The 115,343-nt window shown below is 72.4% G+C and carries 89 protein-coding genes, 5 pseudogenes and 2 riboswitches (2 of these 96 cut by a window edge); of the genes and pseudogenes, 62 read left to right on the top strand and 32 right to left on the bottom strand.

Going from position 1 to position 115,343, the window contains the following annotated elements; translation table 11 throughout:
* The 4 genes from glgB to D9753_RS10825 form a co-directional block, all read right to left on the bottom strand.
* Nucleotides 1-817 carry the beginning of a 1,4-alpha-glucan branching enzyme gene (gene glgB, locus D9753_RS10840; protein ID WP_121786819.1) on the bottom strand. Its footprint begins 1,496 nt before the window's first position, so 817 of the gene's 2,313 nt are visible here — the first part of the coding sequence; its start codon is at nt 815-817; its stop codon lies off the left edge, out of view.
* A gap of 27 nt (nt 818-844) precedes the next feature.
* Complete coding sequence (locus tag D9753_RS10835) at nt 845-2,230, bottom strand: maltokinase N-terminal cap-like domain-containing protein (RefSeq protein ID WP_205614116.1); 1,386 nt, start codon at nt 2,228-2,230, stop codon at nt 845-847.
* Nucleotides 2,231-2,333: 103 nt separating this feature from the next.
* Nucleotides 2,334-4,052 (bottom strand): maltose alpha-D-glucosyltransferase, encoded by a 1,719-nt coding sequence (treS, locus tag D9753_RS10830; RefSeq protein WP_121786817.1) that lies wholly within the window; start codon nt 4,050-4,052, stop codon nt 2,334-2,336.
* Nucleotides 4,049-6,178 carry an alpha-1,4-glucan--maltose-1-phosphate maltosyltransferase gene (locus D9753_RS10825; RefSeq protein WP_121786816.1) on the bottom strand — a complete coding sequence of 710 codons (2,130 nt, stop codon included), beginning with the start codon at nt 6,176-6,178 and terminating at the stop codon, nt 4,049-4,051. Before D9753_RS10825 ends, treS begins: the two co-directional genes overlap by 4 nt.
* A 332-nt stretch (nt 6,179-6,510) precedes the next feature.
* Here D9753_RS10825 and D9753_RS10820 point away from each other — a divergent pair, with 332 nt between their 5' ends.
* A complete protein-coding gene (locus D9753_RS10820) occupies nt 6,511-9,129 on the top strand; it encodes a glycosyltransferase family 1 protein (protein ID WP_121786815.1) in 2,619 nt (872 codons plus the stop codon).
* Nucleotides 9,130-9,132: 3 nt separating this feature from the next.
* Here D9753_RS10820 and D9753_RS10815 read toward each other — a convergent pair whose 3' ends face one another.
* The 5 genes from D9753_RS10815 to D9753_RS10795 all read right to left on the bottom strand — a co-directional run bounded on the left by D9753_RS10815 (nt 9,133) and on the right by D9753_RS10795 (nt 17,624).
* On the bottom strand, nt 9,133-9,654 hold the full coding sequence (locus D9753_RS10815; RefSeq protein WP_121786814.1) for a DUF1990 domain-containing protein: 522 nt from the start codon (nt 9,652-9,654) through the stop codon (nt 9,133-9,135).
* Nucleotides 9,655-9,725: 71 nt separating this feature from the next.
* A complete protein-coding gene (locus D9753_RS10810; protein ID WP_121786813.1) occupies nt 9,726-11,384 on the bottom strand; it encodes a M4 family metallopeptidase in 1,659 nt (552 codons plus the stop codon).
* A 249-nt stretch (nt 11,385-11,633) separates the two neighbouring features.
* Complete coding sequence (locus D9753_RS10805) at nt 11,634-13,688, bottom strand: M4 family metallopeptidase (RefSeq protein WP_121786812.1); 2,055 nt, start codon at nt 13,686-13,688, stop codon at nt 11,634-11,636.
* Nucleotides 13,689-14,004: 316 nt separating this feature from the next.
* Nucleotides 14,005-15,768: an ABC transporter ATP-binding protein gene (locus D9753_RS10800; RefSeq protein ID WP_121786811.1), complete on the bottom strand. Its 1,764-nt coding sequence runs from the start codon at nt 15,766-15,768 to the stop codon at nt 14,005-14,007.
* Nucleotides 15,765-17,624, bottom strand: coding sequence for an ABC transporter transmembrane domain-containing protein (locus tag D9753_RS10795; RefSeq protein WP_121786810.1), 1,860 nt, complete (start codon nt 17,622-17,624; stop codon nt 15,765-15,767). The genes D9753_RS10800 and D9753_RS10795 overlap by 4 nt, the downstream gene beginning before the upstream one ends.
* Nucleotides 17,625-17,801: 177 nt before the next feature.
* Here D9753_RS10795 and D9753_RS10790 point away from each other — a divergent pair, with 177 nt between their 5' ends.
* A complete protein-coding gene (locus D9753_RS10790; RefSeq protein ID WP_121791009.1) occupies nt 17,802-19,655 on the top strand; it encodes an ABC transporter ATP-binding protein in 1,854 nt (617 codons plus the stop codon).
* Complete coding sequence (locus D9753_RS10785) at nt 19,652-21,502, top strand: ABC transporter ATP-binding protein (protein WP_121786809.1); 1,851 nt, start codon at nt 19,652-19,654, stop codon at nt 21,500-21,502. The genes D9753_RS10790 and D9753_RS10785 overlap by 4 nt, the downstream gene beginning before the upstream one ends.
* A gap of 73 nt (nt 21,503-21,575) precedes the next feature.
* Here D9753_RS10785 and D9753_RS10780 read toward each other — a convergent pair whose 3' ends face one another.
* From D9753_RS10780 to glgX, 5 genes and pseudogenes are all read right to left on the bottom strand, one after another.
* Nucleotides 21,576-22,814 (bottom strand): glycosyltransferase family protein, encoded by a 1,239-nt coding sequence (locus D9753_RS10780; RefSeq protein ID WP_121786808.1) that lies wholly within the window; start codon nt 22,812-22,814, stop codon nt 21,576-21,578.
* Between the two features lie 23 nt (nt 22,815-22,837).
* Nucleotides 22,838-23,560, bottom strand: a pseudogene (locus tag D9753_RS10775) (dolichyl-phosphate beta-glucosyltransferase); the annotation flags it as partial.
* Nucleotides 23,561-23,688: 128 nt separating this feature from the next.
* Nucleotides 23,689-24,357, bottom strand: a complete 669-nt coding sequence (locus D9753_RS10770; RefSeq protein WP_240468530.1) for a hypothetical protein — start codon at nt 24,355-24,357, stop codon at nt 23,689-23,691.
* 10 nt (nt 24,358-24,367) lie between these two features.
* Nucleotides 24,368-24,874, bottom strand: coding sequence for a SigE family RNA polymerase sigma factor (locus D9753_RS10765; RefSeq protein WP_121786807.1), 507 nt, complete (start codon nt 24,872-24,874; stop codon nt 24,368-24,370).
* A 147-nt stretch (nt 24,875-25,021) separates the two neighbouring features.
* Entirely contained in the window at nt 25,022-27,262 is a 2,241-nt protein-coding gene (gene glgX, locus D9753_RS10760; RefSeq protein WP_205614114.1) for a glycogen debranching protein GlgX, read from the bottom strand.
* A 150-nt stretch (nt 27,263-27,412) separates the two neighbouring features.
* On the opposite strand from glgX, the gene D9753_RS10755 reads away from it, so the two are divergent.
* From D9753_RS10755 to D9753_RS10730, 6 genes and pseudogenes are all read left to right on the top strand, one after another.
* Nucleotides 27,413-28,636, top strand: a complete 1,224-nt coding sequence (locus tag D9753_RS10755) for a L,D-transpeptidase (RefSeq protein ID WP_121786805.1) — start codon at nt 27,413-27,415, stop codon at nt 28,634-28,636.
* Nucleotides 28,637-28,791: 155 nt separating this feature from the next.
* Entirely contained in the window at nt 28,792-30,021 is a 1,230-nt protein-coding gene (locus D9753_RS10750; RefSeq protein ID WP_205614113.1) for a L,D-transpeptidase, read from the top strand.
* A gap of 78 nt (nt 30,022-30,099) precedes the next feature.
* Nucleotides 30,100-30,867 carry an enoyl-CoA hydratase/isomerase family protein gene (locus D9753_RS10745; protein WP_121786803.1) on the top strand — a complete coding sequence of 256 codons (768 nt, stop codon included), beginning with the start codon at nt 30,100-30,102 and terminating at the stop codon, nt 30,865-30,867.
* Nucleotides 30,868-31,061: 194 nt separating this feature from the next.
* Entirely contained in the window at nt 31,062-31,670 is a 609-nt protein-coding gene (locus D9753_RS10740; protein WP_121786802.1) for an ATP-binding protein, read from the top strand.
* Between the two features lie 87 nt (nt 31,671-31,757).
* Nucleotides 31,758-32,557: pseudogene (locus D9753_RS10735) on the top strand (polysaccharide deacetylase family protein).
* Nucleotides 32,557-33,747, top strand: coding sequence for a YncE family protein (locus D9753_RS10730; protein WP_121786800.1), 1,191 nt, complete (start codon nt 32,557-32,559; stop codon nt 33,745-33,747). The pseudogene D9753_RS10735 and the gene D9753_RS10730 overlap by 1 nt, the downstream one beginning before the upstream one ends.
* A 7-nt stretch (nt 33,748-33,754) precedes the next feature.
* On the opposite strand, the gene D9753_RS10725 is transcribed toward D9753_RS10730, so the two are convergent.
* Nucleotides 33,755-34,393: a GNAT family N-acetyltransferase gene (locus tag D9753_RS10725; protein WP_121786799.1), complete on the bottom strand. Its 639-nt coding sequence runs from the start codon at nt 34,391-34,393 to the stop codon at nt 33,755-33,757.
* Between the two features lie 168 nt (nt 34,394-34,561).
* Here D9753_RS10725 and D9753_RS10720 point away from each other — a divergent pair, with 168 nt between their 5' ends.
* Nucleotides 34,562-34,774, top strand: coding sequence for an EF-hand domain-containing protein (locus tag D9753_RS10720; RefSeq protein WP_121786798.1), 213 nt, complete (start codon nt 34,562-34,564; stop codon nt 34,772-34,774).
* Between the two features lie 84 nt (nt 34,775-34,858).
* On the opposite strand, the pseudogene D9753_RS39680 reads toward D9753_RS10720, so the two are convergent.
* A pseudogene (locus D9753_RS39680) lies at nt 34,859-35,086 on the bottom strand (AraC family transcriptional regulator); the annotation flags it as partial.
* Nucleotides 35,087-35,106: 20 nt separating this feature from the next.
* On the opposite strand from D9753_RS39680, the gene D9753_RS10710 reads away from it, so the two are divergent.
* A complete protein-coding gene (locus tag D9753_RS10710; protein WP_121786797.1) occupies nt 35,107-35,469 on the top strand; it encodes an MDR/zinc-dependent alcohol dehydrogenase-like family protein in 363 nt (120 codons plus the stop codon).
* Between the two features lie 17 nt (nt 35,470-35,486).
* Nucleotides 35,487-36,203 (top strand): NADPH-dependent F420 reductase, encoded by a 717-nt coding sequence (locus D9753_RS10705; protein WP_276209428.1) that lies wholly within the window; start codon nt 35,487-35,489, stop codon nt 36,201-36,203.
* A gap of 16 nt (nt 36,204-36,219) precedes the next feature.
* Here D9753_RS10705 and D9753_RS10700 read toward each other — a convergent pair whose 3' ends face one another.
* The 6 genes from D9753_RS10700 to gcvT form a co-directional block, all read right to left on the bottom strand.
* The gene (locus tag D9753_RS10700; RefSeq protein ID WP_121786795.1) at nt 36,220-36,774 is read right to left on the bottom strand and encodes a glycoside hydrolase family 25 protein; all 555 of its coding nucleotides are present in this window, start codon (nt 36,772-36,774) and stop codon (nt 36,220-36,222) included.
* A 36-nt stretch (nt 36,775-36,810) separates the two neighbouring features.
* Complete coding sequence (locus D9753_RS10695; RefSeq protein ID WP_205614112.1) at nt 36,811-37,842, bottom strand: phosphatidylinositol-specific phospholipase C domain-containing protein; 1,032 nt, start codon at nt 37,840-37,842, stop codon at nt 36,811-36,813.
* Between the two features lie 85 nt (nt 37,843-37,927).
* Nucleotides 37,928-39,295 (bottom strand): L-serine ammonia-lyase, encoded by a 1,368-nt coding sequence (locus D9753_RS10690; RefSeq protein WP_121786794.1) that lies wholly within the window; start codon nt 39,293-39,295, stop codon nt 37,928-37,930.
* A gap of 111 nt (nt 39,296-39,406) precedes the next feature.
* Nucleotides 39,407-40,672, bottom strand: coding sequence for a serine hydroxymethyltransferase (locus D9753_RS10685; protein WP_121786793.1), 1,266 nt, complete (start codon nt 40,670-40,672; stop codon nt 39,407-39,409).
* A 14-nt stretch (nt 40,673-40,686) separates the two neighbouring features.
* Nucleotides 40,687-41,064: a glycine cleavage system protein GcvH gene (gcvH, locus tag D9753_RS10680; protein WP_121786792.1), complete on the bottom strand. Its 378-nt coding sequence runs from the start codon at nt 41,062-41,064 to the stop codon at nt 40,687-40,689.
* Between the two features lie 136 nt (nt 41,065-41,200).
* Nucleotides 41,201-42,319 carry a glycine cleavage system aminomethyltransferase GcvT gene (gene gcvT / locus D9753_RS10675; protein ID WP_121786791.1) on the bottom strand — a complete coding sequence of 373 codons (1,119 nt, stop codon included), beginning with the start codon at nt 42,317-42,319 and terminating at the stop codon, nt 41,201-41,203.
* Between the two features lie 43 nt (nt 42,320-42,362).
* Nucleotides 42,363-42,476: riboswitch (glycine riboswitch) on the bottom strand.
* A riboswitch (glycine riboswitch) is annotated at nt 42,477-42,579 on the bottom strand.
* Nucleotides 42,580-42,741: 162 nt separating this feature from the next.
* Between gcvT and D9753_RS10670 the strand changes: the two genes are divergently transcribed.
* From D9753_RS10670 to D9753_RS10625, 10 genes are all read left to right on the top strand, one after another.
* The gene (locus D9753_RS10670) at nt 42,742-43,434 is read left to right on the top strand and encodes an AAA family ATPase (RefSeq protein WP_121786790.1); all 693 of its coding nucleotides are present in this window, start codon (nt 42,742-42,744) and stop codon (nt 43,432-43,434) included.
* A gap of 92 nt (nt 43,435-43,526) precedes the next feature.
* Entirely contained in the window at nt 43,527-44,318 is a 792-nt protein-coding gene (locus tag D9753_RS10665; protein ID WP_121786789.1) for an enhanced serine sensitivity protein SseB, read from the top strand.
* 148 nt (nt 44,319-44,466) lie between these two features.
* The gene (locus D9753_RS10660) at nt 44,467-45,243 is read left to right on the top strand and encodes an enhanced serine sensitivity protein SseB C-terminal domain-containing protein (protein ID WP_121786788.1); all 777 of its coding nucleotides are present in this window, start codon (nt 44,467-44,469) and stop codon (nt 45,241-45,243) included.
* A 350-nt stretch (nt 45,244-45,593) separates the two neighbouring features.
* A complete protein-coding gene (locus tag D9753_RS10655; protein ID WP_121786787.1) occupies nt 45,594-46,592 on the top strand; it encodes an ABC transporter permease in 999 nt (332 codons plus the stop codon).
* A gap of 55 nt (nt 46,593-46,647) precedes the next feature.
* Nucleotides 46,648-48,399: an ABC transporter substrate-binding protein gene (locus D9753_RS10650; RefSeq protein WP_449454774.1), complete on the top strand. Its 1,752-nt coding sequence runs from the start codon at nt 46,648-46,650 to the stop codon at nt 48,397-48,399.
* A 72-nt stretch (nt 48,400-48,471) separates the two neighbouring features.
* Nucleotides 48,472-49,479: an ABC transporter permease gene (locus tag D9753_RS10645; RefSeq protein WP_121786785.1), complete on the top strand. Its 1,008-nt coding sequence runs from the start codon at nt 48,472-48,474 to the stop codon at nt 49,477-49,479.
* A complete protein-coding gene (locus D9753_RS10640; protein ID WP_121786784.1) occupies nt 49,476-50,570 on the top strand; it encodes an ABC transporter ATP-binding protein in 1,095 nt (364 codons plus the stop codon). Before D9753_RS10645 ends, D9753_RS10640 begins: the two co-directional genes overlap by 4 nt.
* Nucleotides 50,567-52,162, top strand: a complete 1,596-nt coding sequence (locus tag D9753_RS10635) for a dipeptide ABC transporter ATP-binding protein (protein WP_394346698.1) — start codon at nt 50,567-50,569, stop codon at nt 52,160-52,162. Before D9753_RS10640 ends, D9753_RS10635 begins: the two co-directional genes overlap by 4 nt.
* 100 nt (nt 52,163-52,262) lie before the next feature.
* The gene (locus tag D9753_RS10630; RefSeq protein WP_121786783.1) at nt 52,263-53,654 is read left to right on the top strand and encodes a M1 family metallopeptidase; all 1,392 of its coding nucleotides are present in this window, start codon (nt 52,263-52,265) and stop codon (nt 53,652-53,654) included.
* 47 nt (nt 53,655-53,701) lie between these two features.
* Nucleotides 53,702-54,361 carry a trimeric intracellular cation channel family protein gene (locus D9753_RS10625; RefSeq protein WP_121786782.1) on the top strand — a complete coding sequence of 220 codons (660 nt, stop codon included), beginning with the start codon at nt 53,702-53,704 and terminating at the stop codon, nt 54,359-54,361.
* On the opposite strand, the gene D9753_RS10620 is transcribed toward D9753_RS10625, so the two are convergent.
* Nucleotides 54,270-55,517 carry an alpha/beta hydrolase gene (locus tag D9753_RS10620; protein WP_121786781.1) on the bottom strand — a complete coding sequence of 416 codons (1,248 nt, stop codon included), beginning with the start codon at nt 55,515-55,517 and terminating at the stop codon, nt 54,270-54,272. The two genes, D9753_RS10625 and D9753_RS10620, sit on opposite strands and share 92 nt — an antisense overlap.
* Nucleotides 55,518-55,688: 171 nt before the next feature.
* Here D9753_RS10620 and D9753_RS10615 point away from each other — a divergent pair, with 171 nt between their 5' ends.
* The gene (locus D9753_RS10615) at nt 55,689-56,585 is read left to right on the top strand and encodes a thioesterase family protein (protein WP_240468105.1); all 897 of its coding nucleotides are present in this window, start codon (nt 55,689-55,691) and stop codon (nt 56,583-56,585) included.
* A gap of 140 nt (nt 56,586-56,725) precedes the next feature.
* Here the strand turns inward: D9753_RS10615 and D9753_RS10610 are convergent, their stop codons facing one another.
* Nucleotides 56,726-57,352, bottom strand: a complete 627-nt coding sequence (locus D9753_RS10610) for a TetR family transcriptional regulator (protein WP_121786779.1) — start codon at nt 57,350-57,352, stop codon at nt 56,726-56,728.
* A 158-nt stretch (nt 57,353-57,510) separates the two neighbouring features.
* Here D9753_RS10610 and D9753_RS36475 point away from each other — a divergent pair, with 158 nt between their 5' ends.
* The 3 genes from D9753_RS36475 to D9753_RS10600 all read left to right on the top strand — a co-directional run bounded on the left by D9753_RS36475 (nt 57,511) and on the right by D9753_RS10600 (nt 59,321).
* Nucleotides 57,511-57,678 (top strand): hypothetical protein, encoded by a 168-nt coding sequence (locus D9753_RS36475; protein ID WP_163010667.1) that lies wholly within the window; start codon nt 57,511-57,513, stop codon nt 57,676-57,678.
* 130 nt (nt 57,679-57,808) lie between these two features.
* On the top strand, nt 57,809-58,087 hold the full coding sequence (locus D9753_RS10605; RefSeq protein ID WP_121786778.1) for a DUF4190 domain-containing protein: 279 nt from the start codon (nt 57,809-57,811) through the stop codon (nt 58,085-58,087).
* Nucleotides 58,088-58,151: 64 nt separating this feature from the next.
* A complete protein-coding gene (locus D9753_RS10600) occupies nt 58,152-59,321 on the top strand; it encodes a cysteine desulfurase family protein (protein WP_121786777.1) in 1,170 nt (389 codons plus the stop codon).
* Nucleotides 59,322-59,364: 43 nt separating this feature from the next.
* On the opposite strand, the gene D9753_RS10595 is transcribed toward D9753_RS10600, so the two are convergent.
* Nucleotides 59,365-60,057, bottom strand: coding sequence for an N-acetylmuramoyl-L-alanine amidase (locus D9753_RS10595; RefSeq protein WP_121791005.1), 693 nt, complete (start codon nt 60,055-60,057; stop codon nt 59,365-59,367).
* Nucleotides 60,058-60,146: 89 nt separating this feature from the next.
* On the opposite strand from D9753_RS10595, the gene mnmA reads away from it, so the two are divergent.
* Entirely contained in the window at nt 60,147-61,274 is a 1,128-nt protein-coding gene (gene mnmA, locus D9753_RS10590) for a tRNA 2-thiouridine(34) synthase MnmA (RefSeq protein ID WP_121786776.1), read from the top strand.
* Between the two features lie 64 nt (nt 61,275-61,338).
* Here mnmA and D9753_RS10585 read toward each other — a convergent pair whose 3' ends face one another.
* Complete coding sequence (locus D9753_RS10585; protein ID WP_121786775.1) at nt 61,339-61,662, bottom strand: DUF427 domain-containing protein; 324 nt, start codon at nt 61,660-61,662, stop codon at nt 61,339-61,341.
* A 38-nt stretch (nt 61,663-61,700) separates the two neighbouring features.
* Between D9753_RS10585 and D9753_RS10580 the strand changes: the two are divergent.
* From D9753_RS10580 to D9753_RS10510, 15 genes and pseudogenes are all read left to right on the top strand, one after another.
* Nucleotides 61,701-62,078, top strand: a pseudogene (locus D9753_RS10580) (LOG family protein); the annotation flags it as partial.
* Nucleotides 62,079-62,118: 40 nt separating this feature from the next.
* Nucleotides 62,119-62,817, top strand: a complete 699-nt coding sequence (locus tag D9753_RS10575) for an SDR family oxidoreductase (protein ID WP_121786773.1) — start codon at nt 62,119-62,121, stop codon at nt 62,815-62,817.
* A gap of 31 nt (nt 62,818-62,848) precedes the next feature.
* Nucleotides 62,849-63,856: a methionine synthase gene (locus tag D9753_RS10570; RefSeq protein WP_121786772.1), complete on the top strand. Its 1,008-nt coding sequence runs from the start codon at nt 62,849-62,851 to the stop codon at nt 63,854-63,856.
* A 15-nt stretch (nt 63,857-63,871) separates the two neighbouring features.
* Entirely contained in the window at nt 63,872-66,067 is a 2,196-nt protein-coding gene (gene ligA, locus D9753_RS10565; protein WP_121786771.1) for an NAD-dependent DNA ligase LigA, read from the top strand.
* Between the two features lie 258 nt (nt 66,068-66,325).
* Nucleotides 66,326-68,566, top strand: coding sequence for a putative bifunctional diguanylate cyclase/phosphodiesterase (locus tag D9753_RS10560; protein ID WP_121786770.1), 2,241 nt, complete (start codon nt 66,326-66,328; stop codon nt 68,564-68,566).
* Nucleotides 68,567-68,753: 187 nt separating this feature from the next.
* Complete coding sequence (gatC, locus tag D9753_RS10555; RefSeq protein WP_031117542.1) at nt 68,754-69,050, top strand: Asp-tRNA(Asn)/Glu-tRNA(Gln) amidotransferase subunit GatC; 297 nt, start codon at nt 68,754-68,756, stop codon at nt 69,048-69,050.
* Between the two features lie 6 nt (nt 69,051-69,056).
* On the top strand, nt 69,057-70,556 hold the full coding sequence (gatA, locus tag D9753_RS10550; RefSeq protein WP_121786769.1) for an Asp-tRNA(Asn)/Glu-tRNA(Gln) amidotransferase subunit GatA: 1,500 nt from the start codon (nt 69,057-69,059) through the stop codon (nt 70,554-70,556).
* Nucleotides 70,553-70,792, top strand: a complete 240-nt coding sequence (locus D9753_RS10545) for a hypothetical protein (protein WP_121786768.1) — start codon at nt 70,553-70,555, stop codon at nt 70,790-70,792. The genes gatA and D9753_RS10545 overlap by 4 nt, the downstream gene beginning before the upstream one ends.
* Nucleotides 70,793-70,808: 16 nt before the next feature.
* Nucleotides 70,809-72,323, top strand: a complete 1,515-nt coding sequence (gene gatB, locus D9753_RS10540; RefSeq protein ID WP_121786767.1) for an Asp-tRNA(Asn)/Glu-tRNA(Gln) amidotransferase subunit GatB — start codon at nt 70,809-70,811, stop codon at nt 72,321-72,323.
* Between the two features lie 150 nt (nt 72,324-72,473).
* A complete protein-coding gene (locus D9753_RS10535) occupies nt 72,474-72,833 on the top strand; it encodes a hypothetical protein (protein ID WP_121786766.1) in 360 nt (119 codons plus the stop codon).
* A 279-nt stretch (nt 72,834-73,112) separates the two neighbouring features.
* Nucleotides 73,113-73,688 (top strand): GNAT family N-acetyltransferase, encoded by a 576-nt coding sequence (locus tag D9753_RS10525; protein WP_121786764.1) that lies wholly within the window; start codon nt 73,113-73,115, stop codon nt 73,686-73,688.
* 35 nt (nt 73,689-73,723) lie between these two features.
* A complete protein-coding gene (locus tag D9753_RS10520; protein WP_121786763.1) occupies nt 73,724-74,434 on the top strand; it encodes a hypothetical protein in 711 nt (236 codons plus the stop codon).
* A gap of 142 nt (nt 74,435-74,576) precedes the next feature.
* Nucleotides 74,577-74,804: a hypothetical protein gene (locus tag D9753_RS36470; protein ID WP_163010544.1), complete on the top strand. Its 228-nt coding sequence runs from the start codon at nt 74,577-74,579 to the stop codon at nt 74,802-74,804.
* Nucleotides 74,805-75,196: 392 nt separating this feature from the next.
* A complete protein-coding gene (locus tag D9753_RS10515) occupies nt 75,197-78,241 on the top strand; it encodes a helix-turn-helix transcriptional regulator (protein WP_121786762.1) in 3,045 nt (1,014 codons plus the stop codon).
* Between the two features lie 40 nt (nt 78,242-78,281).
* Entirely contained in the window at nt 78,282-78,518 is a 237-nt protein-coding gene (locus D9753_RS10510; protein ID WP_121786761.1) for a DUF6191 domain-containing protein, read from the top strand.
* Between the two features lie 316 nt (nt 78,519-78,834).
* On the opposite strand, the gene D9753_RS10505 is transcribed toward D9753_RS10510, so the two are convergent.
* Nucleotides 78,835-79,998, bottom strand: coding sequence for a PQQ-dependent sugar dehydrogenase (locus D9753_RS10505; protein ID WP_121791004.1), 1,164 nt, complete (start codon nt 79,996-79,998; stop codon nt 78,835-78,837).
* A gap of 99 nt (nt 79,999-80,097) precedes the next feature.
* Nucleotides 80,098-81,096 carry an aldo/keto reductase gene (locus tag D9753_RS10500; protein WP_121786760.1) on the bottom strand — a complete coding sequence of 333 codons (999 nt, stop codon included), beginning with the start codon at nt 81,094-81,096 and terminating at the stop codon, nt 80,098-80,100.
* A gap of 74 nt (nt 81,097-81,170) precedes the next feature.
* On the opposite strand from D9753_RS10500, the gene D9753_RS10495 reads away from it, so the two are divergent.
* The 6 genes and pseudogenes from D9753_RS10495 to serA all read left to right on the top strand — a co-directional run bounded on the left by D9753_RS10495 (nt 81,171) and on the right by serA (nt 91,175).
* Nucleotides 81,171-82,148, top strand: coding sequence for a 2-hydroxyacid dehydrogenase (locus tag D9753_RS10495; RefSeq protein ID WP_205614111.1), 978 nt, complete (start codon nt 81,171-81,173; stop codon nt 82,146-82,148).
* 382 nt (nt 82,149-82,530) lie between these two features.
* Nucleotides 82,531-85,583 (top strand): annotated as a pseudogene (locus tag D9753_RS10490) (putative bifunctional diguanylate cyclase/phosphodiesterase).
* Between the two features lie 243 nt (nt 85,584-85,826).
* The gene (locus D9753_RS10480) at nt 85,827-87,674 is read left to right on the top strand and encodes an acetolactate synthase large subunit (RefSeq protein ID WP_205614110.1); all 1,848 of its coding nucleotides are present in this window, start codon (nt 85,827-85,829) and stop codon (nt 87,672-87,674) included.
* 28 nt (nt 87,675-87,702) lie between these two features.
* A complete protein-coding gene (ilvN, locus tag D9753_RS10475; protein WP_121786755.1) occupies nt 87,703-88,227 on the top strand; it encodes an acetolactate synthase small subunit in 525 nt (174 codons plus the stop codon).
* 120 nt (nt 88,228-88,347) lie between these two features.
* The gene (gene ilvC / locus D9753_RS10470; RefSeq protein ID WP_121786754.1) at nt 88,348-89,346 is read left to right on the top strand and encodes a ketol-acid reductoisomerase; all 999 of its coding nucleotides are present in this window, start codon (nt 88,348-88,350) and stop codon (nt 89,344-89,346) included.
* Between the two features lie 227 nt (nt 89,347-89,573).
* Nucleotides 89,574-91,175, top strand: a complete 1,602-nt coding sequence (gene serA / locus D9753_RS10465) for a phosphoglycerate dehydrogenase (protein WP_121786753.1) — start codon at nt 89,574-89,576, stop codon at nt 91,173-91,175.
* Between the two features lie 61 nt (nt 91,176-91,236).
* Here serA and D9753_RS10460 read toward each other — a convergent pair whose 3' ends face one another.
* On the bottom strand, nt 91,237-92,769 hold the full coding sequence (locus D9753_RS10460) for an MFS transporter (RefSeq protein WP_121786752.1): 1,533 nt from the start codon (nt 92,767-92,769) through the stop codon (nt 91,237-91,239).
* A gap of 96 nt (nt 92,770-92,865) precedes the next feature.
* Here D9753_RS10460 and D9753_RS10455 point away from each other — a divergent pair, with 96 nt between their 5' ends.
* Complete coding sequence (locus tag D9753_RS10455; protein WP_121786751.1) at nt 92,866-93,450, top strand: TetR/AcrR family transcriptional regulator; 585 nt, start codon at nt 92,866-92,868, stop codon at nt 93,448-93,450.
* A 7-nt stretch (nt 93,451-93,457) separates the two neighbouring features.
* Here the strand turns inward: D9753_RS10455 and D9753_RS10450 are convergent, their stop codons facing one another.
* The gene (locus D9753_RS10450) at nt 93,458-94,807 is read right to left on the bottom strand and encodes a PucR family transcriptional regulator (protein WP_121786750.1); all 1,350 of its coding nucleotides are present in this window, start codon (nt 94,805-94,807) and stop codon (nt 93,458-93,460) included.
* A gap of 163 nt (nt 94,808-94,970) precedes the next feature.
* Between D9753_RS10450 and D9753_RS10445 the strand changes: the two genes are divergently transcribed.
* The 11 genes from D9753_RS10445 to cimA all read left to right on the top strand — a co-directional run bounded on the left by D9753_RS10445 (nt 94,971) and on the right by cimA (nt 108,688).
* Nucleotides 94,971-95,897 carry a proline dehydrogenase family protein gene (locus tag D9753_RS10445; RefSeq protein WP_121786749.1) on the top strand — a complete coding sequence of 309 codons (927 nt, stop codon included), beginning with the start codon at nt 94,971-94,973 and terminating at the stop codon, nt 95,895-95,897.
* A 39-nt stretch (nt 95,898-95,936) separates the two neighbouring features.
* Nucleotides 95,937-97,568 (top strand): L-glutamate gamma-semialdehyde dehydrogenase, encoded by a 1,632-nt coding sequence (gene pruA, locus D9753_RS10440; RefSeq protein ID WP_121786748.1) that lies wholly within the window; start codon nt 95,937-95,939, stop codon nt 97,566-97,568.
* 401 nt (nt 97,569-97,969) lie between these two features.
* Entirely contained in the window at nt 97,970-98,098 is a 129-nt protein-coding gene (locus tag D9753_RS38665) for a hypothetical protein (protein WP_121786747.1), read from the top strand.
* Nucleotides 98,099-98,410: 312 nt separating this feature from the next.
* The gene (locus tag D9753_RS10425; RefSeq protein WP_121786745.1) at nt 98,411-99,454 is read left to right on the top strand and encodes a 3-isopropylmalate dehydrogenase; all 1,044 of its coding nucleotides are present in this window, start codon (nt 98,411-98,413) and stop codon (nt 99,452-99,454) included.
* Between the two features lie 239 nt (nt 99,455-99,693).
* On the top strand, nt 99,694-100,782 hold the full coding sequence (locus tag D9753_RS10420) for a branched-chain amino acid aminotransferase (protein ID WP_121786744.1): 1,089 nt from the start codon (nt 99,694-99,696) through the stop codon (nt 100,780-100,782).
* A 318-nt stretch (nt 100,783-101,100) separates the two neighbouring features.
* Nucleotides 101,101-101,796, top strand: a complete 696-nt coding sequence (ureA, locus tag D9753_RS10415) for an urease subunit gamma (protein ID WP_121786743.1) — start codon at nt 101,101-101,103, stop codon at nt 101,794-101,796.
* Nucleotides 101,793-103,517, top strand: coding sequence for an urease subunit alpha (locus D9753_RS10410; RefSeq protein WP_121786742.1), 1,725 nt, complete (start codon nt 101,793-101,795; stop codon nt 103,515-103,517). Before ureA ends, D9753_RS10410 begins: the two co-directional genes overlap by 4 nt.
* Before the next feature lie 16 nt (nt 103,518-103,533).
* Entirely contained in the window at nt 103,534-104,577 is a 1,044-nt protein-coding gene (locus tag D9753_RS10405) for an agmatine deiminase family protein (RefSeq protein ID WP_121786741.1), read from the top strand.
* 247 nt (nt 104,578-104,824) lie between these two features.
* Complete coding sequence (locus D9753_RS10400; RefSeq protein WP_121786740.1) at nt 104,825-105,442, top strand: TetR/AcrR family transcriptional regulator; 618 nt, start codon at nt 104,825-104,827, stop codon at nt 105,440-105,442.
* A gap of 38 nt (nt 105,443-105,480) precedes the next feature.
* A complete protein-coding gene (locus D9753_RS10395; protein ID WP_121786739.1) occupies nt 105,481-106,791 on the top strand; it encodes an MFS transporter in 1,311 nt (436 codons plus the stop codon).
* Between the two features lie 286 nt (nt 106,792-107,077).
* Complete coding sequence (gene cimA / locus D9753_RS10390; RefSeq protein ID WP_121786738.1) at nt 107,078-108,688, top strand: citramalate synthase; 1,611 nt, start codon at nt 107,078-107,080, stop codon at nt 108,686-108,688.
* A 259-nt stretch (nt 108,689-108,947) separates the two neighbouring features.
* On the opposite strand, the gene D9753_RS10385 is transcribed toward cimA, so the two are convergent.
* Nucleotides 108,948-109,553 (bottom strand): GPP34 family phosphoprotein, encoded by a 606-nt coding sequence (locus tag D9753_RS10385; protein WP_121786737.1) that lies wholly within the window; start codon nt 109,551-109,553, stop codon nt 108,948-108,950.
* A 100-nt stretch (nt 109,554-109,653) separates the two neighbouring features.
* Nucleotides 109,654-111,519: a ricin-type beta-trefoil lectin domain protein gene (locus tag D9753_RS10380; RefSeq protein WP_121786736.1), complete on the bottom strand. Its 1,866-nt coding sequence runs from the start codon at nt 111,517-111,519 to the stop codon at nt 109,654-109,656.
* A gap of 124 nt (nt 111,520-111,643) precedes the next feature.
* On the opposite strand from D9753_RS10380, the gene D9753_RS10375 reads away from it, so the two are divergent.
* Both D9753_RS10375 and D9753_RS10370 read left to right on the top strand, forming a co-directional pair.
* Nucleotides 111,644-114,655: a glycoside hydrolase family 3 protein gene (locus D9753_RS10375; protein ID WP_121786735.1), complete on the top strand. Its 3,012-nt coding sequence runs from the start codon at nt 111,644-111,646 to the stop codon at nt 114,653-114,655.
* A 53-nt stretch (nt 114,656-114,708) separates the two neighbouring features.
* On the top strand, nt 114,709-115,343 hold the beginning of the coding sequence (locus D9753_RS10370) for a hypothetical protein (protein ID WP_121786734.1). Its footprint extends 754 nt past the window's final position; only the first 635 of its 1,389 coding nucleotides appear in the window; it begins with the start codon at nt 114,709-114,711; the stop codon falls past the right edge of the window.

The following is a 115,343-nucleotide window of genomic DNA, read 5'->3' as shown; positions in this document are numbered from 1 at the left end:
GGTGGGCCATCCACTGAGCGTCGCCCCACTCGTGGTGCGAGGCGTGCACGACCGAGGAGGTGGCGGGCGGCGCCTCGGTACGGCGGGCCAGCGGGTCGGCGCGCAGGGTGCGCGAGCCGTCCGGGCGGGTGATCTCGAACTTGTACAGCTCGCCCTCGCCGATCCCCGGCACGAACAGTTCCCAGACCCCGGTGCCGCCGAGCGAACGCATCGGGAACCCGGTGCCGTCCCAGAAGTTGAAGCTGCCCGTGACCCGCACGCCGAGCGCGTTCGGCGCCCACACCGCGAACCGGGTGCCGCTGACCCCCTGGTGGGTGGTGACGTGCGCGCCGAGCGCCTGCCATAGCTGCTCGTGCCGGCCCTCGCCGATCAGGTGCAGGTCGAGCTCGCCGAGCGTGGGCAGGAAGCGGTAGGCGTCCTCGGCCTCCTGGACCGTGCCGTCGTACGTCACCAGCAGCCGGTACTCCGGGACCTCCGCGAGCGGCACCAGACCGGAGAAGAAGCCGTCGCCGTCGTCGTGCAGCTCCGCCCGCAGCCCGTCCGAGACCACGGTGACCGCCCGCGCGTACGGGCGGAAGGCACGGAAGGCGATCCCGCCCGGCACCGGATGCGCCCCCAGCACGGAGTGCGGGGCGTGGTGGGTGCCGTGCAGCAGCCGCTCGCGGTCACCGGCGTCCACGGCCGGGGAGACGGCGGCCTCCAGCACGGACGCCGGTGCCTGCGGGGGCACCCGCGTCTCCTTGGGCCCCTTCGCGGCCCTGCTCCTGCCGGACTTGTTCTTCGCGTTCTTCGGCGTGGCCGACTTCTTGGACGTCACGAGCGGGTCTCCCGGGCGAGAATCGGGTCAGGTCGGGTCGGACGCGGCGAGGCGACGGATCGCCGACAGGGGTACGGGGAGCCAGTCGGGCCGGTGCCGGGCCTCGTAGACGACCTCGTACACCGCCTTGTCGGTCTCGTAGGCCCGCAGCAGCACCGGATCGGTGCGCGGGTCGAGGCCGGTCACCTCCGCGTACCCGGAGCAGTAGGCGGCCCGGCAGGCGTGCGCCCAGTCCGGGTCGGGCACGTTCGCCGAGTGGGCCGCGTAGTCGAAGGAGCGGAGCATGCCCGCGATGTCCCGCACCGGCGGCTGCGGCATGCGCCGTTCGGCCAGCGGCCGGGCCGGTTCGCCCTCGAAGTCGATCAGCGACCACTCGCCGGCCGGCGAGCGCAGGCACTGCCCGAGGTGCAGATCGCCGTGGACGCGCTGGGCGGTCCAGGTACGGCCCTCGGCCGCCAGGTCGGCCAGCGCCTCGTAGGCCGAGCACAGTCCGCGCTCGTACGGCCGCAGCGCCGGCACCGCCTGCACGGCCTCCGTCAGCCGCTCCTTCATGCCGTCCACCAGCGACTGGAGCTGGGTGTGGCCGAGGGTGACCGTCGGCAGGGCGCGGGCGAGCGCGGTGTGCACCTCGGCGGTGGCCCGGCCCAGTGCCCGTGCCTCGGCGGTGAAGTCCTCGCCCTTGGCCAGCTCGCGCAGCGCCAGGTCCCAGCCGTCGGCGGCGCCGCTCACGTACGGCTGGAGCACGGCCAGGACGTATGCGTCCGTGTCCACGTCGGCGTGCAGCCACGCGGTCGGCGCGGGCACCCGGGGGCAGCCCGCGCGGGCCAGGGCGAGCGGGATCTCCAGATCGGGGTTGACGCCGGGCACGACCCGGCGCAGCAGCTTGAGAATAAACGTATCTCCGTAGACGACCGACGAGTTGGACTGCTCGGCGGTCATCATCCGGGCCACCAGGCCTGTCCGGATCTCCTGCTGCGGATCCCGCTCGAAACGCAGCCCGCCGACGCGGGCCTGGGTGCGCAGGGCCTCCAGCAGCACCTCGGCGGGCCGGGCGTCGTAGAGGGCCTCGTACACCGTGCGTCCGGCGAGCGGGCCCTCCTCCACGTGTCCGATCAGCGCGGGCGCCAGCCGGGGCGGCAGCGCCTCGCGCACGCCTATGAGGAGCTGGTAGCAGTCGCCGGGGTGCGGCGGCGCGCCCGGCGCGGACGGCTGGTGGACGCGCAGGAGCAGGTGGTACAGGCCCAGCCGGCCGTCGGGCCGCAGGAGTTCGGTGACGGCGACAGCGGTGAAGCCCGTGACCGGGCGTCCCTTGCCGGCGAACCAGCGCTGCCGCGGCAGCCAGGTACGCAGCAGGGGGTCGAGCGAGGTGAGGAGGGAACTGGTGGTGTCAGAGAGGGTGACCGTTTCCGCCATGGGCGTCACGTCCTTTCCCCGGGTCGTCGGGGTGTTACTACTGCGTGCCCCGGGTGGGGCGGTGGAAACGCGCCGTCTCCCCACCCGGGCCGGGCCGGCCGCACTACGCGGCGTCCCGGCGCAGCCGGAACCAGTAGAAGCCGTGGCCCGCGAGGGTGAGCAGGTACGGCAGTTCGCCGATCGCCGGGAACCGGACCCCGCCGAACAGCTCGACGGGGTGCCGCCCTTCGTACCGGCTCAGGTCCAGCTCCGTGGGCTGGGCGAAACGGGAGAAGTTGTGGACGCACAGCACGAGGTCGTCCCCCTCCTCCTCCGACAGGGGCGCCTCGCGCAGGAAGGCGAGCACCGCCGGGTTCGACGACGGCAGTTCGGTGTAGGACCCCAGGCCGAAGGCGGGGTTCTGCTTGCGGATCTCGATCATGCGGCGGGTCCAGTGCAGCAGGCTGGACGGAGAGGCCATGGAGGCCTCGACGTTGGTGACCTGGTAGCCGTGGACCGGGTCCATGATCGCGGGGAGGAAGAGCCGGCCGGGGTCGCAGGAGGAGAAGCCGGCGTTGCGGTCCGGGGTCCACTGCATGGGGGTGCGGACCGCGTCGCGGTCACCGAGCCAGATGTTGTCGCCCATGCCGATCTCGTCGCCGTAGTAGAGGATCGGCGAGCCGGGCAGGGACAGCAGCAGGGCGGTGAACAGCTCGATCTGGTTGCGGTCGTTGTCGAGCAGGGGCGCGAGGCGCCGGCGGATGCCGATGTTGGCGCGCATCCGCGGATCCTTGGCGTACTCGGCCCACATGTAGTCGCGTTCCTCGTCGGTGACCATCTCCAGGGTCAGCTCGTCGTGGTTGCGCAGGAAGATGCCCCACTGGCAGCCGGAGGGGATCGCGGGCGTCTTGGCGAGGATCTCGGAGACCGGGTAGCGCGACTCACGGCGCACGGCCATGAAGATGCGCGGCATGACCGGGAAGTGGAACGCCATGTGGCACTCGTCGCCGCCGGCCCGGTAGTCGCCGAAGTAGTCGACGACGTCCTCGGGCCACTGGTTGGCCTCGGCGAGGAGCACCTTGTCGGCGTACTGCTCGTCGATCTCCTTGCGCACCCGTCGCAGGAACGCGTGGGTGGCCGGCAGGTTCTCGCAGTTGGTGCCCTCCTGCTGGTACAGGTACGGCACGGCGTCCAGCCGGAGTCCGTCGATGCCGAGGTCGAGCCAGAACTTCAGCGCGGAGATCATCTCCTCCTGCACGGCCGGGTTCTCGTAGTTGAGGTCCGGCTGGTGCGAGAAGAAGCGGTGCCAGTAGTACTGCTTGCGTACGGGGTCGTACGTCCAGTTGGAGGCCTCGGTGTCGACGAAGATGACGCGGGCGTCCTGGTACTGCTTGTCGTCGTCGGCCCAGACGTAGTAGTCGCCGTACGGACCGTCCGGGTCCCGCCTCGACTCCTGGAACCACGGGTGCTGGTCACTGGTGTGGTTCATGACGAAGTCGATGATGACCCGCATGCCGCGCTGGTGGGCGGCGTCCACGAACTCCACGAAGTCGGCGAGGTCACCGAACTCCGGCAGCACGGCGGTGTAGTCGGAGACGTCGTAACCGCCGTCCCGCAGAGGTGACTTGAAGAACGGCGGCAGCCACAGGCAGTCCACGCCGAGCCACTGGAGGTAGTCGAGCTTGGCGGTCAGCCCCTTCAGGTCGCCGACGCCGTCGCCGTTGCTGTCCTGGAAGGAGCGGACCAGCACCTCGTAGAAGACGGCGCGTTTGAACCACTCGGGGTCCCGGTCCTTGGCGGGAGTGTCCTCGAAGGTGTCGAGAACGGGCTCGTTGACGCTCATATGGTGGCTGACCCTCCGATCGGCGGGGTGGACGGTCGCAGGACGGTGAAGACGTGCGCGGGCCGGTGACCCGGCTCCAGACGCACGTAGTTGGTCCTGCCCCAGTGGTAGGTCTCGCCGGTCAGCTCGTCGCGCACCGGCACGGACTCGTGCCGGTCCAGGCCGAGTTGCGGCATGTCCAACGAGACCGTGGCCTCCTGGGTGTCGTGGGGGTCGAGGTTGGCGACCACCAGAACCGTGTTCGATCCGCTCCGCTTCGAGTAGGCGATCACCGCATCCTTGTCGACGTGGTGGAAGTGCAGGTCACGGAGCTGCCGCAGGGCCGGGCTCTGTCGTCGGACGGTGTTGAGGCGGGTGATGAGGGGGGCGATGGTGCGGCCCTCGCGGGCGGCGGCCTCCCAGTCGCGGGGGCGGAGCTGGTACTTCTCGGAGTGCCGGTACTCCTCGCTGCCCTCGCGCAGCGGCGTGTTCTCGCACAGTTCGTAGCCGCTGTAGACGCCCCAGGCGGGGGAGAGGGTGGCGGCCAGGACGGCGCGGACCTCGAAGGCGGGGCGCCCGCCGTGCTGGAGGTAGGCGTGCAGGATGTCGGGGGTGCTGGGGAAGAGGTTGGGCCGCATGTAGGCCGCCGCCTCACCCGACAGCTCGGTGAGGTACTCCGTCAGCTCCTGCTTGCTGTTGCGCCAGGTGAAGTAGGTGTAGGACTGCTGGAAGCCGATCTGGGCCAGGGTGTGCATCATCGCCGGGCGGGTGAACGCCTCCGCGAGGAAGATGACGTCGGGGTCCTTGCGGTTGATCTCCGCGATGACCCGTTCCCAGAACACCACCGGCTTGGTGTGGGGGTTGTCCACGCGGAAGATGCGCACCCCGTGGTCCATCCAGTGCCGCAGGACACGGACCGTCTCGGTGACGAGGCCGTCCATGTCGGTGTCGAAGGAGACGGGGTAGATGTCCTGGTACTTCTTCGGCGGGTTCTCGGCGTAGGCGATGGAACCGTCGGGGCGGTGGCGGAACCACTCGGGGTGCTTGTGCACCCAGGGGTGGTCGGGGGAGCACTGGAGCGCGAAGTCCAGGGCGATCTCCAGGCCCAGTTCCCGGGCGCGGGCGACGAAGAGGCCGAAGTCCTCCAGGGTGCCCAGGGCCGGGTGGACGGCGTCGTGGCCGCCCTCGGGGGAACCGATCGCCCAGGGCACGCCGACGTCGTCGGGGCCGGCGGTGAGGGTGTTGTCGGGGCCCTTGCGGAACGTCGTGCCGATCGGGTGGACGGGGGGCAGGTAGACCACGTCGAAGCCCATGTCCGCGATCGCCTCCAGGCGCCGCGCGGCCGTGCGGAACGTGCCGTGCGGCTGCTCGGCGGTGCCCTCGGAACGGGGGAAGAACTCGTACCAGGAGCCGTACAGGGCCCGTTCCCGCTCCACCAGCAGCGGCATCGCGTCCGAGGCGGTGACCAGCTCCCGCAGCGGATACCGCCCCAGCAACGCCTCCACCTCCGGCGACAACGCCGCCGCGAGCCGCCAGGCGGCCGGGCGGTCCTCGTCCCGCAGGGCCGCGACGGCGTCCAGCACGGTCTGCCGCCGGTCCGCCGGAACCCCGGCCGCCGCCCGCTCGTACAGCTCGGCGCCCTCGGCCAGGACCAGGCCGGTGTCGATGCCGGCCGGGATCTTGATCCGGGCGGTGTGCCGCCAGGTGGCGAGCGGGTCCGACCAGGCCTCGACCGTGTAGGTCCAGTGGCCCGGCTCGCCGGCGGTGACCGTGGCGCCCCAGCGGTCGGTGCCCGGGGCGAGTTCCCGCATCGGCGTCCAGGGCCCGGCCCGGCCCGCCGGGTCCCGCAGTACCACGTTCGCCGAGACGGCGTCGTGGCCCTCGCGGAACACGGTGGCCGACACCTCGAACGACTCCCCGGTCACGGCCTTCGCGGGCCTGCGGCCGTGCTGGACCACGGGGCGCACGTCGAGGACGGGGATGCGGCCCAGGGTGGTGGCCGCGGCGGGGGAGGGCCGCTCCCCGGCGGACGGGCCGGCGCCGGTCACGCCGGCGGGGGCCGCGTTCTTCCTGCCCGTCGTCTTCTTTGCTGCTCCCGTGGACTTGCTGGTGGACGAAGGTGCTGACGAGTGGTGCCTGGCGGGCATGACCGCTCCTGTCCGCGTCAACGTGGGTATGGGCGGATGTGTGTGGGGAGGTGGGTCCTGCGGGTGGTGCCGCGTGACGCCTGTGGGACGTGTACCGGTGGAGCCTGCCCACCCTGTTCGGGTGGCCAACCCGGCACTCTGTCAACTCCTCACGAGAACGTCCACACACAAGACCGCCCCCCTTTTCTCCGAGTGCCCGGTGACCGCCTCTTGACGCCCCCCGACACCGAGCCGGTACGTCCCCACCGACCGCGCGGTAACCACTACCGTCGAAGGCGACGACGAGACGCACAGTGCCGTGCGTCTCACCCCGCAACGCGCCCGAGGTGAATGTGAAGGCGATCCGTCGGTTCACCGTCCGTCCCGTTCTCCCCGACCCCCTGCGGCCACTGAGCGATCTGGCGCGCAATCTGCGCTGGTCCTGGCACGCGGAAACGCGCGACCTGTTCCAGTCCGTCGACTCCGCGGCGTGGGCCGCCGCCGGAGGCGACCCGGTGCGGCTGCTGGGCAGCGTGCGCCCGGCCCGGCTGACCGAACTGGCCGGTGACCGGCGGTTCCTGCGCCGCCTCACCGCGGTCGTGGACGACCTCGACGACTACCTGACCGGCGACCGCTGGTACCAGGCCCAGTCGGACGGCCTGCCCGCGGCCGTCGCCTACTTCTCCCCGGAGTTCGGCATCACCGCCGCGCTCCCGCAGTACTCCGGCGGCCTCGGCATCCTGGCCGGCGACCATCTCAAGGCGGCCAGCGACCTCGGCGTACCGCTGATCGGGGTCGGACTGCTGTACCGGCACGGGTACTTCCGGCAGACCCTCTCCCGGGACGGCTGGCAGCAGGAGCACTACCCCGTCCTCGACCCCAACGAGCTGCCCCTCACCCAGCTGACGGAACCCGACGGCACCCCGGCGCAGGTCTCCCTCGCCCTGCCCGGCGGCACCGCGCTGCACGCCCGCGTCTGGCTCGCGCAGGTCGGCCGGGTACCGCTGCTGCTGCTCGACTCCGACGTGGAGGAGAACGACCTCGGCGAACGCGGGGTCACCGACCGGCTCTACGGCGGCGGCAGCGAGCACCGGCTGCTCCAGGAGATGCTGCTGGGCATAGGAGGTGTGCGGGCCGTACGCACCTACTGCCGGCTGACCGGGCACCCGGAACCGGAGGTGTTCCACACCAACGAGGGCCACGCCGGCCTCCTCGGACTGGAACGGATCGCCGAACTCTGCGCCGCCGGACTCGACTTCGACGCGGCGCTGGAGGCCGTGCGCGGCGGGACGGTGTTCACCACGCACACCCCGGTCCCGGCCGGCATCGACCGCTTCGACCGGGAGCTGCTCGCCCGGCACTTCGGCCCGGACGCCGAACTGCCCGGCATCGACCTCCAGCGCATCCTGGCGCTGGGCATGGAGACCTACCCGGGCGGCGAGCCCAACCTGTTCAACATGGCCGTGATGGGACTCCGGCTGGCCCAGCGGGCCAACGGCGTCTCGCTGCTGCACGGGCAGGTCAGCCGGGAGATGTTCGCCGGGCTGTGGCCGGGGTTCGACGCCGAGGAGGTGCCGATCACCTCCGTGACCAACGGGGTGCACGCGCCGACCTGGGTGGCCCCCGAGGTGCTGCGGCTCGGCGCCCGGCAGATCGGCGCCCAGCGGACCGAGGACGCGTTGAGCGTCGGCGGCTCCGAACGCTGGGACTCGGTCGCGGACATCCCCGACCAGGAGGTCTGGGAGCTGCGCCGCACCCTGCGCGAACAGTTGGTGCAGGAGGTACGGGAGCGGCTGCGGGCGTCCTGGCGGCAGCGCGGCGCCGGGAACGCCGAGCTGGGCTGGATCGACGGGGTCCTGGATCCGGACGTCCTCACGATCGGGTTCGCGCGCCGGGTGCCGTCGTACAAGCGGCTGACGCTGATGCTGCGCGACCGCGACCGCCTCACCGAGCTGCTGCTGCACCCCGAGCGGCCGGTGCAGATCGTGGTCGCGGGCAAGGCGCACCCGGCGGACGACGGCGGCAAGCGCCTGGTGCAGGAACTGGTGCGGTTCGCCGACGACCCGCGGGTCCGCCACCGCCTCGTCTTCCTCCCGGACTACGGCATGGCGATGGCCCAGAAGCTCTACCCGGGCTGTGACGTCTGGCTGAACAACCCCCTGCGCCCCCTGGAGGCCTGCGGCACCTCGGGCATGAAGGCGGCGCTGAACGGCTGCCTCAACCTCTCCGTGCTGGACGGCTGGTGGGACGAGTGGTTCCAGCCGGACTTCGGCTGGGCCATCCCCACCGCGGACGGCGCCTGCACCGACCCCGACCACCGTGACGACATCGAGGCGGCGGCCCTGTACGACCTGCTCGAACAGCGGGTCGCGCCGCGTTTCTACGAGCGCGGGCGGGCCGGACTGCCCGACCGCTGGATCGAGATGGTCCGCCGGACCCTCTCCGAGCTGGGCCCGAAGGTGCTGGCCGGCCGCATGGTCCGCGAGTACGTCGACCGGCTCTACGCCCCCGCCGCGCAGTCGCACCGCACACTGGCTCCGGACACCGCCCGGGACCTCGCCGGCTGGAAGGCCCGGGTGCGGGCCGCGTGGCCGGGGGTGACCGTGGACCACGTCGAGACGAGTGCGACGACGGCCACCGCGGAACTGGGCACGGCCGTCGGGCTGCGGGTGCGGGTGCAACTGGGCGAGCTGGGCCCGGACGACGTGGAGGTGCAGGCGGTGTCCGGCCGGGTGGACGAGGAGGACCGCATCACCGACGCCACGGTCGTCCCGCTGAAGCCGGCCGGCGCCCCCGACCTGGAAGGGCGCCTCCTGTACGAGGGTCCGCTCTCCCTGGACCGCACCGGCCCCTACGGCTACACGGTCCGCATCCTGCCCGCCCACCCCCTTCTCGCCTCCACCGCGGAATCGGGCCTGGTGGCCGTGCCGTCCCAGGAGGTGGTGGAGGGAGCGGGGGTGCTGCTGCGGTGACCGTCAGTCCGCGAGGCCCCGGCCGGCCAGGTTCCTGAGCACCGTGCCGCACCGGCGGGCGTACGCGTGCTGGAGGCTGCGGGTGGCCGGGCCGCCCGCGCGGGCGTACCACTTGGCGGCGCGGCTGAACGCGGCGACGGTGAGCCATACCGTGCCGTCGCCGGTGCGGTCGACCACGAAGGCCTCCTCGCCGCACTCGGGGTGGCCTTCGAGGGTGCCGTAGGCCCAGCCGGCCCGGCGGGGTTCCTCGGCCGTCCAGACGATGCGGCAGGGGGCCCGGACGAGGCCGGCCAGGGTGACCGTGACGTCGACGCCGGGGGCCGCGCGGGCGGCCGTGGCGTCGACGCCGACCCCGAGCGCGCGGTGCATCTCCCAGGTCAGGACCGCCTCGGCGGCCCGGTCGAACACCTCCTGGCCCTCGCCGAGCCGGGTGCGGACGAACAGGGGGTGGAAGCCGGGCGGGCAGACGGCCAGGTCGTCGCGGGTCGCGCCGACCGGCTCGTAGGTGAAGGACGCCGAGGACATGGGTCACAAGGGTAGGGCGGCACCCGGAACGCTCGCGTTCCGGGTGCCGCCCTGGTGTGGCGCGGGGGTGACTAGCTGACGTTCACGCCGGTCCAGGCCGCGGCGACGGCCTTGTACTCGGCGCTGGTGGAGCCGTACAGCGCGGACGCCGCGTTCAGGGTCGCCGTGCGGGCGGCCTTGTAGTTGGTCGTCGACGTCATGTACGTCGTCAGCGCCTTGTACCAGATCTGGAGCGCCTTGGCGCGGCCGATGCCGGTGACCGCGGCGCCGTTGTACGTCGGCGAGTTGTAGCTGACGCCGTTGATCGTCTTCGCGCCGCTGCCCTCCGACAGCAGGTAGAAGAAGTGGTTGGCGACACCGGACGAGTAGTGGACGTCCTTGTTGCCGACGGAGGAGGACCAGTAGTCCGCCGAGCCGCCGTCCTTGCTGGGCTTGTCCATGTAGCGCAGCGGCGAGCCGTCGCCGTTGATGTCGATCTTCTCGCCGATGAGGTAGTCACCGACGTCGGAGGCGTTGTTCGCGTAGAACTCCACACCCGTGCCGAAGATGTCCGAGGTGGCCTCGTTCAGACCGCCGGACTCGCCGGAGTAGTTCAGGCCGGCGGTGTTGGAGGTGACGCCGTGGCTCATCTCGTGGCCGGCCACGTCCAGCGAGGTCAGCGGGTCGACGTTGCCGGAGCCGTCACCGTAGGTCATGCAGAAGCAGCCGTCGTCCCAGAACGCGTTGACGTACGCGTTGCCGTAGTGGACGCGGGAGTAGGCGCCGACACCGTTGTTCTTGATGCCGTTGCGGCCGAAGGTGTTCTTGTAGAAGTCCCAGGTCTCCGCCGCACCGTAGGCGGCGTCGGCGGCCGCGGTCTGGTCCGAGGAGGAGCTGGAGGCGGTGCCGGTGCCGAAGACGTTGGTCGAGCTGGCCACCAGGGTGCCCGTGCCGGACGTCTTGCGGGCCAGGTTGTAGGTCTTGTGACCGCCCCGGGCGCCGTCGGTGAGCTGGTACGTCGAGCCCGACTGCGTGCTGTTGAGGCTGACCGTGCCGGAGTACAGCGTCTTGCCGGTGCCGGTCGCGTTCTCGATGCCCTGGTACTCGAAGAGCTTCTTGCCCGTGGCCGCGTCGGTGACGACGTGCAGTTGGTTCGGGGTGCCGTCGTCCTGGAGGCCGCCGACGACCGTCTCGTAGGCGAGGACGGGCTTGCCGGAGCCGGCCCAGATCACCTTGCGGGCGCCGTCCGCGGTGGTCTTGGCGGAGCCGAGGGTTCTGGCGGCGGACACCGCCTGCTTCTCGGCCTTGGCGGCGGAGATCTGCGGCTTGAGGGAGGCCGGCTTGAGGACCGCCTTGTTCGCCTTGGTCACACCCTCGGTCCTGCCCGACTTGGCGGTGTGGACGATCAGGTCGCCGCCGAGCACCGGGAGGCCCGCGTAGGTGCGCTCGTAGCGGGTGTGGACGGTGCCGTCGACGTCCTTGACGACGTCCTTGGCGACCAGCTTCTCCTTGGCGCCGAGACCTATGTGCTGCGCGGTCTCGGCGGCGCCGGCCTGCGCCTTCTGGAGCAGGGAGGTGCGGGCCGCGGTGGACAGCGTGGTCGGGGCGGCTGCCAGGGGCTTGGCGGCGGCGGATCCGGCCGGGGCGGCGCTGGCACCGGTGGTCAGACCGGTGGTGAGGAGGGCTCCGGCGGCGACGGCGGTGGCGATGGCCAGAGTGGTGCGCTTGTGACGCGCGTAGAGGGGGCTCACAGAAGCTCCTTCGTGGGGGAGTCCGGTCAGCGTGGGGTTACTGGCCGGAGAGTGTGGCGTTGTGAAGTTGCTGTGCTACTGCGGCGGGTGGAGAGAGAGTGACATCAGGGCCGCGTACATGTCAGGACCCTGAAGTGATGTTGGCCGAAAATCGACTGCCCGGTGAATATTGCAGCGATGTGAACCGGTGCCGCCCGGAGGCGTCGCGCCCCCGGACGGCCCGGTGCTGACGGGCTTGTGGACCGCGGTTTACGGGAAGGTCAGCTTCCAGCCGTTGATCGTTCCCGTGTCGTACGTGGCTTGATCCTGTACCCGCAACTTCCACGTGCCGTTGGCCGGTTCCGCCGAGGCGTTGACGGTGTAGGTCTCGGTCACGTTGTCCGCCGAGTCCGAGGAGCTGAAGTTCTTCAGCCGGTAGGCGGTGCCGGACGGGCCGACGAGGTCGATCACCAGGTCACCCCGCCAGGTGTGCGAGATGTCCACGCCCACCTGGAGGTTGCCCGGCGCGTTCCCGGTCCGGCCGGAGACGGTGATGTCCGAGGTGACGGCCGGCCCGTTGTCCGGGACCGCCACCGGGGAGGTGTTCTCGTACGACGTACCGCCGCCGCCCCCGCCGCCGGAGCGCGAGCCGACCGCGACGCCCGCCCAGGCGTCCTGCACCGCCTTGTACTCGGCGCTGGTGGTGCCGTACAGCTCGCCGGCCGCCGCGAGGGTGCCGGTGCGGGCGCCCGCGTAGTTGGTGGTCGAGGTGAACTTCGTGGTCAGCGCCCGGTACCAGATCTGGAGCGCCTTGTCCCGGCCGATGCCGGTGACCGGAAGGCCGTCCGCCGTCGGCGAGTTGTAGCTCACGCCGTTGATGACCTTGGCGCCGCTGCCCTCGCTCAGCAGGTAGAAGAAGTGGTTCGCGGGGCCCGACGAGTAGTGCACGTCGACGCCGCCGATGCCGGAGTACCAGTTGTCCTTGGACGAGCCGTCCTTGCTCGGCTTGTCCATGTAGCGCAGCGGGCTGCCGTTGCCGTTGATGTCGATCTTCTCGCCGATGAGGTAGTCGCCGACGTCGGACGCGTTGTTCGCGTAGAACTCCACGCCGGTGCCGAAGATGTCCGAGGTCGCCTCGTTCAGACCGCCGGACTCCCCGCTGTAGTTGAGGCCCGCGGTGTTGGAGGTGACGCCGTGGCTCATCTCGTGGCCGGCGACGTCGATCGCCGTCAGCGGCTTGGCGTTGCCGGAGCCGTCGCCGTAGGTCATGCAGAAGCAGCCGTCGTCCCAGAACGCGTTGACGTACGAGTTGCCGTAGTGCACCCGTGAGTAGGCGCCGACGCCGTTGTTCTTGATGCCGCTGCGGCCGAAGGTGTTCTTGTAGAAGTCCCAGGTCTCCTGCGCGCCGTAGTGGGCGTCCGCGCCCGCGGTGGCGGCGTTGGAGTTGGTCCCGTTGCCCCAGGTGTCGCTGGTCTGCGAGAACAGGGTGCCCGTGCCGGAGGTGCCGTGGTTCAGGTTGTACGTCTTGTGACCGCCGCGGGCCCCGTCGGTGAGCGTGTACGTCGAGCCCGACTGGGTCGTGGTCAGCGTCACCTGGCCGCTGTACTGCGTGTTGCCGACGCCGGTGTCGATGCCCTGGTACTCGTACAGCTTCTTGCCGCTGGTGGCGTCGGTGACGACGTGCAGTTGGTTCGGGGTGCCGTCGTCCTGGAGGCCTCCGACCACCGTCTCGTACGCCAGCACGGGCTTGCCGGAGGCCGCCCAGATCACCGTGCGGACGCTGTCCGCCGCCGTCCTCGTCCCGCCGAGCGCCTTCGCCCGCCGCACCGCCTGCCGCTCGGCGGTGGCCTTCGGCACGGCCGGGGTGAGACCGGCGACCTTCAGCGAGGCGCTGCCGGCCCGGATGACGTCCATGGTCTTGCCGGACCGGGCGGACTTGACGACCAGGTCGCCGCCGAGCACGGGCAGGCCCGCGTACGTGCGCTCGTAGCGGGTGTGGAGCGTGCCGTCGGCGTCCTTGACGACGTCCCGCACGACCAGCTTCTCCTTGCCGCCCAGGCCTATCCGCCGGGCGGTGGCGGCCTTCGAGGCGTCCGCGTGGCGGATCAGTTCGGCGCGCTGCGAGGGGGTGAGCCGGAGGGCCGTGTGCGCGGGGTTCGCCCTGCCGGCCTGCGGCGTCGCCGGAGCGGCGCCGGCCGTGCCCGACTGGACGGCGGCGGCGATCAGGGCGGCGACGCCGGCGAGGGCGACGGTGGCGGTGCGGCGGGGCGCCGTGGGGCGCGGTGCTGTGTGGGAGGTGCGTCCGCGAGAGAGATTGCTTCTCAACACTGACTCCTTCTGCATGGCCGCGGGACGCGCGGCCAGGGGAGACCGGACGGTGGGTTCTGACGTCCGGGCAGAACAGGCGTTACGCGGAACCAGGTGCAGGTGCAGTGCGGGTGCAGAGCCGGCTCACGTCAGGGCGCAGGAGCTGTGGGGTTGCTGTGAGTCGGTCTGGGAAGAGTGGCAGGAATGCCGCGACATGTCAGGAGCGCGTCACAAAATTGGCCGGAAACGGTTCGTTGAACGGAGCATCATGTTCGATATGCGAACCGTTGGAGTGGCGGGTCGGCGCCCGGGCGGTGCTCCGCGCCCGGGTGGGTCAGGGACCGAGCGGCGTCCCGTGCCAGGTCCGCCACAGGTCCGCGTACGCCCCGCCGGCCGCCACCAGCTCCTCGTGCGTGCCCAGTTCGCTCAGCCGGCCGTCCTCCATGACCGCCACGCGGTCCGCGTCGTGGGCCGTGTGCAGACGGTGGGCGATGGCGATGACGGTACGGCCCGCCAGGACCGCGGCGAGGGCGCGCTCGGTGTGCCGGGCCGTGGCCGGGTCCAGCAGGGCCGTCGCCTCGTCCAGGATCAGGGTGTGCGGGTCCGCCAGCACCACGCGGGCCAGCGCGAGTTGCTGGGCCTGTGAGCCGTCCGTCGGCCGGCCGGCCGCGCCCAGCCGGGTGCCGAGGCCGTCCGGCAGGCCGCGGACCCAGTCGTCGGCGCCCACGGCCTCCAGCGCCGCCCACAACTCGGCGTCCCGGGCGCCCGGTTCGGCGATCAGCAGGTTCTCCCGGACCGTCCCCAGGAAGACGTGGTGTTCCTGGGTGACCAGCACCACCTGCCGGCGCAGCAGCTCCGGTGCCAGGTCGGCCACCGGCACCCCGCCCACCGTCACCGTGCCGGACCCCGGCCGGTCGATGCCCGCGAGCAGCCGGCTGAGCGTCGTCTTCCCGGCGCCGGACGGCCCCACCACCGCGAGCCGTTCCCCGGGCCGTACCGTCAGGTCCACCCCGCGCAGCACCTCGCCCCCGCGCTCGTAGGCGTACCGGACCCCGCGCACGTCGATCCGGTCGTTCGCCGGCACCCCGCACGCGTCTTCGCCCGGGCCGCGGGGCGCCCGCGCCAGCCCCTCCACGCGCGCGAACGAGGCACTGCTGCTCTGGAGCTGCTCCACCCGCATCAGGACCTGGTCCAGCGGCTCGGTGAACTGCCGCAGGTACAGCGCCGCCGCCACCACCTCGCCCACCCCGGCCGTGCCCCGCGAGTGCAGCCACCCGCCGAGCAGCAGCACACCGGCCACGGGAACGGTGTACGTCACCTCGACGGCCGGGAAGAACACCGAGCGCAGGCCGAGCGTGTACAGGCGGGTACGGCGGGACGCCTCCAGCGCGTCCCGGCTCGCCGCGGTCCGCCGCTCCCGGAGCCGGAACGCCTCCACGGTCCGTGCCCCGGCCGCCGTCGACGCGACGATCTCCGCGACCTCCGACGTGGCCGCGCCCTCGGCGAGATAAGCGTCCCTCGCCCGCCGCAGATACCAGCGCAGGGCCGGCCAGACCGGCGTGAGGCACAGCGCCCCGAACGCGCCCAGCAGCGGGTTCAGCGCGCACACCGCGCCCAGTACGAACACCGCCTGCACGGTGTTGACCAGCAGGTCCGGGCCGACGTCCCGCAGCGTGGTGCCGACGGTCGCCACGTCCGCCGTGCCCCGCGCGGTCAGGTCGCCGGTGCCGGCCCGCTCCACCACGGACGCGGGCAGCGCCAGCACCCGGTCGACGTACTCCTCGCGCACCCGGGCCAGCGTCCGCTCCCCGAACCGGTGCCCCGCGTACCGCGCCCAGCGGGCCAGCAGGAGCTGCGCCGGCGCGCACAGCACGATCCACAGCGCCAGCCGGTCCACCGCGTCCACGCCGTGCCCGGCGCGCACCTCGTCGATGATCCGGCCGACCAGCCAGGGCCCGGCCGCCCCCGCCCCCGCCGCCAGCACGTTCAGCGCCAGCACGGCGGCGAACGCCCGCCCGTCGGCCCGCACCAGCCGCACCGCGGCCCGGCGCACGGCGGCCCGGTCCGCGACGGGCAGCAACGCCTCTCCCGCCGTCATCGCGTGACCCCCTCGCGCGCCCCGGGCACCGGACGGCCCCCGGTACCCCCGTCGTTCCCGTCGTGCCCGACGTCCTCGGTGTCCCCGTCGTGCCCGACGTCCCCGGCGGCTCCGACGCCCTCGTCGTCCTTTGCGGCCCTTGCGGCCCTTGCGGCCCCGTCGTCCCCGGTGTCTCGCGCGACCAGTGCCCTGTACGCCGGTTCCGTAGCCAGCAGCCGGCGGTGCGGGCCGCTGGCCGCGACCTTGCCGTCGACCAGGAACACGACCGTGTCCGCGTGGTCCAGCACCAGCGGGGAGGTCGTCGTCACCACCGTCGTACGGCCCTCCCGGGCCACCCGCAGCCGCGCGGCGACCGTCGCCTCCGTGTGCGCGTCCAGCGCCGAGGCCGGCTCCACGGCGAGCAGCACCTCCGGGTCGGCCAGCAGCGCCCGCACCAGCCGCAGCCGCTGCCGCTGCCCGCCGGACAGGCTGCGGCCCTGCCCGGTGACCACCGAGTCCAGCCCGTCCGGCAGACCGCGGACGACGTCCTCGGCCGCCGCCGCGTGCACCGCCCGGCGCAGCGCCGCCTCGTCCACCGGGTGCGCGGCGGCCACGACCTCCCGAAGCGGCCCCGCGAACAGGTCCGCCTCGTTGTCCGCGACGAGGACGCGCCGCCGTACGTCCGTCAGCGGGACCGCGTCGAGCCGTACCCCGCCCCAGGTGACGTCGGTCGGCCCGTACCGGCCCAGCCGGTCGGCCACCGCGACGGCCTCGGCGGGCCGGGCGGCGGCCAGCGCCGTCAGCCGGCCCGGCACCACCCGCACCCCGGACGCCGGATCGTGCAGCACGGCCGGACCGGCGGGCGCCGCCAGCGTGCCGGTGTCCGGCTCCGGCGCCAGCCGCAGCAGCCCGACGACCCGGCGCGCGGCCACCACGCCGCGGTTCAGGTCGTAGGCGAGCTGCACGAAGAACGCCACCGGCCCGACCAGTACGGCCACATAGCCGTACACCGACACCAACTCGCCCACGGTCAGCGTCCCCCGCGCGGTGAGCCGGGCCGCGAGCCAGGTCACCACGGCGAGGAACAGGGTGGGCAGGCCGACCCCGAGGGCCTGCACCCAGCCGGCCACCGCACCCACCCGGTACCCCTGGGCCCGCAGCCGCTCCGAGTCGTCCCGGAACGCGTCGGCGAAGAGCCCCTTGCCGCCCAGCCCGTTCAGGACACGCAGTCCGCCCGCGAGGTCACCGATGCGCGCGGCGAGCACACCCTGCCGCTCCCGGTACTCGCTCTCCGCGCCCTGGAGCCGCAGCGTCAGCGGCCCGGTGAGCAGCGCGGCCACCGGCGCCCCGAGCAGCACCACCGCGGCGATCGGCACGGAGACCGGCAGCAGCAGCCCGGCCACCACCGCGTACACCACGACCGAGCCGACGCCCGGCCCGACCACGGTCAGCGCCTGCGCGAGGGTCTGCACGTCCCCGACCCCGATGGTCACGACCTCCCCGGCCCCCGCCCGGCGCGGCAGCGCCGCCCCCAGCCGCACCACATGCCCCACGACCACCTTCACCGTGCGGAAGTTGGCGTCCATCCGGACCCGGGTCAGTGTGCGGTGCCGCAGCGTGCTCAGCCAGGCGTTCACCGACCCGGTCACGAACATCACCGCCGTCCAGCCGGCCAGCACCCCCAGCCGCCCCGGCACCAGCCCCTCGTCCACGGCCCGCGCCATCAGATACGGCTGCGCGGCCATCAGCACCATCCACGTACTGCCCAGCAGCGCCCCGGCCACCGACCGCCCCGGCTGACACCGCACCAGCCACCACAGGTACCACCAGCCGCCCCGGACGTCGGCCGTGCCCGGGTCCTCGTACGCGTCGATCATCCGTCCCCCGGTCTTCCCGGTCTTCCCGCGCGCCCGGCCCGCACGGCGAACCCGGAACGTACCGGCTCCGGCGGGACCGGCTCCAGCGAATATGGCCCGCCGTCCCACCGGCGTCCGCGCCGCGCCCGGCGGAAACCCGGTGGGCGATGTCGGCGGCTGTCCGTAGGCTCGCACGTGATGCCCACGACACCTGCAACCACCGAGGACCGGTCCGCCGTCCGTACCCTCCTGCGCCTGTGGCCGTACGTCCGCCCCGTGCGCGCCCGGCTGTTCACCGCCGCGCTCGTCGCGATCGTCGCCTCCTGTACGGGGCTGGTGATCCCGCTCGTCCTGAAGTGGCTGGTCGACGGGCCGGTTTCCGACCGGGACCCGGCGGGTGTCTGGCTCGGCGCGCTGTACCTGCTGCTGCTCGGCATCGCCGAGGCCGTCCTGTTCGGCATCAGACGGTGGCTGGTGGCCCGCCCGCTGTCACACGTCGAGGCGGAGATGCGTGCGGACCTCTACCGCCGGCTGCAACGGCTGCCCGTCGCCTTCCACGACCGCTGGGCGTCCGGCCAACTGCTCTCCCGGGGCACGACCGACCTGATGCTGGTCCGTCAGTTCCTCGCCTTTCCGCTGACGTTCCTGCTGGTCAACGGCGTGACCATCGCCGTCGGCCTGGTCATCATGCTGATGCAGGACTGGGAGCTGGGCCTGATCATCCTCGGCCCCACCTTCCCCGTGACGTGGACCTGCGTCATCTTCGAACGGCGGTACGCACAGGTGGCGCGGCGCGCCCAGGACCAGGTCGGGGACCTGACCACGGTGGTCGAGGAGAGCGTGCTCGGCATCCGCGTCATCAAGGGCTTCGGCCGGCACCGCAGCCAGGCCCGGGCCTTCCGCATGCACTCGGGCACCCTGCGCGGCATCGAGCTGCGCAAGGCGCGGCTGCTGGCCACGATCTGGGGCGTCATCGTCACACTGCCCGAGCTGGCGATCGGGGCGGCGCTCGTGCTGGGGGCCGTGCGGGTCGCCGACGGCGGGCTCAGCACGGGCACGCTGGTCGCCTTCCTGAGCACGGGACTCGCGCTGCGCTGGCCCGTGGACTCGATCGGGTTCCTGCTGGCGATGAGCCAGGAGGCCGCCTCCGCCACGGAGCGGTACTTCGAGGTGATGGACGAGGCGCCGGAGGACCCCTCCGACGGGGTCGGGGACACCGACGCGCGCGTGCGGGGCACCGCCGCGCCCGCCCGTCCCCGTGGTCCCGAGGCGCCGGCGGAGGCACGGGCGCCCGCCGGCGCGTCCGTGCGGGGACTGCGGTTCGAGAACGTCTCGTTCCGCTACCCCGACGCGCCCCCCGGCTCCCCGCCCCTCCTCACCCGCGTCGATCTGCACATACGTCCCGGCGAGTCCATGGCCCTCGTCGGAGCCACCGGCAGCGGAAAGACCACCCTCACCGCACTCGTGCCCCGGCTGCACGAGGTCACCTCCGGGCGGATCACCCTCGACGGCGTGGACATCACCGCCATGTCCCGCGAGGAACTGCGCACCAGGGTCGCCGTCGCCTTCGAGGAACCCACCCTGTTCTCCGCCACGGTGGGCGAGAACGTCCTGATGGGGGCCCCGCAGGGGGCGGGGGACGCGGATCTCGGCCGGGCACTCGCCATCGCCCGGGCCGACTTCGCGCACGCGCTCCCGCACGGCACCGCCACCCGCGTCGGGGAGCAGGGACTCAGCCTGTCCGGCGGCCAGCGGCAACGCCTCGCCCTGGCCCGCGCGGTGGTCGGCCGGCCGGAGTTCCTGGTGCTGGACGACCCGCTGTCCGCCCTGGACGTGCACACGGAGGCCGCCGTGGAGGCCGCGCTGCGGCGGGTCCTCGCCGACACCACCGCACTGATCGTGGCCCACCGCCCGTCCACCGTGCTGCTCGCCGACCGGGTCGCCCTGCTCTCGGGCGGCCGGATCGCCGCCGTCGGCACCCATCACGAACTGCTGCACGGCAACGCCGAGTACGCCCGCCTGATGTCCGCGGAACCGGAGGACCAGCGATGACGACGACCGCGTCCGCCCCCGCCACGGGCAGCGACAGCCACAGCACCCCGGACCCCGGCGACCCCTTCGACCGGGACGTCCTGCCCGCGCCGCCCGGCGCGACGGCCGCCCTGCTGCGCTCGCTGCTCGCACCCCTGAAGGGCCGGGCCGTGTTCACCGGGCTCCTGCTGCTGCTCCAGCAGGCGGCGACACAGGTGGGCCCGCTGCTGGTGGCGTACGCCATCGACACGGCCGTACCCGCCTTCCGGGACGACCGGCACGGCCCGCTGATCGCGGTGGCCGTCGGCGTCGCGCTGAGCGCCCTCGCCTCGGGCGTGCTGCAGTTCGGCTTCATCGAGAACAGCGCGCGGGTCAGCCAGGACGTGCTGCTGGACCTCAGGGGCCGGATCTTCCGGCACGCGCAGGCGCTGAGCCTGGACTTCCACGAGCGGTACACCTCGGGGCGGCTGATCTCCCGCTCCACCACGGACGTCGAGTCGCTGCGCGAACTCCTCGACGACGGCATCCAGGAGCTGGTGACCGTCGTGCTGTCCTTCGTGTACATCGCGGCGATGCTGCTCTGGCTGGACCTCGGGCTGGGCGCGGTCGCGGTGGTCTCCTTCGTGCCGCTGTACCTGCTCGTCCGGCTCTACCAGCGGCGCGTGGGGCGGGTCTACCGGGCGCGGTCCACGGCGATCGCCACGGTGATCGTGCGGTTCGTGGAGACGATGAACGGCATCCGGCCGGTGCGCGCGTTCCGCCGGGAGGCCGCGAACGACGCCGAGTTCGCCGTGCTCAACCGGCGGCACGAGCGGACCAACGGGGACGCGCTGCTGGAGATGGCCCGCTATGTGGTCGGCTCCCGGCTGGTCGCCAACACCTCGGTCGCGGCGATCGTGCTCTGGGGCGCCTACCGGGTGGCGTCCGGCTCGCTGGAGCTGGGGGTGCTCGCGGCGGCGGTGCTGTACCTGCGCAGGCTGTACGACCCGATCGACCGGCTCGGCATGTTCCTCAACTCCTACCAGTCCGCCGCCGCCTCCCTGGAGAAGATCGCCGGGCTGCTGGCTCAGAGGCCGTCCGTGCCGGAGCCCGCGGAGCCCCGCGCGCTCCCGCCGCTGGCGGGCGGCCTCCCGGGCCGCGAGGTCGTCTTCGACGGGGTCCGGTTCGCCTACCGCACCGGCGGCGAGGTGCTGCCCCGCTTCGACCTGACGCTGCCGGCCGGACAGACGGTCGCGGTCGTCGGCTCGACCGGCGCGGGGAAGTCCACCCTGGCCAAGCTGCTCGCCCGCTTCTACGACCCCTCCGAGGGGCGGGTCCTGCTGGACGGGGTGGACCTGCGCGAGCTGGCCGCGCCGGAGCTGCGGCGCGGGGTGGTCATGGTGACGCAGGAGGCGTTCCTGTTCTCCGGAACGGTCGCCGACAACATCGCGATCGGGCGGCCCGACGCCGGCCGGGACGAGATCGAGCGGGCCGCGAAGGCGATCGGCGCGCACGAGTTCATCAGCGCGCTGCCCGACGGCTACGACACGGACGTCCGCAAGCGCGGCGGGCGCATCTCCGCCGGGCAGCGCCAACTGGTCGCCTTCGCCCGGGCGCTGCTCGCCGATCCGGCGGTGCTCATCCTGGACGAGGCGACCAGTTCGCTGGACATCCCGGGGGAGCGGGCGGTGCAGCGGGCGATGTCGACGGTGCTGCGGGGCCGTACCGCCGTGGTGATCGCGCACCGGCTGTCCACCGTGGAGATCGCGGACCGGGTGCTGGTGATGGAGCACGGCCGGATCGTCGAGGACGGCCGCCCGGACGACCTCGTCGCCGGCACCGGCCGGTTCGCGGACCTGCACCGGGCCTGGCGGGACAGCCTGGCGTGACCGGCCGCGGCGGCGGGCCGGGGCGACCGGCCGGGGTACGGCGGCGGGCCGCCCGCGGACCGCTCGGGCGGGATCACGGCACCCCCAGCTCGAACAGGGCGTACCCCGCGTACGACCCGGAGGCCAGCGCCGCGACGCCGAGCAGCGTGCACTGCACGGGCAGGCTCAGCCGGCGCATCGCGACCGCGAGCGGCAGGAACAGCGGGAAGCAGGGCAGCAGATAGCGGGAGATGTTGGCGACGATCTGCTGGCTGCCGAGCACCAGGGCCAGTGTCAGGAGGGTGTACACGACCAGCAGCGGCGGCGGGCGCAGCCGCAGCAGCAGCGGCAGCAGTACGGCGGCGAGCAGGATGACGCCGACGGAGATGACGTCCGCGAAGGGGTAGGCGAAGAGGTAGCCGAACTTGCCCACGGGCACGGACGTCAGCACGTCCAGGGTCTGTTCGCCGTAGTCGAAGCGGTGCGCCCAGGCGCCCGACTGGAGCTTGAAGTAGCCGCCCAGGTCGCCCATGCGGTTGCCGACCCAGAGCAGATAGCCGAGCAGTCCGAGCGGGGCCAGGGCCGTGGCGAGCAGCGGGCGCAGGGTGCCGTCCTCGCGGCGGCGCAGGGCGAGCAGCGCGGCGACGCCGAGCGCGGCGATCAGCGCGGCGGCCGTGGGCCGGTTGAGGCCGGCCGCGAACGTGAGCGCCCCGGCGGTGAGCCAGCGGCGGGTGATGACGGCGTGACAGGCCCAGACGGCGAGGGCCACGTAGAGCGAGTCGGAGTAGACCGCCCATTCCACGCCCGAGCCCGGCCAGACGGCCCACAGCCCGGCCGCCGCGAACCCGGCCCGCCGGCCGCCGAACCGCTCGGCGACGGCGTACACGCCGAGGGCGGCGGCGAAGGAGGCGAGGATCGAGACCAGCATCCCGGCGCCGTACGAGCCCAGACCGGTGACCGCCGAGGTCATCCGGATCAGGGCCGGGTACAGCGGGAAGAACGCCGCCGAGTTCCCCTCCAGCGTGATCAGGCCGGTGGCCCCCGGGACCGGGACCAGCTTCGGGTCGTAGCCGTGCAGCGCGATCTGCTGGTACCACCAGCCGTCCCAGGTGGCCAGCACGTCCCAGGCGTGGGCGCCGCCGCCGAACCGGGGGTGCCTGGTGCGGTAGTCCCCGGTGGCGGACAGCAGGTACATGAAGGAGCAGAAACCGGCCAGCTTCAGCGCGCCGAACAGGGCGAGGACCGGCCCGTGCCGGCGGGCGGCGGCCCGGAGCCGGGTGCCGGGCGCGGTCGGGGCCGCCGCTGCCGCCGTCCCGGGCAGGGTCGCGGTCACCGGGTCACCGGCCCGGGACGGCGGCGGCCCAGGGTGCGCCGCATCCGGACGATCCCCCGCAGGTCGGCCAGCGCGGTGGCGAGCAGGTCGACGCTGCTGTCGGGGTCGTCGACCCAGTCCACCGGAACCTCGTGGATCCTCAGTCCCGCCCGTTCGGCGAGCACCAGCAGTTCGGTGTCGAAGAACCACTCCCCGTCCCGCACCAGCGGCAGCAGCCGCTCGGCGGTCTCCCGCCGGATCGCCTTGAACCCGCACTGGGCGTCGGAGAACCCGACCGCGAGCGTGCAGCGCAGCAGCGCGTTGTAGCAGCGGGATATGACCTCGCGCTTGGCGCCGCGCACCACCTGGGCTCCCGGGGCGAGCCGGGTGCCGATGGCCACGTCGGAGTGGCCGGAGATCAGCGGGGCGACCAGCGGCAGCAGCGCGGCGAGCCCGGTGGACAGGTCCACGTCGAGATAGGCGAGCACGGGCGCCCGGGAACCCGACCAGGCTGCCCGCAGCGCCCGCCCGCGGCCCTTCTCGGGCAGCCGCAGCGAGGTCACCTCACGGAGTTCGCCGGCGAGCAGGGCTGCGATGGCCGGGGTGCGGTCGGTGCTCGCGTTGTCGGCGATGGTGATCCGGAACGCGTAAGGGAAGGTGTCCCGCAGATGTGTGTGCAGCCGACGGACGTTCGGCTCCAGGTCCTTCTCCTCGTTGAACACCGGAACGGTCACGTCCAGCACGGGCTCGTCGGGATCCGTCGGCAGGAACGCGCGCCGGGACGCCGGGGTCGCCGCCGGCGGCCGGCTCGGTCGTATGTGTGTCACGTCATTCCCTGGGGGTCAGGTGTGTCGGGCGTGCCGGGGGCACGCGGGGGCGGAAGGCGGAGCGGGGGCTAGCCGGCCGGGCCGGCCGTCGAGGAGGGCGGGGCCGTCGTCGTGGCGGGTGCGTGCGCCGGTGTCGTGGCCGGCGGGGTGGTGCTGCCGGCCCGGGAGTCGGCCGTGGCCGTCGGCGGCTCGTGCGTGGCGGTGGCCGTGCTCTCGCCGGGGCCCGGTCCGGCCGTGGCCGTGGGGGTGCTCGACGGCGTGGGCGGGACCGTCGTCGGGAACGACGTGGACGGCGGCGCGCCCGGCGACCGGGACGGCGGCTGCGGCGGTGACGGCGACTGGGACGATGACGGGGTCGTGGTCGGGCCGGGTGCCGGGCTGGTCAGGGGCTGGGGGCGCGGTGCGCTGGGCCGGTCGTCGGTGTGGCCGTGCGGCCACAGCAGCAGCCCCAGCCCGAGGCCGGCCACGGCCAGCGCGGAGCCGGCGGCCCGGCGCGCCGTGCGCACCCGGTGCCGGGCGCGCACGCCGGCGCGGAGCGCCTCCCGGTGCCGGGCCTCGAACCGGGCCGGCTGCCGGGCCTGGTGCATTAGCTGTGCGAGCTGCCGCTCGAAGCGATCCCCGCGGTCCGTGCCGTCCATGCGGTCCGTCCCGTCCGAGCCGTCGAAGGGTCTGGAGCCGTCGAAACCGTCGAAACCGTCCGAGCCGTCCATGCCGTTCCTGCGGTCCATGTGGTCCATGGGTCCTCTCTCACCCCACCGGCTCGATGACGTCGGCCAGGAGCCGGCGCAGCCGGGCCACCCCGCGCGCGGCATGGGACCGGGCGGTGCCCACCGGGCAGCCCAGGGTCTCCGCCACCTGCCGGTCGGGCAGGTCCTGGTAGTAGCGCAGCACCACCGCGGCCCGCTGCCGAGGCGTCAGCTCGGCGAGCGCCGCCTCCAGGCGCGAGCGCTCGGCCACGGTCGCCGACACGTCGCCGGACGCCGCCACCTCGGGCAGCTCCTCCACGGGCCGCTCGCCCCACCAGCGGCGGCGCGCCGACCGGGCCGCGGCCCGCGCCAGCACCTTGCGCACATACGCCTCCGGCGCCTCGTCGGCGACCTTCGGCCAGACGAACCAGAGCTTGACCAAGGACTCCTGCAACAGGTCCTCGGCGCGGTACCGGTCCCCTCCGGTGAGCAGACGGGCGAGATGGAACAACACCGACCAGCGGGCCGCCACGAACGCGTCGTACTCACCGGCCCTGGTCTGCTCCATCTCCACGGTCCCCGTTCTCGCCGGCTGTCCACACCAGGAGAAAGGCCCTGGACCCCCGCCCGCGCTGCACCCGGCGAGCGTGATCCGCGTCACGCACAGCCGGTGCACAGGCTCCGGGGAGTCTCTCGCACCGCCGTCCGGGCAGATTCAGGCGACCCGCAGCAGCAGCACCGCCCGCGCCGGCACCGTGATCTCCGCCCCCGCCGGGTGGACCGTGTCCGGCGCCTCGGCCTGTTCCTCCCGCGAGGTGTCCACGACCACCTCGTACCGCTCGGCCCACGGCGGCCCGGGCAGCAGGAAGCCCGTCGGCCGGTCCCCGGCGTGCAGCACCGCGAGGAAGCTGTCGTCCACCACCGGCGCGCCCCGCTCGTCCCGGCCCGGGATGTCCCGCCCGGAGAGGTACATGCCGAGCGTGGCCGCGGGAGCGTACCAGTCGCCCTCGGTCATCTCCGCGCCCCGCGCGGTGAACCAGGCCAGGTCCCGCAGCCCGTCCGCGGTCTGGGCCCGGCCGGAGAAGAAGGCGCGCCGGCGCAGCACCGGGTGCCGGTGGCGCAGCGCGATCAGCCGGGAGGTCAGGTCGTACAGCGCCCGCCAGCCGGGATCCTCCAGCAGCGACCAGTCCAGCCAGCTCATGTCGTTGTCCTGGCAGTAGGCGTTGTTGTTGCCGCGCTGGGTGCGGCCCAGTTCGTCGCCGGCCACCAGCATGGGCACGCCGGTGGACAGCAGCAGGGTGGTGAGGAGGTTGCGCAGTTGCCGGCGCCGCAGCGTCGCCACCCGTTCGTCGTCCGTCGCGCCCTCGGTCCCGCAGTTCCAGGAGCGGTTGTCGTCCGTGCCGTCCCGGTTGTCCTCGCCGTTGGCCTCGTTGTGCTTGGTCTCGTACGACACCAGGTCGCGCAGGGTGAAACCGTCGTGCGCGGTGACGAAGTTGACCGAGGCGTACGGGCGCCGGCCGCCCCAGGCGTACAGGTCGCTGGAGCCGGAGAGGCGGTAGCCCATCTCGCGCACGTCCGGCAGGGCGTGCCGCCAGAAGTCCCGGACCGCGTCGCGGTAGCGGTCGTTCCACTCGGTCCACAGGGGCGGGAAGGCGCCCACCTGGTAGCCGCCGGAGCCGATGTCCCACGGTTCGGCGATCAGCTTCACCCGGCGCAGCACCGGGTCCTGGGCGATGACCGCCAGGAACGGCGAGAGCATGTCGACGTCGTGCATCGAGCGGGCCAGCGCCGCCGCGAGGTCGAAGCGGAAGCCGTCCACGCCCATCTCGGTCACCCAGTAGCGCAGCGAGTCGGTGATCAGGCGCAGCACCTGGGGCTGGACGACGTGCAGGGTGTTGCCGCAGCCGGTGTAGTCGGCGTACCGGCGGGCGTCGTCCTGGAGCCGGTAGTAGCCGCGGTTGTCGATGCCCTTCAGGGACAGCGTCGGCCCCAGTTCGCCCGCCTCCGCCGTGTGGTTGTAGACCACGTCGAGGATGACCTCGATGCCGGCCGCGTGCAGCGCGCGCACCATCCGCTTGAACTCGCCGACCTGCGCTCCCGTCGTACCGGAGGCCGCGTAGGCCGCGTGCGGGGCGAAGTAGCCGATCGAGTTGTAACCCCAGTAGTTCCGCAGGCCCCGGCGCAGCAGGTGGTCCTCGTGCGCGAACTGGTGGACGGGGAGCAGCTCGACGGCCGTGACGCCGAGGCGGACCAGGTGCCCGACCGCGGCCGGATGCGCCAGCCCGGCGTACGTGCCGCGCAGTTCCTCGGGGATGTCCGGGTGCAGCCGGGTGAAACCGCGCACGTGCAGCTCGTAGATGACCGAGTCCGCCCACGGTGTCTTCGGGCGGTGGTCGTCGGACCAGTCGTCGTCGTCGTGGACGACGACGCCCTTCGGGACGTACGGCGCCGAGTCCCGCTCGTCGCGCACGGTGTCCGCGACCTGCTGCTCCGGCCAGTCCCGGACGTGCCCGTACACCTGCGGCGGCAGGCCGAACTCGCCGTCCACCGCCCGCGCGTACGGGTCCAGCAGCAGCTTCGCCGGGTTCCAGCGGGCGCCGGTCCACGGGTCCCAGCGGCCGTCCACCCGGTAGCCGTACCGCTGCCCGGGCAGCACACCGGGCACGAAGCCGTGCCATATCTCGTGCGTCAGTTCGGTCAGCGGGAGCCGCGTCTCCCGGCCGCCCTCGTCGAACAGGCACAGCCGCACCGCCTCGGCCCCGGCCGCCCACAGGGCGAAGTTGGTGCCGGCGGCCCCGTCCGGACCGACCCGGAACCGGGCCCCCAGCGGGGTCGGCGCCCCTGGCCACACGGCCGGGACGGGTGGTACGGCACGCCGGGTGCCGCTCACCGCCGCCGGTTGCCCGCTCCCGGCCGGATCCCCGGCCGGTGCCCGCTGCTCGGCTGCGCTCGTCACAGTCGGCCCCTCTTCCCAGTGGCTCCGGCCGGGTCGGGGGTGCCCCCGTCCCGGGGGAGGCACCCCCACGTGTCGTCCTTCCCTCTGTTCTGCCCAGCGCGTGGCTCGCACTCACGTTTCCCCGGGGCGGGCCCCGTCGTTGGGAGTCGTGTGAGGCACGTACAACGACGCGCACGGCGCGTGGGGGCCGCGCTGGCCGCCGTACTGACATGGGCGGGGCTGCTGACGGGCTGCTCCTCGGACGGCTCCGGGCCGCTGGGCATGGGCGGGGGCCCGGGCAGACCCCCGGCCGCCGAGGACGTCATCCGGGTCACCCCCGGCGACGGCGGCAAGGCCGTGCGCCCCGGGGAGCGGCTGCGGGTGCGGGTGCCCGGCGGACGCCTGGAGAAGGTGACGGCGGTCAGGGAGCAGGACGCGCAGACCTCGCCGGTCCCGGGGCGCATCAGCGACGACGGGCTGACCTGGCGGCCCGACGAGGACCGGCTGGCGCTCGCCGCCCGGTACACCGTGGACGCGGTCGCGCTGGACTCCCACGGCCGCCGTGCCGCCCGGCACACCACCTTCACCACCTACGTCCCCGACGAGCGGTTCATCGGCTACGTCACCCCCGAGAACCGCGCCACCGTGGGCACCGGCATGATCGTCTCCCTGTCCTTCAGCCGGGACATCGCCGACCGGGCCGCCGTCGAACGCGCCGTCCGCGTCAGCGCCCGGCCCCCGGCCGAGATCCGGCCGCACTGGTTCGGCAGAAGCCGCCTGGACTTCCGTCCCGAGCGCTACTGGAAGCCCGGCACCGAGGTCACCGTCGACCTGGACCTGCGGGACGTGCAGGGCTCGCCCGGCGTCTACGGGCTCCAGGACCGGACGTTCGCCTTCACCGTCGGCCGCAGCCAGGTCTCCCTGGTCGACGCCGCGAAGCACACCATGGACGTACGGCGCGACGGACAGCTCCTCGCCACCGTGCCCATCACCGCGGGCGCCCCCAAACACCCGACGTACAACGGGAAGATGGTGGTGATGGACATGCTGGAGGTCACCCGCATGAACAGCCGCACGGTCGGCTTCGGCGGCGAGTACGACATCCCGGACGTCCCGCACGCCATGAAGCTCACCGATTCCGGCACCTTCCTGCACGGCAACTACTGGGCCACCCAGGCCCCTGGAGAGGCCAACGTCAGCCATGGCTGCGTGGGCCTGGTGGACGTCAAGGGCGGCAGCTCGGACACCCCCGCCGGCTGGTTCTTCGACCGCAGTCTCGTCGGAGACGTCATCGAGGTCGTGCACAGCAAGGACCGGACGGTCGCACCCGACAACGGCCTCGGCGGCTGGAACATGGGCTGGAAGGAGTGGAAGGCGGGCAGCGCGGTGAAGTAACGGGGTGAGGGGCGGGGCCGCGGCGGGGTGCCGGGCGCGACTTGCGACGGAACGGTGACATCTGCCTGACACCCCGCTCAAAACCAGGCGGTTAATATGCGCGCACCGATGTGGTGGGGAGCGGGCCTGAGCAGGTCCGGCGAGGGGAGAACAAGGTGGACGTGCGGCCTGTGGCGGGGGCGTCGGCTCGGGGGCGGCGGGGCCGCGGGGGACTGGCGCTCATAGCCGGCGCCCTGGTGCTGTCGCTCGCCGCGTGCGGCGGAGGCGGGGACTCCGGTTCCGGGAACGGAAAGGGCAAGGGCCGGGGCGGCGGACAGGGCGAGCAGTCCACGGCCGCCGTCAGCATCGCCCCCCGGTCCGGTGCCACCGATGTCGACACCAGCGGCGCGCTCCGGGTGGGCGTCACGAAGGGCAGACTGACGCGGGTCACCGTCAAGGACGCCAAGGGCGGTGAGATAGCCGGGGCCATCACCGCGGGCGGCGCCTCCTGGACCCCGTCGACCCATCTGGCCGCGGCCACCAAGTACACGGTGCACGCGGTCGCCAAGGACTCCGAGGGCCGCGAGGCCGCCGAGGACACCACCTTCACCACGCTCACGCCGAAGAACACCTTCGTCGGCTACTTCACCCCCGAGGACGGCTCCACCGTCGGCGTCGGCATGCCGTTCTCCATACGTTTCACCCGGGGCATCACCCGGGCCGCCGCGGTCGAGAAGGCCATCCGGATAAGGACCGAACCGGCCGTCGACGTCGAGGGCCACTGGTTCGGCAACGACCGCCTGGACTTCCGCCCGGAGACGTACTGGAAGTCCGGCACGAAGGTCACCGTCGACCTAGACCTGGACGGCGTCGAGGGCCGCGACGGCGTCTACGGCAAGCAGCGCAAGACCGTGCGGTTCACCGTCGGCCGCGACCAGGTCTCCGTCGTGGACGCCAAGAAGCACACGATGCGGGTCACCCGGGACGGCAGGACCGTCAGGACCCTCCCCGTCACCACCGGCAAGGCCGGGTACGAGACCTGGAACGGCCAGATGGTCATGAGCGAGAAGCTCGCCGTGACCCGCATGAACGGCGAGACCGTCGGCTACGGCGGCGAGTACGACATCAAGGACGTCCCGCACGCCATCCGCCTCACCACCTCCGGCACCTTCATCCACGGCAACTACTGGGGCGGCGGCGCCTTCGGCCACTACAACGCCAGCCACGGCTGCGTGGGTCTGCGCGACGTCCGCGGCGGCTACGACGGCTCCGCCCCGGCGGCCTGGTTCTTCGACCACTCGATCGTCGGTGACGTGGTGGTCGTGAAGAACTCCCACGACCGCACGGTGGACCCGGCCAACGGCCTGAACGGCTGGAACATGTCCTGGGCCGACTGGAAGAAGTGAGCCCGACCGCCCGACGGGCCCGGTGCTGTGACCTACGGCACCGGGCCGTCCGGCGTTAGTCGCCGTTAACCTGCCTGCATGACCGTCTCTCTCGAAGTCGCCGAAGGCGTCGGCACGCTGCGCCTGGACCGGCCGCCGATGAACGCGCTGGACATCGCCACCCAGGACCGGCTGAAGGAACTCGCCGAGGAGGCCACGCGCCGCGACGACGTGCGCGCCGTGGTGATCTACGGCGGCGAGCGGGTGTTCGCGGCGGGCGCGGACATCAAGGAGATGCAGAACATGGACCACGCGGGGATGGTCCTGCGGGCCCGCGCCCTCCAGGACTCCTTCACCGCCGTGGCCCGCATCCCCAAGCCCGTCGTCGCCGCCGTCACCGGCTACGCGCTCGGCGGCGGCTGCGAACTGGCCCTGTGCGCCGACTACCGCATCGCCGCCGACAACGCCAAGCTCGGCCAGCCCGAGATCCTGCTCGGCCTGATCCCGGGCGCCGGCGGCACCCAGCGGCTGGCCCGGCTGGTCGGTCCCTCCCGGGCCAAGGACCTGATCTTCACGGGCCGTCAGGTCAGGGCCGAGGAAGCCCTCGCGATCGGCCTGGTGGACCGGGTCGTGCCGGCCGCGGAGGTGTACGAGCAGGCGCACGCCTGGGCCGCCGGGCTCGCCAAGGGCCCGGCGATCGCGCTGCGCGCCGCCAAGGAGTCCGTCGACACCGGCCTGGAGACCGACATCGACACCGGGCTCGCCGTCGAACGGAACTGGTTCGCGGGGCTGTTCGCCACGGAGGACCGCGAGCGGGGCATGCGCAGTTTCGTGGAGGAGGGGCCGGGCAAGGCCAAGTTCCGTTAGACGTCAGCGGCCTGGACGGCCGCGTAACTCCCGCGAGTGACATGGCAGTTGGCGGGTCGTCCGATTCGGGTCCCTCGATGGGGCGGTTTATGGGAGCCTTAAGGCAACCTTAAGTCTGTCGCGTCGAGGGAGCCCGACGATTGCCCGGTTGCGAGCCGTCGCCGCAGGTCGGACAGGCTGTGCCGGATGCTGTCATGCCGACGGCATATGCCGGTCGCATGGGGTGGAACGGGGGCGTGCGGGGGGCGTATTCCTCCGGAACGGCCCCGAAGGGGACGCCGGACGGCCATCATGGGGACATGGCGGGGCTGGAGGGCATCGGGCAGCCGCGGGGACAAGGCCGTGCAGCCGCGGCACGCTGGTCGCCCGCGGTCGAGGACGAACAGGCGCTCAAGGCGCTCGAACTGTTCGGAAACCCCACGGAGGCGGAGGTGCCGCTGCCGTCCCGCCCCGAATCCGCGGCCACCGCCCGCCGCCTCACCCAGGTCGTCGTCCTGCGCACCTGGCGACTCACCCCCAAGCTGGCCGAGGACGCCGTCCTGCTCGTCTCCGAACTCGTCGGCAACGCCGTACGGCACACCGGCGCCCGCGTCTTCGGCCTGCGGATGCGCCGCCGCCCCGGCTGGGTCCGGGTGGAGGTCCGCGACCCCTCACGCGGGCTGCCCTGTCTGATGCCGGTCCAGGAACTGGACGTCAGCGGACGCGGCCTGTTCCTCGTGGACAAGCTCTCCGACCGCTGGGGCGTCGACCTGCTGCCGCGCGGCAAGACGACCTGGTTCGAGATGCGGGTCACCGACCTCTGACGCCCCTCCCGGCGTAGCGACCCGAAACCGCCCCCCCGGTCGGGCTAATCGGCGGTTTTTCCACCCATCACGCCTTAAATGGTGCGAGTGACCACCACCAACCGACGCGAAGTGCTGCGCGCGGGCGCGGGGCTCGTCGCCGGCGGCGCGTTCGCCGCCGGTTGCGGCACCGGCCGGGCCGCCCGCCCCCCGCCCCGGCCTCCACCTCCCCGGCCTCCACCTCCCCGACGTCCGCCGCCCCGGCCGCGCGTCCCGCGACGGCCCCCGCCCCCCGCGCCTACCCCGGCCTGCCCGCCCAGATCACCCACGGCCCGCGCACCCGCCCCCAGGTGGCCCTCACCTTCCACGGCCAGGGCGACCCCGCCCTCGCCCACACCCTGTTCACCGGGGCCGAGCGGCACGGCGCCCGGCTCACCGTGCTCGCCGTCGGCGCCTGGCTGGACGAACACCCGGACGTCGCCCGCCGTATCCTCGACGGGGGCCACGACCTCGGCAACCACACCCAGCGGCACATCTCCGTCAACGCGATGACCGAGGCCGGCGCCCGCCGGGAGATCACCGACTGCGCCGAGCGGCTGCGGCGGCTCACCGGATCCATCGGCACCTGGTTCCGCCCCTCCCGCGCCCCCACCGCCTCCCCGCTCGTCACCCGGCTGGCCCAGGCCGCGGGCTACCCCCACGTGCTGTCGTACGACGTCGACTCGCTCGACTACACCCGCCCGGGCGCCGCCGCCGTCACCCGCACGGTCCTCGACACCGTACGGAACGGCTCGGTGGTGAGCCTGCACCTCGGATATCCGGACACGGTCGCCGCCCTCCCCGACCTCCTGACCGAACTCGGCCGTCGCGGACTGCGCGCGGTCACCACCACGGAGCTGCTGAGCTGATGCGAACCACGAAAGCCGCCCGCCTGCTGGCCGCCGGTGCCGCCGTCATCGTCCTGACCCTGCTGTCCGCGTGCGACGGCGGGACCGGGTCCCACGCGAGCGAGTCCCCCGCCAGCAAGGCCCCGGTCCAGCCGGAGGTGCGCAGACAGCCCCGGGTGAACGTGCTGCCCGGGATGCCGCCGGTGGAGGACCCGGCCGACCTGTACGCCGCCGACCGGCCCGGCCGGCTCTCGCCCGCGGTCCGGGGCTTCCCCTCCCGCGTGTACGTCCCCAACACCAACTCCGACACCGTCAGCGTCATCGACCCCGTGACCTACCGGGTCGTCGACACCATCCCGGTCGGCCGCCAGCCCCAGCACGTCGTACCGTCCTGGGACCTGAAGACCCTCTGGGTCAACAACGACCTCGGCAACAGCCTCACCCCCATCGACCCCAGGACCGGCAAGGCCGGCGAACCGGTCGACGTGCACGACCCGTACAACCTGTACTTCACGCCCGACGGGAAGTACGCGGTGGTCATGGCCTCCATGGACCGCCGGCTGGTCTTCCGCGACGCGCACACCATGAAGGTCGTCAAGTCCGTCCCGGTAAGCTGCTACGGCGTCAACCACGCCGACTTCTCCGCCGACGGCCGCTACTTCATCGTCTCCTGCGAGTTCAGCGGCGAACTGCTCAAGGTCGACACCGCCCGGATGAAGGTCGTGGCCCAGCGGAAACTGCCGTTCCACGGCGCGATGCCGCAGGATGTGAAGATCTCCCCGGACGGCAAGCTGTTCTACATCGCCGACATGATGGCCAACGGCCTGTGGATCCTCGACGGCGACACGTTCGCCCGGCCCCGCTTCCTCGCCACCGGCAAGGGCGCCCACGGCCTCTACGTCAGCCGGGACTCGCGGGAGATGTACGTCTCCAACCGCGGCGAGGGCACCATCTCGGTCTTCGACTTCACCCGGAACCGCCTCACCAGGAAGTGGGACCTACCCGGCGGCGGCAGCCCCGACATGGGCGGCGTCTCCGCCGACGGCAAGGTCCTGTGGCTGTCCGGCCGCTACAACGCCGAGGTCTACGCCATCGACACCCGCACCGGCACCCAACTGGCCCGCATCAAGGTCGGCAGCGGCCCCCACGGCCTCGCCGTCTACCCCCAGCCGGGCCGCTACTCCCTCGGCCACACCGGCATCTTCCGCTGACGCCCGCTCAGCCGCCCGGGGCGAGCAGCAGCGCCTCCGCACCCACCGGGCGGTAACCGGCCGCCAGGAACGCCCGCAGGCTGCGGGCGTTCCCCGGGGTCACCTGCGCCCACAGCGGTTCCGTGACCAGATGCCGGGCGGCGGTCACCAGCAGCCGGCCCAGACCAGGCCGGCGGGCGTCCTCGGCCACCTCGACCGACACCTCGAGCCGTCCGGCGACCCCGCGCCCCACGACCAGCACCCCGCCCTCGGCGGCCCAGGCACGCACCTCGTCCCGGCGCTCCCGCGCGTACCGGATCCGGGGATGGCCGGCGTCCTCGATCTCCCGCAGCGCGAGCGGTGGTCCACCCGGCAGCGGGGAGCCCACCAGCAACGCGTCGACCGTCTCGGCCCGCCGCCCCGTCCGGTCCATGAGGGCGGCCAGGAAGCGCGGATGCATCGGCGCCGCCAGCGGATCGCACTCCACGGCGCACAGCGTCCGCGCCACCCACGCCGGGTCCTCGTCCGTGAAGACGACCGCGTGCGCGGTGAACGACAGCACCCCCGCGTCCCGCGGTGACGCCTGCGGCAGGACCGTCGTACCGCCGTCGGGCGGCGGGAAGACACCCGCCGCCGCCGCACCGAGAACGTCCCGCAAGGTCTCCAAGGCCACCCCTCCGGTCTTCGCCCGCCGTACGACCAGACTCGCAGACGCCGACGACGGCGCCGACGCCCGGGTGGCCGCCGCACTCACCGTTCCCGGGGGCCGTTAATCTGACCAGCGACAGAACGCCGGTACGGCATGTGACACACGAACAAAAAAAGGGGCGGATCGGTGGCGGACATCGAGGAAGCACGCAAGCAGTTCCAGCGGATCGACGTGGACGGTGACGGTTTCATCACCGCGGCGGAGTTCAAGTCCGCCCTGGCCCAGCAGGGTGACTGGAACGTCACCGAGACGGTGGCGGAGGCCATCATCCGCACCCGTGACCTCAACGGCGACAAGGTGCTGTCGTTCGACGAGTTCTGGGCCTACCTGAGCAAGTGACGACGGCAGGGGGTGCCCGTCCCGCGGGGACCGGCACCCCCCGCGCCGTCCGCGCGCCCCGGCGGCCGGTTCAGCCACCGCCCGCGCGGTACCGGCCCGGCGCCACCCCGTAGTCAGATGTGTCAGCGGCGGCTCCCCGACCGACGCCGTGAACCGGCGGGCGAACGCCGCGCGGGACAGCCCGCCGGCGGCGCCGGGTTCCGCCACCGTCCAGGGGCGCGCCGGATCCCCGTGGCTCGCGCGCAGGGCCGCCGCGACCGCCGGACCGGCCAGCGCCGCCGCCCATCCCCGGCCCCGCCCGACCGCGTGCTCGTCGCGTCGGTGCCCGGCCGGTGGTCCACGCGATCGGCGGGCCGCACTTCCGGGAGCTGGGCGTGGCGGCGGCCGACGACGCCAGGGTGACCGGTCACGGCTGGCTGTCCGAGCGCACCACGGAACTCGCGCGGAACTGGCCGCTGACGGTGCACGGCTACAACGACCTCACCCTCACCGGCAGCGCGGACGGCCGTCGCCGTGCCGCCCACTACCTGTGGTCCGGGCTGACCGGCGGCACCCTGCGCCCGGTGATCGCCGAGGTCCACGACGGCCTGGAGCGGGTCGGGCGACGCGCACCGTCAGATGGAGGCCGGCCGGCACACGGGCAGGATCGTCGTACGTCCATGAGCGTTCACCCGGTCGCCGCGGCGACGGAATAGCCCGCCGCCCCGCGCGGTTGTCGGGACACAGAACCCATGCACATGCATCGACAACCCCGGAAGGGCGTGTCATGAAGATCGGCATCATCGGCGCGGGCAACATCGGCGGCAACCTCACCCGGCGGCTCACCGCCCTCGGCCACGACGTCTCCGTGGCCAACTCCCGCGGCCCCGAGACGCTCGGCGACCTGGCGGCGGAGACCGGCGCGACCGCGGTCCGGGCCGAGGAGGCGGCCGTGGGCGCCCAGGTCGTCGTCGTCACCGTCCCGCTGAAGGCGGTCCCGGACCTTCCCGCCGGCCTGCTGGACGGCGCGGCCGAGGGCGTCGCGGTGATCGACACCGGCAACTACTACCCGCAGCAGCGCGACGGCCGGATCGCCGCCGTCGAGGACGAGGGTCTGACCGAGAGCCGCTGGACCGAGCGGCACCTCGGCCACCCGGTGATCAAGGCCTTCAACGGCACCTACGCGCAGGACATCCTGGACCGCGGCCGGCCCGCCGGCGACCCCGAGCGCATGGCCCTCCCGGTCGCCGGCGACGACGAGGCGGCCAAGCGGACCGTCCGCGACCTGATCGGGGAGCTGGGCTTCGACACGGTCGACGCGGGCAGCATCGACGACTCCTGGCGCCAGCAGCCCGGCACCCCGGTCTACGGCCTGCGCGCCGGCACCGAGGCCGTGCGCAAGGCCCTGGCGGAGGCGTCCCCGGAGCGTCCGGCGGACTTCCGGGGCTGACGCCTCCGCACGGCCCTCAGGGCGTGGCCCACGCGCGCAGGTCGTCCTCCTGCGCGAACCGGGCCACGTCCTTGTCGTGCGGCTCGCTGGTGTACTGGTGGAACAGCCACCGGGCCTTGATGCGGGGCTTGCCGGCCGTGACGTAGTCGGCGATCCAGAGCCCGTCGCCCGCGTACGAGGTGGTGTCGACCGTCAGCCAGAAGTGGCGGTTGCAGTAGAGGACGACCCGGTTGTCCGGCCGCAGTTCCTTGAGCTCGCGCAGGAAGCGGTCCTTCTCCGCGTTGCTCGCGTGCGTGCCGTCGCCGGTGGTCTCCCAGTCGACGGCGAGGATGTCGCCCGGCCGGTCGGGGGTGTGCCCCAGGAAGTACTCGGCCTGGGCGGTGAGGTCGCCGGGCCACAGGAAGTGGTAGAAGCCGACGACCAGCCCGGCGTCACGGGCCCGCTTCTCTTGCGCGGACAGCCGGGGACTGACGTACGAACGGCCCTCCGTCGCCTTGACGAAGACGAAGGAGAGGCCGTCCGTGGCATAGGAGGAGGACTGGTAGGCGCTGACGTCGATGCCATGGAGCATGGGGGAGTTGTGCCCCCTGCGGCCGTGGCCGGAACCTCAGCCCCGGGTGGTCACCGAACTCAGCACGGCCGGTGACTTCGCCGACCAGTCCGAGGTGATCAGACTCGCGTGACGCTGGGCCAGCAGTGCGAGCCGCGCGGCGACTTCGGCGTCCGTCGGGTCGGTGGCGGAGATGGCCGGGGAGACGTTGTGGGCGTCCGTCGTGATCAGGATGTAGTGGTTCGCGGAGTAGAACGAGGTGTCGTAGCCGCTGTTGACGTAGGTGGCCGCGTCACCGTCGAAGAACACGAACCAGGGCCGGATCGAGGCGTCGTAGCGGCTGGTGCGCGGGTCGCCGCCCGCGGCGCCGAGCACGGCGGGGAAGGCCTGGGCCGCGGCGATGTTCCCGGCCGCGTACAGGTCGCGCAGGCGGTCGCCGTACTCCTCGTCCGTCCAGTAGTGGTCGAACGGATTGGACTGTTCCACCGTGCCCGGGATCAGTTCGAAGACGAACTTGCCCCGGAGGGCGTCGCGGGTGGGCCAGGCGTCGGCCTTCGCTGCGGCGTCCAGGGTGCCGTACGTTCCGCCCAGCAGGGCGGCGGGCTTGTAGACGCTGCCGCCGAGCTTCTGCGCGACGAGCGTGTCGAACTCGTCCGGGCCGAGGCCCGCGTTGTCGTCGAAGCCGGCCTTCAGCTCGACCTTGACGACGATCGGCGGGTGGTCGGGGTGCAGTTGGTTCCAGGCGGCCATGTTGTCCAGGCAGCCGCCGAGGTCCTGGTTGCGGCTCTTGCCGTACAGCTCGGCCGGTGTCTTCGCGGCCTCGCAGTTGTTGTCGTCGCCCAGCGGGTTGCTGTGGCTGACCCGCCAGCGGTGGCTGACGCTGTCCGCGTACACGTCCAGCTCCAGCAGCGAGGCGCCCGAGTCCAACGCCTGCGCGAAGTACGTGTACTTGGCCTTGTCGTACGCGTTGTGCGTGCCGACGGCCGTCGTCGCGGATAACTTGGGCGACGCCGCGTGGGCGTTGCCCGGCGCCATCACCAGCAGAGCGGCGGCTCCCAGCGGTGCCACCGCCCGTCTCACTCTGCGCATGTGTCAATACCCCTTCGCTGTCGCCTGGTCGGCGGCAGCGTAGGGGTATGCGGTTACTTCGGGGTAGCCCCCGGGAGAACGGCGGTCAGCACTCGATGATGTTCACCGCGAGCCCGCCGCGGGCCGTCTCCTTGTACTTGACGCTCATGTCCGCGCCGGTCTCCTTCATGGTCTTGATGACCTTGTCCAGGGACACCTTGTGGGAGCCGTCGCCGCGCATGGCCATCTTCGCGGCCGTGACCGCCTTCACCGCGGCCATGCCGTTGCGCTCGATGCAGGGGATCTGCACCAGGCCGCCGACCGGGTCGCAGGTCAGGCCCAGGTTGTGCTCCATGCCGATCTCGGCCGCGTTCTCCACCTGCTCGGGGGAGCCGCCGAGCACCTCGGCGAGGGCGCCGGCCGCCATGGAGCAGGCGGAGCCGACCTCGCCCTGGCAGCCGACCTCGGCGCCGGAGATGGAGGCGTTCTCCTTGAAGAGCATGCCGATCGCACCGGCCGCCAGCAGGAACCGCACGACCCCGTCCTCGTCGGCGCCGGGGACGAAGTTGATGTAGTAGTGCAGGACCGCGGGGATGATGCCGGCCGCGCCGTTGGTCGGGGCGGTGACGACCCGGCCGCCGGCCGCGTTCTCCTCGTTCACGGCCATCGCGTAGAGCGTGATCCACTCCATGGCGTGCGCCAGCGGGTCGCCCTCGGCGCGGAGCTGGCGGGCCGAGACGGCGGCGCGGCGGCGGACCTTCAGACCGCCCGGCAGGATGCCCTCGCGGGACATGCCGCGCTGCACGCACTCGCGCATCACCCGCCAGATCTCCAGCAGGCCGGCCCGGATCTCCTCCTCGGTGCGCCAGGCCCGCTCGTTCTCCAGCATCAGCGAGGAGATGGACAGGCCCGTCTCCTTCGTCAGCCGCAGCAGTTCGTCACCGGTGCGGAAGGGGTACTTCAGGACGGTGTCGTCGAGCACGATGCGGTCCGCGCCCACCGCGTCCTCGTCGACCACGAAGCCGCCGCCGACCGAGTAGTACGTCTTGGAGAGCACCTCGGCGCCGTCGGCGTCGTACGCCCGGACGGTCATGCCGTTGGCGTGGTACGGCAGCGCCTTGCGGCGGTGCAGGACCAGGTCGTCGTCGAAGGAGAACGGGATCTCGTGCTCGCCGAGGACGTTCAGCCGTCCCGCCCGCCTGATCGATTCCACCCGCTCGTCGGCCGTCTCCACGTCCACCGTGCGCGGTGAGTCGCCCTCCAGGCCGAGCAGCACCGCTTTCGGGGTGCCGTGGCCGTGCCCGGTCGCGCCGAGCGAGCCGTACAGCTCGCAGCGCAGGGCCGCGACGGAGCCGAGCAGCTCCTCGTTGCGCAGCCGGCGGGCGAACAGGCCCGCCGCCCGCATCGGGCCGACCGTGTGGGAGCTGGATGGGCCGATGCCGATCGAGAACAGGTCGAAGACCGAGATGGCCACGGATGACTCCTCAATGCGGGGGTGGTGCAAAAGGCGGTACAGGGTGCGGGCACCGCGCGCTCTGGTTCTTCCAGGTCCTTCCAGTGTGCGCGGTGCCCGGCGAAAGGTGACTTACTTGTTCAGTCCCGGGTACAGCGGGTGCTTGTCGGCCAGGGCCTTCACCCGGGCCTTGAGGGCCTCGGCGTCGTAGGACGGCTTCAGCGTCTCGGCGATCACGTCCGCGACCTCGGCGAAGTCCTCGGCCGTGAAGCCGCGGGTCGCGAGGGCCGGCGTACCGATCCGCAGGCCGGAGGTGACCATCGGCGGGCGCGGGTCGTCCGGGACGGCGTTGCGGTTGACCGTGATGCCGACCTCGTGGAGCCGGTCCTCGGCCTGCTGCCCGTCCAGCTCCGAGGCACGCAGGTCCACCAGGATCAGGTGCACGTCGGTGCCGCCGGACAGGACGTTCACGCCGGCCTCGCGGGCGTCCGCCGCCGTCAGCCGCTCGGCGAGGATGCGCGCACCCTCCACCGTACGGCGCTGGCGCTCCGCGAACTCCTGCGAGGCGGCGACCTTGAAGGAGACCGCCTTCGCCGCGATCACGTGCTCCAGGGGACCGCCCTGGAAGCCGGGGAAGACGGAGGAGTTCAGCTTCTTCGCGAAGTCCTTCTTCGCGAGGATGATGCCGCCGCGCGGGCCGCCGAGGGTCTTGTGGGTCGTGGAGGTGACCACGTCCGCGTACTCCACCGGGTTGGGGTGGAGGCCGGCGGCGACGAGGCCCGCGAAGTGCGCCATGTCGACCCACAGGTACGCCTCGACCTCGTCGGCGATCCGGCGGAACTCGGCGAAGTCGAGCTGACGCGGGTACGCCGACCAGCCGGCGATGATCACCTTCGGGCGGTGCTCCTTGGCCAGCCGCTCGACCTCGGCCATGTCGACCAGGCCGGTCTCCACGTCCACGTGGTACGCGACCACGTCGAACTGCTTGCCGGAGAAGTTCAGCCGCATCCCGTGGGTCAGGTGGCCACCGTGCGCCAGGTCCAGGCCGAGGATGGTGTCCCCGGGCCGGGCCAGGGCGAACAGGGCCGCCTGGTTCGCGGAGGCACCGGAGTGGGGCTGCACGTTGGCGTACTCGGCGCCGAACAGCTCCTTGACCCGGTCGATGGCGATCTGCTCGGCGACGTCGACGTGCTCGCAGCCGCCGTAGTAGCGGCGGCCCGGGTAGCCCTCGGCGTACTTGTTGGTCAGGACCGAGCCCTGGGCCTCCATCACCGCGAGCGGCGCGAAGTTCTCGGACGCGATCATCTCCAGCGTGGACTGCTGGCGGTTCAGCTCCGCGTCGACCGCGGCGGCGATCTCCGGGTCGAGCTCGTGCAGGGGCGTGTTCAGGACAGTCATGCGGCTACGACTCCTCAGCCGGCGGTGTGGGCGGCGTACTCGTCGGCGGAGAGCAGGTCGGCCGGCTCCTCCGTGACGCGTACCTTGAACAGCCAGCCGCCCTCGAAGGGGGCGGAGTTCACCAGCGAGGGGTCGTTGACGACGTCCTCGTTGATCTCGGTGATCTCACCGGAGACCGGCGAGTACAGGTCGGAGACCGACTTCGTCGACTCCAGTTCACCGCAGGTCTCGCCCGCCTCGACGGTGGTGCCGACCTCGGGGAGCTGGGCGTAGACCACATCGCCGAGCGCGTTGGCCGCGAACTCGGTGATGCCGACCGTCGCGACGCCGTCCTCGGCGGTCGACAGCCACTCGTGCTCCTTGCTGTACCGCAGCTGCTGGGGGTTGCTCATGGCCTGAATTCTCCTGTACGCGCGGGAGTGCTGATGAAGGGGGGACGATAGGAACTGCTCGTGAGCAGGGCGAATGTGCGCAGGGTCACGTCCGGCGGCGCGGGGCGTCCGCCGGGAGCGCCGCCGCGCCCAGTGTCTACTTCTGGCGCTTGTAGAACGGCAGCGCCACGACCTCGTACGGCTCGTGGGTGCCCCGGATGTCCACGCCGACGCCCTCGGTGCCCGGCGCCGCGTACGCCGCGTCGACGTACGCCATGGCGATCGGCTTGCCCAGGGTGGGGGAGGGGGCGCCGGAGGTGACCTCGCCGATCACCCGGCCGCCGGCGACGACGCCGAACCCGGCGCGCGGCACCCGGCGGCCCTCGGCGACCAGGCCGACGAGCACCCGGGGTGCTGTCGCCTCGGCCCGGGAGGCGGCCCCGGCGAGCGCCTCACGCCCGACGAAGTCCCCCTCCTTCTCGAACTTGACCACCCGGCCGAGCCCGGCGTCGAAGGGGGTGAGCGCGGTGGTCAGCTCGTGCCCGTACAGCGGCATGCCCGCCTCCAGGCGCAGGGTGTCCCGGCAGGACAGGCCGCACGGCACCAGGCCGACGCCCTCGCCGGCCTCGGTCAGCGCCTGCCACAGCCGCACGGCGTGCTCCGGCCGCACGAACAGCTCGAAGCCGTCCTCGCCGGTGTAGCCGGTGCGGGCGATCAGGGCGGGGACGCCGGCGACCGTGCCGGGCAGGCCGGCGTAGTACTTCAGCCCGTCCAGGTCGGCGTCGGTGAGCGACTTCAGGATCCCGGGGGACTGCGGACCCTGCACGGCGAGCAGCGCATAGGCGTCCCGGTCGTCGCGGACCTCGGCGTCGAAGCCGGCGGCCCGCTCGGTCAGCGCGTCCAGCACCACCTGGGCGTTGGAGGCGTTGGCCACGACCATGTACTCGGTCTCGGCCAGCCGGTAGACGATGAGGTCGTCCAGGATGCCGCCGTCGGCCCGGCAGATCATGGTGTAGCGGGCGCGGCCGACGCCGACGGACGCGATGTTGCCGACCAGGGCGAAGTCCAGGAGGGCGGCCGCCCCGGCGCCGGTCACGGTGATCTCGCCCATGTGGGAGAGGTCGAACAGGCCGGCCCGGGTGCGCACCGCGAGGTGCTCGTCGCGCTCGGAGCCGTAGCGCAGGGGCATGTCCCAGCCGGCGAAGTCGGTCATGGTCGCGCCGAGCGCGCGATGCACGGCGTCCAGCGCGGTGTGGCGGAGTTCGGTGCTGCTCATCGGTCGGTCGTCTCCCAGGGCATACGGACGGGGCGAGGAACGTTCCTCCCCATCTGTCATCGGAACCTGAGAGGTTCGCCACGACCGCCACGGGGACGATCAGGACTTGCACCTTGGGTGGGACCACTGGACACAGCGGCCCGCTTTTCAGATGTGCCTCGCCCGCGCGGTAACGGGGCCTGAGAGATTCAAGGGAGGGACTTGCTCCTTCGGCGCCCCAGACGGTCCGAGGGACCTGGGGACTCTCCCGCGCGGATTCAAACGGCCGGTATGCAGTTGGCGGGCACATCATCGCATGAGACCCCGGCTTCTGTAACCGACCTGTGGCACGACCCGCACCGAACCACCGACCGCCGGCCATTACCTTCTCTTTAACTTCGACGGGCAGGACATGACCGAGCCCACAGGGGAGGACGATCAGGGTGAACAGGACCACGGCGTACGGCACCGCCGCCGCCCCCGGCCTGGCGGTGCCGAAGCAGCCCTCCGCCCCCGCCACCGCCCGCGGGCACCACGCCGCGCGGCCCGTCCCGGTCGTCCGCGACCTGCGCGACCGGGCCGGCCGCGGCCCGCGCGCCCTCCTCTTCGGGCCGCGGGACGTGGTGGTGATCACCGGCCTGCCCGGCAGCGGCAAGTCCACGCTGATGCGGCGCGCGGCCGCCGGCCACCGCGTCGACTCCCAGGACGCCCGCGACCGCTTCGCGGCCCGTCTGCCCCGCCTCCTGCCGTACGCGCTCTACCGCCCCCTGGTCCGCCTCGCGCACTACGCGGGCCTGCACCGCGCGCTGCGCGCCGGCGGCGGCGTCGTCGTCCACGACTGCGGCACCCAGCCCTGGGTGCGCGGCTGGCTCGCCCGCGCGGCCCGCCGCCGCGGCGGCACCCTGCACCTGCTGATCCTCGACGTCGCCCCCGCCACCGCCCGCGAGGGCCAGCGCGAACGCGGCCGGGGCGTCTCCCGCTACGCCTTCCGCAGGCACCGCCGTACGGCCGCCCGGCTGCTGCGCGCGGTCGAGCGGGGCGAACTGCCCGCGGGCTGCGGCTCGGCGCTGCTGCTGGACCGGGCCGCCGCGGACACCCTGCACCGCGTGGACTTCGCCGCCCCGGATCCCCGCTGACGTGCCGCACGGATCCGTCGCGGAGCCGCGATGTCACAGCCACCCGCTAGCCTTCAACCTCACAGCAGTGGTTCCCAGCAGGCGGTAGGCAGATGGACTTCCCGGCGGACCTTCCCGCGGACTTCCCGGCACAGACACACCCCCACCCGCACGGCGGTTGGCCCGGCAACGAGCTGGAGGAGGTGCTCTCGGCCTCCCTCGGCGTCCCCGCGGCGGGCGGACGGATCATCGAGGTCCTCGGCCGCAGCTTCCTGTGGATACCGCTGCCGGCCGGCGGCGGCCCGGACAGCGGTCCGCTGGACCTGCCCACCCTCGACATCGAGGGTCAGGTGTACGTGCCGGTGTTCAGCTCCGAGGAGCAGTTCCGGCAGGCGGCCGGCTCCCACATGTCGTTCGCCGTCGCCCCCGCCGTGGAGTTCGCCCGGGGCCTGCCGCCGCAGGCGGGCCTGGCCGTGAACCCGGGCGGCGTGGTCGGCATCCCGCTGCCGCCCGAGGCCGTGGCCGAGCTGTGCCGGGTGGGCCGCACCCCGCTCGACGGCCCCGGCAGCGGCGGCCGGGTCCGCCTCTTCGAGCCCGACTGGCAGGACGACCCGGTCGACTTCCTCTCCGCCGCCTCCGCCGAGTTCGCGGACATCGGCGTGGTGGTGACCGCCCGCCGCTGCCTGGCCGCCGTCGAGACGGACGAACCGGTGATGTTCGTCGGCGTGGAACTCTCCCGGTGGGAGGGCGACCTGCGCACCCTGCCCCTGGAGGCCCTGGGCCGGGCCCTCGGCAGGGTTCCGGTGAAGTGGCCGGTCAACCTGGTCCTCATGGACGTCACCGACGACCCGGTGGCCGACTGGCTGAAGACGAACGTCCGCCCCTTCTACCGGTTCGGCCACTGACGGCCCGCCCGGCCCGGCTGTCCGCCCCCCGCGCACGGCCACGAGGCCCCGGGGCACCGGGCGCTTAAGCTGTCCCCCAACGCGGGGCACTCCACGAGAAGGGGCGGTAAGACAGGTGAGCGCGAGCCCGAGCGGCAGCGTCGAGCACATGTTGCGCCAGGTCACGCCTGGACGCTACGACGCCTACGAGGCCCTGCTGCGCGCCCTCGCCGCCCCCTCCTCCGGCCAGATCTGGATGTTCCTGTGGCGCGGCCAGGCCGGCTCCCCGGACGCCCAGTACGGCGACATGGAGGTCGACGGCCTCCACTACGCCCCCTGCGTCACCTCCGCCCAGGAGCTGTCCGCCAGTGGCTGGAACCGTTCCTACGAGGTGGTCGACGGCCTCGACGTGGCCCGCACCCTCTACCCCGACCACTACGGACTGTGGCTCAACCCGCACGCCCCGGGCGGCGGCGTCGGCATCCCCTGGCTCGACCTGCGCCGCATCGCCACCGGCCTGGACCGCCAGCCCGCCGGCCCCCTGAGCCTGTCGGAACCCGGCATCGAGATCCCGCAGTTCTACGCCCTGCTCGCGCAGAACGCGCACCGCACCCCCGCGCTGCGCTCGCTGCGCCGCGCCTGGGTGCAGCCCGCGCTCGGGGCGCCGTATCTCGCCCTCGGTCTGGACGTGTACGACACCTCCCCGGCGGCGGTCGACTCGGTGCGCGCGATGATGCAGCAGTCCGTCGGCGCGGTCCCGGAGGGACTGCCGGTCTCGACGGTCGCGATGACGGACGGCTACGACCCGGTGGTCATGTGGATGCGGGCCAACGCCCGGCCCTTCTACGACCGCGAGGCCCACGCCCCCGCACCGCCGTCCCGGTCCCCGCTCCAGGTCCCGCCGGCCGCCGGCTACGGCTACCCGCCCGCGCACGGCGCCTACTGAGCAACGGGCAGGCGTGGCGGAGGTTTTGAGCGGGGCCGCGGCATCCGCGTGAGCGACGGACTTCTGCGCGCGTAGACGCCGCCGGTACGCCCCGTTCCGGGCGAATTCGCCGTTCTGCCCCAACTGGCCCGCGTCCGAGGGCCGTTACCCACTGTTCGGATAACGGAATCCCCCGCACTGCATCACGGTTGCGCATACTTTCACCGCCAACTCTGGCGGGTGATCACAACGACGCTGAAGACTCGCGACTCAGACGCGAGGCCGAGGCCTCGTGCTCGATGGCAAGTCGACAAAGCCGCAATCCGCGGCAGGCGCAGGCCGGTCACCACCGGCGAGAGGGGTCGCTCACCGTGACCGCACCGATCGAGACCACCGGAGCGGCAGCCGAGGCACAGCCGGAGGCTGTGCTGGAGGGTGCCGGAAAGGGGCAGATCGAGGGTCGTTCCCTGGGCCAGATCGCCTGGACCCGGTTCAAGAAGGACAAGGTCGCCGTCGCGGGCGGCGTCATCGTGGTCCTGCTGATCCTCGTCGCGATCCTCTCGCGCCCCCTCCAGACCGTGTTCGGGCTCGACCCCAACGCCTTCCACCAGGACCTGATCACCCCGGACACCTCGCTGCCCAAGGGCAGTTGGGGCGGCATGAGCATGGATCACCCGCTCGGTGTGGACCCGAAGTTCGGCCGGGACATCGCCACCCGCGTCCTGGAGGGCTCCTGGGTGTCGCTGGTGGTCGCCTTCGGCGCCACCGTCCTGTCGAACGTGATCGGCGCGGTCCTCGGTGTCGTGGCGGGTTACTACGGCGGGCGGGTCGACTCGATCATCAGCCGGCTGATGGACACCTTCCTCGCCTTCCCCCTCCTGCTCTTCGCGATCGCCATCTCCGCCACCCTCCAGGGCGGCGCCTTCGGCCTCAACGGGCTGCCGCTCCACCTGAGCGTGCTCATCTTCGTCATCGGCTTCTTCAACTGGCCGTACCTGGGCCGGATCGTGCGCGGCCAGACCCTGGCCCTGCGGGAGCGCGAGTTCGTGGACGCCTCCCGCGGCATGGGCGCCAAGGCCCCGTACATCCTGTTCCGCGAGCTGATGCCCAACCTGGTCGGCCCGATCATCGTCTACTCGACGCTGCTGATCCCGACCAACATCCTCTTCGAGGCGTCCCTGAGCTTCCTCGGCGTCGGCATCCAGCCCCCGCAGGCGTCCTGGGGCGGCATGCTCCGTGAGGCGGTCACCTACTACCAGGTGGACCCCCAGTTCATGATCGTCCCCGGACTCGCCATCTTCGTCACCGTCCTCGCGTTCAACCTGCTCGGCGACGGTCTCCGCGATGCTCTCGACCCGCGCAGCCGCTGACGCCTGCTGCGAAGAGCCCGAAAATTTGTCAACAATGGAGGGGAAAGCGCCCATCATGCGAAGGTCAGCGCTGGCCGCGATCGCGGCCATCGGCTCCGTCAGCCTGCTTCTTGCGGGTTGCAGCAAGGCCGATGACAACAAGAACGAGAACGGCACCAAGTCGGCCGGGGCCAACGCCGCGACCAAGGGCGTCGTCAACGCGTCCGACAAGAAGGGCGGCACGCTCACCTACGAGCTGTCCGACGTGCCGGACTCCTTCGACCCCGGCAACACGTACTACGCGTACATGTACAACATCAGCCGGCTGTACGCCCGTCCGCTGATGACCTTCCAGCCGGGCGCCGGCGAGAAGGGCAACACCCTCGTCCCGGACCTCGCGGCCGGCAAGGGTGTGCCGAGCGACGGCGGCAAGACCTGGACGTACAAGCTGCGTGCGGGCCTGAAGTACGAGGACGGCTCGCCGATCACCTCGAAGGACGTCAAGTACGCCGTCGAGCGCTCCAACTTCGCGCGTGACGTGCTCTCCCTCGGCCCGAACTACTTCCAGCAGTTCCTGGCCGGCGGCGACAAGTACAAGGGCCCGTACAAGGACAAGGGCGCCAAGGGCCTGTCCTCCATCGTGACGCCGGACGACACGACGATCGTCTTCCACCTGAAGCAGGCCTTCCAGGAGTTCGACTACCTGGTCGCCGCCCCGCAGACGGCCCCGGTGCCGCAGGCGAAGGACACGGGCGTCGACTACATCAAGCACATCGTCTCCTCGGGCTCGTACAAGTTCCAGAGCTACCAGGACGGCCGGCAGGCCGTGCTGGTGCGCAACCCGAACTGGGACGCGAAGACGGACCCGCTGCGCAAGCAGCTTCCGGACAAGATCGTCGTCAAGCTGAAGGTCAACCCGGAGACGATCGACCAGGACGTCCTCGCGGGCGACGCGATCGACCTGGCCGGCACCGGTGTCCAGGCCTCCACCCAGGCCAAGGTCCTCACCGACGCCGACAAGAAGGCCAACACGGACAACACCTACGGTGGCCGTCTCGTGTACCTGGCGATCAACACCAAGGTCGCGCCGTTCGACAAGGTCGAGTGCCGCAAGGCCGTGCAGTACGCGATCGACAAGGTCTCGGTGCAGACCGCCGAGGGCGGCCCGATCCGGGGTGACGTCGCCTCCACCGTCCTGCCGCCGGACATCCCGGGCTACGAGAAGTCGGACGTCTACGCCAGCCAGGGCAACAAGGGCGACGCCGCCAAGGCCAAGCAGCAACTGAAGGCCTGCGGCAAGTCGTCGATCACGACCAACATCGCGGCCCGTTCCGACCGCCAGCCGGAGATCGACGCCGCCACGGCGATCATCGCCTCGCTGAAGAAGGTCGGCATCAACGCCTCCCTGAAGCAGTACCCGTCGGGCAAGTACTTCACCGACTACGTGGGTGTGCCGAAGTTCTCGGAGAAGCAGAACCTCGGTCTGATCATGATGCAGTGGGGTGCCGACTGGCCCTCCGGCTACGGCTTCCTCCAGCAGATCCTGAACGGCAAGGCGATCAGCCAGTCGGGTAACACCAACCTGTCGCAGTACGACGACAAGTCCGTCAACGAGCTGCTGGGCAAGGCGATCGGCACGCAGGACCTCAACGCGCGCAACAGCCTCTACACGCAGATCGACAAGAAGACCATGGACGACGCCGTCCTGGTCCCGCTGACCTACTTCAAGGTCCTGCTGGGCCGCCCGCAGAACTACACCAACCTGGTCTCCACGGCGGCCTTCAGCGGTCAGTACGACTACCTCAACATCGGCGTCGCGTCGAAGTAGCAGCCCCGGAAGGCAGGTGAAGGCATTGGTGCCCGCGGGCTTCGCGGCCCGCGGGCACCAGCGCCGGTCCCCGTGATCTCGTACATCCTCCGCCGGACGTTCGCGGCAGTGATCCTGCTGCTGGTCGTCTCCGCGGTCACCTTCGCCATCTTCTTCCTGCTGCCACGGCTCGTCGGCCAGACAGCGGACCAACTGGCGCAGCAGTACATCGGCAAGAGCCCGTCGCCGGCGGACATCGCCGCGGTCAAGCACAACCTCGGTCTGGACCAGCCTGTCTACGTCCAGTACTGGCACTTCATCAAGGGGATCGTGGCCGGCGCCACCTACGACCTCGGCCCCACCACGGTGCACTGCGACGCGCCCTGCTTCGGCTACTCCTTCAAGAACCACCAGGCGGTCTGGCCGGAGCTCACCTCACGCCTTCCGATCACCCTCTCGCTGGCCGCGGGTGCCGCCGTGCTGTGGCTGGTCTCCGGCGTGGTGGCCGGTGTCGTCTCCGCGCTGAAGCCGCGCTCGGTCCTGGACCGGGGCTTCATGGGCATCGCGCTCACCGGCGTCTCGCTGCCCATGTTCTTCACCGGCAACCTGGCGATCCTGCTGTTCGAGTACCAGTGGCCGATCTTCGGCAAGAGCTACGTCCCGTTCACCGACGACCCCTCGCAGTGGGCCAACACCCTGATTCCCGCGTGGTGTTCACTCGCGCTGCTGTACTCCGCCATCTACGCGCGGCTCACCCGCTCGGGCATGCTGGAGACGATGAACGAGGACTTCATCCGCACCGCCCGGGCCAAGGGCCTGCGTGAGCGCAACGTCGTCGTCCGGCACGGACTGCGCGCCGCGCTCACCCCGATCATCACGGTCTTCGGCATGGACATCGGCCTGCTGCTCGGCGGCGCCGTGATCACCGAGAGCGTCTTCTCGCTGCCCGGCATCGGCCAGTACGCGGTGCAGGGCATCACCGACAACGACCTGCCCAAGATCCTCGGCGTGACCCTGCTCGCCGCCTTCTTCGTCGTGATCGCAAATCTCCTGGTGGACGTGCTGTACGCCGCCGCCGACCCGCGGGTGAGGCTCTCGTGACCGAACTCTCCAAGACCGGCGCCGCCGTGGGCGAGCCCACGACCGCCGGCAAGGCGCCCGAAGCCTTCCTCGAGGTCCGCGACCTCAAGGTGCACTTCCCGACCGACGACGGCCTGGTCAAGTCCGTCGACGGGCTCAGCTTCTCGCTGGAGAAGGGCCGGACCCTCGCCATCGTGGGCGAGTCCGGCTCCGGCAAGTCGGTCACCTCGCTGGCCGTCATGGGCCTGCACCGGCTCGGCGCGCGCGGCAAGAACGTGCAGATGTCCGGCGAGATCTGGCTCGACGGCAAGGAACTGGTCTCCGCCGCCCCGGACGAGGTGCGCAAGCTCCGCGGCCGCCAGATGGCGATGATCTTCCAGGACCCGCTGTCCGCGATGCACCCGTACTACAGGGTCGGCGACCAGATCGTCGAGGCCTACCGGGTGCACCACGACGTCAGCAAGAAGGTCGCCCGCAAGCGCGCGATCGAGATGCTCGACCGGGTCGGCATCCCCGAGCCCGCCAAGCGCGTCGACGGCTACCCGCACGAGTTCTCCGGCGGTATGCGCCAGCGCGCCATGATCGCCATGGCGCTGGTGAACAACCCCGAGCTGCTCATCGCGGACGAGCCGACCACCGCCCTCGACGTGACCGTCCAGGCGCAGATCCTCGACCTGATCCGCGACCTCCAGAAGGAGTTCGGCTCCGCGGTCATCATGATCACCCACGACCTGGGTGTGGTCGCCGAGATCGCCGACGACGTCCTCGTGATGTACGGCGGCCGGTGCATCGAGCGCGGTCCGGCCGACGAGGTCTTCGAGCAGCCGCAGCACCCCTACACCTGGGGTCTGCTCGGCTCGATGCCCCGCATCGACCGCGAGACCTCCGAACGGCTCATCCCGGTCAAGGGCCAGCCGCCGAGCCTCATCAACATCCCCTCGGGCTGCGCCTTCAACCCGCGCTGCCCGTACGCGGACATCCCCAAGGGGAACGTCACCCGCACGGTGCGCCCCGAGCTGGAGCAGGTGGATGCCGGGCACTGGTCCGCCTGCCACCTGTCGGCCGAGGACCGCCAGCGGATCTGGACCGAAGAGATTGCGCCGAAGCTGTGAGTGAGACCAAGAAGACGGACGAGGCCGAGGCCGTGATCCCGCAGCAGGCGACGTCCTCCGAGGACCGTGACGTGCTGCTCAAGGTCGAGGGGCTGACCAAGCACTTCCCGATCAAGAAGGGCATCCTCCAGCGTCAGGTCGGCGCGGTGAAAGCCGTCGACGGCATCGACTTCGAGGTGCGCAAGGGCGAGACCCTGGGCGTGGTCGGTGAGTCGGGCTGCGGCAAGTCGACCATGGGCCGGGTCATCACCCGGCTCCAGGACCCGACCGGCGGGAAGATCACCTTCGAGGGCCGGGACATCACGCGGCTGGGCACCGGGCAGATGCGTCCGCTGCGCCGCGACATCCAGATGATCTTCCAGGACCCGTACGGCTCCCTGAACCCCCGGCACACCATCGGCTCGATCGTCTCCGCGCCCTTCCGGTTGCAGGGCGTGGAGCCCGAGGGCGGGGTGAAGAAGGAGGTCCAGCGTCTCCTCGAACTGGTCGGCCTCAGCCCCGAGCACTACAACCGCTACCCGCACGAGTTCTCCGGCGGCCAGCGCCAGCGCATCGGCATCGCCCGCGCGCTCGCCCTGAAGCCGAAGCTGGTGGTGGCCGACGAGCCCGTCTCGGCCCTGGACGTGTCGATCCAGGCGCAGGTCGTCAACCTCATGGACGACCTCCAGCAGGAACTCGGCCTCACGTACGTGATCATCGCCCACGACCTCTCCGTGGTCCGGCACGTCTCGGACCGCATCGCGGTGATGTACCTCGGCAAGATCGTCGAACTCGCCGACCGCAACTCACTGTACGAGGCGCCGATGCACCCGTACACCAAGGCGCTGATGTCGGCGGTGCCGGTCCCGGACCCCAAGCGCCGGGGCCAGAAGACCGAGCGCATCCTGCTCCGCGGTGACGTCCCGTCGCCGATCGCCCCGCCCTCCGGCTGCCGGTTCCACACCCGCTGCTGGAAGGCGACGGAGATCTGCGGGACGACCGAGCCGCAGCTCGTGGAGCTGAGGCCGGGTCAGCGGGTCGCCTGCCACCACCCGGAGAACTTCGCCGACCAGGCACCGCAGGACACGGTCCTGCTGTCGTCGGCGGTGGCCTCCGGCGGTGCGGTGGCCTCCGGCGGTGCGGCGGGCAAGGAGCCGGTGTCCGAGGTGGCCGAGGCGACGGAGGCGGCGGAGACCGCGGCGGCACCCGAAGCGGTGGCCGCGTCCGAGGCGGCCGGAACCGCCGGCGCACACACCGGACCGGGCGCGAAGACCTCGACCACCGAGACTCCGGCGACGGCGACGGAGGAGCCCGCAGCCGAGGAGACCCCGGGCGAGGAGCCGGTGGCCGAGAAGCTCTCGACCGTCGAGCCGGCGGCCGCCAAGGCCCCGTCCGAGGAGACCGTGGCCGAGAAGGCCGCGCCCGAGGCGTCTGCGGCCGAGAAGGCCGCGCCCGAGGAGCCTGTGACCGAGAAGCCCGCGGTGGACGGGTCCACGGCCGGCAAGCCCGCGGCCGGCAAGCCCGTGGCCCGCAAGCCCGTGGCCGGCGACGGTGAGGGCGGAGCCCGGGGGGACGGTGGCGGTGGTGCCTCCGCGGAGGCCGCCGACGAGTAGCACATGACGACTGGGCAAAGTCATGTACATGCCCGGACGGGAGAGCGCAGAGTCGTCCGTGTCAGGCCACTGACCGGCACATGCTCGAAAGGGACGACTCATGGCACTCTCCCGTTCGGCACGTCTGGGGGCCCTCGCCACCGCGGCGGCCTCCTTCCTCGTCATCGCCGCCTCGCCCGCCCCCACCCACGGCGCCCCCGGCATCGGCGACTCCTACTTCCCCCGGCTCGGCAACGGCGGCTTCGACGCCCGCCACTACGACCTCGACGTCGCCTACGCCCCCGGCACCGGCCGCCTCGACGGCCGTACGACCCTCACCGCACGCGCCACTCGCACCCTGTCCTCCTTCGACCTCGACCTCCAGCAACTGGAGATCGCGCGGATCGAGGTCGACGGCCACCCGGCCGAGTTCACGCGCGACGGCGGCGAGATCACCGTCACCCCGCGGCACAGCCTGCGCGCGGGAGAGGACTTCCGGGTCACCGTCACCTACGGCGGCGTACCGGAGTCCCTCGGCGGCCCCATCGTCTTCGGCTCCCGGTACGGCTGGATGAAGACGGACGACGGCGTTTTCGTCGCCTGTGAGCCCAATGCCGCCTCCACATGGTTCCCGTCCAGCGACCACCCCTCCGACAAAGCCACCTACGACATCCGGATCAAGGCGCCCGAGGGCCTGACCGCCGTCTCCAACGGCCGGCTGGTGTCGACGTACGACAGGGGTGGCTCGACGTACACCCACTGGCGGGAGTCGAGGCCCATGGCGACCTACCTCGCCACCGCCACCATCGGGAAGTTCGACGTGCGCACCGGGCGGACCCCCGGCGGCATCCCGGTCTACGTCGCCGTCGACCCCGTGCTGAAGAACGGCAACAGCGTGGACGTGTACGCCGTCACGTCCGCCGTCACCGACTACTGGTCCCGGGTCTTCGGGCCGTACCCCTTCGAGGAGACCGGCGCGATCGTGGACGACATGCCGGAGGCGGGGTTCTCGCTGGAGGTGCAGAGCAAGCCCGCCTACTCGGCCGTGCGCAGCGAGACGACGATCGTGCACGAGCTGGCCCACCAGTGGTTCGGCGACTCGGTGAGCGTGGCGCGGTGGAAGGACATCTGGCTCAACGAGGGGTTCGCCACCTACGCCCAGTGGCTGTGGGCGGAGCACCAGGGCACCCGTACCGCCCACGACTCCTTCCTCGCCGCCTACAACGCCCGTCCCGCCGACTCCGCCTTCTGGCAGATCGAGGTGGCCGACCCGCAGCGGGACACGATGTTCGCCTCCGCGGTCTACCAGCGGGGCGCGATGGCACTCCAGGCGCTGCGCGAGCGGATCGGCGACCCGGCCTTCTTCCGGCTGCTGCCGGCCTGGACGGCGCTGCACCGGTACGGCAACGCGGACACCGCCGGTTTCGTCCGCCTCGCCGAGCGGATCAGCGGGCGGCAGTTGGACGATCTGTTCGGCACCTGGCTGTTCACCACAGGGAAACCCGCCCTGTGATCCTGGCTTTGTAAGGTTCCGACTCCCCGGCAGGGGAGAATGTCAGGGTGCAGCTCCAGCAACTCTTCAGTCCCTCCGTCCAGCACACGCTCGATGTGATCGGCATCTTCGTCTTCGCGATCTCCGGCGCCCTGCTGGCCGTCCGGAAGAACTTCGACGTCTTCGGGATCGCCGTCCTCGCCGAGGTGACCGCGCTGGGCGGGGGGATGATCCGCGACCTGGTCATCGGGGCCGTACCCCCGGCCGCCTTCACGGACCTCGGGTACTTCCTCACGCCCCTGCTGGCCGCGCTCGTCGTCTTCTTCCTGCATCCGCACGTCGAGCGCATCCAGTCCGCGGTGCTCGTCTTCGACGCGGCCGGCCTCGGCCTGTTCTGCGTCAGCGGTACGACGAAGGCGTACAGCTACGGCCTCGGCCTGACCGCGTCGGCCACGCTGGGCCTGGCCACCGCCGTCGGCGGCGGTGTGCTGCGGGACGTGCTGGCCAACGAGGTCCCCTCGCTGCTGCGCTGGGACCGCGACCTGTACGCGGTCCCGGCGATCGTCGGCGCCACCATGGTCGTGCTGTGCATCCGCTACGGCACCCTCACCCCGTTCACCAGCGCGCTCGCGGTCGTCACGGCCTTCGTGCTGCGTCTGCTCGCGATGCGGTTCCACTGGCGAGCGCCGCGCGCGTGGAACCGCCGTTCGACGGTGACCGAGGACTAGACCCGGCGAGGGACCCGTCCTGCCCGCCGGCGCGGCTCTGTCCCATCTGGAGGGTCAGCCAGCGGAAGGCCGCGGGGACCTGTGGCCGCCACAGCGCCATCGTGTGGCCGCCCGCGCTGCGCGGCAGGAACACCACGTGCACGGTGGTCGGCGCCTTCGCGGCGGACGCCAGGGCCTCGCCCGCCTGGTAGCCGTCGCCGGACTCGCCGGAGAGGTACAGCGCGACGGGGGGCGGTACGGCCGCCTTCCTGAGCAGCAGGTAGGGGTTGTTCGCGGCGCGCAGGGCGGGGCTCTGGGCGGCGAGGGAACTGCGTTCGCCGATCGGGTCGTTGTAGCCGGACATGCTCACCGCGGCCCGGTACCGGCCGGGGTGGGCCACCGCCAGCTTGACCGCGCAGTGCGCGCCTGCCGAGTACCCGGCCACCGCCCAGCCCCGGGGGACGGGCTGGGCCCGGAAGTTGTCCGTGACCATCTTCGGCACGTCGACGCTGAGCCAACTGTCGGCGTTGACCTGGCCCGGGACGTTGGCGCAGCCGGTGTCCACGCCGGCCAGCAGGTTGGTGCGCGGCGCGACCAGGATGAACGGCGCCACCCGGCCGCTCCTCATCAGCGGCAGAAGCTGCTCATGGGTCCGCATCGGCCCGAACCAGGCCTTGGCGGACCCGGGATAGCCCGGCAGCAGCTCGACCACCGGGAACCGCCTGTGGCGGTAGGCCGGGTCGTCGTACTGCGGGGGCAGCCAGACGTACACCTCGGCGTTCACGCCGGAGACCCGGCCCCGGAGCTGGGTGACACGTACTCCGCCGGCCGTGCGCATGCCGGGTCCGTCGGCCGGCCGGAAGGTCTGCCTGACTCTGGGCAGCCGTTTCACCGCGATGCCGCCGGTGCCGTCCCGGCCGAGGTCGGCGGCCTCCTGGACGTGGTTGCCGGTGCCGAGCAGGTCCGCCCAGTTGTCGTACAGGTTGTTCTGGTTGTTGACCAGTACGAAGACCAGGGTGACGGCCGTCCCCTGGGCGAAGAGCAGCATGAGGATCCGGGCCACGGCCCGCAGGGGCCGGGGTCCGCGCATCCGCGACCACAGGACGAGCGGCAGTATGAGGGCGGCCACCGACAGCACGAGGGTGGTGTAGAGGAACGCAGTCCCGGTGAGGCTCATGTCCCCATAGAGGGGAATCAGCGGCCGGGGGTTGTGGACGTGTCCGGACACTTACCGAGAAATTGCCGGACTCTCACCCGGAGGCCGGAACCTCGGCCGCGGCCCGGTCATGTCATCCGGCCGCAACAGAAAAAGCTACCGCTTAGTAGTTTGCTGTTGTACCGTTCCTCCATGCCAGAAGCGACTTCCGCCCCCTCCTCCGCTCGCGGCTTCGTTCGAGCGGAGGGAGCCCGCTCGCGGGCCGTGATCGGCGACAGCGAGTTCGACCGCGACACCGCGGTCACCCGGCGCGAGCCCGGCGTCTACACCGTCGACCTCTCGGCCGGCTGGACCATCATCAACGCCGTCAACGGCGGCTATCTGCTGGCCGTGCTCGGCCGGGCACTCGCGGACACCCTCCCGCATCCGGACCCGTTCACCGTCACGGCGCACTACCTGACCGCCTCACAGCCCGGCCCGGCGGTCGTCCGCACCGAGACCGTCCGCACCGGCCGCACCCTCTCCACCGGCCAGGCCTCGCTCTTCCAGTACGACGACGAGGGCAACGAGATCGAACGCATCCGCGTGCTGGCCTCATACGGCGACCTCGCCACCCTCCCCGACGACGTGCGCACGACGGCCACCCCGCCCGCGATCCCGCCGCTGGAGCGGTGCTACGGCCCCGACGACGCGCCGGCGCCCGTCCCCGGCAGCTCCGCGATCGCCGACCGGCTGCTGCTCAAGCTGGACCCCGACACCCTCGGCTGGGCGCTCGGCGCGCCCTCCGGCAGGGGCGAGATGCGCGCCTGGTTCGGCCTCGCCGACGGCCGTGACGCCGACCCGTTGTCGCTGCTCCTCGCGGTGGACGCCCTTCCGCCCACCGCCTTCGAGATCGGGCTGAAGGGCTGGGTCCCCACGGTGGAACTCACCGTCCACGTCCGCCACCGTCCGGCCCCCGGCCCGCTGCGGGTGGCGATCACCACCCGCAACCTGGCCGGCGGCTTCCTGGAGGAGGACGCCGAGGTCTGGGACAGCGAGGACCGCCTGGTCGCCCAGTCCCGTCAACTGGCCCGCGTCAGACTCGGCTGAGCGGCGCGGCACCGAAGGTGAGGGGCGGCTCCCGGGCCGCCCCTCACCCGTACACCGAGAACGGCGGAGTGCGCCGCCGCCCATGACCGCGGCCGGGATCCAGGGGCCGTACCCGCCGGGCGGCCGGTCCGGCCGGCGGCTCAGTCGAGCCAGTGGCCGCGGCCGATGGTGATGAGCCGCAACTGCCGGGTGGCCAGTTGCGTCACCCGTTCACGCTCCTCCCGCGGAGCCTCCAGCGCCTCGAGGAACAGCGAGGCGGTGATGAGCATCTGGTCGACGTAGAGGTGCGCGAGCATCAGCAGGTCGTCGTCGCTCCACCCCACCGCCTCCGGGTCCCCGGCCAGCTCGGCCTTCACCTCCTCGGCGAACCGCAGAAGCTGGTCCCGGATGGCCTCGCGTACCGGCTGCACCCCGCCGTGCCGTTCCCGGGCGATGAAGCGGACGTGCGCCGGACACGCCGCCACGTGACGGGCGATCAGCTCGACGGCGCGCGTGATGCGTTCCTCGCTGTCGCCCGTCGTCGACACCGTCGTCCGCACCATCGGATGCAGGCTCCCCAGCGCCTCGTCGACCAGGGCCACACCGAGGTCGGCGGTCGAGCGGAAGTGCCGGTAGAAGGCGGTCGGCGCGACGCCGACGGCCCGGGTGACCTCGCGCAGGCCCAGGCTGCTCAGGCTCTGTTCCTCCAGCAGCGTGAGCGCCGCGTCGAGGAACGCCTGCCGGGTCTTCTGCTTCTGGGCCTGCCGGATGCCGAGGGTGTGACTCATGTCATCCAGTTAACAACTGTTCTCCGGAATTGGAAAGCCGTCGGAGGCGCTAGACTCGAAGTCAGTGAACAATTGTTACTACAACTGTTTACCCAAACTTCACACCGGCCGAACATCCCGGCCGGACACGAGGTATTCCGGAGGGGGGATCCGATCCCATGCTGTTCCTCGTCGCCGCTCTCATGCTGTTCGGAGTCGTGCTGGGCACCGTGGCCCACGCGCCGCTGACCGTCACCGCCGCCCTGGCCACCGTCATCGTCGTCTGGCTCGCTGTCTTCGCGCTCCGCGAGCGCCACGGCCGCCGCCGGCAGCCCTCGGTCAACTGACCGGCCGCAGGGACCACCGGGGGCCGCAGAGACACCAAGGGTCGTGCAGGCGCCAGGGCCCCGTACCGGCACCACGGCCACGCAGTCGCCAGGGCCACGCAGACACCAGGACCATCAGGAGCTGACACCCATGCACCTCACCGCACCGGCCGTGCCCCGCACCGACACCCGCCCGCGCATGCGTGACGCCGACGGCATGGCCGTGGCGTCCTTCGTCCTCGGCCTCCTCGGCCTGCTCGTCCTCAACCTCTTCCTCGGTCCGGTCGCCGTCGTCCTCGCCGCGGTCGCCCTGTGGCGCGGCACGAGCCGCCCGGGCCGCGCCTGCCTGGGCCTGGCCCTGGGCGTCGCCGACCTCGTCGTGCTGGTGGCGGCCATGGAGATGTCCGGCACGGTGTCCTGGAGCCTGTGAGGCGGCGAACGCCGTCCGGCGCGGCCGGAGCCGGCCGTGGGCGGCACGTAGAATCGGCGTCACCATGGCATACCTCGACCACGCCGCCACGACGCCGATGCTCCCGGAGGCGGCAGAGGCACTGACCGCCAAGCTGGGCATCACCGGCAACGCGTCCGCCCTGCACGCCTCCGGCCGCCGGGCCCGCCGCACGGTCGAGGAATCCCGGGAGGCCCTGGCGGAAGCCCTGGGCGCCCGCCCCAGCGAGGTCGTCCTCACGTCCGGCGGCACCGAGGCCGACAACCTGGCCGTCAAGGGCCTGTACTGGTCGCGCCGCGCCGCCGACCCGGCCCGCACCCGGGTCCTGGCCAGCCCGGTCGAGCACCACGCCGTGCTGGACGCCGTGGACTGGCTCGGCGAGCACGAGGGCGCGACGGTCGAGTACCTTCCCGTCGACTCCCACGGCCGCGTCCACCCCGAGGTCCTGCGCGAGGCCATCGCCCGCAACCCCGACGACGTCGCCCTGGCCACCGTGATGTGGGCCAACAACGAGATCGGCACCCTCATGCCGGTCCGCGAACTCGCCGACGTCGCCGCCGAATTCGGTGTGCCGCTGCACGCCGACGCGGTCCAGGCGTTCGGGCAGGTCCCGGTCGGCTTCGAGGCCTCCGGTCTCGCCGCGATGACGGTGTCCGGCCACAAGATCGGCGGCCCGTACGGCATCGGCGCCCTGATCCTCGGCCGCGAGCACACCCCCGTGCCCGTGCTGCACGGCGGCGGCCAGGAGCGCCACGTCCGCTCCGGCACGCTCGACGTCCCGGCCGTCGCCTCCTTCGCCGTGGCCGGCCGGCTCGCCGCCGGGCGGCAGGAGCGGTTCGCCCGCGAGATCGGCGCCCTGCGCGACCGGCTGATCGACGCCGTCCGTACGGCCGTACCGGACGCGCTCCTCGGCGGCGACCCCGCCCCCGGGGGCCGCCTGCCGGCCAACGCGCACTTCACCTTCCCCGGCTGCGAGGGCGACTCCCTGCTGCTCCTGCTGGACGCCCAGGGCATCGAGTGCTCCACCGGCTCCGCCTGCACCGCCGGCGTCGCCCAGCCCAGTCACGTCCTCCTCGCCACCGGCACCGCCCCGGACCTGGCCCGCGGCACCCTGCGTTTCTCCCTGGGCCACACCTCCACGGAGGCCGATGTCGATGCGGTGGCGGAGGCGATCGGCCCCGCGGTGGAACGGGCCCGCGCGGCCGGGCTCACCTAGCCACGGGAGCCCACCGGCCCGAAGGCCGAACCGGTCACCGGGCTCATCCGGCCGCCGGGGCCCCCGTGTGCGCGGCGCGCACCAGCCCCACGTACCGCTCCCAGTCCCAGAACCGGCCCGGGTCCGTGTGGTCCGTGCCCGGCACCTCCGCGTGCCCCACGATGTGCTCCCGGTCGACGGGTATGCCGTAGCGCCGGCATATCCCCGCCGTCAGCCGTGCCGAGGCCGTGTACAGGGCGTCCGTGAAGGACGAGGCGTCCTCCACGAAGCCCTCGTGCTCGATGCCGACACTGCGCTCGTTGTACTCCCGGTTGCCCGCGTGGAAGGCGACGTCCAGCTCCCGCACGAGCTGGGTGACCCGCCCGTCCCGGCGCACGACGTAGTGCGCCGCCGCCCCGTGCGCCGGGTCCTGGAAGACCTTCACCGCCGACGCGTAGCCGCCCTGGGTGACATGGACGACCACCCGGTCCACCGGATAGTCGTCCGGCCGGTCCGCCCGCCGGTAGTTCGCCGGGGAGGCCGCCACCCAGCGGGCGCTGCGGAAGTCCACCGCGCCCGCCACCCGGGGCCGCTCCACCCCGGGCAGCCGCCACCACAGCCGGGCCAGCTCGTCCCGGGCCAGCACGGCCGTGCCCAGGGCCGCCGCGGCCCCGCCGGCCAGCAGGGCCCGCCGCCCCAGCCGCCGGTCGGTGTCGTCCGTCCCCGTCCCCGTCCCCGTCCGCGTCCGCGTCGCCATCGTCACCCCCTCGTCGCCTCGTCGCCCCTGCCGTCCTCAACGGCTGTCCGGCCCGTCCGGTTCCCGCGCCCCCGTACCCTGGAAGGGCTATGACTGACACCCCGCAGCGCACCCGCCCCCTCCGCGTCCTCGCCGCCATGTCCGGCGGGGTCGACTCCGCCGTCGCCGCCGCACGCGCCGCGGAAGCCGGCCACGACGTCACCGGCGTCCACCTCGCGCTCTCCGCGAACCCCCAGTCCTTCCGTACCGGCGCGCGGGGCTGTTGCACCATCGAGGACTCGCGCGACGCCCGCCGCGCCGCCGACGTCATCGGCATCCCGTTCTACGTCTGGGACCTCGCCGACCGCTTCCGCGAGGACGTCGTCGAGGACTTCGTCGCCGAGTACGAGGCCGGCCGCACCCCGAACCCGTGCCTGCGCTGCAACGAGAAGATCAAGTTCGCCGCGCTCCTGGACAAGGCGCTGGCCCTCGGCTTCGACGCCGTCTGCACCGGCCACTACGCCAAGGTGATCGTGCGCGAGGACGGCTCCCGCGAGCTGCACCGCGCCTCCGACATGGCGAAGGACCAGTCGTACGTACTCGGCGTGCTGGACGAGAAGCAGCTCGCCCACGCGCTGTTCCCGCTCGGCGACACGGTCACCACCAAGGAGGAGATCCGCGCGGAGGCCGAGCGCCGCGGCCTGGCCGTCGCCAAGAAGCCCGACTCGCACGACATCTGCTTCATCGCCGACGGCGACACCCAGGGCTTCCTGGCCGGCCGGCTCGGCAGGGCCGAGGGCGACATCGTGGACGAGTCCGGCACCAGGCTGGGCACGCACGAGGGCGCGTACGGCTTCACCATCGGCCAGCGCAAGGGCCTCAGGATCGGCACCCCGGCCCCCGACGGCAAGCCCCGCTACGTCCTGGACATCTCCCCGGTCACCAACACCGTCACCGTCGGCCCGGCCGCCGCCCTGGACGTCACCGCCCTCACCGCGATCAGGCCCCGCTGGTGCGGTACCGCCCCCACCGCCGCGGGAACGTACACCGCCCAGTTGCGTGCCCACGGCGGTGAGACGGAGGTGACCGCCGAGCCGGCCGACGGCGAGCTGCGCGTGACGTTCACCGAGCCGGTCCGCGGGGTCGCCCCCGGCCAGGCCATCGTGCTGTACGACGGCACGCGCGTGGTGGGCTCGGCGACGATCGCGTCCACCACCCGCGCGACGGCGGCGGTCTGAGCCCGCCCACCGCGTCCGTCCGGGGCCGTGCGGGCCGCTGCCGCACGGCCACGGCACCCACCGGTCAGGCCACCTCGGTGTCGTAGAAGCAGTAGTGGTCCTTGATCTCGGCGACCCCGGGCTTCGGGTCGGGGTACGCCCAGACGAGGTCGGGCGCGTCCGGCAGCGACCAGTACGAGGCCGCGCCCTTGAAGGGGCAGACGGTGTGCGTGTCGGAGGGAGTCAGCAGGTCCAGGCGCACGTCCTCGGCGGGGACGTAGTACCGCACCGGACAGCCCGTCTCCCGCAGCTCCAGTGAGCGGTCGGACTCGGCGAGCACCAGGCCGTCGCGCTCCACGCGCACGTGCCGCCCGCTCTTCTCGATCGTGATCGTGTGTCCTCGGGTCATACCGGGTCAGCACCGCGCGGGCCGCGCTTCTTCCCGCCCGGGCCGGTCACCGTACGGTAGGAGCCATGAACATCTGCGTCCTGGCGAACAGGGCGAGGCCCGGCGCCGACGAGATGGTCATCGCCGCCGACCTCGCCGAGCGCAAGAAGCTGCTGCTGGAGAAGGCCGACGGCGTGGTGATCATGGTGGGTGGCACCGGCACGCTCGACGAGGCCACCGAGATCCTGGAGCTGAAGAAGCACGGCCGCACCGAGAAGCCGGTCGTGCTGCTGAACACCGCGGGCTTCTACGACGGGCTCCAGCAGCAGTTCCTCCGTATGGAGGCCGAGGGCTTCCTGCCCCGCCCGCTGTCCGAGCTGGTCTTCTTCGCCGAGGAGCCCGCCGCGGCGCTCCGGTACCTGGAGTCCGCGACATGAGCGGCTGCCGCCGCGGGGCCCGGCGCCCGCTGATGCGAGCATGGCGGGCATGGCTACTCATGTGATCACCGGAGCCGGCTCCGGCATCGGCGCCGCCGTGGCCCGCCGGCTGCACGCGCGCGGGGACGACCTCGTGCTGCACGCGCGCGACGCGGGCCGCGCCAGGGACCTGGCCGCGGCGTTCCCCGGCGCCCGCACCCTCGTCGGCGACCTCGCGGACCCGGACCGGCTGTCCTGGGCGTTCTCCCACCAGACGCTCCCGGAGAGCGTGGACTCCCTGCTGCACATCGCCGGTGTCGTCGACCTCGGTGACGTCGGCGACCTGACCCCGAAGTCCTGGCGCCACCAGCTCGACGTCAACCTGATCGCCCCCGCCGAGCTGACCCGGCACTTCCTGCCGCAACTGCGGGCGGCCCGCGGCCATGTGATCTTCGTCAACTCCGGCTCCGGCCTGAACGCCCACGCCGGCTGGTCCGCGTACGCCGCCTCCAAGCACGGCCTGAAGGCGCTCGCCGACTCCCTGCGCCAGGAGGAGCACGCGGCCGGCGTCCGCGTCACCTCCGTCTACCCCGGCCGCACCGCCAGCCCCATGCAGGCCAAGGTCCACCAGCAGGAGGGCGAGGAGTACGACGCGGCGCGGTGGATCGACCCCGAGTCGGTCGCCACGACGATCCTGATGGCCCTGGACCTGCCGCGGGACGCGGAGGTCAACGACCTGACGGTACGACCGGGACGCTGATCGGGGCCGCGGGGTTCCGTAGGCTGCCCCGGTGAGCGAAAACAGCGTGTTCAGGTTCGGTGGCGCCACCGGTGTCGGATCCCTGCCCGGTGGCGATGCCCGGGAGGCCGCCCGGACCGCCACCGGGTCCTTCGAGGACTTCCCCTTCCTCCCCGAGCTGCCCGCGCGCGGGCCCGGCGCCGACATGATCGGCCGTACCGCCGGCATGCTGGTCGAGTTCTACGCGCGCGTGGAGCCCAGCGGCTGGCGGATCGGCGACCGGCCGGGCCGGGACACCCGGCGGGCGCGGTCCTGGCTGGGCGAGGACCTCGACGCCGTCGAGGAGTTCACGCAGGGCTACGAGGGCGACCTGAAGGTGCAGGCCGTCGGGCCGTGGACGCTGGCCGGGGCCCTGGAACTGAGGAACGGCGAGGCCGCCCTGTCGGATCCCGGCGCCTGCCGGGACCTCGCCGCCTCGCTCGCCGAGGGACTGCGGCTGCACCTGGACGAGGTCGGGCGCCGCGTCCCCGGGGCCCGGATCGTCCTCCAGCTCGACGAGCCCTCCCTCACCGACGTCCTGCGCGGACAGGTGCGGACCGCCAGCGGCTACCGCAGGCACCGCGCGGTGGACCGGCAGGTCGTGGAGGCCACGCTCCGGGACGTCGTCGGGGTGCACGGCGGCGGGCCCGTGGTCGTGCACTCCTGCGCCCCGGACGTGCCGTTCGCGCTGCTGCGGCGGGCCGGTGCGGCAGCCGTCTCCTTCGACCTCGCGCTCCTCACCGAGCGTGACGACGAGGTGATCGGCGAGGCCGTCGAGGGCGGGACCCGGCTGTTCGCCGGTGTCGTGCCGGGCACGGACGGCCCATTGTCGGACCCTGCCGGTAGCGTCATGGGTGTCAGGACGCTGTGGCGCAGGCTGGGGCTGCATCCGGGGCTGCTCGCGGAGGCGGTCACGGTCACCCCGGCGTGCGGTCTGGCGGGCGCCTCCCCGGGCTACGCACGCCAGGCGCTCGCCCACTGCGTCCAGGCGGCGAGATCCCTCGCGGACAACCCAGAGTAACGGGAGGACCACACGGTGGCCGGCGACAAGCAGGCGGAGACGACGGCGGTGCCCGCCGAGGCCCGCGAGAAGCACGCGAAGCTGGCGGAGCAGATCGAGGAGCACCGCTTCCGGTACTACGTGAAGGACGCTCCCGTTGTCAGCGACGCGGAGTTCGACACGCTCCTGAAGGCCCTGGAGGCCCTGGAGGAGGAGTATCCGGAGCTGCGCAGCCCGGACTCGCCGACCCAGAAGGTCGCCGGGGCGTACGAGACGGAGTTCACCGCGGTCGAGCACCGCGAGCGGATGCTCTCGCTCGACAACACCTTCAACGACGACGAGCTGGCCGCCTGGGCCGACCGCATCGCCAGGGAACTGGGCGGCCAGACCTACCACTTCCTGTGCGAACTGAAGGTGGACGGCCTCGCGGTCAACCTCACCTACGAGAACGGCCGGCTCACACGCGCGGCCACCCGGGGCGACGGCCGCACCGGCGAGGACATCACCCCCAACGTCCGCACGATCGCCGAGATCCCGGACCGCCTCGACGGCGACCGGGTGCCGGACGTGGTGGAGATCCGCGGCGAGGTCTACTTCCCGATGGAGAAGTTCCTCGAGCTGAACGAACGCCTCGTCGCGGCCGGCGACAAGCCCTTCGCCAACCCGCGCAACGCCGCCGCCGGTTCGCTGCGCCAGAAGAATCCGCGGGTCACCGCCACCCGCCCGCTGCACATGGTCGTCCACGGCATCGGCGCCCTGGAGGGGTACACGGGCATGACCCGGCTCTCGCAGGCCTACGAACTGCTGAAGGGCTGGGGCCTGCCGACCTCTCCGCACAACCGCGTGGTCGACGGCCTCGACGGCGTACGGGAGTTCATCGCGTACTACGGCGAGAACCGCCACTCCGTCGCGCACGAGATCGACGGGGCCGTGGTCAAGCTGGACGAACTGCGCCTCCAGGGGCGGCTCGGCTCCACCGCGCGGGCCCCCCGTTGGGCGATCGCCTACAAGTACGCGCCCGAAGAGGTGAACACCAAGCTCATCGACATCAAGGTGGGTGTCGGCCGCACCGGCCGCGTCACGCCGTACGCCCAGGTCGAGCCGGTCACGGTCGCGGGCAGCGAGGTGGAGTTCGCGACCCTGCACAACCAGGAGGTCGTCCGGGCCAAGAACGTCCTCATCGGCGACACGGTCGTCATCCGCAAGGCCGGTGACGTCATCCCGGAGATCCTCGGCCCGGTCGTCGACCTCCGGGACGACAGCGTGCGGGAGTTCGTGATGCCGGGCGAGTGCCCGGAGTGCCGCACGCCGCTGCGGCCCATGAAGGAGGGCGACATCGACCTCCGCTGCCCCAACGCGCGTGCTTGCCCGGCCCAGTTGCGGGGACGTGTCTCCTACCTCGCCGGCCGCGAGTGCCTGGACATCGAGCACTTCGGCGAGGTGGCCGCCGCCGCGCTCACCCGCCCGCTGGAGCCGGCCGACCCGCCGCTGGTGGACGAGGGCGACCTGTTCGACCTGACGGTGGAGAAACTGCTGCCCATCAAGGCCTACGTCCTCGATCCCGCCAGTGGGCTGCCCAAGCGCGACCCCAGGACGGGGGAGGAGAAGGTCGTCACGGTCTTCGCCAACCAGAAGGGCGAGCCGAAGAAGAACACCCTTGCGCTGCTGGCCAACATCGAGGCCGCCAAGTCCCGTCCGCTGGCCCGGTTCCTGAACGGACTGTCCATCCGGCACGTCGGCCCGGTGGCCGCGCAGGCCCTCGCGCGCGAGTTCCGGTCCGTCGACCGCATCGAGCGGGCGACCGAGGCGGAGCTTGCGGCCACCGACGGCGTCGGCCCGATCATCGCCGCCGCGCTCAAGGAGTGGTTCGCCGAGGACTGGCACCGCGAGATCATCCGCAAGTGGAAGGCCGCCGGGGTCCCGCTGGAGGAGCAGTCGTCCGGCGAGGACGAGGGGCCGCGCCCGCTGGCGGGGCTCACGGTCGTCGTCACCGGCACGCTGGAGAACCACACCCGGGACGGCGCCAAGGAGGCGCTCCAGAGCCGGGGCGCGAAAGTGGTCGGTTCGGTGTCGAAGAAGACCTCGTTCGTCGTTGTGGGTGACAACCCCGGATCGAAGTACGACAAGGCCGTGCAGGCGAAGGTGCCGATCCTGAACGAGGACGGTTTCAACGTCCTTCTGGAGCAGGGGCCGGAGGCAGCGGCCGAAGTCGCGCTTCCGACCGAGGAGTAGCGGTTGAAGGCCACCCGATCGGCGCATATCAGTTGCATACGGGTGGCCCGGGCGCATTCGGGCAACCGTCGGAGACCGCTGCCCGTGGAAGCCTTCCGCGGCCTACTGTTGAGGTGTGCGCCTGCCGTGCCCAGCCCGGCTGGGGCAGCCCCGTGCCCTCCAGAGGCCCGGGGAGGGTTTCCTCGGCGCGGAGCTGCTGATGGTTGTCGGGCATCGGGCCGCGTGGCGTGGGCACCGCCGGCTGTGAGAGGGACGGGAATGGAACCGACCGAGAGCGCGGCCCCGGACTCACGGCTGCGCCTGCGCCGCCGCGCGGGCGCCTGGCGGGCAATCCGGTGGAGCGGGCCGGCCGGCGGACGGACGGGCGGGCAGCCGCGCCCGGCCGTCCGTCCGCCGGCCGGCGAGGCACACGCCCCGCTGCCCCTGGGCATCGAGTCCGCCTCCGGCCTGTCCGGCGCCGACGCCGAACGGCACCCGTCCTGGCCGGCGCTGCCCGCCGCCGTCGTCGCCGCCGCGGGCCTCGTCCTGGCCGCCGGCTTCTACCGCGCCTACGCCGGCCACCACGCCCTCTTCCCCCGCGGCGCGCTCGGCTGGGCGCTGGCCCTGCTCACCGGCGTCATCGTCGGCCACCTCGTCATGCTGGGCCGCGCCCGCTGGTGGGGCGGCACCGGATCGGGCGCCGCCCTCACCCTCGCCGTCCTGCTGCTGTACGGCTGGGTGCCCGCCGGACTGGTCAGCCTCACCGTGGTCGTCCTGGTCGGCATCGCCCGCCGGCACCGCTGGCGGCACGGCGTCCTGCACGGCGCGGTCGACATCCTCGGCATCGGCGCCGGCGCCCTGCTGCTCGGCGCGTTCGGCCGGTTCCCGAGCGTCGAGCAGCCCTGGCGGCCCGGCACCTGGACCGCCGCGACCGCCCCGCAGGTCGCCCTGGTCGCGTGCGCCTATCTCGCCGTCAGCCGCGGCCTGCTGTGGTACCTGCACGCCCCGCGCGGCGGCGGGGTGCCCACCGTCGCCCGCACCGCCCTGGTCAGACAGGGTCTGGTCGCCGTCGCGCTGCTCGGCATCGCGCCCCTGCTCTGCGTCGTCGCCGACGCCCAGCCGGTCCTGCTCCCGCTGTTCGCCATCCCGCTCATCGCCCTGGACTCCACGCTGTGGATGGCCCGCGCCCGCGCCGAGGAACAGTTGCGCGACCCGCTGACCGGGCTGCCCAACCGGCAGTGGCTGCTGGAGCGGATCTGGACCGCCCTCGACGACGCCGAGCGCATCGGTGCCCGCGCCGCCCTCATGCTGATCGACCTCGACCGTTTCCGGTCGGTGAACGACACCCTGGGACACCTCGCCGGGGACCGGCTGCTGCTCCAGATAGCCGACCGGCTGCGCCTCGCCCTGCCGCGCGGCGCCGAGGCCGCCCGCCTCGGCGGTGACGAGTTCGCCGTCTTACTGCCCGTCGCCGACTCCACCACGTCGGCCACGCGCGTCGCCCGCGGCCTCGTCGCCGCCCTCAGCTCCCCGCTCGACCTCGACGGCCTCACCCTCGTCCTGGAGGCCAGTGCGGGTGTCGCCGTCTTCCCCGACCACGCGCTCGACGCCGAAGGGCTGCTGCGCCGGGCCGATGTGGCGATGTACCAGGCGAAGCGGGACCGTACGGGCGTCGAGGTGTACGAGTCCAAGCGGGACTCCAACACCCCCGACCGCCTCGGCCTGCTGGGCGACCTGCGCCGCGCCCTGGACGCGCGTGAGGTGCAACTGCACTACCAGCCCAAGGTCCGCTTCGACGGACAGGTCGCCGGCCTGGAGGCGCTGGTCCGCTGGGTGCACCCCGAGCGCGGCAAGGTCCCGCCGGACGAGTTCATAGCGATAGCCGAGTCCTCCGGCCTGATGCCCCATCTGACGGAGTACGTCCTCGACACCGCGCTCGCGCAGGTCGCCCGGTGGCGCGCGCAGGGGCTGCGGGTCCCGGTCGCCGTCAACGTCTCGCCGCGCGACGTCCACACCCCCGGATTCGCGGGATCGGTCGCCGCGCGCCTCGCCCGGCACGGGGTCCCCGCCGGGGCGCTCCAGCTCGAGATCACGGAGCACGTCCTGCTGGAGGACCCGCAGCGGGCCGCCGACACCCTCGCCGGGCTCACCGCGCACGGCGTGAAGATGTCCCTCGACGACTTCGGCACCGGCTACTCCTCGCTGGTGCACCTGCGCCGGCTGCCGGTCAGCGAGCTGAAGATCGACCGCTCCTTCGTGGCCCGGCTGGCCGTCGACGCCGAGGATGCCGAGATCGTGCGCTGCACCGTCGACCTCGCCCATTCGCTGGGTCTCCTCGTCGTCGCCGAGGGCGTGGAGGACGACGAGACGTGGGAGCGGCTGCGGGATCTGGGCTGTGACGCGGTGCAGGGATGGCTGGTCGCCGCGGCGATGCCCCCGGACGAGGCCACCGCCTGGCTGCTGGCCCGCGGCACCCGCGGCTGGCAGCGTCCGCGCGCCGCGCTGCCGGCCGCCGAGTAGCGTTCCCTTCTCCGAGGGGCCCTGCCGAGGGCCCTTTCCGAGGGTGCCGACGGGGCCCGCCGAGGGGCCGTACCCGCGACGGGCGGCACCGGCGAGGACGGTGTCACGGCAAACCGTTTCACGGGCACCCGGGCCCGCCCCATAGGATTGGCCCCAAACCACACACTCTCACCCAGAGGATCGCTGCATGCCTGGCATCACGCGCGAGGAGGTCGCCCACCTCGCCCGGCTGGCGCGTCTGGAGCTGAAGCCCGAAGAACTCGACCACTTCGCGGGACAGCTTGACGACATCATCGGCGCGGTCGCCCGCGTCAGCGAGGTCGCCGACCAAGACGTACCGCCGACCTCCCACCCGCTGCCGCTGACGAACGTCATGCGGCCGGACGAGGTCCGTCCCTCGCTCACCCCCGAGCAGGCGCTCTCCGGCGCCCCGGCCCAGGAGCAGCAGCGTTTCAAGGTGCCGCAGATCCTGGGGGAGGACTAAACCGTCATGACGGACAGCAACATCATCAAGCTCACGGCAGCCGAGATCGCCGCGAGGATCGCCTCCGGCGAGCTGACGGCCGTCGAGGTGACCGAGGCGCACCTCGCCCGGATCGACGCCGTGGACGAGAAGGTGCACGCCTTCCTCCACGTCGACCGCGAGGGCGCCCTCGCCCAGGCCCGTGCCGTGGACGACAAGCGCGCCCGCGGCGAGAAGCTCGGCCCGCTGGCCGGCGTACCGCTCGCCCTGAAGGACATCTTCACCACCGAGGGCGTGCCCACGACCGTCGGCTCGAAGATCCTCGAAGGCTGGATCCCGCCGTACGACGCGACGCTCACCAAGCGGCTCAAGGCCGCCGACGTCGTCATCCTCGGCAAGACCAACATGGACGAGTTCGCCATGGGGTCGTCCACGGAGAACAGCGCGTACGGCCCCACCGGCAACCCGTGGGACCTCACCAGGATCCCCGGCGGCTCCGGCGGCGGTTCGAGTGCCGCCCTCGCCGCGTTCCAGGCCCCCCTCGCCATCGGCACCGACACCGGCGGCTCCATCCGCCAGCCGGCCTCCGTCACCGGCACGGTCGGCGTGAAGCCGACGTACGGCGCGGTCTCCCGTTACGGCATGGTCGCCTTCTCCTCCTCCCTCGACCAGGGCGGGCCCTGCGCCCGTACGGTCCTGGACGCGGCCCTGCTGCACGAGGTGATCGCCGGGCACGACCCGCTCGACTCCACCTCCATCGACGCCCCGGTCCCGCCGGTCGTCGAGGCCGCCCGCAACGGCAGCGTCGAGGGCATGCGCGTCGGCGTGGTCAAGCAGTTCCGCGGCGAGGGCTACCAGGCCGGCGTCATCCAGCGCTTCGACGAGTCGGTCGAGCTGCTCAGGGAGCTGGGCGCCGAGATCGTCGAGCTGGACTGCCCGTCCTTCGACCTCGCCCTGTCGGCGTACTACCTGATCGCGCCCTCCGAGTGCTCCTCCAACCTCGCCCGCTTCGACGGTCTGCGCTACGGCCTGCGGACCGGCGACGACGGCACGCACTCCGCCGAGGAGGTCACCTCCCTCACCCGTGAGGCGGGCTTCGGCCCCGAGGTCAAGCGCCGCATCATGCTCGGCACGTACGCCCTGTCGAGCGGCTACTACGACGCCTACTACGGCTCGGCGCAGAAGGTCCGCACGCTCATCACGCGGGACTTCGAGAAGGCCTTCGAGCAGGTCGACGTGATCGTCTCCCCGACGACCCCGACCACCGCCTTCCCGATCGGCGAGCGCGCCGACGACCCGATGGCGATGTACCTCGCGGACCTGTGCACCATCCCGGCCAACCTGGCGGGCAACGCGGCCATGTCCCTGCCGTGCGGTCTCGCCCCGGAGGACAACCTCCCGGTGGGACTCCAGATCATCGCCCCCGCGATGCAGGACGACCGGCTCTACAAGGTCGGCGCCGCCGTCGAGGCGGCCTTCGTGGAAAAGTGGGGGCACCCGCTGCTCGAGGAGGCTCCGTCGCTGTGAGTGCACTGACCAAGGCCAAGGGCTTCAAGAAGTCCAGGTCCGGTACGTACCTGTCCATGGCCGGGACCGCGTTCGGCGCGATCGGTGTGGCCAAGCGTCTCAAGAAGGCCCGCGCCGAGCAGGACACGCTGGTCCTGCTCGACGCCACCGTGTCCGCCGTCGCGATCGTCACCGGCCTCGCCATCCTCTACCGCGAGCTGAAGCGGCTGGGCGACGACGACGTCCTGCTGGGCTGAGAGGGAAGTTTTCACCGTGACCACCACGACCGACCTGGTGTCGTACGAGGACGCGCTGGCGTCGTACGACCCCGTCATGGGCCTTGAGGTCCACGTCGAGCTCGGCACCAAGACGAAGATGTTCTGCGGGTGCTCCACCGAGCTGGGCGCCGAGCCCAACTCGCAGACCTGCCCCGTCTGCCTCGGCATGCCCGGCGCGCTCCCGGTCGTCAACGCGACCGGCGTCGAGTCCGCGATCCGAATCGGTCTCGCGCTGAACTGCGAGATCGCCGAGTGGTGCCGCTTCGCCCGGAAGAACTACTTCTATCCGGACATGCCGAAGAACTTCCAGACCTCCCAGTACGACGAGCCGATCGCCTTCGACGGCTACCTCGACGTGCAGCTCGAGGACGGCGAGACCTTCCGCGTGGAGATCGAACGCGCCCACATGGAGGAGGACACCGGCAAGTCCACCCACGTGGGCGGCGCGACCGGCCGTATCCACGGCGCCTCGCACTCGCTGCTCGACTACAACCGTGCCGGCATCCCGCTCATCGAGATCGTCACCAAGCCGATCGAGGGCGCGGGCGAACGCGCCCCCGAGGTGGCGAAGGCGTACGTCCGTGAGCTGCGCGAGGTCATCAAGGCGCTCGGCGTCTCCGAGGCCCGCATGGAGATGGGCCAGATGCGCTGCGACGTGAACCTGTCGCTGCGCCCGCACGGCCGCGAGAAGTTCGGCACGCGCAGCGAGACGAAGAACGTCAACTCGCTGCGGTCCGTCGAGCGTGCGGCCCGCTTCGAGATCCAGCGGCACGCGGCGGTGCTGTCGTCCGGCGGCACGATCGTGCAGGAGACCCGCCACTTCCACGAGGACACCGGGTCGACGACCTCGGGCCGCGTGAAGGAGGAGGCCGAGGACTACCGGTACTTCCCGGAGCCCGACCTCGTCCCCGTGGCTCCCTCGCGCGAGTGGGTCGAGGAGATCCGCGCGGCGCTGCCCGAGCTGCCGCTGGTCCGCCGTACCCGGCTGCTCGCCGAGTGGGGCATCTCCGCCACCGACATGCAGGCGATGCTCAACGCCGGCGCGCTGGACCTGATCGTCGCCACGATCGACGCCGGTGCCGACGCGGCCTCCGCCCGCAAGTGGTGGATGGGTGAACTGGCGCGCAGCGCCAACGAGTCCGGCGCCGCGCTGGACGAGCTGGCGATCACTCCGCAGCAGGTGGCCCGGGTCACCGAGCTGGTCGCGAAGGGTGACCTGAACGACAAGCTGGCCCGTCAGGTCATCGAGGGCGTCCTCGCGGGCGAGGGCACCCCGGACGAGGTCGTCGACAAGCGCGGGCTGAAGGTCGTCTCCGACGAGGGCGCGCTGACCACCGCCGTGGAGGAGGCCATCGCCGGCAACCCGGCCGTCGCGGACAAGATCCGCGGCGGCAAGGTGGCCGCGGCCGGCGCCCTGGTCGGCGCGGTCATGAAGGCCACGCGCGGCCAGGCCGACGCGGCCCGCGTGAAGGAGCTGATCCTTCAGAAGCTGGGCGTCGAAGAGGGCTGAGCCCGGACGTCGCACGGCTGACCGCACGGCCCCGGAGGCATGGCCTCCGGGGCCGTCGTCGTCTTCGCACCCGGGAACGCGACGGTCGCCCGGCCCCGCGTCCGGGCCCGCGTCCGGCCTCCCGGACGAGGGACGCTACGCTCGCCCGCCATGAGTGGACGCACCAATTCCGGCCCCGGACCCGCGATAACCGAGCCGGACGACCCGAAACTCACCGCGGCGGACGGCGCGGAGGAGACCGCGGACGACACGCAGGAGTACGTCGAGGACGCCCGGCGGGCCCGCTGGACGGCCGCCGGCACGGGAGCGCTGCTGACACTGGCCGGACTGGCCGCCGCGCTCCTGCGCGGTACCGGATCGGCCCCGGCCCTCGTCCCCGCCGCCTACGCCCTCGGCGCGGCCGTGTGCGCCCTCGCCGGCACCCTGGGCGCCAGGGGCCGCACCCGCAGGGCCCTGTGGCTGCTGATCGTCGGGACGATGGTCATGGCGCTCGGGGACCAGTCCGACTGACGGGCCGGTGCGGCCCGCGGACACGCCGGACGATCATCGCCACCTGCGAGAGAGCCCCGCGCCGCTTCGTGCCCCCTTTCCTCGGTGGTGTGTCCGCCACCGCCTGATCGCCGTCCCGCTGGGGCTCCTCGCCCTCGGCGGGACCATCGCGGGCGCCGCCGCGGCCGGTTCGGCGTACTCGGACGGCTACGACGCCCATCGAGCCACCCGAACGCCGCGCCGCCCATGAGAGGCTCTCCGCAGTCTCGATGGAGGAACTGCGGGAGGAGCAGCGCCGCGATGTACGCGACATCCCTGGGTGACGACGGAGCCGAACTGCGGCCCCTGGAGGTCTGGCACGCCGGGGAACTCCTCGCCCACATCGACCGGGGGCGGGAGTTCATCGGCCGGCACGTCGGCCTGCCGGACGTGGTGCCCGACCTGGACGGAGCCCGGGCCTGGCTGAGGTCGTACGCGGACAAGCGCGGCGCCGACGCGGGCAGCGTGCACGGCATCTGGCTGGACGGAAGGCTCGTGGGCGGGCTGCTGTTCCGCGTCTGGGACACCCCGAGCGGCGTCTGCGAGGCCGGCTGCTGGCTGGAGCCCGCGGCGGCCGGGCGCGGCCTGGTCACGCGTGGCATGCGGGTGCTGCTCGACTGGGCCTTCGAGGAGCGCGGCATGCACCGGGTGGAGTGGCACGTGTCCTCCGCCAACGAGCCGAGCATCGGCGTGGCCCGGCGGCTCGGCATGAGCCGTGAGGGCGTGCTCCGCGAGAACTACCCGCACCGGGGTGTGCGCACCAGCACCGAGATCTGGGCGGTGCTGGCCCCCGAGTGGCGTACGGCACGCGCGCGTGCCCCGCACAGCGGCCGTTAAGAGACCTCTCAGAGAGCGTCCGTACGGTGCCGGGCATGGCATCGAAGACATCGGAAGGCGCCGAGGCCGGCGCCGAGGCGCACACGGACGACGAGACGACGGCGGCGGCCGGAACGGCAGGCAGGACGCGGGCACCGGGCAACGCGGAGGCCGAACAGGCGTCGGTTCCGGGGAGGTACGCGGAGGCCGAGGAGCGGGCCGCCGAAGTGCGGGCCGCCGAAGTGCGGGGCCCGGACGCGGCGCGGTCCGGGGAGGACGGCCACGGGACGGAGGGCGAAGCGGCCGGTGATCGGACGGAGCCCGAGACCGCCGGTGACCGTACCGAGGGCGAGGCGGCCGGTGATCGGGCGTCCTCCGGGGTCGGCCAGGGGGCCGGGGCCGTCGTCTCCGCCGCGCTGGGCCTGGTCTCCCTCAGCGGTGGCTGGATCGGCACCGTCGCCTCCGCCCGCGAGCAGCTCGTCGGCCAACTGCGGACCTCCTCCACGGCGAGCGTGACCCGCCAGATCAAGGAGGTCTACGGCGATGCCTGGCACACCACCGCCCTGTGGGCCGGCCTGTTCGCCCTGGCCGCGCTGGTCACCGGCGTCGTGGTGCTGGCCCGGCCCGCGTTCGGCGCCCCCGGCCGCCCGCAGGCCGCCTGGATCAGGTCGGTCGCCTGGGCGGGGGTCTCGCTCGGCGTCATCGGACTGCTCCTGGCCGTCCTGAAGTACTCCGACGCACTGCTCGGCCTGCCCTCGGCGGGCTGAACACCCGCGGCTCTCCAGGGGCCTTAGGACGTCCGTGCGCGCGGCACGGGCTCCCTAAGGCCCCTTACGCGCGCGTGCGGGCCGCCGGCCGGCCGAAGATGCGGAACTTCCCCGATGTGGCACGCACCCCTGGGGGACGAGGGTGGAGTCGTCGCAGAACGCGACGCACGACACCGTCCTCGACGAAGGATCCGCCATGTACGAGCTGGAACTGCACCGCATCCGGTCCGCCGAACTGCGCCGGGAGGCCCAGCGGGACCGCCTGGCCCGCGAGGTCGTCCGCGCCCGCCGCGCCGCCCGCCACGAGGCCCCGGCCGCCGGGTCCCATACCGAGCGGCCCCGCCGGACCCGGCTGCCGCGCACCGCGTGACGACGGAGGCGGAGGGCGACGGCACGGGGGTCGGCCGTCCACACCCCGCCGGCCCGGACCCCACGGCCGCCCGACGCGACCGCGGGCCCCTACCGGCCACCGGTGCACCCCCTGGGACTGCCGGTTCGCCCCCTGGGACTGCCGGTACGGCTCCTGGGGTTGCCGGTGCCGCTGTCATGACCGCTGGTTCGGCCCCTGCGGCTGCCGGTTCGCATCCTCGCGCCGCCGGTTCGGCCCCTGCGGCTGCCGGTTCGGCTCCGCACGCCGCCGGTACGAGCCCCCGCGCCGCGGGTACTCCTCTTCCGGCCACCGGTGCGCCGCCCCGGTTCGCCGGTACGACCATCGCACCGGGGTTGTGGAAAACCGGTGCCCGGTCGCACCGGCCCCGTGCGATGCTCGGGCCCGTGGAGACCTGGTTCGTCAGTCCCGTGTTCGTCGGCCGCACCGACGAGCTGGGCACACTGAAAGACGCGCTCGCCCGTGCCGCCGCGGCCGAGCCGCAGGCGCTGCTGCTCGGCGGCGAGGCGGGCGTCGGCAAGACCCGCCTCGTCGAGGAGTTCGCCACGGCCGCCGCCCGCCGCGAGGCCGTCGTCGCCGTCGGCGGCTGCGTGGAGGTCGGCGCCGACGGACTGCCGTTCGCCCCCTTCTCCACCGCGCTGCGCGCCCTGAGGGACGCCCTGCCCGAGGAGTTCACCGCCGCCGCGGCGGGCCAGGAGGAGGAGCTGGCCCGGCTGCTGCCCGATCTCGGCGAGACCGGTGCCGGCCGCCACGACGAGCAGGGCATGGCCCGCCTGTTCGAGCTGACCGCCCGGCTGCTGGAGCGGGTCGCCGCCGCACACACCGTCGTACTCGTCCTGGAGGACCTGCACTGGGCCGACGCCTCCACCCGCCACCTCCTCGCCTACCTCTTCCGCACCCTGCGCGCCGGCCGTCTCCTCGTCCTCGCCACCTACCGCTCCGACGACATCCACCGCCGCCACCCGCTGCGCCCCCTGCTCGCCGAACTGGACCGGCTGCGCACCGTCCGCCGCATCGAACTGGCCCGCTTCACCCGCGAGGAGGCATGCCGCCAGATCGCCGGCATCCTCGCCGCCGAACCCGACCCCGTCCAGGTCGACGAGATCTACGAACGCTCCGACGGCAACGCCTTCTTCATCGAGGAACTCGCCGTCGCCGGCCGCCAGGGCGACTGCGCCGGCCTCACCGACTCCCTGCGCGATCTGCTGCTGGTCCGGGTCGAGGCCCTGCCCGAGAGCGCCCAGCGGGTCACCCGCGTCGTCGCCGAGGGCGGTTCCACGGTGGAGTACCGGCTGATCGCCGCCGTGGTCCAGCTCTCCGAGGACGACCTCATCGAGGCACTGCGGGCCGCCGTCGGCGCCAACATCCTCACCGCCACCCGGGCCGGCGACGGCTACCGCTTCCGGCACTCCCTCGTCCGCGAGGCCGTCGCCGACGACCTGCTGCCCGGCGAACGCTCCCGGCTCAACCGCCGTTACGCCGAAGCCCTGGAGGCCGACCCGGGGCTCGTCCCGGCCGACGCCCGCGTGATGCGCCTGGCCAGTTACTGGTACCACGCCCGTGACGCCGCGAAGGCCCTGCCCGCCGTCCTGGCCGCCTCCGTCGTGGCCCGCCGCCGGCACGCCTACACCGAACAACTGGGCCTGCTGGAACGGGCGATGGAGCTGTGGGACGGCGCCCCGCAGGAGGTGCGCTCCGCCCTGCGCCCCGTCGACTGCACCGAGGCGTACCCCCCGTGCGGCTGTGACCCGGTGACCACCCCCCTGCGCTACCTCGACCTGATGGCCGAGGCCGCCGTGGCGGGCCGTTTCGGCGGCGAGCGGGAACGCGCCCTGAAGATCACCAAACGGGCCCTGCGCCTCCTGGACGACGAGCCGGACCCCCTGCGCGCCGCCTGGTTCTGGGTGCAGCGCTCCCGGCTCGTGCAGGCCCAGGCCCGCGGCGACGGCCGGCACGAACTGGCCACCGCCCAGGACCTGGTGCGCGGCCTGCCGCCGTCCGAGGTGCACGCCGAGGTGCTGGCGGTCGCCGCCAACTGGTCCATGCAGCACCGGCCCGGCCCCGAGGCCTTCGCCGCCGCCGAGCGGGCCGTGGAGTACGCGCGGATGGTGGGCGCCCGCGAGACCGAACTGCACGCCCGCCTCACCCTGGGCGGCCTGATCGTGGACTCCGGCGACCCCGAGACCGGCCTGGCACAGATGCGGCAGGTCCTGCGGGAGACCCGGGCGGAGGGCATGCACCCGGTCGCGGGCCGCGCCTACGTCAACCTGCCGTCCGCGTTGCAGAGCATCGGACGGGACCGGGAGGCCGCCCCCCTGCTGCGCGAGGGCGTCGACTTCTGCCGCCGGTACGGGCTGCTGGACTCCGAGGCCTGGGTGTGGGGCAACCTGTCCGACGCGCTGTACTCGCTCGGCCGGTGGACGGAGGCGGCCGAGGCCGCCGCGCACGCGACCCGGGTCGGTCACAGCGCCAAGCCCCGGGGCGCGGGCGCCCTGCGCCTGGCCCACCTCGCCCTGGCCCGCGGCGACCTCGACGAGGCGGCCCGGCAGCACACCGCCGCCCGCACCCGGTACGGTACGCACGACCCGATACCCCAGCAGTCCCTGCCGCTGGCCCGGATCACTGTCGGTCTCGCCGCCGCGGAGGGCCGTATCGGCGACGCCCGCGCCGCTGTGCTCCTGGCCCTGGACGGCGGCCTGCCGCCCGGCACCCACCGCTACGGCTGGCCGCTGCTGCTGGCAGCCGCCACCGCCGAGGCCGACGCCCGCACCCTGCCCGCCGCCCGGTCCGGCCGCGCCGAGTTCCTCGACCGCCTCTCGACGGCCGTGGGTGCCCTCACCACCGGCGTCCCCCTCTGGCAGGCCTACGGCCGGTGGACCCGCGCCGAACTGCTGCGCGCGCAGGGCCGGGACACCGCCGACACCTGGTCGCCCGTCGTCGCCGCCTTCGAGTGCCTGGACCGCCCCTACGACCTCGGCCGGGTCCGCCACCGCCTCGCCGGGGCGCTGCTCACCGAGGGCGGCGAGGACGAGCGGGACCGTGCGGTGGAGCTGCTCCGGCTGGCCGCCGCGGTCGCCGCCCACCTGGACGCCCGACCCCTCGCCGACGCCGTCGCCCGGCTCGCCCAGCGCGCCCGTCTCAGCCTGACGCGCGCGCCCCGGCAGGACGCCGCCCCGGCCGACCCGGTCGAGGCGCTGGGCCTCACCAACCGGGAGCGGGACGTCCTCGGCCTTGTCGCGGCCGGCCGCACCAACCGCCAGATCGCCCAGGAGCTGTTCATCTCACCGAAGACCGCGAGCGTCCACGTCTCCCACATCCTCGGCAAGCTCGGTGTCTCGGGCCGGGGCGAGGCGGCGGCGGTGGCGCACCGGCTGGGCCTGTTCGCCGCCGAGCCCCTGGCCGCCGAGGCACGGGGCTGAGACCTGTGCCGGGGCAGACCGGCAGTGAGGGGGAACCACCGTGTTCGAGGCCTTCGACGACCTGTTCGCGCCCGGCCGCAAGCACACCCGGGACGAGCAGAACCGGCTCGCGCTGACCCGCGAGGACGTCGGCGACAACGACCCCGGCCGAGGCCCCATCGACCTCGCGTCCGGCAAGGCACGCATACGGCTACCCGGACCGCCCCCGGTCGAGCCGCCCCCGGTCGAGCCGCCCGGACAGGACCCGGCCGAACCGAACCGACCGGACCCGAACTGACCGAGCCGACCCAGCCGCCCAGCCGACCCAGCCGACCGAGCCGGAACGGGCCGTACTGGAAGCGGCCGATCCCGAACCGGCCGAACGGAACCAGCCAAACCAGGATCGACCGATCCGGGCGGACCGCACCGCGCCGAACCCCCGTCCCACCGGACCGGAGCCCACCGCCCCCGCCCGCCGGACCTCAGCCCATCGCCCCCCGCCGCCCGCCGGACCTCAGCCCATCGCCCTCCCCGCCCGCCGCACCTCAGCCCAGCGCCCCCCGTCCGCCGGGGCGGTGGCGGACCTGGGGGTGTGTGGGGTGGTGGTCGGGCGGCTAGTGGACCCGGGCCTCCAGGACCCGGTCGTCACCCTTCTTCGGGGTCCCGCGGCCGTCCGTGTTGCTCGTCACCAGCCAGATCCGGTCGCCACCCGCCGGCACCACCGTGCGCAGGCGGCCGTAGACGCCCGTGAGGAACGCCTGCGGGGCGGCCGACGCCGCTGTGCCGCGCAGCGGGATACGCCACAGCCGCTTGCCCTTCAGGCCCGCCATCCAGATCATCCCGTCGACGGCGGCGATGCCGCTGGGGGAGGCGTCGTCGGTGTGCCACTGGGCGACCGGGTCGAGGTACCCGGCCCTGGCGGACCTGCCCTCGGTGACCGGCCAGCCGTAGTCGCCGCCGGGTCTGATCGCGTTCAGCTCGTCCCAGGTGTCCTGGCCGAACTCGGAGGCGAACAGCCGCTGTCGGCGGTCCCAGGCCAGGCCCTGGACGTTGCGGTGGCCGTAGGAGTACACCACGGAGCCGGGGAACGGATTGCCGGGCGCCGGTTCGCCGTCCGGGGTCATGCGCAGGATCTTCCCGCCCAGGGACTTCCTGTCCTGGGCCAGGCCCCGCTGCCCGCTCTCGCCGGTGCCCGCGTACAGCATGCCGTCCGGGCCGAAGGCGATCCGGCCGCCGTTGTGGATGAGGCCCTTGGGGATGCCCTTGAACACCGTGTCCGGAGCGCCGAGTTGTTCACCGGCCGGTTTCCGCTCGTCGTAGCGCATGCGGACGACACGATTGTCCGAGGCGGAGGTGAAGTAGGCGTAGACCATGCGGTCGGAGGCGTAGTCGGGGGAGAGGGCGATGCCCAGCAGGCCGCCCTCGCCGGCCGGGGCGACCCCGGAGACCGTGCCCAGTTCCGTCTTGCGGCCCGTCCTGTCGTCGATCCGGACGATCGTGCCCTCGTCACGGGAGGAGACGAGCAGACCGCCGCCGGGCAGCGGCGCCAGCCCCCACGGCGTCTTCAGGCCCTCGGCCACCGTGCGCAGCACCGTCACCGAGCCCTTGGCGGGGGGTGCGGTGAAGCCGGCCCCCGGCGAGGAGGCACCGGGCGCCGTGCCTGTCGCCGTACGCCCGAAGCCCGGTGGCGGCCCGTCTCCGCCTCCGGAGCAGCCGGCTGCCGGCAGGAGACAGGCCGCGGCCAGCACGGCCGTCACAGCTCGACGTTGCACGATCATGGTCCCTTCGACGCGGCGGTCCGGCGGCACGCTCTCCCTCTCCTGCCCCGCCCGCGCCCACCCGGGTTCCCGCTCCCCGGTGGCCCATGGCGGGAACCTCTAGTCCCACGATTTCTGCGCCGCCGGCAGCCGGGACACCTCCGCCATGTCCTCCCCGGTCAGCCGCAGCCCGGCCGCCGCCGCGTTCTGCGCCGCCCAGCGCTCCCGCTTGGTGCCCGGCAGGGCGATCACATGGCGGCCCTGTGCCAGCACCCACGCCAGCGCCACCTGGGCCGGCGTGACGTCCTCGCCGTGCCGGCGGGCGATCCGGCGCAGGCCGGCGACGATCGGCTGGTTGGCCGCCATCATCTCGGCCGTGAACCGGGGGTGACGGGCGCGTACGTCGTCCGGTTCGAAGCCCTGCCCCGGCGTCAGCGTGCCGGTCAGGAAGCCGTTGCCGAGCGGCATCGCCGCCAGGAGGCCCACGCCGCGTGCCTCGCACCACGGCAGCAGCGCCTGAAGCGCCTGCGGCGACCACACCGACAGCTCCGCCTGCACCGCGCTCACCGGGAACACCTGCTGCACCCGCCGGAGCTGGCGCAGCGTGCTGTCGTACGTCCCGGCGCCGTGGCGGCGCCCGCCGCGCGCCCCCACCGCGCACAGGCCCAGCGCCCGCACCTTCCCGGCGCGCACCAGGTCCGCCATCGCACCCCAGGTCTCCTCGACAGGCACCTCGGGGTCGGCGCGGTGAAGCTGGTACAGGTCGATCACGTCGGTCTGCAACCGCCGCAGCGAGGCGTCGCAGGCCCGCTTCACATAGCCGGGGCGGCCGTTGGCCACGATGTGCTGATCGCCCACCAGCAGGCCCGCCTTCGTGGACACGAACGCGTCCCCGCGCCGCTCCCTGAGCGCCCGGCCCAGCAGCAGCTCGTTGGTGAACGGGCCGTACATGTCCGCGGTGTCCAGGAGGTCGCAGCCCAGGTCCAGCGCCCGGTGCACGGTTCTGAGCGACTCGTCACCCCGCTGCCGGGATCCGCTGTACGCCCAGCTCATCGGCATGCACCCGAGTCCGACGGCCCCCACCGCGAGCGCCCCCGCGCCGATCGTCCTGCGCTCCACCTGCTCGTGACCCTCCCTCTGCCCGCCACCAACCTAACCTCTGCACGCGCGCGTGCCTGACATAGCCTCCTGGCATGACTTCCGACGTGTGGCTCCCCCTCCCGCCCGACGAGATCGAGGGGCTTCCCGAGGGGCCCCGGTACCTGTTCTGGGACGGGGGCGAGGACGGCGGGCAGCCGTACCCCGGCGACCCCGCCCGGTGCGCGGTGTACGTGGTGCCGTACATGAAGCCGTGGTCCGTCAGGGTGCGCCCGCTGGCGGAGCTGACCGGCGTCCGGGTCATCCAGACGCTCACCGCCGGCGTCGACGACATCACCGCCCGGCTGCCGGACATCGCGCCGGGCGTCCGACTGTGCAACGCGCGCGGTGTGCACGAGACGAGCACGGCCGAACTGGCCCTCACCCTGACCCTCGCCGCGCTGCGCGGCATCCCCGGCTTCGTCCGCGCCCAGGAGCGGGAGCGCTGGGAGAGCGCCTTCCACCCCTCCCTCGCCGACAAGAACGTCCTCATCGTCGGCTACGGATCCATCGGTGCCGCCGTCGAGGACCGGCTCACGCCGTTCGAGGTTGCGCGGGTGGCGCGCGTCGCGCGCTCCCCCCGCACCACGGTGCGCGGTCCCGTGCACCCGATCACCGATCTGGTCTCGCTGCTCCCGGACGCTGATGTGGTGATCCTCTGCACCCCGCTCACGGAGGCCACCCGCGGGCTCGTCGACGCCGGTTTCCTCGCGCGGATGAAGGACGGCGCGCTGCTGGTGAACGTGGCGCGCGGACCCGTCGTGGACACCGGGGCGCTGCTCGCCGAGCTGGGGACGGGCCGCATCACCGCCGCCCTGGACGTGACCGACCCCGAGCCGCTGCCGCCGGGCCATCCGCTGTGGCAGGCGCCGGGAGTGCTGATCAGCCCGCACGTGGGCGGCCCGTCCTCGGCCTTCCTGCCGCGTGCCCGACGGTTGCTCGCCGACCAGTTGACCCGGTTCGTGAACCACCGGCCGCTGCGGAACGTGATCCTTACGACGGGAGACGGCAGCACGGGATCAAACGGGCGGTAACCCGCTTCCGGCACCCTCCGCAACCTTTCGGACGCGGCCCGTACCGGCATATCCGCTGGTCGTTACGGAGCGTAGAGGAACTATGTCCCTGAGTGACGATCCTGGTGTATCGTCCCGACAGGGGCAGCGCCGCTGACCGTTCGGCGCCGGGGATGGACATTGCAGATCTGTGAGGGGGGCGACGGGCGATGCACGGCCTATGGACGAACGATCCGACGCGGCGGGGCCGTCGACGGCGACCCTGGCGCACGGCCACGCGCAGGCGCGGCCACCACATCCACCACACGCATCAGCAGCGCAGGCCGGGCGGCCGTCGCAGGCATGCCCGTCCGGCGCACCGGGACCGTCGGGACACGGGAGCGGCGCGCAGCGGGAGGCCCCGGTGAGCGCCCCGCCCTCGGTGACGAGCACCCTCGACGAAGCCGTGCGCGCACCGCACCCGTACCAGGAGCCGCCCCGGCGGCCGGCCTCCGGTGAGAGTGCCCGCCTGGTGGAGCAGCTCGTGCTGGCCCTGGTCTGTGCGGCCTACGCCGTCGGCGCCGCGTCCGGCTGGGGCACCAAGGCGGTCGCGGACGTCATGGGCGACTTCGGGCTCAGCGCGGCGGCCGGCACCGCCGCGGTCTCCTGCTTCCTCTACGCCCGCAATCCGCGCGTGCGCTTCCGGTCCGCCTGGCTCCTGTTCGCCCTCTCCGCGACGATGACGTCGCTGGGCAACGCCGTCTGGGGGTGGTACGAGGTCGTCCTGGACGTGGACGTGCCCAGCCCCAGCTACGCCGACCTGTTCTTCCTCTGCTTCGCGCCACCCGCCATCGTGGGTCTGCTGGTCCTCGCCAAGCGGCCGGCCAGCCGGGCGGGCTGGATCTGCCTGGCCCTGGACGCCTGGCTGATCGGCGGCTCCCTGCTCACCCTCTCGTGGAGCCTCGCGCTCGCCCGGACGGCCAGATTCGAAGGGTCGAGCGTGGCCCACGCCGCGCTGTCGCTGGCGTACCCGCTGCTGGACATCGCGCTCGTCAGCATGGTCCTCGCGCTGCACTTCCGCCGCGCCCCGGGCAACCGTACGGCGGTGAACACCGCGATCGGCGCGCTCGCGCTGACCGTCATGTGCGACGCGCTGTTCACCTCGCCGCTGCTGCACAGCAGCTACCGCTCCGGACAGCTCCTGGACGCCGGCTGGTTCGCCGGCTCCCTGCTGCTCGCCTACGCGCCCTGGGCCACACCCCGGCGGCCGGGCGCGCCGGAGACACGTGCGCCGGAGGGACGCACGCGCGTGGTCCACGAGCACGTGCCCGGACAGCGCGGCGCGGCCCAGCACCCGGTGTCCCCGCCCGCACCGGGCGCCGAGCACTGCCGGTATCCGGCCGGAGGGCCGCTCACCGGCTCCCTCGCCGCGCTCACCCCGTACCTCGCCGCCGCCGTCTGCACCCTGGGCATCCTGTACAACGTCCTGAACGGCCGCAGGCCCGACCACGTCGTGCTGATCACCGCGGGGTGCGTGGTGCTGGCACTCGTCATCCGGCAGGGCATCATGCTGCTGGACAACATCACCCTCACCCAGGAACTCGCGCAGAAGGAGAACCACTTCCGCTCCCTGGTGCAGGGCTCCAGCGACGTCATCATGATCGCCGCGCCCAACGGCATCCTCCGCTACGTCTCCCCGGCCGCCGCCGGGGTGTACGGCCGGCCCGCCGAGGACCTGGTCGGCAGCGAGCTGGCGAGCCTGATCCACCCGGAGGACCTGGGCTGCGTGGTGCACGAGGTGCGCCGCTTCCTCGCCGCCAGCCCGGTCGAGGAACCGACCACGCGCATCGAGTGCCGGTTCCGGTCGGGCGCCGGCGGCTGGCTCAACGTCGAGTCCACCGTCAACCGGCACCACGGCGGACTGATCTTCAACAGCCGGGACGTGACCGAGCGGGTGCGCCTCCAGGCGCAGTTGCAGCACAACGCCGAGCACGACCCGCTGACCGACCTGCCCAACCGCGCGCTGTTCACCAAGCGGGTCCAGCAGGCCCTGTCCGGCCGTCGCGCCACCGACCGGGGCGCCGCCCTGCGCGGTACGGCGGTGCTCTTCATCGACCTGGACGGCTTCAAGGCCGTCAACGACACGATCGGGCACCAGGCCGGGGACGAACTGCTCGTGCAGGCCGCCCGCCGGCTCCAGGACGCGGTCCGGCAGGGGGACACCGCGTCCCGGCTCGGCGGTGACGAGTTCGCGGCCCTGATCGTCGGGGACGGCACCCGGGACCGGGTGGCCCGGGAGCAAAACATCCTGGAGCTGGCCGACCGCCTCCGGGTGACCCTCTCCCAGCCCTACGCCATCGGCGGCAACGATGTCCGGGTCAACGCCTCCATCGGCGTCGCCTTCGCCGAGGCGGGCCTCGGCGCGGGCGAGTTGCTGCGCAACGCCGACCTGGCGATGTACCGCGCGAAATCGGCCGGGAAGGGCCGGGTGGAGCTGTACAGACCGCAGATGCAGCAGGACGTCGTCCGCAAGGCGGAGCTGGCCACCCGGCTGCGCGCCGCGCTGCACGACGGCGAGTTCGCGCTGCTGCACCAGCCGGTGGTGTGCCTCCAGAACGGCAGGATCACGGCGGTCTCCGCACAGGCGCGCTGGCGCTCCTCGCAGGGCGTGCTGTTCACCCCGGCCGAGTTCCTGCGGGTGGCGGAGGACGGCGACAAGGTGGCCGAGCTGGACCGCTGGGTCCTGCACGAGGCCGTGGCGCGGGCCGCCGAGCGGGCCGGTACCGGGGCCGTCGTCCCGGTGGCCGTCCGGATGAGCGCCCGGCGGCTGCTGGACCGCTCCACGCCGCTCGGCTCCGTCGAGGCGCTGCTCACCCGGCACGGGCTGCCGCCCGGGGCGCTGATCCTGGAGCTGTCCGACACCGACCCCCGGGTCTCCCTGGACGAGCTGGAGCGGCGGCTGACCGCGCTCAGCCGGCTGGGGGTGCGGATCGCGCTGGACGGGCTCGGCAGCGGCTACGCGGCCATCACGGCGCTGCGCAGGCTGCCCGTGGACATCCTCAAACTCGACCGCGGCCTGGTCGAGGGCGTGGTCGAGTCCGCGCGGCTGCACAAGATCACCAGTGGTCTGCTGCGGATCGCCGAGGACCTCGGGCTCCAGTCGGTCGCCGAGGGCGTGGACCTGCCGGAGCAGGTGGTCGCGTTGCGCGCGATGGGCTGTACGCACGGCCAGGGCATGGCGTTCGCCGGTCCGCTGGACGAACTGCGGCTGCGCCGGGCGCTCGGTTCCGGTCACTATCCGGTGCCGCACGCCCCGGCCGAACCGGCGTTCGCGGGCAGCGTGCGAGAGCCGACCGCCGCGCCCCGGGGATGATCGGAACGCGGGGTACGGGGGTGTGTCCAGAGGGCGCGGGCGCTGTCCGCGGAGGCGATCGCACCCTCGGCTCACATTCTGAGACTCCCGTCCCACCTACTTGACACGTGGTGCGTGCCGGAGAGAGGGTCAGTGCCATGCGCACCCGAATTCTCGTACTTGGACAGCGCGTCGGCTGAGCTGGGACCCACCGGAGGGCGATCCGGAATCCCCAGCGACCACCCCGGCGCGCTCCCCTCGCTTGCCTTGCGGCACGAGGGGTTTTTTGTTGCACGAGCACCGTTCGTGCAGCGCCCGAACTCCGTCCGAACCTCGCAAAAACCCTCAGCATCGAGAAGAGAATGCCGATGACCGAGCAGGCCACCGGGGCCCACCATCCGCAGCCGCGGCCCCGTTCCGGAGGACACTCCGCTTCCGTCGAGCACGTCACGGGTGCGCAGTCCCTCATCCGCTCCCTCGAGGAGGTCGGCGCGGACACGGTGTTCGGCATTCCCGGCGGCGCGATCCTCCCCGCGTACGACCCGCTGATGGACTCCACCCGGGTGCGCCACGTCCTGGTCCGGCACGAGCAGGGCGCCGGCCACGCGGCCACCGGCTACGCGCAGGCCACCGGCAGGGTCGGCGTCTGCATGGCGACCTCGGGGCCGGGTGCCACCAACCTGGTGACGCCCATCGCGGACGCGCACATGGACTCGGTGCCGCTCGTGGCGATCACCGGCCAGGTCGCCTCCAAGGCGATCGGCACCGACGCCTTCCAGGAGGCGGACATCGTCGGCATCACGATGCCGATCACCAAGCACAACTTCCTCGTCACCAAGGCCGAGGACATCCCGCGGGTCATCGCGCAGGCGTTCCACATCGCCTCCACCGGCCGCCCGGGCCCGGTCCTGGTCGACATCGCCAAGGACGCCCTCCAGGCGAAGACGGTCTTCAACTGGCCGCCCACCATGGACCTGCCCGGCTACCGTCCGGTGACCAAGCCGCACGCCAAGCAGATCCGCGAGGCGGCCAAGCTGATCACCGCCGCCAGGCGGCCCGTCCTGTACGTCGGCGGCGGTGTCCTCAAGGCCGGGGCCACGGCCGAGCTGAAGGTCCTCGCCGAGCTGACCGGAGCGCCGGTCACCACCACCCTGATGGCGCTGGGCGCCTTCCCCGACAGCCACCCGCTGCACGTGGGCATGCCCGGCATGCACGGCAGCGTCGCCGCGGTCACCGCGCTCCAGAAGGCCGACCTGATCGTGGCCCTCGGCGCCCGCTTCGACGACCGCGTCACCGGCAAGCTGGACAGCTTCGCGCCGTACGCGAAGATCGTCCACGCCGACATCGACCCGGCGGAGATCGGCAAGAACCGCGCCGCCGACGTGCCGATCGTCGGGGACGCCCGTGAGGTCATCGCCGACCTGGTCCAGGCGGTGCAGAAGGAGCACAGCGAGGGCCACCAGGGCGACTACACCGCCTGGTGGAGCGACCTGAACCGCTGGCGCGAGACCTACCCGCTCGGCTACGACCTGCCCGAGGACGGCTCGCTCTCCCCGCAGCAGGTGATCCAGCGCATCGGGCAACTGGCGCCGGAGGGCACCGTCTTCGCCGCGGGCGTCGGCCAGCACCAGATGTGGGCCGCCCACTTCGTCCAGTACGAACGGCCCGCCACCTGGCTGAACTCCGGCGGCGCCGGCACGATGGGCTACGCCGTCCCGGCCGCCATGGGCGCCAAGGCCGGCGTGCCGGAGCAGACGGTCTGGGCGATCGACGGCGACGGCTGCTTCCAGATGACCAACCAGGAACTGGCCACCTGCGCCCTGAACAACATTCCGATCAAGGTCGCCGTCATCAACAACGGCGCCCTGGGGATGGTCCGCCAGTGGCAGACCCTCTTCTACAACCAGCGCTACTCCAACACCGTGCTGCACAGCGGACCCGACGACATCAACCCGCAGGCCCGGGGCACGCGCGTCCCGGACTTCGTGAAGCTGTCCGAGGCGATGGGCTGCGTGGGCCTGCGCTGCGAGCGCCCCGAGGACCTGGACCGGGTCATCGCGGAGGCGAACGCCATCAACGACCGTCCGGTCGTCGTCGACTTCATCGTCCACGAGGACGCGATGGTCTGGCCGATGGTCGCCGCCGGCACCTCCAACGACGAGATCATGGCCGCCCGGGACGTCCGCCCCGACTTCGGCGACAACGAAGACGACTGACGACGACTGGCAAGGAAGAGCACACACCATGTCCAAGCACACGCTCTCCGTCCTGGTGGAGAACACGCCGGGCATCCTCGCCCGCATCGCCGCCCTGTTCTCCCGCCGCGGCTTCAACATCGACTCGCTCGCGGTCGGTGTCACCGAGCACCCCGACATCTCCCGCATCACCATCGTGGTGGGTGTCGAGGAGCTGCCGCTGGAGCAGGTCACCAAGCAGCTCAACAAGCTCGTCAACGTGCTGAAGATCGTCGAGCTGGAGCCCGGGCAGGCCGTCCAGCGCGAACTCGTTCTGGTGAAGGTCCGCGCCGACAACGAGACCCGCTCCCAGATCGTGGAGATCGTCCAGCTCTTCCGCGCCAAGACCGTGGACGTCTCCCCGGAGGCCGTCACCATCGAGGCCACCGGCTCCGGCGAGAAGCTGTCCGCCATGCTCAAGATGCTGGAGCCGTACGGCATCAAGGAGCTGGTCCAGTCCGGCACGATCGCGATCGGCCGCGGCGCCCGTTCGATCACGGACCGCTCGCTGCGCGCGCTCGACCGGACCGCGTAGGGCCGAGGACGGGCGGCCGGCGTGTCCCGCCGCCGCCCGTATGCCGAGACCCCGAAACTTCCCTTCCGCCCGCCGTCATACGGTGGGACGCATCACCTGCACACAAGGAGAGAACCCAAAGTGGCCGAGCTGTTCTACGACGCTGACGCCGACCTGTCCATCATCCAGGGCCGCAAGGTCGCGGTCATCGGTTACGGCAGCCAGGGCCACGCCCACGCGCTGTCGCTCCGTGACTCCGGTGTCGACGTGCGTGTCGGCCTGCACGAGGGCTCGAAGTCCAAGGCCAAGGCCGAGGAGCAGGGCCTGCGCGTGGTGACCCCGGCCGAGGCCGCCGCCGAGGCCGACGTCATCATGATCCTGGTCCCGGACCCCCTCCAGGCGCAGGTCTACGACGAGTCCATCGCCCCGAACCTGAAGGACGGCGACGCGCTGTTCTTCGGCCACGGCCTGAACATCCGCTACGGCTTCATCAAGCCCCCGGCGGGCGTGGACGTCTGCATGGTCGCCCCGAAGGGCCCGGGCCACCTGGTCCGCCGCCAGTACGAGGAGGGCCGCGGCGTGCCGTGCATCGCCGCCGTCGAGCAGGACGCCTCCGGCGACGCCTTCGCCCTCGCCCTGTCGTACGCCAAGGGCATCGGCGGCACCCGCGCCGGCGTCATCAAGACGACGTTCACCGAGGAGACCGAGACCGACCTGTTCGGTGAGCAGGCCGTGCTGTGCGGTGGCACGGCCGCGCTGGTCAAGGCGGGCTTCGAGACCCTGACCGAGGCCGGCTACCAGCCGGAGATCGCCTACTTCGAGTGCCTGCACGAGCTGAAGCTGATCGTGGACCTCATGTACGAGGGCGGCCTGGAGAAGATGCGCTGGTCCATCTCCGAGACCGCCGAGTGGGGCGACTACGTCACCGGTCCGCGCATCATCACCGACGCCACCAAGGCCGAGATGAAGAAGGTCCTCGCCGAGATCCAGGACGGCACCTTCGCCCGTGCCTGGATGGACGAGTACCACGGCGGCCTGAAGAAGTACAACGAGTACAAGCAGCAGGACTCCGAGCACCTGCTGGAGACCACTGGCAAGAAGCTGCGCAAGCTGATGAGCTGGGTGAACGAGGAGGCGTAAGCCTCGGGACAGGGGCCGGGGCGGACTGCTCCGGCCCCTGTTGTCCACCCCGGCCAGCCACGGAAGGGTGATCCTTCCGCGGAGGCGCAATGCGATCTCCGCCACGCCACTACACTTCTGGACAACACGCGTCAGGCCCACAGCGTCGTGCGTCTTCCGCGGCTAGCCCCCCTCCTCCGCCTGCGGCCGTCGGGACGGCCGTCCGCATCGCACCTGTGAGGACTCACGTGAGCTCGTACCCCAGTCAAAAAGCTACGGTACTGATCGCTGAAGAGCTGTCGCCTGCCACCGTCGACGCACTCGGTCCGGATTTCGAGATCCGGCACTGCAACGGAGCGGACCGCTCCGAGCTGCTTCCGGCCATCGCCGACGTGGACGCGATCCTCATCCGTTCGGCCACCAAGGTCGACGCCGAGGCCATCGCCGCCGCGAAGAAACTGAAGGTCGTCGCGCGTGCCGGCGTCGGCCTGGACAACGTCGACGTCTCCGCCGCCACCAAGGCCGGCGTGATGGTCGTCAACGCCCCCACCTCCAACATCGTGACCGCCGCCGAGCTGGCCTGCGGTCTCATCCTCGCCACCGCCCGCAACATCCCGCAGGCCAACACCGCCCTGAAGAACGGCGAGTGGAAGCGCAGCAAGTACACGGGTGTCGAGCTGGCCGAGAAGACGCTGGGCGTCGTGGGCCTGGGCCGCATCGGCGCCCTCGTCGCGCAGCGCATGTCCGCCTTCGGCATGAAGGTCGTCGCCTACGACCCCTACGTACAGCCCGCGCGGGCCGCGCAGATGGGCGTCAAGGTGCTGTCGCTGGACGAGCTGCTGGAGGTCTCCGACTTCATCACCGTCCACCTGCCCAAGACCCCCGAGACCCTCGGCCTGATCGGCGACGAGGCGCTGCGCAAGGTCAAGCCGAGCGTGCGCGTCGTCAACGCCGCGCGCGGCGGCATCGTCGACGAGGCCGCGCTGTACGCGGCGCTGAAGGAGGGCCGGGTCGCCGGCGCCGGCCTCGACGTGTACGCCAAGGAGCCCTGCACCGACTCCCCGCTGTTCGAGCTGGACCAGGTCGTGTGCACCCCGCACCTAGGCGCCTCCACCGACGAGGCCCAGGAGAAGGCCGGCATCGCGGTCGCCAGGTCGGTGCGGCTCGCGCTCGCCGGTGAGCTGGTGCCGGACGCGGTGAACGTCCAGGGCGGTGTCATCGCCGAGGACGTCAAGCCGGGCCTGCCGCTCGCCGAGCGTCTCGGCCGTATCTTCACCGCGCTGGCCGGTGAGGTCGCCGTCCGTCTCGACGTCGAGGTCTACGGCGAGATCACCCAGCACGACGTGAAGGTGCTGGAGCTGTCCGCGCTCAAGGGTGTCTTCGAGGACGTCGTCGACGAGACGGTGTCGTACGTCAACGCGCCGCTGTTCGCGCAGGAGCGCGGTGTCGAGGTGCGCCTGACCACCAGCTCCGAGTCGGCCGACCACCGCAACGTGGTCACCGTGCGCGGCACGCTGGGCACCGGCGAGGAGGTGTCGGTCTCCGGCACGCTGGCCGGCCCGAAGCACGTGCAGAAGATCGTCGCGGTCGGCGAGTACGACGTCGACCTCGCGCTCGCCGACCACATGGTCGTCCTGCGCTACGAGGACCGCCCGGGTGTCGTCGGCACCGTCGGCCGGGTCCTCGGGGAGGCCGGCATCAACATCGCCGGCATGCAGGTCGCGCGTGCGGCGGTGGGCGGTGAGGCGCTGGCGGTGCTCACCGTGGACGACACGGTGGCCCCCGGCGTGCTGGCCGAGCTGGCCGCGGAGATCGGGGCGGCCTCGGCCCGGTCCGTGAACCTGGTCTGAGCACACGCCGAACGCCGGGCGGGCCGACTTCGGTCGGCCCGCCCGGCGTTGTGCGTATCCGCTACCGGTCGCCGCCCCCGGTGGTCCGCAGGGTCAGTGCGGCGCCGACCGCCGCCAGTGCCAGCAGCACCGCCCCGGCGACCGCCACGCCCTGCATCCCGCTGGTGAACGCCTCCCGGGCCGCGGCGAGCAGGGACGCGCCGGGCCGGCCGGGCAGCCGGGCGGCCGCGGTGAGCGCCCCGCCCAGGGTCTCGCGGGCCTCGGCCGGGGCGGTCTCCGGCATCGCGTGGCGGTAGACGGCCGTACCGATGGAGCCGAGGACCGCCATGCCGAGCGCCCCGCCGAACTCGGTGCCGGTCTCCAGCAGGGCGGAGGCCGTTCCGGCCTGTTCCGCGGGGACGCCGCTCATGGCGAGGTCGGTGAGCTGGGACAGCACCATGACCACACCGCAGGCGAGGACGCCGGCCGCGGCCAGCACCAGCCACAGGGAGTCGGTGCCGGCGAGGCCGAGCAGGGCGTACCCGGCCGCGCTGACCGCGAAGCCGCCGGCGACGACGTACCCGCGGTGGACGCCGCGCTGGACGAGCGCGGTGGTGAGGGGTCCGGCGGCGCCGATGAGCACCGAGGGGAGCAGGCTCCACAGCGCCGCCGCCAGCGGGCTCTTGCCGAGGACCGACTGGAGGTACTGCGTGGTGAAGATGGCCGAGCCCATCATCCCGAACGCGGACACGAGGGTCAGGACCAGCGACGGGGTGAATCCGCGGCCCCGGAAGAGGGCCGGCGGGACCAGCGGGGAGGTGCCGGTGCGCTGGCGGTGGACGAACAGCGCCCCGAAGAGCAGGCCGACGGTGATCGAGACGACGTACTGCGGGTGCCAGCCCTCGGACGGGATCTCCTTGAGGCCGTAGATCACCGGGAGCACGGCGGCCATCGACAGCGGCACGCTCGCCAGGTCGAAGCGGCCGGCCCCGGGGTTGCGCGACTCGGGCAGCAGGACCGGGCCGAGGACCAGCAGCAGCGCCATCGCGGGCAGGTTGACCAGGAAGACCGAGCCCCAGCGGAAGTGCTCGACCAGGACGCCGCTCATCACCGAGCCGAGGGCGATCCCGCCGGTCATCACACCGGACCACAGGCCGATGGCCTTCGCCCGTTGGGCGGGGTCGGTGAACATCGTGCGCAGCAGGGCCATCGTGGACGGCATGAGCGTCGCGCCGCCGACGCCGAGGACCGCGCGGGCCGCGATCAGGGTCTCGGCGCTGTTCGCGAAGGCCGCGAGCAAGGAGGCTCCGCCGAAGGCCGCGGCCCCCGCCAGGAGCAGTTTGCGGCTGCCGACGCGGTCGCCGAGCGAGCCCATCGTCATCAGCAGTCCGGCGAGGACGAAGCCGTAGATGTCGAAGATCCATAGCTGTTGGGTGCCGCTGGGGTGCAGGTCGGCGCTGATCGCGGGGGCCGCGAAGTAGAGGACCGAGACGTCCATCGAGACCAGCAGCAGCGGCAGCATCAGCACACCGAGCGCGGTCCATTCGCGGCGTCCGGCGCGGACGGGGGCGCGTTCGGCGCCGACGGAGGCGGTGGTGCTCGTCGAGTTCGTCATGCCGAGCAATGTACGGCTGTATTAAACGTCTGTCTAGAACATTTGTATAAGTCGTTCGTCTGGGACGGTTGTATGGATCGCGGGTAGGGTGAGGGCATGGGACACCGTGAGGATCTGCTCAAGGGCGCCAAGCGCTGCCTGCTGGAGAAGGGCTTCGCGCGGACGACGGCGCGCGACATCGTCAAGGAGTCGGGGACGAACCTGGCCTCGATCGGCTACCACTACGGGTCGAAGGACGCGCTGCTCACCCAGGCGTACGTCTCCCTGATCGAGAGCGTGGGCGAGAGCTTCGGCCCGGGGCTCGGCGAGGAGGTCACGCAGCCCCCGGGATCACTGGAGCGTTTCCAGGAGATGTGGGCGAGCGTCATCCGCACCGTGCCCGAGGCACGGGCGATCTGGCTGCTCAGCTTCGAGCTGATGTTCCAGGACGAGCGTGTCGCCCAGGTGCGCAAGCTGCTGGCCGAGGCGCAGGAGGAAGGCCGGACCGGGCTCGTGGCCCTCTTCAACGGCGTCCCGGAGACGGAGGTCGACCAGGAGACCACGGACAGCGAGGGCCGCCTCTACCAGACCCTCCTCAACGGCCTCATGGTCCAGTGGCTCTTCGACCCCGCCTCGGCGACCACCGCCGAGCAGCTCACCGAGGGCCTGCGGCGCGTCATGCGGCAGGCCGCGCGGCACTGACCGGCGGCTACAGCCGCGCCCGCTTCAACGTCATGTGCAGCAGCAGCCGGTCCTCCCCGTCGTCCAGGTCGAGCCCCGTGAGCTGCTCCACCCGGGACAGGCGGTAGTACAGCGTCTGACGGTGGATGCCCAGCTCGGCGGCGGTGCGGCCGGCCTGTCCGGCGCAGTCGAGGTAGACCTCCGCGGTGCGGGCCAGCTCTCGGTGGACGGGGGAGAGCAGCGGGCCGGCCACGGGGTCGTGCGCGGCCTCGGGGGGCAGCGCGGTCAGCAGCCGGTACGGCCCGATGCGTCCCCACTCCGCGACCGGTGCGAATCGCGGCTCGGCCAGCGCGGCGCGCGCGGCGGCCCGCGCCTCCTGCCAGACCGTGCCCAGCTCGGCGAGACCGGTGCGGGGTTCGCCGATCCCGGCGGCGAACCCGGCCCCGGCGGCGAACCCGCCCACCCGGCCGGCCCCGGCGGCTGCGACGGCCCCTGCGGCCCCGGTGGTCCCCGCGGGCCCGGCGGGCCGCGCGGCCACCGCGGCGGCCGTGCGCGCCCCCGCTCCCCGGGCCTTCGCTCCCCCCGCCCCCTCGGCCTCCCGCAGCAGTCGTGCCGCCGCCGTCAGCGCCGGTGTCGGCACATCCGTCGTCCGCAGCCGCACCAGCACCGCCAGGCTCAGCCCGGTCGGCCCCCAGGGCAGCGTGCACAGGGCGGTGGCGTGCGGGACCGTGCGCGGGGCCGGGGCGTCGTCCGGGTCGGCCGAGGGCCAGGGCGCCACACAGACCAGCGTGTGCGGGCCGTCCGCACGGGGGCCCAGCGCGGTGCGCAGGTCGGCCACCGCCATGTCCCGCTGCCAGCCGCGCTCCGCCGTGAGCACCGCCCGCAGCTCCCGGCTGAGCCCCGCCCCGGCCTCCGCCTCGTCGGCGAGCAGCGCCCCGATCCGGTCCGCCACCCGCAGGGCGGCGGCGAGCTGGGCGTCCGTCGGCCCCGGGTCGCCGTCCAACAGCCAGACGTAGCCGAGGACGACACCCCGATGGCGTACGGGGAGACAGATCCGGCCGCGGTACACGCCGGCCTCCGGGGTCGGCGGGATGCGCACCGGCCCGGTCGCGCGCGTGATGCCGAACCCCTCGAACCAGGCCCGGACCGCCGCTGTGGAACGCCGGGTCAGGATGGAACGGGTGCGGACCGGGTCCAGCGCGGACGGGTCCAGTTCGTCGTCGCTGTCGTACGCGCCGAACGCGATCAGTTCGAAGTCGCGGTTCTCCAGGGTCGCCGGGACGCCCAGCAGCTCGGAGATCTCGTCCACCAGCTCCTGGTAGTCACCCATGCTTCTGAAGGATGCAGCATCGGCCGTCACCCGGGCATTCTCTCCCATTCCCCGGCCGCCCTCATACACCTGTCTGAGAACCCGTGCACGGATGCGTGACAGCTGTCGATGGCCCACGATCGGAGAGATCCTTAGGTTTCACGGTGGTTCTCCGTGCCGTACCCGAATCGTCGGGTAGGGCCGTTTCGGTGCTTGTCTGTGGAGGTGCCCCGTGCTGGGTCCCGTGATTCTCGCCGCGTCGCGCAGCGACCGGATGCGTCGTCTGATCTCGGCGGCTCCGGTGACCAAGCAGGTCGTCGACCGCTTCATCCCCGGCGAGACCGTGGCCGACATCGTCCCGATCATCGAGGACCTCACGGCCAGGGGCCTGGAGCTGACGATGGACGTCGTCGGCGAGGACATCACCACCCCGGAGCAGGCCGGGGCCGCCCGGGACGCCTACCTGGCGCTCATCGACCACCTCGAGCGGCTGGAGCTGGGCGAGAAGGTCGAGATGTCGGTCAAGCTGTCCATGTTCGGCCAAGCGCTGGAGGGCGGCCACGAGCTGGCCCTCGCCAACGTCCGCCCGGTCGTCGAGGCCGCCGCCGCCATCGGGACGACGGTGACGCTCGACGCCGAGGACCACACCACCCTCGACTCGATGTTCGCCATCCACGAGGAGCTGCGGAAGGACTTCCCGCAGACCGGCTGCGTCATCCAGGCCTACCTCTTCCGCACCGAGGCCGACGCCCGCCGCCTCGCGGAGTCCGGCAGCCGCGTCCGCCTGGTGAAGGGCGCCTACAAGGAGCCCGCCGAGGTCGCCTACCAGCAGAAGCACGAGATCGACAAGGCCTACGTGCGCATCCTCAGGACGCTCATGGAGGGCGAGGGCTACCCGATGATCGGGTCCCACGACCCGCGTCTGATCTCCATCGCCCAGGAGCTGGCCCACAAGGCCGGCCGCAAGCTCGACGAGTACGAGTTCCAGATGCTCTACGGCATCCGCGGCGAGGAGCACCTGCGGCTGGCCGCCGAGGGCCACCGCATGCGCGTCTACACCGCCTACGGCACCGACTGGTACGGCTACTTCATGCGCCGTCTCGCCGAGAAGCCCGCCAACCTGCGCTTCTTCCTGCGCTCGATGGTCAGCAAGGGCTGAGCCCGAACACCCGCTCACGTACAAGGAGTTACGGATCTCATGGACGCTGTGACCCAGGTCCCCACCCCCGTCAACGAGCCGGTGCACGGCTACGCCCCCGGCTCGCCCGAGCGCGCCCGTCTGGAGGTCAAGCTCAAGGAGCTGGCTCAGAACCCGATCGACCTGCCGATGACCATCGGCGGCGAGAAGCGGATGGGCGGCGGCGAGACCATCCAGGTCGTCCAGCCGCACAACCACAAGGCCGTCATCGGCACCCTGCGCAACGCCACCCGGCAGGACGCGCAGGACGCCATCGACGCGGCCCTGGCCGCCGCCCCGGCCTGGCGTGCGATGGCCTTCGACGACCGTGCCGCGATCATCCTGCGCGCCGCCGAGCTGCTGGCCGGCCCCTGGCGCGAGACGATCGCCGCCTCCACCATGCTGGGCCAGTCCAAGACCGCCCAGCAGGCGGAGATCGACAGCCCCTGCGAGCTGGTCGACTTCTGGCGCTTCAACGTGCACTACGCCCGTCAGATCCTCGCGGAGCAGCCCCCGGCGAACTCCCCGGGCGTCTGGAACCGCCTGGACCACCGCCCGCTGGAGGGCTTCGTCTACGCGATCACGCCGTTCAACTTCTCGGCGATCGCGGCGAACCTGCCCACCGCACCGGCCCTGATGGGCAACGTGGTGCTCTGGAAGCCGTCCCCGACGCAGACCCACGCGGCCGTCCTCCTCATGCAGTTGCTGGAGGAGGCGGGCCTGCCCAAGGGCGTCATCAACCTCGTCACCGGCGACGGCATCGAGGTCTCCGCGGTCGCCCTCGAGCACCGCGACCTCGCCGGCATCCACTTCACCGGTTCGACCAAGACGTTCCAGTACCTGTGGAAGACGGTCGGCAGCAACATCGAGAAGTACCGCTCCTACCCGCGTCTGGTCGGCGAGACCGGCGGCAAGGACTTCCTGGTCGCCCACCCGAGCGCCGACCGCGCGATCCTGAAGACCGCCCTGACCCGCGGCGCCTTCGAGTACCAGGGCCAGAAGTGCAGCGCCACCTCCCGCGCCTACATCCCGGCCTCCATCTGGAACTCGGGCTTCAAGGAGGAGTTCGCCGCCGAGGTCGACTACCTGACCATGGGTGACGTCACCGACCTGTCCAACTTCATGGGCGCGGTGATCGACGAGCGGTCCTTCGCCAAGAACAAGGCGGCCATCGACCGCGCCAAGCAGGACCCGACCTGCACCATCGTGGCCGGCGGCAGCTACGACGACTCGGTCGGCTACTTCGTCCGCCCGACCGTCATCGAGTGCACCGACCCGGAGAACGAGGTCTTCACCACCGAGTACTTCGGCCCGATCCTCGCCGTGCACGTCTACGAGGACGACGCGTACGAGGAGATGCTGACCCAGATGGAGTCGGTGTCGGACTACGCCCTCACCGGTTCGGTGATCGCCAATGACCGCGCCGCCGCGGCCCACACGATGGAGCGGCTCCGCTTCGCCGCGGGCAACTTCTACATCAACGACAAGTCGACCGGCGCCGTCGTCGGCCAGCAGCCCTTCGGCGGCGGCCGTGCCTCCGGCACCAACGACAAGGCCGGCGCCCCGCAGAACCTGCTGCGCTGGACCCTGACCCGGGCCATCAAGGAGACCCTGGTCCCGCCGACCGACTACGCCTACCCGCACATGGGCTGACCGGCCCCGCGAGCACGGCCCGGGAGGCCCGACCTGTGTCGGGCCTCCCGGGCCGTTCCACGTTCCCCCGGGGCCGCGCGGGCCGCGCTCCCTCGGCCGGAGTACTCCCCGAACACGCGAACGCCCTGCTCAGGGCGGTGTGATCCGGTGCGCCGTCTCAGATAGTAGGAAGTCCGAGTAATGGTGCAGACAGACGCGGACGGCTCCCTTAGCGTGGAGGGAGCCGAACGTCTCGCTCCATCCAGCGAATGGCGGTCGTGAGCCGGGCCCCGTGCAGGCAACCCCTGCGGCCATCGTTTCCCGCCCCTCTCCGGGGGTCCCTCTCCCACGCCCCACGAGGCGGCGGGGGAGTCGAACCCCCTCACCGCCGCACTGCGCGTCTGCCGAAGGAGTCGATTGCCATGGCCGAGACGACCGTCCGCCGCGTCCGCCACGTGCCCCGCACGAGCGAGTCCGACCGCAAGAACGCCGCCGCCGCTCTCCAGCGCGCCCTGGACCGCCGGGACAACGGCGGCGCGACCGGCCACTGAGCCGGACCACCACCAGCCGGGAGCCGCCACCCGAGCGAGGTGCGGCGCGGCCCTCACCCGCCGCGCCGCACCCCGAAGCGGCCGCTCCGCCGCGCGCCGCCCGCCGTCCGCCGCCGTGCGCCGTGCGCTGTCCGCCGTGCGCCGTCCGCTCTGTGTCGCCTGCCGTCTGCCGACGCCGCACCCCGAGCCGCGGTGCCGCGCCGACCCGCACCCTGCCCCTCCACCCACCGGTCACCCGTCGGGCCACCCGTCCGGCTGTCCGTATGTCGGACGGGGTGTGTCATCCCCTGGGACGGGGAGTAGGGTTCCGGCATGTCTCGCAGCCTCAATCTCGCAGTGATCCCCGGTGACGGCATCGGCCAGGAGGTCGTGGCCGAGGGTCTCAAGGTCCTCTCCGCCGTCCTGCCGCAGGACGTGAAGCTGGAGACCGAGGAGTACGATTTCGGTGCCCAGCGCTACCACGCCACCGGCGAGACCCTCACCGACGCCGACCTGGACGCGCTGAAGCGGCACGACGCCATCCTGCTCGGCGCCATCGGAGATCCGTCGGTGCCGTCCGGCGTCCTGGAGCGCGGCTTCCTGCTCAAGCTCCGCTTCGCCTTCGACCACCACGTCAACCTGCGCCCGTCGAAGCTGCTCCCCGGTGTCGCCACCCCGCTCGCCGGCCAGCCGGAGATCGACTTCGTCGTCGTCCGCGAGGGCACCGAGGGCCCGTACACCGGCAACGGCGGCACCATCCGCAAGGGCACCGCGCACGAGGTCGCCACCGAGGTGTCCGTCAACACCGCCTACGGCGTCGAGCGCGTCGTCCGAGACGCCTTCGCCCGCGCCCAGGCCCGCCCGCGCAAGAAGCTCACGCTGGTCCACAAGAACAACGTGCTGACCTTCGCCGGACACCTGTGGACGAACATCTTCAACCAGGTGGCCGAGGAGTTCCCCGAGGTCACCACCGACTACATCCACGTCGACGCGGCCACGATCTACCTGGTCACCGACCCGGGCCGGTTCGACGTCATCGTCACGGACAACCTCTTCGGCGACATCATCACCGACCTCGCCGCGGCCGTCTCCGGCGGCATCGGCGTGGCCGCCTCCGGCAACATCAACCCCGGCGGCGAGTTCCCGTCCATGTTCGAGCCCGTCCACGGCTCGGCCCCGGACATCGCCGGCCAGGGCAAGGCCGACCCCACCGCCACCGTCCTGTCCGTCGCCCTGCTGCTGCGCCACCTCGGCTACGACGCCGAGGCCGACCGCATCGACGCGGCGGTCACCGCCGACCTCACCGAGCGGGGCTCCCTGCCCGCCCGCCGCACCTCCGAGATCGGCGACGCGCTCGCCGTACGCGTAGCCGGCTGACCCGCCGCGCTCCACCCAAGCCGCCGGGTCGCTACCGCACCCGGCGGCTTTTCCTGTGCCTCGCCGGGTGCCACCATCAATCCCTGGACCGCTTCACCCCGATTCCGTCCGCCGCCGCCCCCGCGCGATAATCGAACGCGGAGCCGCGATATGAGGGAATGCTCGGACGTCCTAGCACTGACGACCCGCAGTACAGGCGTGAGCGCGGCCCGTCACTACAACCGGTGAAGGACAACCACATGACGACGCCCACGATCGAGCTCAAGCCCTCCGCCAGCCCGCTCGCCGCCGCAGAGCGCGAGGCGATCCTGGCCAACCCCGGTTTCGGCCGCCACTTCACCGACCACATGGTGACGATCAAGTGGACCGAGGGCCGCGGCTGGCACGACGGTCAGCTCGTTCCGTACGCGCCGATCCCCCTCGACCCGGCCACCAACGTCCTGCACTACGCGCAGGAGATCTTCGAGGGCCTGAAGGCCTACCGCCAGCCCGACGGCTCGGTCGCCCTCTTCCGGCCGGACCAGAACGCCAAGCGCTTCCAGCGCTCCGCCAAGCGCCTCGCCATGCCCGAGCTGCCGGTCGAGTCGTTCATCGAGGCCTGCGACGCCCTCGTCCAGCAGGACAGGGACTGGGTGCCCGCCCACGGCGGCGAGGAATCCCTCTACCTGCGCCCGTTCATGATCGGCACCGAGGTCGGCCTGGGCGTCAAGCCGGCCAACGAGTACCTGTTCATCGTCATCGCCTCCCCGGCCGGCGCCTACTTCCCGGGCGGCGTCAAGCCGGTGTCCATCTGGGTCAGCGAGGACCGTGTCCGTGCCGTCCCCGGCGGCATGGGCGACGCCAAGACCGGCGGCAACTACGCCGCCTCCCTTCTCGCCCAGGCCGAGGCCGCGGCCAAGGGCTGCGACCAGGTCTGCTACCTCGACGCGGTCGAGCACCAGTGGGTCGAGGAGCTGGGCGGCATGAACCTGTACTTCGTGTACGGCGACAAGATCGTCACGCCCACCCTGACCGGCTCCATCCTGGAGGGCGTCACCCGCGACTCCCTGCTGGCCGTCGCCCGCGACCTCGGCTACGAGTCCGAGGAGGGCCGGGTCTCCGTGGAGCAGTGGCAGCGTGACTCCGAGAACGGCAGCCTCACCGAGGTCTTCGCCTGCGGCACCGCCGCCGTGATCACTCCGGTCGGCACGGTCAAGCGGGCCGGCGCGGAGTGGCGGCAGGGCGGGGGGGAGCCCGGCGAGGTCACGCTGCGGCTGCGTCAGGCCCTGCTCGACCTTCAGCGGGGCATGACGGAGGACAAGCACGGCTGGATGCACCGGATCGGCTGACCGCCCAGGAAGCGCCCCTTCGGGTGCTGCACGCTCAGGGCCGCCTCGGACGCGCAGACGTCCGCGGCGGCCCTCGGTCGTTTCAACGGACGGCGCGGTGCGGCCGCGGGCCGGGAGCGGGCCGACCGCCGAGCCGACCAGCCGCCCGCGCACTCCGGACCAGGCGGCGCAGGGTCCGCGTGGCTGAGCTGTGTGCGAGTGCAGTTTTGAGCAGCGTTTCATGTGACGTGCGCAGGTGCTCGCGGCAAAACCTTCTGTTTCTCGGGTCCTGTGTTTAGAGTGACGTTCTAACCAGGGAAGGCAAGGAGGTGCCGCGCCGTGAGACTCACCCCGACCGAACGTGACCGGCTGCTGCTCTTCGGAGCCGCCGAGCTGGCCCGGGGCCGCCGGGCGCGCGGCCTCAGGCTCAACGTGCCGGAGGCCACCGCGCTGATCGCGGACACCGTCTGCGAGGCCGCCCGGGACGGCCGGCGGCTCGCCGAGGCCGTCGAGGCGGCCCGCTCGGTGCTCGGCCCCGACGATGTGCTTCCGGGCGTCGCCGACGTCGTCACCGAGGTGATGGTCGAGGCCGTCTTCGACGACGGCTCCCGGCTCGCGGTCGTCCCCGACCCCATCGGCGGCGGCCTCGGCGAGCACGCCCCCGGCGCGCTGCTGCCCGGCCCCGAGCACGCCGACCCCGAGCCGGCCGTCCGGCTCCGCGTCACCAACACCGCCACCGTGCCGGTCTCCGTCACCTCCCACTTCCACTTCTTCGAGGCCAACCCGCGCCTCGACTTCGACCGCCGCCGGGCCTACGGCATGCGGCTCGCCGTACCCGCCGGGTCCTCGGTCCGCTTCGGGCCGGGGGAGAGCGAGGAGGTCGGGCTCCTCCCGATCGGCGGCGAGCGCGTCGCGATCGGCTTCGCCGGCCTGGTCGACGGGCCGCTGGACGCTCCCGGAGCCCGGCAGGAGGCCCTGCGCAGGGCCGCCGCCTGCGGATATCTCGGAGCCGGAACGGAAGGAGGCGAGCGATGAGCCGCTCGAAGGGACGCGAGGTCAGCCGGTCGGTCCACATCGACCCGCACGCCTACGCGGCCACCCACGGCCCCCGCGCCGGCGACCGCGTGCGCCTCGGCGACTCCGGGCTCACCGTCCGCGTGGAGTCCGACTCCCAGCGGTACGGCGACGAGTTCCTCGCCGGGTTCGGCAAGACCGCCCGCGACGGACTGCACCTGAAGGCCGCCGCCGTCCGCGCCACCTGTGACGTCGTGATCAGCAACGTCGTCGTGATCGACGCGGTGCAGGGGATCCGGAAGGTGTCGATCGGGATCCGCGAGGGGCGGATCTGCGCGATCGGGCGGGCCGGCAACCCGGACACCCTCGACGGGGTGGACGTCGTCGTCGGCACCGGCACCTCGATCGTCTCCGGTGAGGGACTGATCGCCACCGCCGGGGCCGTCGACACCCACGTCCATCTGCTGTCGCCGCGCATCATGGAGGCCTCCCTCGCCTCCGGCGTGACCACGATCATCGGGCAGGAGTTCGGCCCGGTGTGGGGCGTGGGCGTCAACTCCCCCTGGGCGCTGCGCCACGCGTTCGGCGCCTTCGACGCCTGGCCGGTCAACATCGGCTTCCTCGGCCGGGGTTCGTCCTCGTCGGACGCGCCGCTGGTCGAGGCGCTCGCCGAGGGCGGTGCCTGCGGCTTCAAGGTGCACGAGGACATGGGCGCCCACACCCGGGCGCTGGACACCGCGCTGCGCGTCGCCGAGGAGCACGACGTCCAGGTGGCCCTGCACAGTGACGGGCTGAACGAGTGCCTGTCGGTGGAGGACACCCTGCGCGTCCTGGAGGGCCGCACGATCCACGCCTTCCACATCGAGGGCTGCGGCGGCGGACACGTACCCAACGTGCTGAAGATGGCCGGCGTCCCGAACGTCATCGGCTCCTCCACCAACCCCACCCTGCCCTTCGGCCGGGACGCGGTCGCCGAGCACTACGGCATGATCGTCTCCGTCCACGACCTCAAGCCCGACCTGCCCGGCGACGCGGCCATGGCCCGCGACCGGATCCGCGCCGGCACGATGGGCGCCGAGGACGTGCTGCACGACCTGGGCGCGATCGGCATCACCTCCTCCGACGCGCAGGGCATGGGCCGGGCCGGGGAGACGGTCCGCCGGACGTTCGCCATGGCCGGCAAGATGAAGGCCGAGCTGGGCCCGCTGGACGGCGACGGCGACGGCGACGACAACGCCCGCGTCCTGCGCTACATCGCCAAACTGACCATCAACCCGGCCATCGCGCACGGACTGTCCCACGAGGTCGGCTCGATCGAGGTCGGCAAGCTCGCCGACCTCGTGCTCTGGCGCCCGGAGTACTTCGGCGCCAAGCCGCAGCTCGTCCTCAAGTCCGGCTTCCCGGCGTACGGCGTGACCGGCGACCCCAACGCGGCCACCGACACCTGCGAACCCCTGCTACTGGGACCGCAGTTCGGCGCGTACGGCGCCACGCCCGCGGACATCTCGGTCGCGTTCGTCGCCCGGGCCGCCGCCGACCTGGGCGACGACCTCATGCCCACCCGCCGCAGAAGGGTCGCCGTGCACGGCACCCGCGGGATCGGCCCCGCCGACCTGCGCCTCAACGCCCGCATCGGAGCGGTCGACGTCGACCGGGACACCGGCCTGGTCACCCTCGACGGTGACCCGCTGCGCTCCGGCCCCGCCGACTCCGTCTCCCTCAACCGCCTCTACTTCCTCTAGGACCCCGGGACCTCACATGACCACCCCCGCCGCCGACGGCTTCCGCATGCCCGCCGAGTGGACCCCGCACGAGCGCACCTGGATGGCGTGGCCGGGCTCCAACCCCACCTTCGACGACCCCGAGGACCTCGCGGCCTCCCGGAACGCCTGGGCGTGCGTCGCCCGCGCCGTCCGCCGCTTCGAGCCGGTCACGGTCGTGTGCGGGCCCGGCCGGACCGCCGAGGCGCGGGCGCTGCTCGGCCCTGGCATCGACACCGTCGAGCGGGACCTGGACGACGCCTGGATGCGGGACATCGGGCCCACCTTCCTCACCGACGACCGGGGCCGACTGGCCGCCGTGGACTGGACGTTCAACGGCTGGGGCGCGCAGGAGTGGGCCCGCTGGGACCACGACCGCGAGATCGGCGCGTACGTCGCCGGCCTGGCGGGGGCGCGGACGTACGCCTCGAAGCTGGTCAACGAGGGCGGCGCGATCCACGTCGACGGCGAGGGCACCGTGCTGCTCACCGAGACCGTGCAGCTCGGCCCCGAGCGCAATCCGCACTGGTCCCGCCAGGAGGTCGAGGCGGAGATCCACGCCCACCTCGGCACCCGGAAGGCGATCTGGCTGCCGCGCGGCCTGACCGGCGACTACCCTCCCCACGGCTACGGCACCCTCGGCCACGTCGACATCGTCGCCGCCTTCGCCCGCCCCGGGGTCGTCGTCGCCCACCAGCAGCCGGACCCGGCCCACCCCGACCACGAGGTCACCAAGGAGGTCATCGGCCTGCTGAGGTCGGCGACCGACGCCCGGGGCCGCCGCCTGGAGGTCGTGGAGGTGCCCGCCCCGACCGTCCTGGAGGCCGACGGCCACTGGGCCGACTACTCCTACATCAACCATTACCTGTGCAACGGCGGCCTGGTGCTGTGCGGTTTCGACGACCCGCGCGACGAGATCGCCGCCGGAATCTTCCGCCGCCTGTTCCCCGAGCGGACGGTGACCCTGGTCGATGCCCGCACGATCTTCGCGGGCGGCGGCGGCATCCACTGCGTCACCCAGCAGCAGCCGAGGACCCGGTGACGGCCGGCGTCGGGTAGAACGTACGGGTGAACGTCCAGGTGTGCGCGGCCCCCGGCCGCCGTCCCAGCAGCCCGCCGCCGCGACGGCCCGAACACCCGCCGCACGGCGGGCGGCAGGCCCCCGGCGGACTCCGGCACGCCCCGTCCACCGCCGGAGCGTGGCCGGCGACGCCGTCCGCCGGCCGCTGCAAGCCCCACGCACCCCATGAACCCCACGTCCGGCCCGGCGCCGTACGGGCGGTCCCGGCATGAGCACGCCCCCCTCACCCCGCCGCCGCACCCCGGCCCCGCCCCGCGAGGACGTCCTCGCCGCGGCCATGGACATGATCGCCGAGCGCGGTCTTGAGAAGCTCACCATGGCCGCGCTCGGCCGCGAGGTCGGCATGAGCAGCGGGCACCTGCTGTACTACTTCCGCTCCAAGGACGAGCTGCTGCTGCGGACCCTGGAGTGGAGCGAGGGCCGGCTCGGCGCCGAGCGCGGCCGGCTGCTCACCCGGTCCGCACCGGCCCGCGACCGGCTGGCCGCCTACGTCGACCTGTACGTCCCCGACGGCCACCGCGACCCGCACTGGACGCTCTGGCTGGAGGTGTGGAACCGCTCGCAGAACGCCGACGACGACGCCCGCGCCCGGCAGGCCGCCATCGAGGGCGCCTGGCACCGGGATCTCGTCGCGCTGGTCGCCGAGGGCATCTCGCGCGGCGAGTTCCGCGCGGTCGACGCGGACCGGTTCGCGGCGCGGCTGCGGGCGCTGCTCGACGGGTTCTCCATCCATGTCGCGATCGGGCTGCGCGGGACCGGCCGGGAGCAGGTGCTCGCGCACGTGCGGGAGTTCGTCGCCGGCACGCTCCTCGCCGACGGCTCCTGAAGGAATCGTTCCCTTTGCCGCCGGGCAGGTAAGGGCGCATGGGACGACAACACTGGAAGAAGATCTGGGTCGGCTCGGCGGGCAACATGGTCGAGTGGTTCGACTGGTTCGTGTACGCGAGCTTCGCCCCGTACTTCGCCGGCGCCTTCTTCCCCAGCGGCAATCCCACCGCGCAACTGATGAACACGGCCGGCATCTTCGCCGTCGGGTTCTTCATGCGCCCCGTGGGCGGCTGGCTGCTGGGCAGGGTCGGTGACCGCAGGGGCCGCAAGGCGGCGCTGACCCTGACCGTCACGCTCATGTCGGCCTCGGCGGTCCTCATCGCCGTCGCCCCCACCTACGGGGTCGCCGGCTACGGCGGCGCCCTCGTCCTGCTCGTCGCCCGCCTGCTCCAGGGCCTGTCGGTCGGCGGCGAGTACGCGGCCAGCGCCACCTATCTGACCGAGGCCTCGGATCCGAGGCGGCGCGGCTTCGCCTCCAGCTTCCAGTACGTGTCCATGACCGCCGGCCAGATCGCCGGCCTCGGCCTGCTGATCGTGCTCCAGCGCACCCTGTCCGACGACGCCCTGCACGGCTACGGCTGGCGCATCCCGTTCGTCGTCGGCGCGCTCGGCGCTGCCGTCGTCTTCTACCTGCGCCGCAGCATGCTGGAGACCGAGGTCTACGAGGAGGACACCTCCGGCTCCGGGGAGCGCGGCACCCTGCGCGCCCTGTGGCGGCACCGGCGGGAGGCGTTCCTGGTCGTCGCCCTGACGATGGGCGGCACGGTGGCGTACTACACCTACACCACCTATCTCACCAAGTACCTGTCCAACTCGGCGGGCCTGTCCAAGCAGACCGCGACCCTGGTCTCGTTCACCGCCCTGATCGTCTTCGCCTGCCTCCAGCCGCTCGCCGGTGCCCTGTCCGACCGCATCGGCCGCCGCCCGCTGCTGATCACCTTCGCGGTCGGCTCCACGGTCCTGACGGTCCCGGTCATGGCGCTGCTCCGGCACGCCCACGGCTACTGGTCCGCCCTCGGCCTCACCCTGCTCGCGCTGACCGTGGTCACCGGCTACACCTCCATCAACGCCTGTGTGAAGGCCGAGCTGTTCCCGACCGGCGTGCGCGCGCTCGGCGTTGCCCTGCCCTACGCCCTCGCCAACGCCCTCTTCGGCGGCACCGCCGAATACGTCGCCCTGTGGTTCAAGAAGGCCGGTGCCGAGTCCGGCTTCTCCTGGTACGTGGCCGGCTGCGCCGCCGTGTCCCTGGTGGTCTACGTCGGCATGCGCGAGACGAAGGACCTGGACCTGGCCCGGGTCGACGCCGCCGAGGGCGCCGGGGAGTCCAGCCTGACGACCGCATCCTGAGACGGCCGGTGAGCCGGGGGCCGTGCTGTGCCAGACTGCCCCCGTGTTCTCGTTCGCCGTGATTATGGGCAGCAGGCGCGCCGGTCCGCAGTGACCACCTCGTACGACCAGGTACGGGTGGCCACCGTCGTCCTCGACCCGCGCGCATACCTCTCGCACCCGCGAGGGGTTTTTTCGTTTTCCGGCCCACCCGCAGCCGGCGGCGGAGCGCGAGGGACCATGGGAGGAACGGTGGAGCCGGTCATTCCGGTAAAGACCGAAGATCCACAACAGGAGCCTTGAGATAATGACCGAGACGGCTACCAGCAGGCTCGACGACTCGTTCCACGTCTTCGACACCACGCTGCGCGACGGCGCGCAGCGCGAGGGCATCAACCTCACCGTCGCGGACAAGCTCGCGATCGCCCGGCACCTGGACGACTTCGGCGTGGGCTTCGTCGAGGGCGGCTGGCCCGGCGCGAACCCCCGCGACACCGAGTTCTTCGCGCGTGCCCGGGAGGAGATCGACTTCCGGCACGCCCAGCTCGTCGCCTTCGGCGCCACCCGCCGCGCCGGTGCCACGGCCGCCGAGGACCCGCAGGTCAAGGCCCTGCTCGACTCCGGCGCCCCGGTGATCACCCTGGTCGCCAAGGCGCACGACCGGCATGTGGAGCTGGCACTGCGCACGACCCTGGACGAGAACCTGGCGATGGTCCGCGACACCGTGTCGTACCTGCGCGGCCAGGGACGGCGCGTCTTCGTCGACTGCGAGCACTTCTTCGACGGCTACCGCGCCAACCCCGAGTACGCCAAGGCGGTCGTCCGTACGGCCGCCGAGGCCGGCGCCGACGTCGTCATCCTCTGCGACACCAACGGCGGCATGCTCCCCGCCCAGGTCCACGCGGTCGTCGCCACCGTCCTCGCCGACACCGGCGCCCGGCTCGGCATCCACGCCCAGGACGACACCGGCTGCGCGGTCGCCAACACCCTCGCCGCCGTCGACGCGGGCGTCACCCACGTCCAGTGCACGGCCAACGGCTACGGCGAGCGCGTCGGCAACGCCAACCTCTTCCCGGTCGTCGCCGCCCTGGAACTGAAGTACGGCAAGAAGGTGCTCCCCGACGGCAAGCTCCGCGAGACCACCCGGATCTCCCACGCCGTCGCCGAGGTCGTCAATCTCACGCCCTCCACCCACCAGCCCTACGTCGGCGTCTCGGCGTTCGCGCACAAGGCCGGCCTGCACGCCTCCGCCATCAAGGTCGACCCGGACCTGTACCAGCACATCGACCCCGAACTGGTCGGCAACACCATGCGCATGCTGGTCTCCGACATGGCGGGCCGCGCCTCCATCGAGCTGAAGGGCAGGGAACTCGGCATCGACCTGGGCGGCGACCGGGAACTGGTCGGCCGGGTGGTCGAGCGCGTCAAGGAACGCGAACTGGAGGGCTACACCTACGAGGCGGCGGACGCCTCGTTCGAACTGCTGCTGCGCGCCGAGGTCGAGGGCAGGCCGCTGAAGTACTTCGATGTCGAGTCCTGGCGCGCGATCGTCGAGGACCGGCCCGACGGCACCCACGCCAACGAGGCCACGGTGAAGCTGTGGGCCAAGAGCGAGCGGATCGTCGCCACGGCCGAGGGGAACGGCCCGGTCAACGCCCTCGACCGCGCCCTGCGCGTCGCCCTGGAGCGGATCTACCCCCAGCTCGCCCGGCTGGAGCTGGTCGACTACAAGGTCCGCATCCTGGAGGGCAAGCACGGCACCCAGTCCACCACCCGCGTCCTGATCTCCACCTCGGACGGCTCGGGCGAGTGGTCCACGGTCGGTGTGGCCGAGAACGTCATCGCCGCCTCCTGGCAGGCACTGGAGGACGCGTACACGTACGGCCTGCTGCGCGCGGGCGTGACACCGGCGGAGTAGCCACCGAGCAGGCGTGAGCCGGCCCGCGGCCGTCCGAGCGTTTCCCCGCGCCCCTCCCGCGCTCCCTGCCCGGCGGAGCCATGGCGATGCCCCGGCCACCGGGCAATCCCGTCCGGCCACCGAACGGCGACCGCCCACACCCCTCAGGGCCCCCGCACCGCAACCGCTCAGGGCGCCCGCGCCGGAGCCGCCCAGGGCGCGCGCGCCGGAGCCGGTCAGGGCGTGCCGGAGCTGGTCAGGGTGCCCGCGCCTGGAGCGGTCAGGGTGCTCGCCAGATGTTGTCGAAGGCGATGTTCTCGATGCGGCGCCGCTCGCGTACCGCCTCCAGCTCCGTCACCGCGTCGCCGACCGCGGCCAGCACGGTGACGACCGCCTCGTCACCGGGCTCGGCCCCGGCGGGCCGGTCGTCCTGGATGCCCAGGGTCGTGGCGAGGCCGGTGAGGACGGGGTCGCGGGACTCCCAGCGGTCGCTCGCGTGGCGGCGGGCCGCGGTGTCGGCCGGCGCGGCGGCCCCGGCGCGGCGCGGCAGCCAGCGGTGGCCGCTCTTCCCGTCGAGCTGCCCTCCGGCCTCCAGGGTGTCGTGGTAGGCCACGGCCAGGCCCTCCCCCCGCCGCCACAGCCAGTCCTCGACCGTCTCGTGCGGCCCCTCCCGGACGAGTGCCGCCCCCGCCTCGTCCAGCATCCGGTCACCCGTGGTCAGCGCCGGTCCCGGGACGATGCGCTCGCCGTCCAGGGTGAGCGCCCGGACGCCGAGCAGGTCGATCAGCTCGGCCCCGGCGAGCGCCAGCGACAGGTCGCCCTGTTCGACCGGGTGCTCGCCGGGGACGTCCAGGGTGACGAGGAAGAGATCCTGAGGTGTGGTCATACCCCCACGATGGGCCGGGGGCGGACGATCCGCAGCGCGGCACACCGTCCCCGGCGGGCAAAGGTCCGCGCGGTGGCCGTTTCCCGTCCGCCTGTCCGCCTCACCGCAGTGTCCACTTCTGGTTGGCGGCTCCGGTGCACGACCAGATCTGGATCCGGGCCCCGTTCGCCGACGAGTTGTCCGTGACGTCGAGGCACTTGCCGGCCGCCGTGTTCACCACGTCGCCGGTGGCCGCGTCGTACGACCACCGCTGGGCGCCGGTCCCGTTGCAGTCGTATAGCTGGACCTTGGCCCCGTCGGCCGTCGAAGCCGATGTCACGTCCAGGCACTTGCCGAGCGCCTGCACCGCCCCGTCGGCCGTCAGCGTCCACTGCTGGGCGGCGGAGCCGTTGCAGTCGTAGAGCTGCACGGCCGTCCCGTTGGTGTTCGAACCACCCGCCACGTCCAGGCACTTGCCGGCGAGCCCGGTGAGGGCGCCGGTCCGGCTGCCGCCGCCGGACTGGGTGCCGGACCAGGTGAAGGTCGCCGAGGTCCGGCCGGGCAGCGAGTAGGTGGCGTGCTGGGAGCCCCAGTTGACCGTCACGGTCCTGGTCGACGCCGAGCCGTTGTAGGCGATCAGCGCCTTGCTGCCGTCCGGGTTGCGCCAGGCCACGTTCGGCACCGTGGTGGAGGCGGTGGAGGCGATCCGCTGGGCGCCGGGACGGACGAACTTCGTCAGGTGGCCCATCGTGTAGTACTCGACGGTGTAGTCCACGGTCCCGCTCGCGCCGTCCCCGTCGTGCACGGTGATCAGCCCGGTGCAGGTGCCGCAGCCGCCGTTGTGCGGGCCCATGTTCTGGTCGACGGCCAGCGACCACTTGGTCACCGACTTCGCCCAGTTGCGGGTGTAGTCGATGATGTTGTTCATGTCCTCGCGCTGCTGGTCGGCGATCCAGGTGCCGCCGGAGTGTTCGGTGCCGAAGGCGTCCAGCGTGGGGTACTGGTTGTGCACGGCCGTCTGCTTCGTGACGTCGCCGCCGTAGCCGTGCCAGGCGATGCCGCCGAAGTTGGGGTGGTTGCGCACGGCCGGGTCGTTCACCGTCCGGGCGGCGTAGGAGTCGTAGACGTCCCAGTTCCAGTCGTGGGCCAGCACCTTGGTGGTGAGGCCGGCCGCCTGGAGTTTCGGCAGGAGTTCGTTCTTGGTGAAGTATGCGAGCCCGTCGGCGTTCCAGCTCATCGACGGGTAGCCGGAACAGCAGGTCGGCTCGTTCTGCGCGGTGACGTACGAGACGTTGACGCCCTGGTCGCGGTAGCCCTGGAGGTACTTCACGAAGTACGAGGCGTACGCCCCGTAGTCCTCGGCCTTGAGCCAGCCGCCGTTGAGCGAGCCGCTGTCCTTCATCCAGGCCGGTGCCGTCCACGGCGAGGCCATCACGGTCAGCGAGGGGTTCAGCCGGAGCGCCTGCTTCGTGAGCGGGACGACGTCGGCCAGGTCGTGGGCGAGGGTGAACTTCGCCAGCGTCGGGTCGCTCTGCCCGGCGGGCACGTCGTCGTAGGTGTAGCCGTAGCGCGCGAGGTCGGAGGCGCCCATCGGGTTGCGCAGGAACGACAGGCCGATGCCGTCGGTGGGGGAGAACAGCTTGCGCATGGTCGCGTCCCGGGTCGCCTGGGACAGCGCCCCGCTGCTGTTCATCAGCCAGGCCGCGGTGTCCGTGAAGGACGCGCCTCCGCCGGTGAAGGTCTGGTAGCGGGTGTTCTCGTCCACGGTGATGTTCTCGCCGGCGCCGCCCGTCCCGGACTGGAAGGCGAACGGTGTCTGGGGCTGTAGGCCGCGGACGACGTGCCGTCCGCCGGAGTCGTCGGTGGTGGTGAGCCAGGCCGTGACCTGTTCGCCGGCCGCGTGCGCGGGGGGTACGGCGGCGGTGACGCCGGCGGCGGCGAGCAGCCCGGCGAGCAGCAGCCGGACGGTGCGGGGGGTTCTCCTCATGGTGCGTCGCTCTTCCTGTAGGGGGCGAAGGAGCTGACGGGCCGTCTTGACGGGGCTGGGGGCCCCTAGTTAACTCACGGCGTGATCTAAGTCCTGAGTGAACCAGAGAGCCGAGGGAAGGTAAATGCGAAGAACCGCCCTGCTCGCCTCCGCCGCACTGCTGGCCGGTCTGCTGCCCTGGGCGACCGCACACGCCGCGGACGAACCGGCCCCCGTACCCGTCGACCGCTTCGAGGGCGAGGTCCCCTTCGCCTCCCAGCCCGCCGAGGGCCTCTTCACCTGGGGTGGCGACGCCGACGACCCGCCCGCCCTCCGGCTCACGGACCGCGCCGACGCCCCCGAGGGCGGCAAGGTCCTCACCGGCACCTACGACATCAGCGGATACGGCGGCTTCACCCACGACTTCGCCGCCACCGCCCCCGCCCACGACTGGTCCGCCCACCGGGGCATCCGCTTGTGGTGGGACGGCCGGAACAACGGGAAGAAGACGGTCTTCGAGATCAAGGACGGCGGCGCCCACGGCGAGGCCTCCGAACTGTGGACGACCTCCTTCACCGACGACTTCACCGGCTGGAAGCAGGTCGAGCTTCCCTTCTCCGACTTCACCTACCGCACCGACTACCAGCCCGTCGGAGGCATTGACCACGTCCTCGGCCTGACCGAGATGTGGGGCTACGCCGTCACCCTCCCGGCCGGCGCCAAGGGCGACTTCGCCCTGGACGACGTGGAGCTGTACGGCACGCCCGACCCGTCGCTGAACGCCGCCGTCACCACCGACGCGCCCCTCTACCCGGTCGAGGAGGGCGCCACGGCCAGGGTGAAGGTCACCGTGGCCACCACCGGCGCCCAGCCCCTCACCGCCCCGGTCACCGTCGTCTACGTCACCGCCGACGGCACCGCGGACCCCGGCGGCGACTACACGCCCGTCTCCGGCACGCTCACCTTCCCGGCCGGCACCGCGTCCGGCACCGCCCGGACCGTCGAGGTGCCCACCCGCCGGGACCGGACGGCCGAACCCGCCGAGACGATCCCGCTGAAGCTCACCGTCACCGGCGCGAAGGCCCCCGCCGAGCCCCCGCAGATCGTCGTCGACGCGCACGGACTGCCCTACCTCGACAAGAGGCTGCCGGTGAGGAAGCGGGTCAAGGACCTGCTGAGCCGCATGTCCCTGGCCGAGAAGGCGGGCCAGATGACCCAGGCCGAGCGCGGCGCCGTGACCCGGCAGAGCGACATCGCCGACTACGCCCTCGGCTCCCTGCTCTCCGGCGGCGGCTCCACACCCACGCCCAACACCCCCGACGCCTGGGCCCGGATGATCGACGGCTTCCAGCTCCGCGCCCGGGCGACCCGCTTCCAGATCCCGCTGATCTACGGCGTCGACGCCGTCCACGGCCACAACAACCTGTCCGGCGCCACGGTCATGCCGCACAACATCGGCATCGGCGCGACCCGGGACCCGCGACTCGCGCAGCGGACCGGATCGGTGACGGCCGCCGAGGTCCGCGCCACCGGCATCCCCTGGGACTTCGCGCCCTGCCTGTGCGTGAGCCGCGACGAACGCTGGGGCCGTTCCTACGAGTCCTTCGGCGAGGACCCGGCCCTCGTCCAGTCCATGGAGACCGTCGTCCAGGGCCTCCAGGGCCGCGCCGACGGACGGGACCTGAAGCGTGACGACAAGGTCCTCGCCACGGCCAAGCACTTCGTGGCCGACGGCGGCACCGCGTACGGCTCCTCGACCACCGGGACGTACACCATCGACCAGGGCGTCACCCACGTCACCCGCGAAGAGCTGGCGGACGTCCACCTCGCGCCGTACCGCACGGCCGTCGACCGGGGCATCGGCACGGTCATGCCGTCGTACTCCTCCCTGGACATCGCCGGCGACGGCAAGGGCGCGGTGAAGCTGCACGCCCGCGGCGACATGATCAACGGTGTCCTCAAGGACCGGCTGGGCTTCGACGGCTTCGTCATCAGCGACTGGAACGCCATCGACCAGCTCCCCGGCGACTACGCGGCCCACGTCCGCACGTCCGTCGGCGCGGGCGTCGACATGATGATGGTGCCGTACACCTACAAGGAGTTCACCACCACCCTCACCGACGAGGTGCGGGCGGGCCGGATCAGCGAGGCCCGTGTCGACGACGCCGTCTCCCGCATCCTCACCCAGAAGTTCCGCCTCGGTCTCTTCGAGCACCCGTACGCCGACACGACCGGTGCCGCCCGGATCGGCTCACCCGCACACCGCGAGGTCGCCCGCCGGGCCGCCGCCGAGTCGCAGGTGCTGCTGAAGAACGCGGGCGGGCTGCTGCCGCTGAGGAAGACGCAGAAGGTGTACGTCGCCGGGTCCAACGCCGACGACATCGGCAACCAGAGCGGCGGCTGGACCCTCACCTGGCAGGGTGCCTCCGGGAACACCGTGCCCGGCACGACCGTCCTGCAGGGCCTGCGCGCGGCGGGCGGGGACGTCACCTACTCCAAGGACGCCTCCGCCCCGACCGGCGGCTACGACGCCGGCGTGGTCGTCGTCGGCGAGACCCCGTACGCCGAGGGCGTCGGCGACGTCGGCAACGGCCACGACCTGCGGCTGTCCGCCGCCGACCGGGCCGCCGTCGACAAGGTCTGCGCGGCCATGAAGTGCGCGGTGCTGATCGTCTCGGGCCGGCCCCAGATCCTCGGCGACCGGCTGGACCGGATCGACGCCCTGGTCGCCTCCTGGCTGCCCGGCACCGAGGGCGAGGGCGTCGCCGACGTCCTCTACGGGCGCCGCCCCTTCACCGGGCAGCTCCCCGTCACCTGGCCGAAGTCGGAGGCGCAGTTGCCGATCAACGTCGGTGACGCGTCGTACGACCCGCAGTACCCCTACGGCTGGGGCCTGACCACCCTCACCCCCGTCCCCGAGGGCGGTACGGCCGCCCTGCGCGGCCTCGCCGTCCGGGCCGCCGCGGCCGAACGCCACGGCGACGACCGGACCGGCCGCACCCTGGTGGACACGGCGCGGCTGCTCGTCCAGCGGAAGGCGGACGGCCACCTCACCCAGGCCGTGGCCAAGCCCTTCGCCGACGCCGACCACCTGCTCCTGACCGGCAGGTACGGGAAGGCGGTGGAGAAACTGGCGGAGGCCTACCGCGCCGCCTGAGGCGGGAGCGTCACCGATGAACGATGCGGGCGGGCTTCGGGTAGGTTCGAAGTATGAAGGCCGTGCTGCGGACCCGAAGCCTCCCCGCCCTGCTGCTGGCCGTCCTGGCCCTGATGGTGGCGACCACGTTCGCGCCAGGGGCCAGGGCGGACACCGGCATCTCCACGATCGGCCGGGCCCTGCGCGACAGCCCGGTCTACGTCGACCCGGCGGCCAGGGACCAGCTCTCCGCCGCGGACGCCGACACGCTCGCCCGGCGGATCAAGGACGCGGACAAACCCCTGTTCGTCGCCGTCCTCCCGGCCGGCTACCGCACCGCGAACCTCTTCCGCGACCTGCGTGCCGCCACCGGGGTCACCGGCCTCTACGGCATCCGCCTCGGCGACCGCTTCGACGCCCGCGCCGACGCGACCGTCATGTCGGTCGCGGCCCGGCAGAACCTGGTCGGCAGCGTCCAGGGCGAGGATGCCAAGGCCCAGCTCACCGACTTCACCGACCGCGCCCTGGCCAACATGGGCGGCCACGCCCCCAGTAGCTGGGGCGGCACGGACGGCGGCAACGGCGTCTCCGACACGGGACTGATCACGGCCGGCGCGCTGGTGGTCGCCGGCGGCGCGGGCGCCTACGCGCTGGTCCGCCGCAACCGCCGCCGCCGCGCGGAGGAGCAGCGGGCCGCCCTGGACCGGCT

The organism is Streptomyces dangxiongensis, assembly GCF_003675325.1.
Classification (GTDB): domain Bacteria; phylum Actinomycetota; class Actinomycetes; order Streptomycetales; family Streptomycetaceae; genus Streptomyces; species Streptomyces dangxiongensis.
The sequence above is the reverse complement of the archived record's forward strand: the minus strand, read 5'-3'. Positions and strand labels throughout refer to the sequence as shown.

Bases quoted from the DNA above. Each gene is read 5' to 3' on its own strand.
- D9753_RS10835 (WP_205614116.1), bottom strand. From the start codon at position 2,230: ATGGCGGAAACGGTCACCCTCTCTGACACCACCAGTTCCCTCCTCACC.
- treS (WP_121786817.1), bottom strand. From the start codon at position 4,052: ATGAGCGTCAACGAGCCCGTTCTCGACACCTTCGAGGACACTCCCGCC.
- D9753_RS10825 (WP_121786816.1), bottom strand. From the start codon at position 6,178: ATGCCCGCCAGGCACCACTCGTCAGCACCTTCGTCCACCAGCAAGTCC.
- D9753_RS10815 (WP_121786814.1), bottom strand. From the start codon at position 9,654: ATGTCCTCGGCGTCCTTCACCTACGAGCCGGTCGGCGCGACCCGCGAC.
- D9753_RS10800 (WP_121786811.1), bottom strand. From the start codon at position 15,768: ATGACGGCGGGAGAGGCGTTGCTGCCCGTCGCGGACCGGGCCGCCGTG.
- D9753_RS10795 (WP_121786810.1), bottom strand. From the start codon at position 17,624: ATGATCGACGCGTACGAGGACCCGGGCACGGCCGACGTCCGGGGCGGC.
- D9753_RS10790 (WP_121791009.1), top strand. From the start codon at position 17,802: ATGCCCACGACACCTGCAACCACCGAGGACCGGTCCGCCGTCCGTACC.
- D9753_RS10785 (WP_121786809.1), top strand. From the start codon at position 19,652: ATGACGACGACCGCGTCCGCCCCCGCCACGGGCAGCGACAGCCACAGC.
- D9753_RS10770 (WP_240468530.1), bottom strand. From the start codon at position 24,357: ATGGACCACATGGACCGCAGGAACGGCATGGACGGCTCGGACGGTTTC.
- D9753_RS10765 (WP_121786807.1), bottom strand. From the start codon at position 24,874: ATGGAGCAGACCAGGGCCGGTGAGTACGACGCGTTCGTGGCGGCCCGC.
- D9753_RS10745 (WP_121786803.1), top strand. From the start codon at position 30,100: ATGACCGTCTCTCTCGAAGTCGCCGAAGGCGTCGGCACGCTGCGCCTG.
- D9753_RS10740 (WP_121786802.1), top strand. From the start codon at position 31,062: ATGCCGACGGCATATGCCGGTCGCATGGGGTGGAACGGGGGCGTGCGG.
- D9753_RS10730 (WP_121786800.1), top strand. From the start codon at position 32,557: ATGCGAACCACGAAAGCCGCCCGCCTGCTGGCCGCCGGTGCCGCCGTC.
- D9753_RS10700 (WP_121786795.1), bottom strand. From the start codon at position 36,774: ATGCTCCATGGCATCGACGTCAGCGCCTACCAGTCCTCCTCCTATGCC.
- D9753_RS10695 (WP_205614112.1), bottom strand. From the start codon at position 37,842: ATGCGCAGAGTGAGACGGGCGGTGGCACCGCTGGGAGCCGCCGCTCTG.
- D9753_RS10685 (WP_121786793.1), bottom strand. From the start codon at position 40,672: ATGACTGTCCTGAACACGCCCCTGCACGAGCTCGACCCGGAGATCGCC.
- gcvH (WP_121786792.1), bottom strand. From the start codon at position 41,064: ATGAGCAACCCCCAGCAGCTGCGGTACAGCAAGGAGCACGAGTGGCTG.
- gcvT (WP_121786791.1), bottom strand. From the start codon at position 42,319: ATGAGCAGCACCGAACTCCGCCACACCGCGCTGGACGCCGTGCATCGC.
- D9753_RS10665 (WP_121786789.1), top strand. From the start codon at position 43,527: ATGGACTTCCCGGCGGACCTTCCCGCGGACTTCCCGGCACAGACACAC.
- D9753_RS10660 (WP_121786788.1), top strand. From the start codon at position 44,467: ATGTTGCGCCAGGTCACGCCTGGACGCTACGACGCCTACGAGGCCCTG.
- D9753_RS10650 (WP_449454774.1), top strand. From the start codon at position 46,648: ATGCGAAGGTCAGCGCTGGCCGCGATCGCGGCCATCGGCTCCGTCAGC.
- D9753_RS10630 (WP_121786783.1), top strand. From the start codon at position 52,263: ATGGCACTCTCCCGTTCGGCACGTCTGGGGGCCCTCGCCACCGCGGCG.
- D9753_RS10620 (WP_121786781.1), bottom strand. From the start codon at position 55,517: ATGAGCCTCACCGGGACTGCGTTCCTCTACACCACCCTCGTGCTGTCG.
- D9753_RS10615 (WP_240468105.1), top strand. From the start codon at position 55,689: ATGCCAGAAGCGACTTCCGCCCCCTCCTCCGCTCGCGGCTTCGTTCGA.
- D9753_RS10610 (WP_121786779.1), bottom strand. From the start codon at position 57,352: ATGAGTCACACCCTCGGCATCCGGCAGGCCCAGAAGCAGAAGACCCGG.
- D9753_RS36475 (WP_163010667.1), top strand. From the start codon at position 57,511: ATGCTGTTCCTCGTCGCCGCTCTCATGCTGTTCGGAGTCGTGCTGGGC.
- D9753_RS10605 (WP_121786778.1), top strand. From the start codon at position 57,809: ATGCACCTCACCGCACCGGCCGTGCCCCGCACCGACACCCGCCCGCGC.
- D9753_RS10600 (WP_121786777.1), top strand. From the start codon at position 58,152: ATGGCATACCTCGACCACGCCGCCACGACGCCGATGCTCCCGGAGGCG.
- D9753_RS10595 (WP_121791005.1), bottom strand. From the start codon at position 60,057: ATGGCGACGCGGACGCGGACGGGGACGGGGACGGGGACGGACGACACC.
- mnmA (WP_121786776.1), top strand. From the start codon at position 60,147: ATGACTGACACCCCGCAGCGCACCCGCCCCCTCCGCGTCCTCGCCGCC.
- D9753_RS10585 (WP_121786775.1), bottom strand. From the start codon at position 61,662: ATGACCCGAGGACACACGATCACGATCGAGAAGAGCGGGCGGCACGTG.
- D9753_RS10575 (WP_121786773.1), top strand. From the start codon at position 62,119: ATGGCGGGCATGGCTACTCATGTGATCACCGGAGCCGGCTCCGGCATC.
- D9753_RS10560 (WP_121786770.1), top strand. From the start codon at position 66,326: ATGGAACCGACCGAGAGCGCGGCCCCGGACTCACGGCTGCGCCTGCGC.
- gatC (WP_031117542.1), top strand. From the start codon at position 68,754: ATGCCTGGCATCACGCGCGAGGAGGTCGCCCACCTCGCCCGGCTGGCG.
- gatA (WP_121786769.1), top strand. From the start codon at position 69,057: ATGACGGACAGCAACATCATCAAGCTCACGGCAGCCGAGATCGCCGCG.
- D9753_RS10535 (WP_121786766.1), top strand. From the start codon at position 72,474: ATGAGTGGACGCACCAATTCCGGCCCCGGACCCGCGATAACCGAGCCG.
- D9753_RS10525 (WP_121786764.1), top strand. From the start codon at position 73,113: ATGTACGCGACATCCCTGGGTGACGACGGAGCCGAACTGCGGCCCCTG.
- D9753_RS10520 (WP_121786763.1), top strand. From the start codon at position 73,724: ATGGCATCGAAGACATCGGAAGGCGCCGAGGCCGGCGCCGAGGCGCAC.
- D9753_RS10515 (WP_121786762.1), top strand. From the start codon at position 75,197: ATGCTCGGGCCCGTGGAGACCTGGTTCGTCAGTCCCGTGTTCGTCGGC.
- D9753_RS10505 (WP_121791004.1), bottom strand. From the start codon at position 79,998: ATGATCGTGCAACGTCGAGCTGTGACGGCCGTGCTGGCCGCGGCCTGT.
- D9753_RS10495 (WP_205614111.1), top strand. From the start codon at position 81,171: ATGACTTCCGACGTGTGGCTCCCCCTCCCGCCCGACGAGATCGAGGGG.
- D9753_RS10480 (WP_205614110.1), top strand. From the start codon at position 85,827: ATGACCGAGCAGGCCACCGGGGCCCACCATCCGCAGCCGCGGCCCCGT.
- ilvN (WP_121786755.1), top strand. From the start codon at position 87,703: ATGTCCAAGCACACGCTCTCCGTCCTGGTGGAGAACACGCCGGGCATC.
- D9753_RS10460 (WP_121786752.1), bottom strand. From the start codon at position 92,769: ATGACGAACTCGACGAGCACCACCGCCTCCGTCGGCGCCGAACGCGCC.
- D9753_RS10455 (WP_121786751.1), top strand. From the start codon at position 92,866: ATGGGACACCGTGAGGATCTGCTCAAGGGCGCCAAGCGCTGCCTGCTG.
- D9753_RS10450 (WP_121786750.1), bottom strand. From the start codon at position 94,807: ATGGGAGAGAATGCCCGGGTGACGGCCGATGCTGCATCCTTCAGAAGC.
- pruA (WP_121786748.1), top strand. From the start codon at position 95,937: ATGGACGCTGTGACCCAGGTCCCCACCCCCGTCAACGAGCCGGTGCAC.
- D9753_RS38665 (WP_121786747.1), top strand. From the start codon at position 97,970: ATGGCCGAGACGACCGTCCGCCGCGTCCGCCACGTGCCCCGCACGAGC.
- D9753_RS10425 (WP_121786745.1), top strand. From the start codon at position 98,411: ATGTCTCGCAGCCTCAATCTCGCAGTGATCCCCGGTGACGGCATCGGC.
- D9753_RS10420 (WP_121786744.1), top strand. From the start codon at position 99,694: ATGACGACGCCCACGATCGAGCTCAAGCCCTCCGCCAGCCCGCTCGCC.
- D9753_RS10410 (WP_121786742.1), top strand. From the start codon at position 101,793: ATGAGCCGCTCGAAGGGACGCGAGGTCAGCCGGTCGGTCCACATCGAC.
- D9753_RS10405 (WP_121786741.1), top strand. From the start codon at position 103,534: ATGACCACCCCCGCCGCCGACGGCTTCCGCATGCCCGCCGAGTGGACC.
- D9753_RS10400 (WP_121786740.1), top strand. From the start codon at position 104,825: ATGAGCACGCCCCCCTCACCCCGCCGCCGCACCCCGGCCCCGCCCCGC.
- D9753_RS10395 (WP_121786739.1), top strand. From the start codon at position 105,481: ATGGGACGACAACACTGGAAGAAGATCTGGGTCGGCTCGGCGGGCAAC.
- cimA (WP_121786738.1), top strand. From the start codon at position 107,078: ATGACCGAGACGGCTACCAGCAGGCTCGACGACTCGTTCCACGTCTTC.
- D9753_RS10385 (WP_121786737.1), bottom strand. From the start codon at position 109,553: ATGACCACACCTCAGGATCTCTTCCTCGTCACCCTGGACGTCCCCGGC.
- D9753_RS10380 (WP_121786736.1), bottom strand. From the start codon at position 111,519: ATGAGGAGAACCCCCCGCACCGTCCGGCTGCTGCTCGCCGGGCTGCTC.
- D9753_RS10375 (WP_121786735.1), top strand. From the start codon at position 111,644: ATGCGAAGAACCGCCCTGCTCGCCTCCGCCGCACTGCTGGCCGGTCTG.